At 72.0% G+C, this 111,385-nt stretch carries 106 protein-coding genes, 2 tRNA genes, 2 pseudogenes and 1 riboswitch (1 of these 111 cut by a window edge); of the genes and pseudogenes, 69 read left to right on the top strand and 41 right to left on the bottom strand.

All coding sequences use genetic code 11. From position 1 onward, the window contains the following. The 3 genes from HALOF300_RS18010 to HALOF300_RS18000 all read right to left on the bottom strand — a co-directional run. Positions 1–227, bottom strand: partial view of a M1 family metallopeptidase gene (locus HALOF300_RS18010; RefSeq protein ID WP_156742288.1) — the 5' end (the start) only. It extends 1,105 nt beyond the left edge of the window; 227 of the gene's 1,332 nt are visible here — the first part of the coding sequence; it begins with the start codon at positions 225–227; its stop codon lies off the left edge, out of view. Then, positions 224–4,120 (bottom strand): Pls/PosA family non-ribosomal peptide synthetase, encoded by a 3,897-nt coding sequence (locus tag HALOF300_RS18005; RefSeq protein WP_156742287.1) that lies wholly within the window; start codon positions 4,118–4,120, stop codon positions 224–226. The genes HALOF300_RS18010 and HALOF300_RS18005 overlap by 4 nt, the downstream gene beginning before the upstream one ends. 79 nt (positions 4,121–4,199) lie before the next feature. Then, positions 4,200–4,760 (bottom strand): DNA-3-methyladenine glycosylase I, encoded by a 561-nt coding sequence (locus tag HALOF300_RS18000; RefSeq protein ID WP_156742286.1) that lies wholly within the window; start codon positions 4,758–4,760, stop codon positions 4,200–4,202. Positions 4,761–4,819: 59 nt separating this feature from the next. Here HALOF300_RS18000 and HALOF300_RS17995 point away from each other — a divergent pair, with 59 nt between their 5' ends. Beyond that, entirely contained in the window at positions 4,820–5,365 is a 546-nt protein-coding gene (locus HALOF300_RS17995; protein ID WP_156742285.1) for a nitroreductase family protein, read from the top strand. Between the two features lie 186 nt (positions 5,366–5,551). Here the strand turns inward: HALOF300_RS17995 and HALOF300_RS17990 are convergent, their stop codons facing one another. After that, positions 5,552–6,469, bottom strand: a complete 918-nt coding sequence (locus HALOF300_RS17990; protein WP_231955564.1) for a 3-methyladenine DNA glycosylase — start codon at positions 6,467–6,469, stop codon at positions 5,552–5,554. Further along, positions 6,466–7,968 (bottom strand): heparan-alpha-glucosaminide N-acetyltransferase domain-containing protein, encoded by a 1,503-nt coding sequence (locus tag HALOF300_RS17985; protein ID WP_156742284.1) that lies wholly within the window; start codon positions 7,966–7,968, stop codon positions 6,466–6,468. The genes HALOF300_RS17990 and HALOF300_RS17985 overlap by 4 nt, the downstream gene beginning before the upstream one ends. Before the next feature lie 71 nt (positions 7,969–8,039). On the opposite strand from HALOF300_RS17985, the gene HALOF300_RS17980 reads away from it, so the two are divergent. From HALOF300_RS17980 to HALOF300_RS17960, 5 genes are read left to right on the top strand one after another with little or no spacing between them, the layout of a single operon-like run. Continuing rightward, positions 8,040–8,846: a methyltransferase domain-containing protein gene (locus HALOF300_RS17980; RefSeq protein ID WP_156742283.1), complete on the top strand. Its 807-nt coding sequence runs from the start codon at positions 8,040–8,042 to the stop codon at positions 8,844–8,846. A gap of 58 nt (positions 8,847–8,904) precedes the next feature. Next, entirely contained in the window at positions 8,905–9,669 is a 765-nt protein-coding gene (locus HALOF300_RS17975; RefSeq protein WP_156742282.1) for a fumarylacetoacetate hydrolase family protein, read from the top strand. Positions 9,670–9,689: 20 nt separating this feature from the next. Further along, positions 9,690–10,037, top strand: a complete 348-nt coding sequence (locus HALOF300_RS17970; protein WP_156742281.1) for a hypothetical protein — start codon at positions 9,690–9,692, stop codon at positions 10,035–10,037. A 59-nt stretch (positions 10,038–10,096) separates the two neighbouring features. Beyond that, on the top strand, positions 10,097–11,602 hold the full coding sequence (gene gltX, locus HALOF300_RS17965; RefSeq protein ID WP_156742280.1) for a glutamate--tRNA ligase: 1,506 nt from the start codon (positions 10,097–10,099) through the stop codon (positions 11,600–11,602). Beyond that, positions 11,602–12,366 (top strand): HAD family hydrolase, encoded by a 765-nt coding sequence (locus tag HALOF300_RS17960; protein ID WP_156742279.1) that lies wholly within the window; start codon positions 11,602–11,604, stop codon positions 12,364–12,366. Before gltX ends, HALOF300_RS17960 begins: the two co-directional genes overlap by 1 nt. A 36-nt stretch (positions 12,367–12,402) precedes the next feature. Here the strand turns inward: HALOF300_RS17960 and HALOF300_RS17955 are convergent, their stop codons facing one another. Then, positions 12,403–12,645, bottom strand: a complete 243-nt coding sequence (locus HALOF300_RS17955) for a hypothetical protein (protein WP_156742278.1) — start codon at positions 12,643–12,645, stop codon at positions 12,403–12,405. Positions 12,646–12,693: 48 nt separating this feature from the next. Next, a complete protein-coding gene (locus HALOF300_RS17950) occupies positions 12,694–12,933 on the bottom strand; it encodes a hypothetical protein (RefSeq protein WP_156742277.1) in 240 nt (79 codons plus the stop codon). Between the two features lie 103 nt (positions 12,934–13,036). Here HALOF300_RS17950 and HALOF300_RS17945 point away from each other — a divergent pair, with 103 nt between their 5' ends. The 6 genes from HALOF300_RS17945 to HALOF300_RS17920 all read left to right on the top strand — a co-directional run bounded on the left by HALOF300_RS17945 (position 13,037) and on the right by HALOF300_RS17920 (position 20,254). Next, entirely contained in the window at positions 13,037–14,029 is a 993-nt protein-coding gene (locus HALOF300_RS17945) for a helix-turn-helix transcriptional regulator (protein WP_156742276.1), read from the top strand. A 126-nt stretch (positions 14,030–14,155) separates the two neighbouring features. Next, positions 14,156–14,608, top strand: coding sequence for a MarR family winged helix-turn-helix transcriptional regulator (locus HALOF300_RS17940; protein WP_156742275.1), 453 nt, complete (start codon positions 14,156–14,158; stop codon positions 14,606–14,608). A gap of 44 nt (positions 14,609–14,652) precedes the next feature. After that, positions 14,653–15,858, top strand: a complete 1,206-nt coding sequence (locus HALOF300_RS17935) for an MFS transporter (RefSeq protein ID WP_156742274.1) — start codon at positions 14,653–14,655, stop codon at positions 15,856–15,858. 137 nt (positions 15,859–15,995) lie between these two features. After that, positions 15,996–17,813 (top strand): ATP-binding cassette domain-containing protein, encoded by a 1,818-nt coding sequence (locus HALOF300_RS17930; RefSeq protein ID WP_156742273.1) that lies wholly within the window; start codon positions 15,996–15,998, stop codon positions 17,811–17,813. 5 nt (positions 17,814–17,818) lie between these two features. Beyond that, complete coding sequence (locus HALOF300_RS17925) at positions 17,819–19,585, top strand: ABC transporter ATP-binding protein (protein WP_231955579.1); 1,767 nt, start codon at positions 17,819–17,821, stop codon at positions 19,583–19,585. A gap of 309 nt (positions 19,586–19,894) precedes the next feature. Further along, the gene (locus HALOF300_RS17920) at positions 19,895–20,254 is read left to right on the top strand and encodes an MmcQ/YjbR family DNA-binding protein (RefSeq protein ID WP_156742271.1); all 360 of its coding nucleotides are present in this window, start codon (positions 19,895–19,897) and stop codon (positions 20,252–20,254) included. An 18-nt stretch (positions 20,255–20,272) separates the two neighbouring features. Here HALOF300_RS17920 and HALOF300_RS17915 read toward each other — a convergent pair whose 3' ends face one another. Next, complete coding sequence (locus tag HALOF300_RS17915; RefSeq protein ID WP_156742270.1) at positions 20,273–20,548, bottom strand: acylphosphatase; 276 nt, start codon at positions 20,546–20,548, stop codon at positions 20,273–20,275. A gap of 143 nt (positions 20,549–20,691) precedes the next feature. Here HALOF300_RS17915 and HALOF300_RS17910 point away from each other — a divergent pair, with 143 nt between their 5' ends. The 3 genes from HALOF300_RS17910 to HALOF300_RS17900 are packed head-to-tail and all read left to right on the top strand — an operon-like array spanning position 20,692 to position 22,616. Further along, positions 20,692–21,012, top strand: a complete 321-nt coding sequence (locus HALOF300_RS17910; RefSeq protein WP_156742269.1) for a carboxymuconolactone decarboxylase family protein — start codon at positions 20,692–20,694, stop codon at positions 21,010–21,012. 27 nt (positions 21,013–21,039) lie between these two features. Further along, positions 21,040–21,879, top strand: a complete 840-nt coding sequence (locus tag HALOF300_RS17905; protein ID WP_156742268.1) for an oxidoreductase — start codon at positions 21,040–21,042, stop codon at positions 21,877–21,879. Positions 21,880–21,881: 2 nt separating this feature from the next. Next, on the top strand, positions 21,882–22,616 hold the full coding sequence (locus HALOF300_RS17900; RefSeq protein ID WP_156742267.1) for an SDR family oxidoreductase: 735 nt from the start codon (positions 21,882–21,884) through the stop codon (positions 22,614–22,616). A gap of 34 nt (positions 22,617–22,650) precedes the next feature. Here HALOF300_RS17900 and HALOF300_RS17895 read toward each other — a convergent pair whose 3' ends face one another. Further along, entirely contained in the window at positions 22,651–23,493 is an 843-nt protein-coding gene (locus HALOF300_RS17895) for an ABC transporter permease (protein WP_156742266.1), read from the bottom strand. Further along, positions 23,490–24,218 (bottom strand): ABC transporter ATP-binding protein, encoded by a 729-nt coding sequence (locus HALOF300_RS17890; protein ID WP_197522650.1) that lies wholly within the window; start codon positions 24,216–24,218, stop codon positions 23,490–23,492. Before HALOF300_RS17890 ends, HALOF300_RS17895 begins: the two co-directional genes overlap by 4 nt. Before the next feature lie 129 nt (positions 24,219–24,347). Here HALOF300_RS17890 and HALOF300_RS17885 point away from each other — a divergent pair, with 129 nt between their 5' ends. The 6 genes from HALOF300_RS17885 to HALOF300_RS17860 all read left to right on the top strand — a co-directional run bounded on the left by HALOF300_RS17885 (position 24,348) and on the right by HALOF300_RS17860 (position 29,738). Continuing rightward, positions 24,348–25,460: a sensor histidine kinase gene (locus HALOF300_RS17885; RefSeq protein ID WP_156742264.1), complete on the top strand. Its 1,113-nt coding sequence runs from the start codon at positions 24,348–24,350 to the stop codon at positions 25,458–25,460. After that, complete coding sequence (locus HALOF300_RS17880) at positions 25,457–26,167, top strand: response regulator (RefSeq protein WP_231955562.1); 711 nt, start codon at positions 25,457–25,459, stop codon at positions 26,165–26,167. Before HALOF300_RS17885 ends, HALOF300_RS17880 begins: the two co-directional genes overlap by 4 nt. Further along, positions 26,164–27,171 carry a phosphotransferase gene (locus HALOF300_RS17875; RefSeq protein ID WP_156742263.1) on the top strand — a complete coding sequence of 336 codons (1,008 nt, stop codon included), beginning with the start codon at positions 26,164–26,166 and terminating at the stop codon, positions 27,169–27,171. Before HALOF300_RS17880 ends, HALOF300_RS17875 begins: the two co-directional genes overlap by 4 nt. 164 nt (positions 27,172–27,335) lie before the next feature. After that, positions 27,336–27,407, top strand: a tRNA-Gln gene (locus HALOF300_RS17870). A 53-nt stretch (positions 27,408–27,460) separates the two neighbouring features. Continuing rightward, positions 27,461–27,533, top strand: a tRNA-Glu gene (locus HALOF300_RS17865). 108 nt (positions 27,534–27,641) lie between these two features. After that, on the top strand, positions 27,642–29,738 hold the full coding sequence (locus tag HALOF300_RS17860; RefSeq protein ID WP_156742262.1) for a penicillin-binding transpeptidase domain-containing protein: 2,097 nt from the start codon (positions 27,642–27,644) through the stop codon (positions 29,736–29,738). Between the two features lie 155 nt (positions 29,739–29,893). Here HALOF300_RS17860 and HALOF300_RS17855 read toward each other — a convergent pair whose 3' ends face one another. Beyond that, a complete protein-coding gene (locus tag HALOF300_RS17855; protein WP_156742261.1) occupies positions 29,894–30,616 on the bottom strand; it encodes an IclR family transcriptional regulator in 723 nt (240 codons plus the stop codon). 95 nt (positions 30,617–30,711) lie between these two features. Here HALOF300_RS17855 and leuC point away from each other — a divergent pair, with 95 nt between their 5' ends. Both leuC and leuD read left to right on the top strand, forming a co-directional pair. Then, positions 30,712–32,193: a 3-isopropylmalate dehydratase large subunit gene (gene leuC / locus HALOF300_RS17850; RefSeq protein ID WP_156742260.1), complete on the top strand. Its 1,482-nt coding sequence runs from the start codon at positions 30,712–30,714 to the stop codon at positions 32,191–32,193. 29 nt (positions 32,194–32,222) lie between these two features. Further along, positions 32,223–32,861 (top strand): 3-isopropylmalate dehydratase small subunit, encoded by a 639-nt coding sequence (leuD, locus tag HALOF300_RS17845; RefSeq protein ID WP_156742259.1) that lies wholly within the window; start codon positions 32,223–32,225, stop codon positions 32,859–32,861. A gap of 76 nt (positions 32,862–32,937) precedes the next feature. On the opposite strand, the gene HALOF300_RS17840 is transcribed toward leuD, so the two are convergent. Beyond that, the gene (locus HALOF300_RS17840; protein ID WP_156742258.1) at positions 32,938–33,756 is read right to left on the bottom strand and encodes an ABC transporter; all 819 of its coding nucleotides are present in this window, start codon (positions 33,754–33,756) and stop codon (positions 32,938–32,940) included. Beyond that, positions 33,753–34,682, bottom strand: coding sequence for an ABC transporter ATP-binding protein (locus tag HALOF300_RS17835; RefSeq protein ID WP_156742257.1), 930 nt, complete (start codon positions 34,680–34,682; stop codon positions 33,753–33,755). The genes HALOF300_RS17840 and HALOF300_RS17835 overlap by 4 nt, the downstream gene beginning before the upstream one ends. A gap of 163 nt (positions 34,683–34,845) precedes the next feature. On the opposite strand from HALOF300_RS17835, the gene HALOF300_RS17830 reads away from it, so the two are divergent. From HALOF300_RS17830 to HALOF300_RS17800, 7 genes are all read left to right on the top strand, one after another. Next, positions 34,846–36,231 (top strand): sensor histidine kinase, encoded by a 1,386-nt coding sequence (locus HALOF300_RS17830; protein WP_156742256.1) that lies wholly within the window; start codon positions 34,846–34,848, stop codon positions 36,229–36,231. Next, on the top strand, positions 36,228–36,923 hold the full coding sequence (locus tag HALOF300_RS17825; protein WP_156742255.1) for a response regulator: 696 nt from the start codon (positions 36,228–36,230) through the stop codon (positions 36,921–36,923). The genes HALOF300_RS17830 and HALOF300_RS17825 overlap by 4 nt, the downstream gene beginning before the upstream one ends. Before the next feature lie 149 nt (positions 36,924–37,072). Beyond that, on the top strand, positions 37,073–38,386 hold the full coding sequence (gene murA / locus HALOF300_RS17820; RefSeq protein ID WP_156742254.1) for a UDP-N-acetylglucosamine 1-carboxyvinyltransferase: 1,314 nt from the start codon (positions 37,073–37,075) through the stop codon (positions 38,384–38,386). 573 nt (positions 38,387–38,959) lie between these two features. Beyond that, positions 38,960–39,916: an ABC transporter ATP-binding protein gene (locus HALOF300_RS17815; RefSeq protein ID WP_156742253.1), complete on the top strand. Its 957-nt coding sequence runs from the start codon at positions 38,960–38,962 to the stop codon at positions 39,914–39,916. Continuing rightward, positions 39,913–40,746 (top strand): ABC transporter permease, encoded by an 834-nt coding sequence (locus HALOF300_RS17810; RefSeq protein WP_156742252.1) that lies wholly within the window; start codon positions 39,913–39,915, stop codon positions 40,744–40,746. Before HALOF300_RS17815 ends, HALOF300_RS17810 begins: the two co-directional genes overlap by 4 nt. A 47-nt stretch (positions 40,747–40,793) precedes the next feature. Then, entirely contained in the window at positions 40,794–42,065 is a 1,272-nt protein-coding gene (locus HALOF300_RS17805; RefSeq protein ID WP_156742251.1) for a sensor histidine kinase, read from the top strand. Beyond that, a complete protein-coding gene (locus tag HALOF300_RS17800) occupies positions 42,062–42,670 on the top strand; it encodes a response regulator transcription factor (RefSeq protein WP_269455309.1) in 609 nt (202 codons plus the stop codon). The genes HALOF300_RS17805 and HALOF300_RS17800 overlap by 4 nt, the downstream gene beginning before the upstream one ends. Here the strand turns inward: HALOF300_RS17800 and HALOF300_RS17795 are convergent. Continuing rightward, positions 42,667–43,050 carry an MmcQ/YjbR family DNA-binding protein gene (locus tag HALOF300_RS17795; RefSeq protein WP_231955560.1) on the bottom strand — a complete coding sequence of 128 codons (384 nt, stop codon included), beginning with the start codon at positions 43,048–43,050 and terminating at the stop codon, positions 42,667–42,669. The genes HALOF300_RS17800 and HALOF300_RS17795 overlap by 4 nt on opposite strands. Before the next feature lie 124 nt (positions 43,051–43,174). Here HALOF300_RS17795 and HALOF300_RS17790 point away from each other — a divergent pair, with 124 nt between their 5' ends. Both HALOF300_RS17790 and HALOF300_RS17785 read left to right on the top strand, forming a co-directional pair. Then, positions 43,175–43,897, top strand: a complete 723-nt coding sequence (locus HALOF300_RS17790; protein WP_231955559.1) for a lysophospholipid acyltransferase family protein — start codon at positions 43,175–43,177, stop codon at positions 43,895–43,897. A 55-nt stretch (positions 43,898–43,952) separates the two neighbouring features. Continuing rightward, positions 43,953–45,185, top strand: a complete 1,233-nt coding sequence (locus HALOF300_RS17785; protein ID WP_156742248.1) for a S8 family serine peptidase — start codon at positions 43,953–43,955, stop codon at positions 45,183–45,185. 3 nt (positions 45,186–45,188) lie between these two features. Here the strand turns inward: HALOF300_RS17785 and HALOF300_RS17780 are convergent, their stop codons facing one another. After that, positions 45,189–45,857 carry an AMIN-like domain-containing (lipo)protein gene (locus HALOF300_RS17780; protein WP_156742247.1) on the bottom strand — a complete coding sequence of 223 codons (669 nt, stop codon included), beginning with the start codon at positions 45,855–45,857 and terminating at the stop codon, positions 45,189–45,191. Between the two features lie 28 nt (positions 45,858–45,885). Further along, positions 45,886–47,136, bottom strand: coding sequence for a trans-sulfuration enzyme family protein (locus HALOF300_RS17775; RefSeq protein ID WP_231955557.1), 1,251 nt, complete (start codon positions 47,134–47,136; stop codon positions 45,886–45,888). A 172-nt stretch (positions 47,137–47,308) separates the two neighbouring features. Here HALOF300_RS17775 and HALOF300_RS17770 point away from each other — a divergent pair, with 172 nt between their 5' ends. Continuing rightward, positions 47,309–48,436 carry a D-alanine--D-alanine ligase family protein gene (locus HALOF300_RS17770; RefSeq protein WP_156742246.1) on the top strand — a complete coding sequence of 376 codons (1,128 nt, stop codon included), beginning with the start codon at positions 47,309–47,311 and terminating at the stop codon, positions 48,434–48,436. Between the two features lie 6 nt (positions 48,437–48,442). Here HALOF300_RS17770 and HALOF300_RS17765 read toward each other — a convergent pair whose 3' ends face one another. From HALOF300_RS17765 to HALOF300_RS17755, 3 genes are read right to left on the bottom strand one after another with little or no spacing between them, the layout of a single operon-like run. Then, positions 48,443–48,637, bottom strand: a complete 195-nt coding sequence (locus HALOF300_RS17765; protein ID WP_156742245.1) for a helix-turn-helix transcriptional regulator — start codon at positions 48,635–48,637, stop codon at positions 48,443–48,445. A gap of 3 nt (positions 48,638–48,640) precedes the next feature. Continuing rightward, the gene (locus HALOF300_RS17760) at positions 48,641–49,078 is read right to left on the bottom strand and encodes a hypothetical protein (protein WP_156742244.1); all 438 of its coding nucleotides are present in this window, start codon (positions 49,076–49,078) and stop codon (positions 48,641–48,643) included. A 44-nt stretch (positions 49,079–49,122) separates the two neighbouring features. Continuing rightward, complete coding sequence (locus HALOF300_RS17755; protein ID WP_231955556.1) at positions 49,123–49,692, bottom strand: DUF3515 family protein; 570 nt, start codon at positions 49,690–49,692, stop codon at positions 49,123–49,125. A 95-nt stretch (positions 49,693–49,787) separates the two neighbouring features. On the opposite strand from HALOF300_RS17755, the gene HALOF300_RS17750 reads away from it, so the two are divergent. The 3 genes from HALOF300_RS17750 (at position 49,788) to HALOF300_RS17740 (ending at position 52,393) form a co-directional block, all read left to right on the top strand. After that, entirely contained in the window at positions 49,788–50,807 is a 1,020-nt protein-coding gene (locus tag HALOF300_RS17750; RefSeq protein ID WP_156742243.1) for a thiamine-phosphate kinase, read from the top strand. Positions 50,808–50,884: 77 nt separating this feature from the next. Further along, a complete protein-coding gene (locus tag HALOF300_RS17745) occupies positions 50,885–51,316 on the top strand; it encodes a CBS domain-containing protein (RefSeq protein ID WP_156742242.1) in 432 nt (143 codons plus the stop codon). 48 nt (positions 51,317–51,364) lie between these two features. Beyond that, entirely contained in the window at positions 51,365–52,393 is a 1,029-nt protein-coding gene (locus HALOF300_RS17740) for a methyltransferase family protein (protein WP_156742241.1), read from the top strand. On the opposite strand, the gene HALOF300_RS17735 is transcribed toward HALOF300_RS17740, so the two are convergent. Beyond that, complete coding sequence (locus HALOF300_RS17735) at positions 52,369–52,929, bottom strand: GNAT family N-acetyltransferase (RefSeq protein ID WP_231955555.1); 561 nt, start codon at positions 52,927–52,929, stop codon at positions 52,369–52,371. The two genes, HALOF300_RS17740 and HALOF300_RS17735, sit on opposite strands and share 25 nt — an antisense overlap. A 48-nt stretch (positions 52,930–52,977) precedes the next feature. On the opposite strand from HALOF300_RS17735, the gene HALOF300_RS17730 reads away from it, so the two are divergent. Genes HALOF300_RS17730 through HALOF300_RS17720 form a run of 3 tightly spaced genes read left to right on the top strand, consistent with a single transcriptional unit; the run spans position 52,978 to position 55,480 of the window. Continuing rightward, positions 52,978–53,718, top strand: a complete 741-nt coding sequence (locus HALOF300_RS17730; RefSeq protein WP_156742239.1) for an SDR family NAD(P)-dependent oxidoreductase — start codon at positions 52,978–52,980, stop codon at positions 53,716–53,718. 7 nt (positions 53,719–53,725) lie between these two features. Next, entirely contained in the window at positions 53,726–54,244 is a 519-nt protein-coding gene (locus tag HALOF300_RS17725; protein ID WP_156742238.1) for a MarR family winged helix-turn-helix transcriptional regulator, read from the top strand. Between the two features lie 39 nt (positions 54,245–54,283). Next, on the top strand, positions 54,284–55,480 hold the full coding sequence (locus tag HALOF300_RS17720) for a cation:proton antiporter (RefSeq protein WP_156742237.1): 1,197 nt from the start codon (positions 54,284–54,286) through the stop codon (positions 55,478–55,480). A gap of 100 nt (positions 55,481–55,580) precedes the next feature. Here the strand turns inward: HALOF300_RS17720 and HALOF300_RS17715 are convergent, their stop codons facing one another. Continuing rightward, a complete protein-coding gene (locus HALOF300_RS17715) occupies positions 55,581–56,051 on the bottom strand; it encodes a nuclear transport factor 2 family protein (protein ID WP_197522649.1) in 471 nt (156 codons plus the stop codon). A 35-nt stretch (positions 56,052–56,086) separates the two neighbouring features. On the opposite strand from HALOF300_RS17715, the pseudogene HALOF300_RS17710 reads away from it, so the two are divergent. Further along, positions 56,087–56,722: pseudogene (locus HALOF300_RS17710) on the top strand (NAD-dependent epimerase/dehydratase family protein); the annotation flags it as partial. A 66-nt stretch (positions 56,723–56,788) separates the two neighbouring features. On the opposite strand, the gene rpmB reads toward HALOF300_RS17710, so the two are convergent. After that, a complete protein-coding gene (rpmB, locus tag HALOF300_RS17705) occupies positions 56,789–56,983 on the bottom strand; it encodes a 50S ribosomal protein L28 (protein WP_154794840.1) in 195 nt (64 codons plus the stop codon). A 279-nt stretch (positions 56,984–57,262) separates the two neighbouring features. On the opposite strand from rpmB, the gene HALOF300_RS17700 reads away from it, so the two are divergent. Genes HALOF300_RS17700 through rsmD form a run of 4 tightly spaced genes read left to right on the top strand, consistent with a single transcriptional unit; the run spans position 57,263 to position 62,386 of the window. Next, positions 57,263–59,464 carry an ATP-dependent DNA helicase RecG gene (locus tag HALOF300_RS17700; protein ID WP_156742234.1) on the top strand — a complete coding sequence of 734 codons (2,202 nt, stop codon included), beginning with the start codon at positions 57,263–57,265 and terminating at the stop codon, positions 59,462–59,464. A 29-nt stretch (positions 59,465–59,493) separates the two neighbouring features. After that, positions 59,494–60,201: an ABC transporter ATP-binding protein gene (locus HALOF300_RS17695; protein ID WP_231955554.1), complete on the top strand. Its 708-nt coding sequence runs from the start codon at positions 59,494–59,496 to the stop codon at positions 60,199–60,201. Next, positions 60,198–61,823: a DUF6297 family protein gene (locus HALOF300_RS17690; protein WP_156742233.1), complete on the top strand. Its 1,626-nt coding sequence runs from the start codon at positions 60,198–60,200 to the stop codon at positions 61,821–61,823. The genes HALOF300_RS17695 and HALOF300_RS17690 overlap by 4 nt, the downstream gene beginning before the upstream one ends. Beyond that, on the top strand, positions 61,820–62,386 hold the full coding sequence (gene rsmD, locus HALOF300_RS17685) for a 16S rRNA (guanine(966)-N(2))-methyltransferase RsmD (protein WP_156742232.1): 567 nt from the start codon (positions 61,820–61,822) through the stop codon (positions 62,384–62,386). Before HALOF300_RS17690 ends, rsmD begins: the two co-directional genes overlap by 4 nt. A 59-nt stretch (positions 62,387–62,445) precedes the next feature. Here the strand turns inward: rsmD and HALOF300_RS17680 are convergent, their stop codons facing one another. Beyond that, positions 62,446–63,642: an alanine--tRNA ligase-related protein gene (locus HALOF300_RS17680; RefSeq protein WP_156742231.1), complete on the bottom strand. Its 1,197-nt coding sequence runs from the start codon at positions 63,640–63,642 to the stop codon at positions 62,446–62,448. Between the two features lie 243 nt (positions 63,643–63,885). On the opposite strand from HALOF300_RS17680, the gene thyX reads away from it, so the two are divergent. Continuing rightward, positions 63,886–64,623: an FAD-dependent thymidylate synthase gene (gene thyX, locus HALOF300_RS17675; RefSeq protein WP_231955578.1), complete on the top strand. Its 738-nt coding sequence runs from the start codon at positions 63,886–63,888 to the stop codon at positions 64,621–64,623. 9 nt (positions 64,624–64,632) lie between these two features. Here the strand turns inward: thyX and HALOF300_RS17670 are convergent, their stop codons facing one another. Together HALOF300_RS17670 and HALOF300_RS17665 are read right to left on the bottom strand one after the other, a co-directional pair. Beyond that, positions 64,633–64,956: a hypothetical protein gene (locus HALOF300_RS17670; RefSeq protein ID WP_156742229.1), complete on the bottom strand. Its 324-nt coding sequence runs from the start codon at positions 64,954–64,956 to the stop codon at positions 64,633–64,635. A gap of 104 nt (positions 64,957–65,060) precedes the next feature. Continuing rightward, complete coding sequence (locus HALOF300_RS17665; protein ID WP_156742228.1) at positions 65,061–65,669, bottom strand: helix-turn-helix domain-containing protein; 609 nt, start codon at positions 65,667–65,669, stop codon at positions 65,061–65,063. Between the two features lie 120 nt (positions 65,670–65,789). Between HALOF300_RS17665 and HALOF300_RS17660 the strand changes: the two genes are divergently transcribed. Then, entirely contained in the window at positions 65,790–66,803 is a 1,014-nt protein-coding gene (locus HALOF300_RS17660; RefSeq protein WP_231955553.1) for an NAD(P)/FAD-dependent oxidoreductase, read from the top strand. Between the two features lie 48 nt (positions 66,804–66,851). On the opposite strand, the gene HALOF300_RS17655 is transcribed toward HALOF300_RS17660, so the two are convergent. Next, entirely contained in the window at positions 66,852–68,009 is a 1,158-nt protein-coding gene (locus tag HALOF300_RS17655; RefSeq protein ID WP_156742227.1) for a Gfo/Idh/MocA family protein, read from the bottom strand. Continuing rightward, positions 68,006–68,836 carry a DUF6807 domain-containing protein gene (locus HALOF300_RS17650; protein ID WP_197522647.1) on the bottom strand — a complete coding sequence of 277 codons (831 nt, stop codon included), beginning with the start codon at positions 68,834–68,836 and terminating at the stop codon, positions 68,006–68,008. The genes HALOF300_RS17655 and HALOF300_RS17650 overlap by 4 nt, the downstream gene beginning before the upstream one ends. Before the next feature lie 216 nt (positions 68,837–69,052). On the opposite strand from HALOF300_RS17650, the gene HALOF300_RS17645 reads away from it, so the two are divergent. Then, positions 69,053–69,730, top strand: a complete 678-nt coding sequence (locus tag HALOF300_RS17645) for a ThuA domain-containing protein (RefSeq protein WP_156742225.1) — start codon at positions 69,053–69,055, stop codon at positions 69,728–69,730. An 18-nt stretch (positions 69,731–69,748) separates the two neighbouring features. Here the strand turns inward: HALOF300_RS17645 and HALOF300_RS17640 are convergent, their stop codons facing one another. After that, a complete protein-coding gene (locus HALOF300_RS17640) occupies positions 69,749–71,296 on the bottom strand; it encodes a UxaA family hydrolase (protein WP_156742224.1) in 1,548 nt (515 codons plus the stop codon). A gap of 155 nt (positions 71,297–71,451) precedes the next feature. Here HALOF300_RS17640 and coaD point away from each other — a divergent pair, with 155 nt between their 5' ends. The 5 genes from coaD to mutM are packed head-to-tail and all read left to right on the top strand — an operon-like array spanning position 71,452 to position 74,860. Continuing rightward, entirely contained in the window at positions 71,452–71,976 is a 525-nt protein-coding gene (coaD, locus tag HALOF300_RS17635; RefSeq protein WP_156742223.1) for a pantetheine-phosphate adenylyltransferase, read from the top strand. Then, a complete protein-coding gene (locus tag HALOF300_RS17630; RefSeq protein ID WP_331716243.1) occupies positions 71,973–72,581 on the top strand; it encodes an ATP synthase subunit B family protein in 609 nt (202 codons plus the stop codon). Before coaD ends, HALOF300_RS17630 begins: the two co-directional genes overlap by 4 nt. Next, complete coding sequence (locus tag HALOF300_RS17625; protein WP_156742222.1) at positions 72,578–73,186, top strand: YceD family protein; 609 nt, start codon at positions 72,578–72,580, stop codon at positions 73,184–73,186. The genes HALOF300_RS17630 and HALOF300_RS17625 overlap by 4 nt, the downstream gene beginning before the upstream one ends. Continuing rightward, positions 73,183–73,905: a ribonuclease III gene (gene rnc / locus HALOF300_RS17620; protein WP_156742221.1), complete on the top strand. Its 723-nt coding sequence runs from the start codon at positions 73,183–73,185 to the stop codon at positions 73,903–73,905. Before HALOF300_RS17625 ends, rnc begins: the two co-directional genes overlap by 4 nt. Before the next feature lies 1 nt (position 73,906). Continuing rightward, entirely contained in the window at positions 73,907–74,860 is a 954-nt protein-coding gene (gene mutM, locus HALOF300_RS17615) for a bifunctional DNA-formamidopyrimidine glycosylase/DNA-(apurinic or apyrimidinic site) lyase (protein WP_156742220.1), read from the top strand. Positions 74,861–74,869: 9 nt separating this feature from the next. On the opposite strand, the gene HALOF300_RS17610 is transcribed toward mutM, so the two are convergent. The 4 genes from HALOF300_RS17610 to eda form a co-directional block, all read right to left on the bottom strand. Continuing rightward, the gene (locus HALOF300_RS17610; protein ID WP_231955552.1) at positions 74,870–75,502 is read right to left on the bottom strand and encodes a bifunctional 4-hydroxy-2-oxoglutarate aldolase/2-dehydro-3-deoxy-phosphogluconate aldolase; all 633 of its coding nucleotides are present in this window, start codon (positions 75,500–75,502) and stop codon (positions 74,870–74,872) included. A gap of 111 nt (positions 75,503–75,613) precedes the next feature. After that, positions 75,614–76,570, bottom strand: coding sequence for a sugar kinase (locus tag HALOF300_RS17605; RefSeq protein ID WP_156742219.1), 957 nt, complete (start codon positions 76,568–76,570; stop codon positions 75,614–75,616). Positions 76,571–76,631: 61 nt separating this feature from the next. Beyond that, on the bottom strand, positions 76,632–77,732 hold the full coding sequence (locus tag HALOF300_RS17600) for a sugar kinase (RefSeq protein ID WP_156742218.1): 1,101 nt from the start codon (positions 77,730–77,732) through the stop codon (positions 76,632–76,634). A 46-nt stretch (positions 77,733–77,778) separates the two neighbouring features. After that, positions 77,779–78,405, bottom strand: coding sequence for a bifunctional 4-hydroxy-2-oxoglutarate aldolase/2-dehydro-3-deoxy-phosphogluconate aldolase (eda, locus tag HALOF300_RS17595; RefSeq protein ID WP_156742217.1), 627 nt, complete (start codon positions 78,403–78,405; stop codon positions 77,779–77,781). Positions 78,406–78,531: 126 nt separating this feature from the next. Between eda and HALOF300_RS17590 the strand changes: the two genes are divergently transcribed. From HALOF300_RS17590 to HALOF300_RS17575, 4 genes are all read left to right on the top strand, one after another. Next, positions 78,532–79,539, top strand: coding sequence for a LacI family DNA-binding transcriptional regulator (locus tag HALOF300_RS17590; protein WP_156742216.1), 1,008 nt, complete (start codon positions 78,532–78,534; stop codon positions 79,537–79,539). A gap of 118 nt (positions 79,540–79,657) precedes the next feature. Next, entirely contained in the window at positions 79,658–80,314 is a 657-nt protein-coding gene (locus HALOF300_RS17585) for a response regulator (RefSeq protein WP_290368025.1), read from the top strand. Beyond that, the gene (locus HALOF300_RS17580; protein ID WP_156742215.1) at positions 80,311–81,750 is read left to right on the top strand and encodes a dipeptidase; all 1,440 of its coding nucleotides are present in this window, start codon (positions 80,311–80,313) and stop codon (positions 81,748–81,750) included. Before HALOF300_RS17585 ends, HALOF300_RS17580 begins: the two co-directional genes overlap by 4 nt. Next, positions 81,747–83,618, top strand: coding sequence for a glycerophosphoryl diester phosphodiesterase membrane domain-containing protein (locus HALOF300_RS17575; protein WP_156742214.1), 1,872 nt, complete (start codon positions 81,747–81,749; stop codon positions 83,616–83,618). Before HALOF300_RS17580 ends, HALOF300_RS17575 begins: the two co-directional genes overlap by 4 nt. Before the next feature lie 33 nt (positions 83,619–83,651). Here the strand turns inward: HALOF300_RS17575 and HALOF300_RS17570 are convergent, their stop codons facing one another. From HALOF300_RS17570 to HALOF300_RS17550, 5 genes are read right to left on the bottom strand one after another with little or no spacing between them, the layout of a single operon-like run. Further along, positions 83,652–85,280, bottom strand: a complete 1,629-nt coding sequence (locus tag HALOF300_RS17570; protein ID WP_156742213.1) for a sensor histidine kinase — start codon at positions 85,278–85,280, stop codon at positions 83,652–83,654. Beyond that, positions 85,277–87,214: a thiol reductant ABC exporter subunit CydC gene (gene cydC, locus HALOF300_RS17565; RefSeq protein WP_156742212.1), complete on the bottom strand. Its 1,938-nt coding sequence runs from the start codon at positions 87,212–87,214 to the stop codon at positions 85,277–85,279. Before cydC ends, HALOF300_RS17570 begins: the two co-directional genes overlap by 4 nt. Beyond that, a complete protein-coding gene (gene cydD / locus HALOF300_RS17560; protein ID WP_331716242.1) occupies positions 87,211–88,989 on the bottom strand; it encodes a thiol reductant ABC exporter subunit CydD in 1,779 nt (592 codons plus the stop codon). Before cydD ends, cydC begins: the two co-directional genes overlap by 4 nt. Continuing rightward, complete coding sequence (cydB, locus tag HALOF300_RS17555) at positions 88,986–90,032, bottom strand: cytochrome d ubiquinol oxidase subunit II (RefSeq protein ID WP_156742211.1); 1,047 nt, start codon at positions 90,030–90,032, stop codon at positions 88,986–88,988. Before cydB ends, cydD begins: the two co-directional genes overlap by 4 nt. 12 nt (positions 90,033–90,044) lie before the next feature. After that, entirely contained in the window at positions 90,045–91,553 is a 1,509-nt protein-coding gene (locus tag HALOF300_RS17550) for a cytochrome ubiquinol oxidase subunit I (RefSeq protein WP_156742210.1), read from the bottom strand. A 429-nt stretch (positions 91,554–91,982) separates the two neighbouring features. Here HALOF300_RS17550 and HALOF300_RS27385 point away from each other — a divergent pair, with 429 nt between their 5' ends. After that, positions 91,983–95,486: a ribonuclease E/G gene (locus HALOF300_RS27385; RefSeq protein WP_408636920.1), complete on the top strand. Its 3,504-nt coding sequence runs from the start codon at positions 91,983–91,985 to the stop codon at positions 95,484–95,486. Between the two features lie 94 nt (positions 95,487–95,580). On the opposite strand, the gene HALOF300_RS17540 is transcribed toward HALOF300_RS27385, so the two are convergent. Further along, complete coding sequence (locus HALOF300_RS17540) at positions 95,581–97,698, bottom strand: hypothetical protein (RefSeq protein ID WP_156742209.1); 2,118 nt, start codon at positions 97,696–97,698, stop codon at positions 95,581–95,583. 90 nt (positions 97,699–97,788) lie between these two features. Then, the gene (locus HALOF300_RS17535; protein WP_156742208.1) at positions 97,789–98,523 is read right to left on the bottom strand and encodes a Type 1 glutamine amidotransferase-like domain-containing protein; all 735 of its coding nucleotides are present in this window, start codon (positions 98,521–98,523) and stop codon (positions 97,789–97,791) included. A gap of 266 nt (positions 98,524–98,789) precedes the next feature. On the opposite strand from HALOF300_RS17535, the gene rplU reads away from it, so the two are divergent. The 7 genes from rplU to HALOF300_RS17500 all read left to right on the top strand — a co-directional run bounded on the left by rplU (position 98,790) and on the right by HALOF300_RS17500 (position 105,574). Continuing rightward, positions 98,790–99,098, top strand: a complete 309-nt coding sequence (rplU, locus tag HALOF300_RS17530) for a 50S ribosomal protein L21 (RefSeq protein ID WP_154794809.1) — start codon at positions 98,790–98,792, stop codon at positions 99,096–99,098. A 39-nt stretch (positions 99,099–99,137) separates the two neighbouring features. Further along, positions 99,138–99,395: a 50S ribosomal protein L27 gene (rpmA, locus tag HALOF300_RS17525; RefSeq protein WP_154794808.1), complete on the top strand. Its 258-nt coding sequence runs from the start codon at positions 99,138–99,140 to the stop codon at positions 99,393–99,395. 119 nt (positions 99,396–99,514) lie between these two features. Continuing rightward, entirely contained in the window at positions 99,515–101,011 is a 1,497-nt protein-coding gene (gene obgE, locus HALOF300_RS17520) for a GTPase ObgE (RefSeq protein ID WP_156742207.1), read from the top strand. Next, entirely contained in the window at positions 101,008–102,159 is a 1,152-nt protein-coding gene (proB, locus tag HALOF300_RS17515) for a glutamate 5-kinase (protein ID WP_156742206.1), read from the top strand. The genes obgE and proB overlap by 4 nt, the downstream gene beginning before the upstream one ends. A 57-nt stretch (positions 102,160–102,216) precedes the next feature. Continuing rightward, on the top strand, positions 102,217–103,167 hold the full coding sequence (locus tag HALOF300_RS17510) for a DUF4231 domain-containing protein (RefSeq protein WP_156742205.1): 951 nt from the start codon (positions 102,217–102,219) through the stop codon (positions 103,165–103,167). Then, positions 103,164–103,718, top strand: a complete 555-nt coding sequence (locus HALOF300_RS17505) for a TroA family protein (RefSeq protein WP_156742204.1) — start codon at positions 103,164–103,166, stop codon at positions 103,716–103,718. Before HALOF300_RS17510 ends, HALOF300_RS17505 begins: the two co-directional genes overlap by 4 nt. Next, entirely contained in the window at positions 103,715–105,574 is a 1,860-nt protein-coding gene (locus tag HALOF300_RS17500) for a hypothetical protein (protein ID WP_156742203.1), read from the top strand. Before HALOF300_RS17505 ends, HALOF300_RS17500 begins: the two co-directional genes overlap by 4 nt. Positions 105,575–105,615: 41 nt before the next feature. Here the strand turns inward: HALOF300_RS17500 and HALOF300_RS17495 are convergent, their stop codons facing one another. Further along, on the bottom strand, positions 105,616–106,179 hold the full coding sequence (locus HALOF300_RS17495) for a flavin reductase family protein (RefSeq protein WP_156742202.1): 564 nt from the start codon (positions 106,177–106,179) through the stop codon (positions 105,616–105,618). Further along, positions 106,176–106,718, bottom strand: a complete 543-nt coding sequence (locus HALOF300_RS17490) for an NADPH-dependent FMN reductase (protein ID WP_156742201.1) — start codon at positions 106,716–106,718, stop codon at positions 106,176–106,178. The genes HALOF300_RS17495 and HALOF300_RS17490 overlap by 4 nt, the downstream gene beginning before the upstream one ends. A 290-nt stretch (positions 106,719–107,008) precedes the next feature. Continuing rightward, positions 107,009–107,123, top strand: a riboswitch (SAM riboswitch). Between the two features lie 264 nt (positions 107,124–107,387). Between HALOF300_RS17490 and HALOF300_RS17485 the strand changes: the two genes are divergently transcribed. The 5 genes and pseudogenes from HALOF300_RS17485 to HALOF300_RS17470 form a co-directional block, all read left to right on the top strand. Beyond that, positions 107,388–108,434, top strand: a complete 1,047-nt coding sequence (locus tag HALOF300_RS17485; protein WP_156742200.1) for an LLM class oxidoreductase — start codon at positions 107,388–107,390, stop codon at positions 108,432–108,434. Positions 108,435–108,524: 90 nt separating this feature from the next. After that, positions 108,525–109,871 carry a glutamate-5-semialdehyde dehydrogenase gene (locus HALOF300_RS17480; protein WP_156742199.1) on the top strand — a complete coding sequence of 449 codons (1,347 nt, stop codon included), beginning with the start codon at positions 108,525–108,527 and terminating at the stop codon, positions 109,869–109,871. 85 nt (positions 109,872–109,956) lie between these two features. Beyond that, on the top strand, positions 109,957–110,112 hold the full coding sequence (locus HALOF300_RS27080) for a hypothetical protein (RefSeq protein ID WP_163544798.1): 156 nt from the start codon (positions 109,957–109,959) through the stop codon (positions 110,110–110,112). 46 nt (positions 110,113–110,158) lie between these two features. Continuing rightward, positions 110,159–110,812: a nicotinate-nucleotide adenylyltransferase gene (gene nadD, locus HALOF300_RS17475; protein ID WP_269455306.1), complete on the top strand. Its 654-nt coding sequence runs from the start codon at positions 110,159–110,161 to the stop codon at positions 110,810–110,812. Beyond that, positions 110,809–111,385: pseudogene (locus tag HALOF300_RS17470) on the top strand (hypothetical protein); the annotation flags it as partial. The gene nadD and the pseudogene HALOF300_RS17470, both read left to right, overlap by 4 nt.

Genomic DNA, 111,385 nt, shown 5'->3' with positions numbered 1-111,385 from the left:
GAGTACTTCGCGTTCGCCCCGTCCAGGCGGACCTTCGTGACCCGCAGGGCGTGCAGGTCGAGCGCGAACCTGGCCAGGTCCGTCTCGGCGACGGCACTGATGACCGCTGTACCGGTGAGTTGGTGAACGCCCGGTCGGTAGTCGATCTCCACCTCGTACCGGCGCACCGAGTAGGAGGTGTCGCCGTGGCCCGGGACATAGCGGTCGGCCCCTGCCGGCGCGCTCATCGGGCTGACAGCACGGGGTCGTCCGCGTCGTCGTCGACCCACGGTCCGATCGGGTTGCCGATCCAGCGGGTCTTGTCCGGCACCGACTCGCCGCGCATCACCAAAGACATCGGTCCCACGGTAGCGTGCCGGCCGAGCGTCGCCGACGGCAGGATCACGCTGTGGGTGCCGAGCGTTGCGCCCACCCTGAGCGTGACCTGTTCGAGGGAGAGCACCCGGTCGTGGAACAGGTGGGTCTGCACCACGCAGCCGGGGTTCACGGTGACCCCGTCACGGAGGTCGACCAGGTCCATCTCGGGCAGCCAGTAGCTCTCACACCAGACGCCGCGGCCCACCTTCGCCCCGAGCAGGCGCAGCCACACGTTCAGCACCGGGGTGCCGAGCGTCGCACGGGCGAACCAGGGCGCCGCGACCACCTCGGTGAACGTGTCGGCGAGCTCGTTGCGCCACACGAACGTGCTCCACAGCGGGTGGTCGCCGACCCGCACCTTTCCGATCAGGAGCCACTTGGCGCCCACGGTGACGCCGGCCGCCACGGCGCCACCGACGATCAGCACCAGCCCGGTGCCGAGCACCGGCAGCCACCACGCGAGGATCGCGAGGGCCTGCACGGCGACCACCACACCGAGCCCGATCGCGGATGCCACCATCACCGGGATCACCCGGCACGCCTCAACCAGGGCACGGGCCACACGGAGCCGGGTCGGCGGAGCGTAGGTGCGTTCCTCGCCACCCTCGGCCGCGGAGCGACGCAACTTGGTCGGCGGGCTGCCCAGCCAGGACGTGCCGGACTTCGCCTTGGTGCGCCGTGGCGCGGCGGACAGCACCGCGACCAGACCGCGCTTGGGAACCTTCCGGCCGGGCGCCGTCATCCCGGAGTTCCCGACGAACGCGCGCTTGCCGATCTTCACGTGTTCCGCGCGCAGCCAGCCGCCGCCGAGCTCGTAACCGCCGAGCAGCGTGTCGTCGGCGAGGAACGCGCCGTCGGCCACGGTGGTCAGCGACGGGACCAGCAGCACCGTGGAGGCCTCGACGTCCTTGCCGATCCGCGCCCCGAGCAGCCGCAGCCAGGTGGGCGTGAGCCAGCTCGCGTACAGCGGGAACAGCCAGGTGCGAGCCTCGTCCAACACCCGCAACGTGCTCCAGACCTGCCAGGCGATCCGGCCGTGGACCGGGTGCGGCCCCGGCTGCAGCCGGATCGAGAACGCCCGGACGGTGACCAGGACCAGCAGCGCCAGGGCGAACCCCCCGACGACGGTGGCCAGCGGCAGCCACGCGAGCGCCGCGAGCGCGGTCTCGCCGAGGGACTGCGAACCCCGCACGGCCGGTGCGATGACCGCGATCGCGGCGCCGACGGCGAGCACGGGCATGGCGGAGAGCAGGAACGCGGTGAGCCCGTACGCGAACTGCCAGCCGCGGCGCCGAGGGGGCTGCTGGTCCTGCCACGGGCCGCGAGCCTTGCGGCGGCGGGTGGCGGGTGAGCCGGACCACTCCTCGCCGGCGGGGACCTCGCCGGAGACGAGCGAACCCGCGCCGATCTCCGCGCCGGCACCGACCACGGACCCGGGCAGGACCATGCTGCGCGCACCGATCCTGGCCCTCGGCCCGACCTCGATCCGGCCGACGTACAGGGTGTGCCCGTCCAGCCAGTACCCGTTCAGGTCCACCTCGGCCTCGACCGAGGCCTCCGTGCGGAGCGTGAGCATCCCGGTGATCGGGGGGATGGTGTGCAGGTCGACACCGCGTTCGACCGTGGCGCCGAGGGTCCGGGCGTACCAGGTCATCAGCGGGGCACCGGAGAGGTTGAGCACGCCGATCTCCTCGGCCACCCGTTCGGCGAGCCAGAGCCGCAGGTGCACCTTGCCGCCCCGGGGATGGGTGCCCGGCGTCACCCCACGCAGGATGATCCGGGCGAGCGCCGCGGTGAGCAGGACCCGTCCGGGCGGGGTGAGGAACAGCAGCCATCCGGCAAGTACCCACCACCAGGACAGCGTCGGCAGCCATCCCAGGTCCAGGGCTGCCACGGCGACGTTGTTCGCGGCAGCGATCCAGGTGAGCCAGCGCATCCCGCCGAGGGTGCGCAGGGCGAACGTGGCGAGCACCTGACCGACCTGGGTCTTCAGCGGGACCGGGTGCACCGGCTCGTTCGTGCGCCCGGTGGGGGCGGCGAGAGCGTCCAGGTACGCGGCCAGCGAGGCGATCGTTGGCTGCTCGTAGACGTCCGCGACGGTCGCCTCGGGGTACCGCTCGCGCAGCCGCGCGACGAGTTGCGCGGCGGTGAGGCTGGCGCCGCCGAGGTCGAAGAAGTCGTCGGCCGGCCCGGCGCCGTCGACGGCGAGGATCTCCGCCCACAGCTCGGCGACCCACGCGGCGGTGCCGGTCAGGGTGGACGGTCGGGCCGACGTCGACTTCGCGGTGGGCACCGGCCACGGCAGGGCGTCCCGGTCGATCTTGCCGGACGTGCGGGTCGGCAGGGTGTCCACCGGGGCGAGCCGCGGCACGAGGGCCGCGGGCATGCTCTCGCGGAGCCGGGCCAGGGCAGCCGGGGCATCGAACCCGGGGTCGACGGTGAGGTAGCCGACGAGCAGCTGGTTCCCGGAGGACGTCGTGCGCACGGCGGCCGCAGCCCCGTTCACCCCGGGCAGGTCCATCAGCGCGGAGTCGATCTCACCGAGCTCGATGCGCCGACCGCCCAGTTTGATCTGGTCGTCGATGCGGCCCGCGAACAGCAGGCCCTCCTCCTCGTAGCGGACCAGGTCGCCGCTGCGGTAGGCCCGGTCCCAACCGAGGGAGGGCATCGGGGCGTACTTCTCCGCATCCTTGGCCGGGTCCAGGTAGCGGGCCAGGCCCACACCACCGATGATCAATTCCCCGGTGCCGCCCGGTGGCACCGGCATCCCCTGGTCGTCGACCACGGCGAGGTCCCAGCCCGCGAGCGGCAGCCCGATCCGGACCGGCGGCTCGCCGGTGAGCCGCGCAGCACAGGAGACCACGGTCGCCTCCGTGGGGCCATAGGTGTTCCACACCTCGCGGGTGGCGCTCGCGTACCGGGCCCCGAGCTCCGGCGGGCAAGCCTCGCCGCCGACGATGAGCAGCCGGACGTCGTCGAGGGCCTGCGGCGGCCACAGCGAGACCAGGGTGGGCACGGTGGACACGACCGTGATCCGGTTCGCCACCAGCCACGGGCCGAGGTCCATCCCGCTGCGGACCAGGGACCGGGGCGCGGGCACCAGGCAGGCGCCGTACCGCCAGGCGAGCCACATCTCCTCGCACGAGGCGTCGAAGGCGACGGACAGCCCGGCCATGACCCGGTCGCCCGGGCGGAGCGGGTCGGACTGCAGGAAGAGCTCCGCCTCGGCGTCCACGAAGGCCGCGGCGCTGCGGTGTGAGACGGCCACGCCCTTCGGGGTGCCGGTGGATCCGGACGTGAAGATGATCCAGGCGTCGTCGGTCAGGCCCGGGCCGCCGGGATCGCTGGTGCCGGCAGCCCCGGCGTCACCGGCGCTGTCGCTCTGCCGGTGCGACGTGACGACCAGGTCGTCGCCGAGCGCGGCCGCCACGGCAGCCTCGCCGAACACGGTCCGGGCGCGCTCCTCGGGATCATCCACGTCCACCGGCACGTAGGCGGCCCCGGCGAACAGGATCCCGAGGATCGCCGTGTACAGGTCGGTGGTGCCGGACGTGATCCGCACGCCCACGCGGTCCCCGCGCGTCACCCCGGCGTCCGCGAGGACCGCGGCGAGCGTCTCGGCGGCCTCGTTGAGGTCGGCGTAGGTGAGCATCTCGACGCCGTTGTCGATCGCGGGGGCCTCCGGGTACCTGGCCACGACGTCTGTGAAAATGTCCACCAACGTCCGCGGTGCAGGCGCCAGATCGGCGGCGAGCAGGCTCAAGGCAGGGTCCAGGACGACATGCCCGGATTATCGGTCATCGAGGTGAACGACGGGTGAACCCGCGCCGGTCACGTGCGGCTCAGCGTGCGCTGATGCACCCCTCGAGGTGGTCGTCGACGTACCCGAGTGCCTGCATCGCGGCGTACGCGGTGGTGGGCCCGACGAACCGGAAGCCGCGCCGCTTGAGCTCCTTCGCCAGCGCCTTCGACTCCGGGGTGCTCGACGGTACCTGCTCGAACCCCGGCACCCGCCGCTCCCGGGCGGGCGGCCGATGCGCCTCGAACACGTCCGCCAGCCGCTCGCCGCGCTCGTGCAGGTCGAGCAGCGCGCGGGCGTTCGCGATCGTCGAGGCGATCTTCGCCCGGTTCCGCACGATGCCGACATCGGCCATGAGACGAGCGACGTCGCCCTCGTCGAACGCCGCGACGGCGGCGGGATCGAACCCCGCGAATGCGGCCCGGAACCCCTCCCGCTTGCGCAGGATCGTGATCCAGGCGAGCCCGGACTGGAACGCCTCGAGGCTCATCCGCTCGAACAGCTCGCTCTCATCGGGGCTGCTCGACGGCGGCACGCCCCACTCGGTGTCGTGGTAGGCCTCGTAGAGGGGATCGCCAGTCCCGAAGCAGCGGAACGTCTCCATGGCCGAGATGGTAGACGTGGACGGGGACATCGCCGCCTACCTGGGCGCAGGATGGTGTCGTGAGCACCTACGAGACCCAGTCGCCCGAAGCCGCCCTTGCCGCCCTGCGAAGCCTGCGCCAGTCCCGCCGGTTCCGCCCGGACCCGATCGCCCGCGATGACCTCGAACAGCTTCTCGAGGTCGCCCGCTGGACCGGCAGCGCGAAGAACACGCAACCCTGGCATCTGGTCGTGGTGACCGACCCCGAGGTCAACGTCGCCCTCGCCGGGGCCGGCGCGTTCACCGCCTTCCTCTCCGGCGTCGCCGCCTCGATCGTGGTCGCGCTCAAGGGCGAGGGCCGGTCGGTCGCCTACGACGACGGCCGCCTCGCCGAGCGTGTCATGCTCGCCGCCGGAGCCCTCGGGATCGGCAGCGGGACCGCCTGGTTCGGTACCCCGGAGAGCCGGCAGCAGGTCCGTGACCTCCTCCGCATCCCGGATGACTTCGAGCCCTGGTCCGCGATCGGGCTCGGCTACACCGACACCACGCAGGCGCAGGCCTCGCCCAGCCTGTCCGGCCGAAAGCCGCTCTCGGAGATCGTCAGCTGGGAGCGCTACGGCGCCTGACCGACGATGAGGTAGCCGAGCCGCGTTCCCCTGACCCGAGATGCGGGTGGCGGGTGGGTCGATCGACGTTTCGGGTCAGCGGAATGGCGGGGGTGCGTGTTCCACTGACCCGAGATGCGGGTCGGGTGCGGTCGGATCGACGTTTCGGGTCAGCGGAACGGCGGGGGAGTCCCTGCGGCGCGTGCCTCACGCGCCGAGCAGCACGGTTCCGGTCACCTCGAGCAGGCGCACCCGCAGCGCGTCCGACCGCTCCGCGAACGCCCGCTGTGCCGCCACGTACGTAGCCTTGCCCGCCGCCGTCTCGATCGGCACCGGTTCGTAGCCCCAGCCGGTCAGGTCGTACGGCGAGGCGCGCATGTCCAGTTCGCGGATGTCCCGTGCCAGCCCGAACGCGTCCAGCAGCAACTCACCGGGCACCACAGGGCCGAGTTTCGTGGCCCACTTGAACACGTCCATCCCGGCGTGGAGGCAGCCTGGTTGCTCGCGCGCGGGCTGGTCGGCGCGCGAGAGTGGCTCGGCGTTGCGGCCGAGCGCCTCCGGCGTGAAGAACCGGTAGGCGTCGAAGTGCGTGCACCGCAGCTGGTGGGACTCGACCACCTCGTCCGTGCCCTCGGCTCCCAGTCGCAGCGGGGTACTGCGGTGGCGCACCTGGGCAGGGTCCTGGCGGTACACCATGGCCCACTCGTGGAGTCCGAAGCAGCCGAACTGGCCGGGCCGGGACCGCGTCGCGCCGAGCAGGTCGTGGACGTAGACCACGGTGTCGCGGCGCTGTTCGAGGTAGGCCGCGACGTCGACGACGGCGGAACCAGGCACCCGCCCGCGGGTGTACCAGCGAGCGCCCGCCCGCTCCGGCGCGTCCAGCAGCGTCACCCCGACGCCGGGGTGCCAGCGCCGCAGCTGCGCCGGCTTGGTCGGGTAGTACGTGAACAGGAAGTCCTGCACCGGGTGCGCTTCGTGACGGGACCGGCGACGGCGGTGGTCGGCCGTGTAGTCGTCGGCCCGGCGGGCGTGACTCGCCTCGAGCGCGCGCCACCGCAGCGGCGCAAGGGTGGTCGTCGCCGGGTTCGTCGCCGGCGCCGGTGTGGTCACGCTCGGGGCGGTCATCGCGGCGGAGGAGCGGGCGGGTAGGTCGGCACCGGCGGTGGACCTGACGGCCACTGCTGGCTCGACGGCGGCTGCTGGCCCGACGGCGAAGGTCCGGTCGGTCCTGCCGGTGCGGCAGGTGCCGGCCGGGACTGATCTCCGTACTGCGGCCGGGCGGCTTGGCCGTACTGCGGTGGGGCGGCCTGGCCGGATCGCGGCTGGACCGGAAACCCGTACTGCGGTTGGGCAGGCTGCCCCGGCAGGGGCGGCGCGCCGTATTGCGGTGTCTGGTGCTGCGGTGTCTGGTGCTGCGGAGCCTGACCGTACGGACCAGCGGCGGCCGGACCGTTCGTGCCGGGCGGACCGTACGGACCACCGGCCGGAACCGGGGCATGGGCGGGCTGCGCTCCCGGGCCACGCGGACCGGTCGGGGCGCCGGACCACGCCGGGCCACCCGGCCCTGCCGGCGGCCACTGCTGGGGCGGCTGGGGCTGTCTCGGCCGGATCATCCGGTTGATGAGTCGTTCCAGCGGTCCGCGCCCGAGGGTCAACTGCCAGACCGTGGCGAACACGAAGGTGCCGAGGATCAGAGCGATCAGCGGCCAGTTCGACTGCGGGTACCAGACGGCGTCGTCGCCGAGGATCCGGATGTAGACGATGTGCAGGCTGTAGACGGTCAGGGACATCGCGCCGGTCGCCGAGATGGGCGTGAGCAGCACCCGCAGCGCCTTCACCTGGGTCGTCACGAGCAGGCACAGGCCCAGCACGACCAGGCCGACACCGATGTTGCCGGCCATCTCGAACGTGGTGCCCGAGTGCGCCTCGACGCTGGTCAGGCTCCCGGCCAGTCCGTTCTGGTCGTCCAGGCCGGACCACAGGACGTACCCGGCACCGTAGCCGACCGCGGCCGCCGACACACCAGCGCAGATGAGCGCGACCTGGACCTTGATCCGCTGCATCGGCAGCCGGCCCACGCCCAGGCCCACCAGCAGGTACGCGGTCCAGCTCAGCGCCGGGTAGTACCCGGTGAGCAACTCACCGATCGGCGGGACGTCGAAGCGCGGCTCGGTGCTGGAGAACAGCGCCCACCGGGTCAGCAGCACGACCTGCGGCATGACCAGCACGGCGGCGCCGGCCCAGGCGAACACCGCCGTCGGGCGTAGCCGCAGGAACGGCAGCGCGAGCAGGAACAGGAACGCATAGGAGGGCAGGATCACCGCAACCGGGGTGAGCAGGAACGTCAGGAACCAGCCGAACACGAACAGGATCGCGGAGCGCTTGATGATGCGGGTGCGCTGCACCCGCAGTTCCACGAGGTCGTCGGGGTAACCGCGGCGGGTCATGAACGCCAGCCCGACGCCCGCCAGCAGCGCGAACAGAGCCGAGGGACGGCCGTCCGCGACGAAGAACCAACCCGTCGGGGTGAAGAAGCCGACGTGCCGCTCCATGCCCAGGTGCGCGACGAACATGCCGAGCACGGCCAGGCCACGCGCGGTGTCCACTCCCACGATTCGGTTCACCCGCTCAGGCTAACGAACGTGCCGTCCCCACTGGCTGGGCCGGACGGGCAGATCGCCCCTAAACTCGGTCCATGGAGCGCGTCGACACCTACACCCACGGGCATCACGAGAGCGTGTTGCGGTCACACCGGTGGCGCACGGCGGAGAACTCCGCCGGATACCTCCTCCCGTACCTCGAGGAGGGCAACGACGTGCTCGACGTCGGCTGCGGCCCCGGGACCATCACGGTCGGGCTGGCCAAGCACGTCCGCCCGGGCCGGGTGCTCGGCGTCGACCGCGCCACCGACGTCCTCATGAAGGCTTCGGAGCTCGCCGAGGCCAGCGACGTTGACAACGTCCTCTTCGAGCAGGCAGACGTGTACAACCTGCCGTACGCACGCGGGGCGTTCGACGTTGTGCACGCCCACCAGGTGCTGCAACACCTGAGCGACCCGATCGCCGCCCTGAAGGAGATGGCACGGGTGACGCGCCACGGCGGCCTGATCGCGGTCCGTGACGCCGACTACGCCGCGATGTCCTGGTACCCCGCGAACGCCGGGCTGGACCGGTGGCAGGAGCTCTACCACCAGGTCACCGAGAAGAACAACGCCGAGGCCGATGCCGGAAGGCGGCTGCTCGCCTGGGCGCGCGAGGCCGGGTTCGAGGACATCACCGCCACGTCCGGGACGTGGACCTACGCCGACGACGACTCGCGCTCCTGGTGGTCGAACCTGTGGGCGGACCGGCTCGAGCAGTCCTCGCTCGGTCGGCAGATCCTCACCGGCGGGTTCGGCACCGAGACCGAGATCACCGAGGTGGCGCAGGCCTGGCGGGACTGGGGCCAGGACGAGGACGGCTGGTTCGTGGTGGTGCACGGGGAACTCATCATCCGCATGTGAGGGAGCCCGCGGTGGGCGCGGCGATCAAACCTGCTCACCCGGCACTAGATTTGCGAGCATGCAGATCGCGCGCTTCACCACTGGAGACGACCCGCACTACGCCATCGTGGAGGGCTCGGAGCTCGTGGTCCTCACCGGTGACCCCCTCTACACCCCGCTCACCCCGACCGGGCAACGGGTTCCGATCGAGACCACCCGGCTGCTCGCGCCGGTGATCCCACGCTCGAAGGTGGTGGCGTTCGGGCGCAACTACGCCGAACACGCCGCCGAGCTCGGCAACGAGGTCCCCGAACTGCCGCTCGTCTTCATCAAGCCGAACACCACCGTGGTGGGGCCGGACGACCCGATCGTGCTGCCCTCCTACTCCCAGGACGTGCACCACGAGGCCGAGCTGGCCGTGGTGATCTCCCGGATCTGCAAGGACCTGCCGGCCGAGCGCGCGAACGAGGTCATCCTCGGCTACACCGCCGCCAACGACGTCACCGCCCGGGACGTGCAACGGACCGACAAGACCTGGACCCGCGGCAAGATGTTCGACACCTCCTGCCCGCTCGGGCCGGTCCTGGTCACCGACCTCGACGTCTCCGACCTGCGGATCCAGGCCAGGGTGGATGGCGAGATCCGCCAGGACGGATCCACCGCGCAGATGATCCACTCCGTGCCGGACCTGATCGCCTACGCCTCCACCCTGTTCACGCTGTTGCCGGGTGACGTCATCCTCACCGGCACTCCGGCCGGGGTCGGCCCGATCCGCGAGGGTCAGCGCGTCGAGGTGGAGATCGAGGGGATCGGCGTGCTCGGCAACCCCGTGGTGCGCCGCTAGGCCCCGCTACGCTCGCCACCATGGGCGTCATGATCATGGTCCACCGGGTCCCCGAGGGGATCGAGGACCCGTACACGCAGATGCTGTACGACGAAGCCGGCGAGTACCTGCCGATGGGGGAGCCGGGCGCGCTCGCGGGCGCGCTCAACGAGGCGCTCGCGGCCACCGGAGCCGAGGGCCTCATCGACGAGAGCACCGGCGTGCTCGTGCCGCACGGCGTCGACAGCGTGAGTTTCACGGTCCACGAGAGTCAGGTCCGGATGATCTTCGTCAACGGGCCGACGGGCGAGGTCTTCGACGCCCTGGCCGCCGTCGGCGGGCCGGACTGGGCCGTCCTCGATGCCGGAACGGGCGAGCGTTACAACTGACGGCGCGGGTGGGCGCTGTCGAGGGCGTGCTCGTTCGCGCGGCTAGGCTGGGCGTCATCATGACTACCGCCGCCACGCCCTCGGGTTCCGACATCCGCGTCCGCTTCTGCCCCTCGCCCACCGGCACCCCGCACGTCGGGCTGATCCGCACGGCACTGTTCAACTGGGCCTACGCGCGCCACACCGGCGGCACGTTCGTGTTCCGCATCGAGGACACCGACGCCGCGCGGGACAGCGAGGAGTCCTACCTGCAGCTGCTCGACGCGCTGCGTTGGCTCGGGCTGGACTGGGACGAGGGCGTGGAGGTCGGTGGGCCGCACGAGCCGTACCGGCAGTCGCAGCGGATGGACCTCTACGCCGACGTCGCCCGGCGTCTGCTCGAGGCCGGCCACGCCTACGAGTCCTTCTCCACGCCGGAGGAGGTCGAGGCCCGCCACCGCGCCGCCGGGCGGGACCCGAAACTCGGCTACGACGGCTTCGACCGTGACCTCACCGCCGAGCAGGTCGCCGCGTTCCGGGCTCAGGGCCGCGAGCCGGTGTTGCGGATCCGGATGCCGGAGGACGAGGTGGGCTTCACGGACCTGGTCCGCGGGGACGTCACGTTCAAGGCCGGCTCGGTGCCGGACTTCGTGATCGTGCGCGGCAACGGCCAGCCCCTCTACACGTTGGTGAACCCGGTCGACGACGCGCTGATGGGCATCACCCATGTGTTGCGCGGCGAGGACCTGCTCTCGTCCACGCCCCGCCAGGTGGTGCTCTACCGTGCGCTGCTCGACATCGGCGTGGCCACCGTGATGCCGGCCTTCGGGCACCTGCCGTACGTGATGGGCGAGGGCAACAAGAAGCTCTCCAAGCGCGACCCCGAGTCGAACCTGTTCCTGCACCGCGAGCGAGGCTTCACCCCGGAGGGCCTGCTGAACTACCTGGCCCTGCTCGGCTGGGGCATCTCAGCCGACAACGACATCTTCTCCAGCGAGGAGATGGTCGCCGCGTTCGACATCGCGGACGTCAACCCGAACCCGGCCCGGTTCGACCTCAAGAAGGCCGAGGCGATCAACGCCGCACACCTGCGCCTGCTCCCTCCCGAGGACTTCCGGGGCCGGCTGGTGCCGTACCTCCACGCCGCCGGCCTGGTGCCCGCCGACTCCTACGCCGACCTGTCGCCCGAGCACCGGGCGCTGCTCGACGCGGCCGCGCCGCTGGTCCAGGAGCGGATGACCCTCCTGGGAGAGGCGCCTGGCATGCTCGGCTTCCTGTTCACCTCCGACGAGGCCGTGGTGATCGAGGAGGACGCGCGCGGTGCGCTGCGCGAGGAGGCCCCGGCCGTGCTGGACGCAGCGATCGAGGTCCTGGCGAACCTGGCCGACTTCACACCGGAGTCCCAGCAGGAGGCGCTCAAGGCGGCGCTCGTGGAAGGCATGGGCATCAAGGCGCGCTTCGCGTTCGCGCCGCTGCGCGTGGGCATCACCGGTCGGCGGGTGTCCCCGCCGCTGTTCGAGTCCATGGAGATCCTCGGCCGCGACGCCTCGCTCGTGCGGCTGCGGGCGCTGCGCGCCACGCTCTGATGCCCGACGGCGGAGCCGACGTTCCGAGGAGAGTCATCCGGGGCGTCCTGTTCGATATCGACGACACCCTCGTGGACACCCGCTCGGCGTTCGCCGCCGCGCTGGGGGAGGTCGCCGCGGAGTTCCTGCCGGGCGTGCCCCCCGAGGACTACCCGCGACTGCTCGCCACCTGGCGGGCGGACACGGGGCGCTACTACCAGGCGTTCACCCGGGGGGAGATCGGCCACCTCGACCAGCGGCGGGCCCGGGTGGACCAGCTCCACGAGGTCTACGACGGGCCCCCTCTCGACGATGCGACGTTCCTGCGCTGGAACGAGCGCTACGACGAGGCGTTCGAACGTGCCTGGACCGCGTTCGACGATGCCGTCCCCACGGTCACCGCCGCTCGGCGGGCCGGACTGCGCACGGGCAGCCTCTCGAACGCGCTGGCCGCCATGCAGCGGGTCAAGCTCGCGGTGACCGGCCTCGACGGCCTCGCCCCGCTACTGGTGTCCCTGGATACGTTCGGGGTGGGCAAGCCCGACTCCCGGGTCTTCCTCGAGGCCTGCCGAATGCTCGGCACGGCGCCCGAGGAGACCATCTACGTCGGTGACGAACTGGACACTGACGGTCGCGGCGCACAGCGCGCCGGTCTGCGCGGCGTGTGGCTGGACCGACCGGGCGGCCGCCGTGGTGGCCCGCACGACGAGGACCCCGACGGCGCCGCGGCCGGGGGCATCGCGGTGATCAGCGGCCTCGGGGACCTCCCGGCGCTCTGGTCCTAGGACGGCCCCCGCCGCGTCCGCGACGGAGAGAGTTCCTCACCCGGCCGTGGTGTACAGGTCCTGTTCGCAAGCGGCCTCGGCGCCGTGCTCGGCCGCGGGAGTGGCGCTCCTCAAGGCGCCGGGCAACCGGCGCCGAAGCGCTGCCGTGATCCGGCGCACGGCTACGAGCCACGGGGCGGGAACCACACGGTCCGGGTTCTCGGCGAGCAACTGACGGCGCGCGACGTCGGCGAGCAACTCGTCGTGGCGGCTCGCGGCGATCGGGGCGAAGGGATGCATGTCTCGGCGACCTCTCTTGGTCCTATCGGTGTTCGCGGTGCGGCGTCCTCAGAGCGGTGGGATGCCGGAAGCCTTCAGCGCGGCAAGCGTGGTGGTGCGTTCCTCGGCTGCCTCGAGGTAGAGCCGGCGCTGGGCCTGGCCGCGTCGGCGCGCGCCGAAGGCCATCAGCGCCCGGCCGATCCGGACCATCGAGGTGTTACGAGGACCGCGCGCGACGGCGCCGGCCCGGTTCGACTCGACCCGTGAGGGCAGGAACGCCTGTGCTTGGAAGCCTGTGTACTGCGTCATCTCGGTCATCTTCTTCCTGCCCGTCCCGTGGATCCTGCTGCCCTGCAAGTGTCTCTTCGAACGCGGACAGTTCCCGTCCTAGACGTCGGGCTACGATGACGGCGTGATGTCCTCCACTGCACGCCTGCTGCAGCTGCTCTCGCTGCTGCAGATCCGGCGCGAGTGGACCGGCGCCGCGCTCGCCGAACGCATGGGCGTCACGGATCGCACCGTGCGTCGCGACATCGACAAGTTGCGCGAGCTCGGCTACCCGATCCGAGCCACCGCCGGGGTGGCCGGGGGCTACCAGCTGGGACCCGGGGCGCAGCTGCCGCCGCTGTTACTGGACAACGATGAGGCGCTCGCTGTGGCGCTCGGGCTGGCCGCGGTGGCCGCCAGTCCGGTGGCCGGAGTGGCGGAGGGTTCCGTGCGCGCGCTGACCAAGCTCGAACAGGTACTGCCGGCCCGGCTACGCACCCGGTTCACCTCGCTCAAGGCCGCGGTGACCCGGCTCGGCGGCGCGGCCGACGCCGTCGACCCGTCCTACCTGACCGAGATCTCGGCGGCCATCTCCTCCAAGCGGCAACTCTCGTTCGAGTACGAGCGGGCGGACGGCCAGCGGATCCGGCGTCTCGTCGAGCCCTACCAGCTCGTCGACGCCGGGCAGCGCTGGTACCTGGTCGCGTGGGATACCGCCCGCTCGGACTGGCGCACGTTCCGGGTGGACCGGATCCGAACCAAGCCGAGTGAGCGCACCCGGTACACGCCGCGGACGCTCCCAGCCGCCGACGCCGCGGCCTACGTGCAGGAGGCGATCACCCGCTCGCCCTACCGCTACGACGTGACCGTCCGGCTGCGGGCGAGTCCGGCCACGCTCGCCGGCCGGGTCGGGCCGACCGCCGGGCAGCTCGAGGTCGACCCCGAGCCGCCCGACGGGGCGCAGGGGGACTGGAGCATCCTGCGCGCCGGCTGGGACGACGTGGACGACTTCCTCGGTTGGCTGCTCGGCCTGGACACCGAGTTCCACGTCCTCGGGCCGCCCGAGTTCCTGGAGCGGTGCCGCGCGATCATCGGCAGGCTCGAGACCGCCGTCGGGCAGCGACCCGCCGCGGACTGATCGCCCGGGTCGGCAACGCCGTCTCCGCGCAGGCGCGCTGGCGTCTCCGATGGAAGCTGGCGCGGTCAGGACGATTCGGCCCGGCTTCGGTGGACATGCATAGGCTAACTATGTACTCTGAGACGAGTGACTGCGAACCTCGGAGCGGACCTGCTCGCCGCGGTGGCCCTGCTGAACCGCTGGGCCACGGCCCGGGCCGACTTCGACGTCCCGGCGGCACAGGCCCGGCTGCTCGCGCTCGTGGAGCGTGCCGGACCGGCCCGGATCAGCGACCTGGCCAGGGCCGATCGCACCAGCCAGCCCACCATGACGGCTCAGGTGCAGCGGTTGGAGGACCTCGGCTGGATCAGTCGCGAGCCGGACCCGACCGACGGCCGGGCGGCGCTCGTCGGGCTGACCGACGCGGGGCGGACCGCCCTGCGCGGAGTGCGTGCGGCTCGCGAGCGTGCGCTTGAGCCTTCGCTCGCGCAGTTGAGCGACGCCGAGCGCGCTGACCTCGAGGCCGGCATCGCCGTGATGCGCCGGCTCGTCGAACTGCCGGCGGTCGCGCCGGTCGCTGCACCCACCGACCCCGTCTGAGGCCGGCACGATCCCGCGGCAGCCGCGGGCGAGCAAGGAGAACAATGCTGCGTCAACCCAGATCCGTCCTCGCGATCGCCTTCGCGAGCGTGATCGCATTCATGGGCATCGGGCTCGTGGACCCGATCCTGAAGCCGATCGCCGACGAGCTCGGCGCGACCGCGTCCGAAGTGTCCCTGCTGTTCACCAGCTACATGGCGGTGATGGGCCTGGCGATGCTGGTGACCGGCGCCGTGTCGAGCCGGCTCGGAGCCAAGACCACGATGCTGATCGGCCTTGCGATCATCATCGTCGGCGCCGGGATGGCCGGCTCCCAGGACTCCGTGACGGGCATCATCGCGTGGCGCGCCGTCTGGGGCCTGGGCAATGCCCTGTTCGTGGCCACCGCGCTCGCGGCCATCGTGAAGTCCGCCAAGGGCTCGGTCGGTCAGGCGATCATCCTCTACGAGGCCGCGCTCGGCGTGGGCATCGCGATCGGGCCGCTCGTCGGTGGCCTGCTCGGACACATCTCCTGGCGCGGTCCGTTCTACGGCGTCTCCGTCCTGATGGCCATCGCGCTGATCGCCACCTTCTTCCTCGTGCCCGCCACCCCGAAGGCGGAGCGGGCCACGTCCGTGCTTGAGCCGCTCAAGGCGCTGCGTCACCGCGGGTTGCTGATCACCGGGCTGACGGCGCTGCTGTACAACTTCGGATTCTTCACGCTGCTCGCGTTCACGCCGTTCCCGCTGGATCTCGGTGCCTTCCAGATCGGCCTGATCTTCTTCGGCTGGGGTGCGCTGCTGGCGATCACCTCGGTGTTCGTCGCACCACGGCTGCAGGCCCGCTTCGGAACGCTGCGCCCGATCACCTGGGCGCGCGGCGCGTTCGCGGTGATCCTCGCCCTGATGGCGATCTTCACGGACTCCAAGCCGGCGCTCGCGGTCGGGGTGATCCTGGCCGGTGCCTGCCTCGGCATCAACAACACCCTCATCACCGAGACCGTGATGAAGGCGGCGCCGGTGGAGAGGGGTGTCGCCTCGGCCGCATACAGCTTCGTCCGGTTCGCAGGGGGAGCCGTGGCGCCGTGGCTCGCCGGCTACCTCGGCGAGCACGTCAGCGTGCACCTGCCGTTCTGGGTGGGCGCCGCGGCGGTCACCGCCGCCGCCGTGCTGATCACCCTCGGACGCCGCACGCTCGCGCACGTCGACACCGAAACCGAACAGCCACACAGCGTTGCCGAGGCCACCGAACTCACCGCTGCGGATGCCTGAGCATCGGTCGGCGTGCGGACCCGCCCACGCGGCTCCGACACCGAGGGAGGCACTGGCTCAACTCGCGAGAACCTAGGCCAGGCTGACCCGCGCACCGGCCCAGAGGTGTGGCGGCCCGCACTGCTAGCATCGCCGAAATGACGTGGTCGCTGCGGACTCTGTTGCTGCGGCGACCGCCACGGGGCCTCGTTGCCGAACGGCTGCGACTGCTGCGGGTGTTGCGGATGGGAGGGGGTGCCACCGCTCTTCTGATCGCAACTCTGGCGATCAGTTCCCTCGCACCCGCTGCCCTCGCATTGGCGACCGGTCAACTCGTCGCCGGCGCGGAGGTGTCGCTCGCCGGGGGCTCCGCCTCGGCTGCGTTTCCCGGGCTGATCGCACTGGCAGTGACCCTCCTGGTCAGCCAGCTCGCGCAGGCCTCACGTGAGGGACTCTCGACCGAGGTCCGGCTCCGGGTCGACGGTTGGGTCCGGGGCGAGGTGCGGGCGGCTGTGGCCGCCCGAGTCAGCCTCGTGGATCTCGCCGATCCGGACTTCCAGAACGACGTGAATCGGGCCTCCGACCTCGGCCAGAACTGGAGGGTTCGCTCGGTCGGTGCCGCGGCCGTCGGCCAAGTGGCTCTGGCGGCAAGAATGGCGGGTGGGCTGGCTGTCGCGGTCGTGCTCGCTGAGTTCTCGGTGCTGATCGCCGTCGCCGTGTTGGTGCTCTCCTTGCTGAACCGAGCCGTGCTGCGTCGGCAGTGGATGCACCTGGCGGGCTTCGACGACGGGCGGGCGTCGCTGCGCCGTCGTACGGCCTACTGGGGAGACCTGGCGACCGATCCGCGTGCTGCCGGCGAGGTCCGACTCTTCGGGCTCGGACCGTGGATCGCGATGCGGCATCGGCGGGCGATGGTGGTCGAGCAGGAGCCGGTCCAGCGAGAGCGCACGGCCGTCATGCGACAACAGGGCATCATCCTCGTGCTGACCTTTACGGCGGCCGCACTGGGGATCCTGCCGCCCGCCCTGGCGGCGGCGCAGGGGGACATCACCACTGCCGCGCTCGTCACCTACCTCATGGCCACGATCGGCACACTCGGCCTGTCTTCGATGGGCCACGAGGCGTTCGACATCGAGTACGGACGGTTCACCCTCCGGGCCCTTGATCGGATGCGCGCCTCTCGGCCGCCTGCGACAGGCGGCCGCATCGATAGGCAGGTCAGTGACCGGGGGTCACTGATCGAGCTGCGCGACGTCGGCTTCAGGTATCCCGGCCAGCGGGTGCCGGTCCTGCGCGAGGTGAACCTGACCCTGCGGGTCGGTGAAGTCGTCGGGATCGTCGGTCCGAACGGCGCCGGGAAGACGACACTGGTCAAGTTGCTCGCCGGACTGTTCGAACCCACATCCGGGGCGGTGGCCCATCCAAGCTCCGGGCCGCCGCGGGCAGCCGCAGTCTTCCAGGAACTCGTGCACTATCCGCTGAGTCTGCGTGACAACATCGCGCTGTCCGCACCAGAGGCGCCGGCCACCGACCACGACGTTCTGGCAGCCCTGCACCTCGCCGGCGGACACGACTTCCTCGAGAAGCTGCCGGCGGGATTGGACACCGTGCTCCAACGCGACGTCACCGGCGGTGCCGACCTCTCCGGTGGGCAGTGGCAGCGAGTCGCGATCGCTCGTGCCGTTTTCGCCGTCCGTGCTGGCAGAACACTGGTGATCCTGGACGAGCCGACCGCCAATCTGGACGTGCGCGCCGAGACTGCCTTCTACGAGAAGGTCGTCCGTGCACTGCCAACGGCAACGATCGTCCTGATCTCGCACCGGCTCTCCACCGTTCGCCATGCGGACCGGATCATGCTGCTGACCGATGGGGCGATCTCCGAAGAAGGCAGTCACGACGACCTCGTGCGACGCGACGGGACCTACGCCCGCCTGTTCGCGCTGCAGGCCGCCCGATTCCGGGGAGACGGCCAGTGAGACCAATGCGTCTCGCGGCCGACATGATGGCCCGGTGCTGGCGTGCTTCACCGGGCCGGACGGCCATCATCCTGATCGCGATCATCGTTCAGTTCAGCTCGAGCATCGTCCTCGCGGTCCTGCAGCGGACGATCGTGAACAGTGCCGGTTCCCAGATGATCACGCTCGTCGCGGTGGCGGGTGTGGGACTCGCCCTCGCCATGACTGCCGACCATGCTGCGAACCGGATCCAGACGAACCTGCGAGCAACGGTCGACACCCGTGTTGCCTATGCGCTCGCCCATGACCTTGCCATCTGGGCGACCACGAACCCGCAACTCGACCTCTACGACCGCCCGGACGTGCTGGATCGCATGCATCGCGTGCGCGCCCAGCACCGGTCGCTCGTCGGTCTCGGCTGGAGCGTGATCCTGACGGCTGCGGTCTCGGTCAATCTCGTGGCGAGCCTGGTCCTGTTGGCTCAGATCAGTCCGTGGCTGATCGGGGTCGCGGTTCTTGCTGTCCCCCCGCTGATCCTCAGCCAGCGCAGCCGACGCCACCTCCAGGGCGCCATCGAGCGGTCCGCGCCGGCTGAGCGTCAGGAGGCTCGCCTGCACGCGCTGACCTCGAACCCGGAACAGGCCGCCGAACTGCGGATCAGTCGGAACGAGTCGACGATCGACGATCGTTGCAGGAGCTTGTGGCAGGACGCGCAGGGCATGCTGCGGCGGGGACACCTGCGTGCCGGCGTGACCTCGTATGCCGGATCGCTGATCTTCACGGTCGGCTACCTCGGCTCGATCACGCTCACGGTGGCGCTGGTGATCGGCGGCGACGCCACCCTCGGTGACCTCGCGTTGGTCCTCGGCATCGGTGAGACCTTGCGCTGGAGGGTCTTCGGCGTGGTCGCGAATATGTCGGCGGTCACGGACGGAGGCCGGGTCGCACGCGAGTACCTGCTGCTTCGCGAAGAGTACGAGCAGGCTCTTCGGCCCGATCGTGCAGTGGGTCCACCGGATCGGTTGGCTGCCGGAATCGGTCTGCGCGGGGTGACCTACCGCTATCCCGATCACCAACGACCAGCAGTCGGTTCGGTGACCGTCGACCTCCCTGCCGGCAGCGTCATCGCGCTGCTCGGCGAGAACGGGGCCGGGAAGACCACGCTCGTCAAGTTGCTGCTCGGTCAGTACACGCCGCAGTCCGGAAGGATCACCATCGATGGCACAGACCTGCAGACGATGGATCCGCGCGCCTGGGCCACACGGTGCAGCGGACTCGTCCAGGACTTCGCGAAGCTCCAGGGGCCCGTCCGGGAGTCCGTCTCGGCCGCGGCGCTGAGACCCCTGAACCGGACCGAGATCCGAACTGCGATCGATCACGCCCACGCCGGGCCGATCATCGATGGCCTGCCCGATGGTCTGGACACCAGGCTGGGCCTCGCATATGGCACCGCCAGCCTCTCCCACGGCCAATGGCAGCGGCTGGCCCTGGCACGCGGGCTCACCCGGACCACACCCTTGCTGCTGGTTCTCGATGAACCGACCTCCGCGCTCGACCCGGAGGTCGAACACCAGCTGTTCGACTCGTTCTTCCGGCGCGCCCGTCAGGTTGCGACCACCCATGGCGCGATCGCGCTCGTGGTCTCCCACCGCCTCTCGACGACGCAGGACGCTGACCTCATCATCGTGATGGACCACGGCCACATCGTCGAGGTCGGCGACCATGCCGCCTTGATCGACGCGGACGGCCGGTACGCCGAGCTCTTTCGATTGCAGAGCAACGCCTACCGATGAGGTCGTGGATCGGTCCTGTTCAGACGTTGATGATCGCCAGGGCCCGCTGGATCATGCGGTGCCCTGCTCCTCGAACTGCTCGTCGTCGACCTGGTAGGCCGAGGCGGCGGTGCCTCAAGGTCTGGCCACCCCTCCCATTCCGGTCGGGCAAGCCTGGCGATAGGCGTCCGGGTCTCCCGCAGTCGGAGTGCCCTGGACCAGGGTGCCGCGGATGTAACCGGTGATAGGCCATGCAGCCGACCTACGATGAGTTCCGGCCCTCGACCCGGTCCACCATCGGCGGATGGGTACGAGAGGAGTGGACCGACGATGGCCGAACTCGAGGACGTTCGTCCGCTGGGCGGGGAACTGGAGCGCTCGTACGAGGTGTACGTGCATGGCCGGCTGAAGTTCCGGGTCAAGCAGATCGTCTACGTGGCGTTCTCGCTCGACGAGGCGGTGATGGGCTTCGCCTTTCCGAGGGAGGAGCGCGCGGCGCTCGTCGGGGGCGAGCCGCACAAGTTCCAGTTGCCGTCGGCGTCGGACATGCGCTTCAACTGGGTCCACGCTGCGCTAGCGGAACTGGACCCGACCGAGGCACGTGAGTTCGTCGTCGAGGCCTGGCGCATGGTCGTCCCACAGAAGGTCTCGCGCGCATACGACCTCGCCCATCCCGACGGCCCGGGCTGAAGCGGGGCCCTGCACCGGTCATCGGACCGTGAAGTCGCGGTGGCCGGCGGGCGCGACCTCGCCGACCTCGACGGAGTCCACGCGCGCGTGCTCCGGACCGGTGCGGGCCCAGGTGAGAACCTGCTCGACGGCGTCGGGCGAGCCCTCGACATGCGCCTCGACCGACCCGTCGGTGCGGTTGCGGACCCAGCCGGTCACGCCCGCGGTCGTGGCCGCGCGCACACACCGGTACCGGAACCCGACGCCCTGGACCCGGCCGCGGACCACGAACCGTCGCGCGATGGTGGAGGGCATGCGCCCATTCTCGCCCCGGCGCGGGACCCGGTGCCCGGTGGGGGAGTAACACCGGTGCCTGTTTCCTTCCGGCCGGCGGGGCTACCGTCGCGAACGGAATGACCCAGCACCTGCTCCGCAGGGCCTACATCAGGAGATCACTCATGACACAACCTCGCAGCCGCGCCCAAGAACTCGTCGGTGACATCACTCCGAAGCTGGCGGAGCTGACCGACGACGTACTGTTCGGTGACGTCTGGGCACGGCCCGAGCTGTCCCGGCGGGACCGCAGCCTGATCACGGTCGCCGCGCTGATCGCCCTGGGACGCCCCGATCAGCTCCGGTCCCACCTCGGCCTGGCGTTGGAGAACGGCTTGACCGAGGCGGAACTGGCAGAGGTCGCCACCCACCTGGCGTTCTATGCCGGTTGGCCGGCCGGGATGAGCGCAGCCACGATCCTCAAGGACGTTCTCGCGTCGCGCTGATCTCTCACACGAAGGAAGGAGTCGACCATGACCACCTGGTTCATCACGGGTGCTTCGAGCGGCCTGGGCGCTGCACTGGCCGCGGCCGTCCTCGACCGGGGGCACGACGCCGTGGTCACGGCTCGCAACGCGGACGACGTGCGGGCTCTGGTCGACAGATACCCCGAACGCGCCCTGGCGGCGCCGCTGGACGTCACCGACCACGACCAGATCGTCGCCGCGGTCGCCGCGGCGACCGCGCGGTTCGGGGCCGTCGACGTGCTGGTCAACAACGCCGGGCACGGCTACCGCGCCGCCGTCGAGGAGGCCGCACCGGACGAGGTGGCCGAACTGTTCGCCACGAACCTCTTCGGTCCGATCGACGTCATCAAGGCGGTGCTCCCGCAGATGCGGGCTCGGCGCTCCGGCACCATCGTGAACGTCTCCTCGATCGGCGCGCCCCGGTCGAACCCGGCCTCGGGCTACTACACCGCCACGAAGGCCGCGCTGGAGGGAGTCTCCGACGCCCTGAACCGCGAGGTCGGACCCTTGGGCATCCGGGTGGTCGTCGTCGAGCCGGGCGCCTTCCGCACCGACTTCGCGGGCCGCTCCCTCATGCAGTCCCGTGACGTGATCGCCGACTACGCGGACACCGCCGGCAAGCGTCGCAAGGAGAACGACCAGGTTCATGGCACCCAGCCCGGTGACCCCGACCGAGCGGCGCAGGCACTCATCGTCGCGCTCGAGGGCGCCGAGGTGCCGTTCCGGCTCCTGCTCGGCAGCGACGCCGTCCGGATCGTTCGTGAGGAGTACCAGAGCCGGATCGAGGAGATCGACGCCTGGGCGCACATCAGCACCACCACCGACTACGACGCGAAGGAAGCCTGATCATGACCGAGTCCGAGCACACCCCACGCGTCGCCGTCATCACCGGCGCCTCCTCCGGGATCGGTGCCGCGACCGCCCGCGCGCTGCACGCCGACGGCTACCGGGTCGCGCTGCTCGCGCGCCGCCTCGACCGGATCGAGGCCCTCGCTGGCGAGCTCGGCGACGGCGCCATCGCCATCGGAGCCGACGTCACCGACAGGGACGCGATCGTCGCCGCGGCCGCGCGTGTGGCCGACGAGCTGGGCGGGGCCGACGTGCTGGTCAACAACGCCGGCACGATGCTCCTCGGCCCGTTCTCCTCCGCCCAGCGCGAGGACTATCGCGCCATGGTCGAGGTCAACCTGCTGGGCGCCATCACCGCGACCGAGGTCTTCCTCGACCAGCTCAAGGACGGCGGCGGCGACCTGATCAACATCTCTTCCGTCGCCGGGCGCACCGCTCGCGCCACCAACGGTGTCTACGCCGCCACGAAGTGGGGCCTGAACGGCTGGTCGGAGTCGCTGCGGCAGGAACTGCTGCCCGACGTCCGGGTCACGCTGATCGAGCCCGGCGTGGTCGATACCGAACTGCCCACCCACATCACCCATGAGGCCACCAGGCAGGCCGTCCAGCAGGGCTACGACGCCGCCACGGTCAAACCCGAGGAGATCGCCGAGGTGATCGCGTTCGCGTTGTCCCGGCCTCGGCACCTGGCCATCAACGAGATCCTGGTCCGGCCGGCCGGCCAGCTCGGCTGACGCCAGGCCTACGACCGGCCCGGTGTCAGCCGGGTCAGCCCCGGGCCGTGACCGCCTCCCGGCGGGCCGCGATCAGGGCGGCCGCCCCGAGCACCACGGCGCTGCCGAGCACCCAGATCACATGCACCCAGGCCGGGCTGGGCGGTGCACCGGTCCAGAACACGACGTCCTCGGTGGGCATCACCACCGAGTAGGCGAGCTGGCCGTAGTGGAACGTGGGCAGGAACCGGGCGATGTCACCGAGGACCGCGGGCAATTCACCGAGCGGCATGAAGAAGCCGGACGCGAACGCCAGCGGCAGGAAGATGAGGTTCGCGATCACGGCCGCGGCTCGCGGGCGCACCAGGAATGCGATCGCGAACCCGAGCGGGGCGAACAGCAGCACACCTGCGATCATCAGGGCGCCGATGGCGATCCAGGTGCCCGGATCGAGCCGCACCCCGCCCGCCGTGGCGGCGAGCACGCCGATGGCGACAACGATCAGGGCGGCCAGGACGACCGCGCTGGCCACCTTGCCCGTCAGGTAGGTCCAGACCGGCACCGGAGTGGCCCGTAACGTGCGCAGCCAGCCCTGCCCGCGGTCCTTGGCGACGTCCTCGCCGAACGTGAAGATCGCGAGCGACACGACGCCGTACGCCATCATCGACACCACGAAGGCGGTCGCCACGGGTGTGCCGCCCGGCAGCACGGACGCGTTCGGCAGCCCGAACATGGCGTAGAGGAGGACCGGGATCGCCACCGCGCCGATCGCGAACTCGGGCGTGCGTAGCTTCGATCGCACCTCCGTGGTCGCGGTCAGCGCGACCAGCCCGAGGGGGCCGCCGTTGCGGACCTGCCCGACGGCGGAGGTCGGCTTGGTCGGTCGGGTGGTGGTCATCGGTCGTCTCCTTCGTCGGCTGCGGTGGAACTCTCGTTGGTCAGGGCGAGGAAGACCTCCTCGAGGTCGTCGTCGCCGTGGTGGGTGAGCGCGTCCGGCGTGGTGTCGGCGACCACCCGGCCGCCGGCGACCACCACGACCCGGTCGGCGACGGCGGCTGCCTCGGTCAGGTCGTGCGTCGCGAACAGGATCGTGGCGCCGTCGGCCACGCTGGCCCGGGCCTGCTCCCAGAAGGTGCGGCGGGAGGCCACGTCCATGGCCGCCGTCGGCTCGTCGAGCAGCAGCAGCTCAGGGGTGCCGACCAGGGCGAGCGCGAGGAGCAGGCGCTGCCGCTCGCCGCCGGAGAGCGACTTCACGGTCCTCGTGGCCCGCTTCGTCAGGGAGGTCCGGGCGAGCACCTCGTCCACCTGCACTGCGGTCGGGTACCCCCGCCCGATCAGCCGCACGAGCTCGCGCACCTGAAGCTGGTCCGGCAGGCCGGCGGCCTGCAGCATGGCGCCGATCCGGGTCCGCACCCGCCCGCCCGGCTCCTCACCGAATACCCGCACGTCGCCGGACGTGGGCCGGATCAACCCGAGCAGGAGTTCGAACGTCGTGGTCTTGCCGGCCCCGTTCGGGCCGAGCAGGGCGACGATCTCGCCCCGGGCGACGCTCACGTCGAGCCCGGCCAGGGCGTCCACCCCGGGGTAGGTCTTGCGCACGTCACGCAGTTCCAGCACGGTCATCTCAGTCTCCTTCCGACTGGTGACCACGCTAGGAAGACGGCGCCCGTGGCGGATGTGCCGGACGGCACCGATCCGACCCATGACCAATGGCACATCGCGCGCGGATGCGTCCTGGCTAGAGTTCGGAGCATGGTCCCTGGCACGTCGGAACGGATGAGCGCCGGCGCGGGGCTGCTCGCGACTCTCGCGGTCGGGGTCACGACGTTCGCGGCCGGTTCGCTCGAGGGCCAGTCGGCTGTGCTCTGGTGGGTCGCGTACGCCGTGTTCGCGCTCACGTTCGCGCTGGACACCGAGATGTTCTTCCGCGCACTGCTGCCCGAGACGCTGGTCGTGGCGATCCTGGTGGTCAGCGGGATGACGGTCTGGCTCGCCGAACCACAGCTCGGTTGGAGCTCGGTGCTGCTCGTGGTCACGGCCGCCACCGCGGCCTACGGGCTCGAGCCCCGGTGGGTCGCGGCGGTGGTGGTGGCGCAGACCATCGCTGTGTCCATCGGCAGCGCGCTGAGCGGTGCGTCCGTCCCGAACGTCGCCCTCACCACGATCACGTACTTCGCGTTCCAGGCGTTCGCGGCGCTGGTGATCGGATCGGCACGCAAGGAGGCGCGAGCCCGCGAGGAGCTCGCCGTCGCCCACGCCGAGCTGCGCGCCTCGGCCGCGGTGCTCGAGACGACCAGCAGGTCCGCCGAGCGGCTCCGGATCGCCCGGGAGCTGCACGACGTGCTCGGCCACCAGTTGACCGCGCTGGCCCTCGAGCTCGAGGTGGCCGCGCACCGGACCACGGGCGACGGACTCGAACACGTCACGCGGGCCCGCGGCATCGCGAAGGGGCTGCTCACCGACGTGCGCGCGACCGTCGGGGAGTTGCGGGATGCACCGGTCGGACTCGAGCCGACCCTGCGGACGATCGTCTCCGACGTCCCAGGGCTTGCCGTCAGCCTGTCCGTCGCGGAGGTGCGCCCACTCGACGAGGAGCGCACCCTGGTCGCGGTGCGCTGCGTCCAGGAGGCCCTCACGAACACGCTCCGGCACGCGCGGGCCACCCGGCTGCGGATCGAGGTGCGCTCCGACGCCGGCGGGCTGACCGTGCGGGCCGAGGACGACGGCCGGGGCACCGCCGCGATCGAACGGGGCAACGGGCTGCGTGGGATGGCCGAACGCGTGGAGGCGGTCGGGGGCACGCTCACTCTGGCTTCCGAGCCCGGCCGTGGGTTCCGCCTGTTACTGACGGTGAGCCCGTCGTGACGGGCCGGACCGACGGCGTCGGCTCCGACGGCGCTGCACCGGCCGGCGGTGCGCCGATCCGGGTCGCCGTCGTCGACGACCAGACCCTCGTCCGCCAGGGCATCCTGAGCCTGCTCTCGCTCAGCGACGAGGTCGCCGTGGTCGGCGAAGCGTCCGACGGCGACGAGGCGCTGGAGCTGCTCGAGGCCACCGGCGTGGACGTACTGCTGCTAGACCTGCGGATGCCCCGCCGGGACGGCATCGCCACCCTGGAGGCGCTCGCCGCACGAGGCTCGGCCGTCCCCGTGCTCGTCCTGACCACGTTCGACGACGACGAACTCGTGCTGCGCGCCCTGCGCGCGGGCGCGAAGGGCTACCTCCTCAAGGACGTCACGCTGGCCCAGCTCGTCGGTGCCATCGGGACCCTCGCCGGCGGCGGCACCCTGCTCCAGCCGGGCCTGACCGACCGGCTGTTCCGCGCCGTCGCCGCACGCGAGGAGCAGGTGAAGGGCATCGAGCGGCCTGAGCCCCTGACCGCCCGGGAGCTGGACGTGCTGCGGCTCACCGCGGCCGGCTACTCGAACGCCGAGATCGGCGCCGCTCTGCACCTGGCCGCCGGCACCGTGAAGAACCACCTGTCCAACGTGTTCGCGAAACTCGGCGTCCGGGACCGGACCCGCGCCGTCCTGCGCGCGCTCGACCTTGGCCTGCTCGAGGCCGACCGGTGAGCGGCCCGCCGGCAATCGGCGACCTGATGCTGGGCCGCTCCGACGCGGACATGATCGCGCGGCGCTACCGCCTCGGTCCGGTGGCAGCACTGACCGGCCCCACCGCGACCGGGATGCAGGGTGCCGTATGGCGCCTGAGCACCACCGAGGGCGACTGCGCGGTCAAGGTGCCGCTGCGCCGCCAGGACGAGCACGAGATGCGCGCCAACGCCACGTTCGCCGACGCCGCTATCGCGGCGGGCGTGTTCGCGCCGGCCGCCGTCCGCACCACCGAGGGTGCCCTGCTCACCGACCTGGCCGAGGGTCGCCCCGCGGGCGCGCCGACCCAGGTCCGGGTCTACCGCTGGGTGGACCTGGACGACGCCGACTTCGGCATCGATCCGGGCGCCGTCGGGCACCTCCTCGGGGTGCTGCACCGGGTCGGCGAGCCGACCACGGCTCCGGTCGACCCCTGGTACACCGAGATCGTGGGGGAGCGGGCCTGGGTGGAGCTCGCCCGGGCGGCCGTCGACGGCGCGGCGCCGTTCGCCGCCGGCCTCGCCGCCGCGACGGCGTCGGTGAGCGACCTCGAGAAGGTGGTGCGGCCGCCGTCGGGCCTGCGGATCTGCCACCGCGACCTGTGGGCGGACAACGTACGGACCACCTCGGGCGGGCGCGTGTGCGTGATCGACTGGGACAACGCGGGCCCGGCCGACCCCGCCGGCGAGCTCGCGATGGTGCTGACCGAGTTCGCGACCGACGGCGTCGGGAGGGTCGACGCGGGCCGGGCCCGGCGTCTACTCGACGGCTATGTGACGGCGGGCGGACCTGCCCGGCTGCGCGCACCGGCAGATTTCTCGATGGTGCTCTGTGTGCTTGACCACATCCTCGAGCTCCATGTACGGGCTTGGCTGCGCGGCGAGCACCTGGCCCGCAGCGTCGCCGGGGTGGCCGAGTTCCTGGACCGGCGCGCGACGGTGCGCACCATCGACGGGTTGCTCGAGGTCGCCGCGTCCACATCCTGACCGGGCTGGATCGGCACCGCCGGACGGACCCGCCCCGGCATGTGATTTCGGCCACGGCCCCGGGTTTTGGTCAACGGGCCCCGCTCGGGTAGAGTTCCTCGCCGGTACGACGTTCACGTTTCGGGTGCGATTCAGTTGCATCCGGGCCGGACGTTATACCCCCATGGGGTATGGTGTAATTGGCAGCACGACTGGTTCTGGTCCAGTTAGTCTAGGTTCGAGTCCTGGTACCCCAGCGGTAGGCATGGCAGGCGCTCCTCGGAGCTTCCGCTATGATCTTCCAGTGCACGGCCCCGTCGTCTAGTGGCCTAGGACGCCGCCCTCTCACGGCGGTAGCGCCGGTTCGAATCCGGTCGGGGCTACAAACCGAAGGCCCCCGCTCACCGAGCGGGGGCCTTCGTCGTGTGTCCCAACGTCCGCCTCCCGCGACCCGGGTTAGGCTCGTGCCGGCCCACGACGAGGAGAGCGACATGGCGGCAGGTTCGGTGCGGTTCGACCGAAAGATCGGGATCGGGCTGAGCCTCGCGCTACTCGCCGGCGGGCTCGCCGCCTGTACCGACACCGACCCCGACGGCGGGGACGACTCCCTCCCGCCGCAGGAGGCCGCCGCGCTGGCCGTGGCGCAGGCGCTGACCGCCGGGAGCTACGACGATGCGCCGCTGAGTACCGAGGACCGTGCCGTGGCCATCGCGGACACCGAGGCCGTGCTCGGCGCGCTCGCGGAGATCCCAAGGACAGTCGAGGTGTCCTGGGTGAGCAGCGTCTACGACGAGGGCGATGGCCGGGCCGCCGACGCCGCGCTCGGTTGGACGTGGGACATCGAGGGGACCGAGACCGACTGGTCCTTCCCCGTCTCGGTCCACCTGGTCGAGACCGACGACACCTGGACCGCCACCTGGCAGCGCGACCTGCTCGGTGCCGACCTCGGCGAGACCGGCGTCTACGACGTCACCCGCAGCCAGCCCGCCCGGGGTGACGTGCTCGGCGCCGGGGACGCCGTGATCGTGACGAACCGGAACGTCTTCCGGATCGGGATCGACAAGACATTCATCGGTGCCGAGCAGTGGGGGCCCGCCGCGCTCGCCCTCGCCGAGGCGGTCGGGCTGTCCGACCCACAGGCCTACGCGGACCGGGTCCTCGCGGCCGGGCCGCGGGCGTACCTGGAGGCGGCGGTCGTGGCCCAGGAGAACCCGGGCAGCATCGACCTGGAGGCCGTACGAGCGCTGCCCGGGGTGAACATGCTCTCCGGGGAACGCCAGCTCGGCCCGACATCGGGGTTCGCTGGTCCGATCCTCGGCCGGGTGGGGGAGGCCACCGCCGAGATCATCGCGGACTCCGACGGCGTGATCGTCGAGGGGGACATGGTCGGCAGGTCCGGCCTGCAGCGCGACTATGACGAGCAGCTACGCGGCGTCCGCGGCACACTCATCTCGATCGTCGACGGTGAGGCGGTCACGGAGGTGTACGCCACCGACGCGGTCCAGGGCACCGCCCTGTCCACCACGTTCGACCCGGATCTGCAGATCCTGGCCGAGTCGATCCTCGCCCCGGTCACCAGCGCCAGCGCGCTCGTCGCGATCCGGCCATCCACCGGCGAGATCCTCGCCGCCGCCAGTGGTCCCGGCGGGGAGGGACTTTCGACGGCGACCGTCGGCCAGTACGCCCCGGGGTCGACCTTCAAGATCGTCACCCTGCTCGCGCTGCTGCGCTCGGGGCTGAACCTCGACGACACGGTGCACTGCACCGAGACCGTCACCGTGGACGGCCGCGAGTTCTCCAACTATCCGGGCTACCCGGCCGACGCGCTCGGCGACATCAGCTTGGAGACGGCGATCGCACAGTCCTGCAACACCGCCCTGATCGCCGAGCACCAGCGGATCAGTGCCGCCGACCTGGCCTCTGCGGCCGCTTCCCTGGGCCTGACCGCGACGCCCGAACTGGGCTTTCCGTACTTCCTTGGCTCGGTGCCCACCGACGCGGCCGGCACGCTGCACGCGGCCGATCTGATCGGCCAGGGTCAGGTGCTCGCCTCACCGCTGGCGATGGCGACCGTCGCAGCCTCCGTGGCTGCCGGCGCGCGAGTCGAGCCGTACCTGCTGAACCTGCCCGAGGGTGACCCGCCGGCCGAGGGCGCCGACGGGGCCACCGACGATGCGGCAGCGACCGACGACGCGAGCGATGAGGCAGGTGCCACTGACGACGCGAGCGACGAGGCAGGTGCCACTGACGACGCGAGCGACGAGGCAGGCGCGACCGACGATGACGATGCCTCGGATGACGCTCCCGAGAGCGAGATCGTGCCCCTCACGAACGAGGAGGCGGCGCAGCTACGCGTGGCCATGCGCGCCGTCGTCACCTACGGCACGGCGACCATGCTCGCGACCCTGCCCGGCGAGGTCGGCGCCAAGAGTGGCACTGCCGAGTTCGGCGATGCCGACCAGACGCACGCCTGGATGATCGCCTACCAGGGTGATCTCGCCGTCGCCGCGTTCGTCGAGGTCGGCGACTATGGCGCGGCCACGTCCGGGCCGCTCGTCCACTCGTTCCTCGAGGGCGCTCAGGCCTGACGCCCCTGCCCACACACCCGGGCGTCTTCCTCCCGTCCCCGGCCGGGTGCTCGAGCGCGCGGTTGTCACGTTCCAACGCGGCGCACACCGTGGGCCAGCGCGCGGTCGGCGGCGACCGGTGAGGGGTCGTGAGGGAGGGGTGGGCCAGGGGTTGCTCAGCTCTCCTCGGTGGCGCGCAGCACGTCGGTGAGCCGGTTCGCGGCGGCCATCACGGCGTTCGCGTGCACGCGGCCGGGCTGACGGGTCATCCGCTCGATCGGTCCGGAGACCGAGACGGCGGCGATCACCCGGCCGGACGGGCCGCGCACCGGTGCGGAGACCGACGCGACGCCGACCTCGCGCTCGCTGACGCTCTGCGCCCAGCCACGCCGGCGCACGCCGGACAGGATCGTCGCGGTGAACTTCGCGCCGTGCAGGCCGCGGTGCAGGCGGTCCGGCTCCTCCCAGGCGAGCAGGACCTGCGCAGCCGAACCGGCCATCATCGACAGGGTCGCGCCGACCGGGATCGAGTCACGCAGACCCATCTGCTTCTCCGCCGCGGCGACGCAGATGCGCTGGTCGCCCTGGCGGCGGAACAACTGGGCGCTCTCACCGGTGTGGTCACGCAGGGCGAGCAGCACGGAGCCCGCGGCGGCGAGCAGCCGGTCCTCACCGGCCGCCGAGGCGAGCTCGGCCAGCCGCGGCCCGAGCACGAACCGGCCCTGCATGTCACGGGAGACGAGGCGGTGGTGTTCGAGCGCCACCGCGAGGCGGTGCGCCGTGGGGCGGGCGAGATGGGTCGCCGCCACCAACTGGGCCAGGGTCGCGGGGCCTGCCTCGAGAGCACCCAGGACGATGGCCGCCTTGTCAAGAACGCCGACTCCGCTAGAGTTGTCCATAGGTCGATATTGCCGTCTCGCACCGTGAGACGCAAGTCCGGATGGCAACACAGCCCCAAACCCACGGGGTTGCAGAACGAAGAAGGTGACGTGACATGGCCGGAACTCTGGCTGAAAAGGTGTGGCAGGACCACGTGGTCCGCAAGGGCGCGGACGGCGTTCCGGACCTGCTCTACATCGATCTGCACCTGGTCCACGAGGTGACCAGTCCGCAGGCTTTCGAGGGACTCCGCCTCGCCGGCCGGACGGTCCGCCGCCCGGATCTGACGCTCGCCACCGAGGATCACAACACCCCCACGCTGGACATCGACCTGCCGATCGCGGATCTGACCAGCCGCACCCAGATCGACACCCTGCGCAACAACGCCAAGGAGTTCGGCATCCGGCTGCACTCACTCGGCGACGCGGACCAGGGCATCGTGCACCAGGTCGGCCCGCAGCTCGGCCTGACGATGCCGGGCCTGACGGTCGTCTGTGGGGACTCCCACACCTCCACGCACGGCGCGTTCGGCGCGCTCGCGTTCGGGATCGGCACCAGCGAGGTCGAGCACGTGCTGGCCACCCAGACGCTCCCGCTGGCTCCGTTCAAGACGATGGCGATCACGGTCGACGGCGACCTGCCGCCCGGTGCGACGTCGAAGGACATCATCCTGGCGATCATCGCCAAGATCGGCACCGGTGGCGGACAGGGCTATGTGCTCGAGTACCGCGGCGACGCGATCCGCAGGCTCTCCATGGAGGCGCGGATGACGATCTGCAACATGTCGATCGAGGCGGGTGCGCGGGCCGGCATGATCGCGCCGGACCAGACCACGTTCGACTACCTCGAGGGTCGCCCGCACGCGCCCGAGGGCGCGGACTGGGACACCGCCGTCGAGTACTGGAAGACGCTGCGCTCCGACGACGACGCGACCTTCGACGCCGAGGTGGTGCTCAAGGCGTCCGACCTCGAGCCGTTCATCACCTGGGGCACGAACCCGGGCCAGGGCCTGCCGCTGTCCGCGAACGTGCCGGTCCCCGAGGAGATCGGCGACGACAACGAGCGCACCACCGCCGAGCGGGCCATCGAGTACATGGGCCTGGTGCCGGGCACGCCGCTGCGCGACATCCACGTGGACACCGTGTTCATCGGTTCCTGCACGAACGGGCGGATCGAGGACCTGCGCTCGGTGGCGAAGGTCGTCAAGGGCCGCAAGAAGGCCGACGACGTCCGAGTCCTGGTGGTGCCCGCCTCCGCGCGGGTTCGCCTGCAGGCCGAGGCCGAGGGCCTGGACCGGATCTTCCTCGACTTCGGCGCCGAGTGGCGCAATGCCGGCTGCTCGATGTGCCTGGGCATGAACCCGGACCAGCTCAAGCCGGGGGAGCGGGCCGCGTCCACCTCGAACCGGAACTTCGAAGGTCGCCAGGGCAAGGGCGGGCGCACCCACCTGGTGTCCCCGCTGGTGGCCGCCGCGACCGCGATCCGCGGCACGCTGTCCTCGCTCGCGGACCTCGACCTGGGTGAGGAGACCGACCTGACGTCCTTCGACGGCACGCCGCTCGCCCCGCTCGACCCGCGCCTGCAGGTCCAGGTCTGAGCCACCCCGACGAGACGAAGGAACCAGCCATGGAGAAGTTCACCACTCACACCGGCGTCGGGGTGCCGCTGCGCCGCAACAACGTCGACACCGACCAGATCATCCCGGCCGTCTACCTCAAGCGGGTCACCCGCACCGGGTTCGAGGACGCGCTGTTCGCCGCCTGGCGAGGCGATGAGTCGTTCGTGCTGAACCAGGAGGCCTACTCCTCCGGTTCCGTGCTCGTCGCCGGCGCGGACTTCGGCACCGGGTCTTCGCGGGAGCACGCCGTCTGGGCCCTCAAGGACTACGGCTTCAAGGCCGTGCTGGCGCCCCGGTTCGCGGACATCTTCCGTGGGAACTCCGGCAAGCAGGGTCTGCTCGCGGCGCAGGTCGCCCAGGAGGACATCGAGCTCATCTGGAAGATCCTGGAGTCCGAGCCGGGCACCGAGGTGACCGTCGACCTCGAGGCGCGCACCGTGATCTGCGGGGACGTCATCGCCCAGTTCCAGATCGACGACTACACCCGCTGGCGCCTGATGGAGGGCCTGGACGACATCGGGCTCACCCTCGAGCACGAGTCCGAGATCTCCGATTTCGAGGCGCAGCGCCAGCCGTGGCGGCCGAAGACGCTCCCGGCCAAGCACCTGCCGGCCGTCGAGATCGAGGCCGCCCGGCCCATCGGCTGACTCACCGGGTGTGGAAGGTCCCGCTCATATCGCATGACGTGAGCGGGACCTTCCGCGTCGGCGTGCCCGAGCGCGTTCAGATGTCGCGGTAGCGCAGGGCCAGGTAGCCGACGCCGAGACCCGCGCCGGCCCACCCGGCCAGCACCGCCAGGGCAGTCGCCCAGCCATACGGGTCGGCGGCGTTCGTCACCAGGACTCCGGCCGCCGTGCCGGGCAGGTACTTCACCAGGTCGGTGAGCCAGTCCTGGCCGAAGATCGGCAGCACGCTGCTGAGGGCGTACAGGACCACGAACATGGTCAGGATGGTGCCGGCCGTGCTCCGCAGCGCCGCGGCTATACCGAGCACGAACACGCTCGTCAGGGCCAGCGAGGCTGCGGTGCCGAGCACGGCGTGCCCGAGCTGCGGACCCGTGAAGGTGCCGTACTCGGCCGCGGCCGCAGCGGCGGTGAGCGTGCCGAGGAGGACCAGTGCGGAACCGATGACCACCGACATCGCCGCGAGCACGACGGACTTCGCGATCAGCACGCGGCCGCGGCCCGGGACGCTCAGCAGCGTGGTCCGGATCGAGCCGCTCGAGTACTCGGCGGTGAAGGCGAACACGGCCACGAGCAGCACCGCGACCTGGGTGAACGAGATCGTCTGCACGGCGAACAGCGGAGCCGGCGCCGCCGTCTCGAATCCGTTCTCTCCGCTCGCTCGTGCGGAGGCGCCGATCAGGAGCGTGCCGCCCAGGGTCAGCAGTGTGCCGGTCACGACCAACCACAGGGTCGAGCGGACACCGGTCAGCTTGGTCCACTCGAACGCGATCGCCGAACCCCAGCGATGCGCCCGTCCCCGCTCGGAGGGCGGTCCGAGCAGCCGGTTCGGGGTCGTCGTGGTGTGCGTGCTGCTCATGTGGGCTCCTTCGGCGACCCGACGGGTCTGCTCGTGTACTCCAGGTCCGCGCCGGTCAGGTCGAGGTAGGCCTCCTCGAGGGAGGGACGGCGGAACGAGAGTTCGTCCAACTGGTGACCGTGCTCGAAGGCAAGGGCGCCGATCTCCTCGAGGCCCTCGCCGGTCACGTGCAGGGCGGGATCCGCGCCGGTCGTGACCGACATCCCCGCTCGCTCGAGCACTGCCGCGAATGCCGGTGCCTGTGGTGTGCGGATGGTGGCGGCGCGGGCGCTTCGCTTCGCGAGGAGGGTGGTCATCGGCTCGTCCGCCACCAACCGGCCCCTGGTGATGATCACGAGGTGATCGGCGGTGTCCTGCATCTCCGAGAGCAGGTGGCTGGACACGAGCACGGTGCGGCCCTGCGCCGCGAGCGAGCGCATCAGCCCACGGATCCAGAGCACCCCGTCCGGGTCGAGGCCGTTCACCGGTTCGTCCAGGAGCAGGACCGCGGGATCGCCGAGGAGCGCGGCGGCGATCCCGAGGCGTTGCGTCATGCCGAGCGAGAAGGTGCCCAGCCGCTTGTTCCCGACCGCGCCGAGGCCGACGGTCTCGAGGACGGCGGGGACCCGGCCACGGGCCAGCCCGTTGCTCCGGGCGATGCCGAGGAGGTGGCTGCGGGCGGACTGCCCGGGGTGGCCTGCCCGGCCGTCGAGAACGGCTCCGACCGTTCGCAACGGGTCGACCAGGTCGACATACCGTCGACCCGTGATCCGCGCGCGGCCGGCGGTCGTCCGGTCGAGGCCCAGAACCATGCGCATGGTCGTCGATTTCCCGGCGCCATTCGGCCCCAGGAATCCCGTCACCTTTCCGGGCTGTATATTCACGGTCAGATTGTCGACCGCCTTCTTCGGTCCATAGGCCTTCGTGAGGCCATCCAATTCGATCATCTGAGTGTTCCGGTCATCATGGATCGAGATTAAGGAACACGCGACAGGCGTCGCCACGGCCGAACGTCAGCACCCCCACCTGACGAAGGTCAGGGGCGGCGGACCCGGGCCTCCGCCCAGCGACGGATGTCGGCCGCGGCGTTGCGGCTGTTAGCCTTTCCGGATGAGCGGCCAGCCAAGTGAGCGCCTCCTGGGCGTGGCGTTGGTGGTCGCGGCGGTGCTGCTTCCCCTCGGTACCGGCAATGCCGGCCTGCTCGTCGTTCCGGTCCTGATTGCGCTCGCCTTCTTCGTGGGTCGCAGAATGCACTCCCTGAGAATGGCGCTGATCGCATTCGGGATAGGCGCGCTCATCAATCTGTTCGCGACGTGGCTGCGGAGCCCCGACGCCTTTCTGTCCGAGTGGCTCGTGTCCGTCATCGCCCAGTTCGCCGGGCTCATCCTGCCGTGGTGGATCGGACGGTACTTGCGCCTGCGCGAGGAGCAGCGGCTGCGGCTGCGGGAGATCGTCTCGGACCAGGCCCGGCTGCGCGAGCGAGCACGGATCGCGCAGGAGGTGCATGACACGATCGGGCACGACCTCGCGATGATCGCCCTCGGCAGCGGCGCACTCGAACTGGCCCCGGACGCCCCGCCCCGCGTGCGGGAGGCGGCTGCCGAGGTGCGCTCCCGGGCCGTGGCCGCCACGGACCGGCTGCACACGGTCGTCGAGTTGCTGCGTGAGGACGGGACCGGCGCCTCGTACGTGCCGGGGCACGAGAGCGTCGACGACCTGGTCGCGCGTGCCGAGCGTGCCGGCGCACCGGTGCGGTTGCGACGGGTCGGCGAATTGCCGCCGTCCCTCGAGCGGGTCGCGCACCGAGTGGTGCAGGAGGCGCTCACGAACGCGGCCCGGCACGCGCCCGGCGCGGCCGTCAGGGTGACCATCGACGCGACCGAGGACCCGGTCTCGGTGTCGGTCGTCAACGAGCCCAGCACCGCACATCCGGTGGGTGAACCACCGTCGTCACGCGCAGGCCAGGGGCTGATCGGCCTGAGCGAGCGGGTCCGGCTCGCCGGGGGCCACCTCGACGCCGGCCCGCGCGCGGCAGGGTTCGAGGTGATCGCCCACGTTCCCCGGTCCACGCCACAGGGGACGCCGGCTCCGGAAGATGATCGGGCGACGGACCGGATCGTGGCACACGCCCGCCGCCAGGAACGGCGCCGCCAGTGGCAGACCGCGATGATCCCGCTGGCGCTCGCTTGCCTCCTGGCCGCGGCGCTACTGGTGCTGCAGGTACTCACCGTGCGCACCACCGGCCTCGCGCCGGCAGCGTTCAACCAGATCGAGACCGGTGATGAGCGCACGGAGATCGCCGACCTGCTCCCACCCCGCAGCATTCCGCTCGAGGGTGTGCCGGTGCCGATCCCACCGGCGCCCGAGCCGAGCGAGTGCGAGTTCTACCTCGCTCGCAGCCACGCCCTCGACCTCGGCTCGGACATCTTCCGGATCTGCTTCGACGAGGGTGTCGTGGTGGCCACCGACAGGCTCACCCCGGACGGCCCTCGATGACGGGCACCGACCCGGGTGGGATCGCCGCCGACCGAGCGGTCCGGGTGCTGATCGTCGATGACGAGGCCATGATCCGCGCGGGCATACGGGCGGTGCTGGCCTCGGATCCCACGATCGAGGTCGTCGACGAGGCCGCCGACGGGCGCGCCGCCGTCGACCTCACGCGTCGCAAGCGACCGGACGTGGTCCTGATGGACATCCGGATGCCGATGCTCGACGGGCTCATGGCCTGTCGCGAGATCGTCGGTCTCGGTCAGGACGCCCGGGTGGTGATGCTGACCACGTTCGGCGAGGACTCCTATATCGCCGACGCCCTTGAGGGCGGCGCGTCCGGCTTCCTGCTCAAGGCCTCCGACCCGCGCGAACTGGTGACGGCGGTGCACGCTGTCGCAGACGGCGCCGCGTACCTCTCGCCGCGCGTGGCCCGCCGGGTGATCGACCGATTCCGGATCGCAGGGGCACCGGCCGCGGCTGACGACCGGGCCCGGGTGGCGGTGCTCACCGAGCGCGAGAGGGACGTGCTGGCGCTCCTCGCGGCCGGCTCCTCGAACGCCCAGGTGGGTCGCGAGCTGCACCTGACGGAGGGGACCGTCAAGGGGTACGTCAGCGCGATCCTGGTGAAGCTCGGTGTGGAGAACCGGGTGCAGGCCGCGGTTCTCGCGCACCGCGCGGGTCTGGTAGCACCCACCTGATCCCGGCCCGGATGACACCGCCGCCGTGAGTTCCGATCGAGGGCGCTCACGCGCGGTTGCCGGGCGCATCCGGGCACACGTCGTACCCTTGATCGGTCGCCCGCCGCACGGTGGGAGTGAGGTCGGGGTTCCGACGTGAGGATGAGTGGATGAATCAGCTTCGGGTGCATGGCGGGTCGCCGCTGTCTGGCGAGATCACGGTCCGTGGGGCGAAGAACTTCGTCTCCAAGGCGATGGTCGCGGCGCTGCTGGGTGAAGAACCGAGTGAGCTGCGCAACATCCCGGACATCAGTGACGTCAACGTCGTCAGTGGCCTGCTCAAGCTGCACGGGGTGATTGTCGAGCGCGACGTCCAGGGCGGCGTGATCCGCCTCGACCCGCGCAATGTCGAGTCTGCGCACAAGGCGGACATCGACACCCACGCCGGTTCCAGCCGGATCCCGATCCTGCTCTGCGGTCCGCTCGTGCACCGTCTCGGTGAGGCGTTCATCCCCGACCTCGGCGGCTGCCGGATCGGGGACCGGCCGATCGACTACCACCTTGGCATCCTGCGCCAGTTCGGCGCCCAGGTGGACAAGCTGGACACCGGCATCCTGATCACCGCCCCGCGCGGGCTGCACGGCACCAAGGTCGAGCTCCCGTACCCGAGTGTCGGTGCCACCGAGCAACTGTTGCTCACGGCGGTCCGGGCCCAAGGTCTGACCGAGCTCCGCAACGCTGCCATCGAGCCCGAGATCATGGACCTGATCGCCGTGCTGCAGCGGATGGGCGCCATCATCTCCGTGGACACCGACCGGACCATCCGCGTGGAGGGGGTGGACCGCCTCGGCGGGTTCACCCACACCGCGCTGCCGGACCGGATCGAGGCGGCCTCGTGGGCCTCGGCTGCCCTCGCCACCCGCGGTGACGTGTACGTGCGCGGCGCCCGGCAGGCAGACATGATGACGTTCCTGAACACGTTCCGCAAGGTCGGCGGCGCGTTCGACATCGACGACGGCGGGATCCGGTTCCGCCACCCCGGCACCGACCTGAACTCGATCGTCCTGGAGACGGACGTGCACCCCGGGTTCATGACCGACTGGCAGCAGCCCCTCGTCGTCGCCCTGACCCAGGCGGCCGGCCTGTCGATCGTGCACGAGACGGTCTACGAGAAGCGGTTCGGGTTCACCGACGCCCTGGTCCGGATGGGTGCGACCATCCAGGTCTACCGGGAGTGCCTGGGCGGCCTGCAGTGCCGCTTCGGCCAGCGCAACTTCCTGCACTCCGCGGTGGTCTCCGGTCCGACCCCGCTGAGGGCCGCCGACATCGAGGTGCCGGACCTGCGCGGCGGCTTCTCCCACCTGATCGCGGCGCTTGCCGCCGAGGGCACCTCGCGAGTCCGGGGGATCGGGCTGATCAACCGCGGCTACGAGAACTTCACCGCCAAGCTCGAGGCACTCGGCGCGAAGGTCGAGACGGACTAGCAGCCGGAGTTCGCGTCCCCATCACGTACGGCGCCCACACCCGACGCGGCGCGAGCGCGACTCTGCGCCGGACAGCCCGTATGCGCCGCAGAACCACACCTTCGGACGCGACGGGGACCGGGCCTGGACACGAGCGTGCCGATGTGCGGCAGATGGGCCGGCTGCGCCGCGGAATGGCACTCTCGACGAGGGCCGGCTGTTTGGACCAGGAGCGGTTCAGCCTCATGCGGGCGCTGGACGTGCCAGACCGCGTGCCCAACCGGACTGGCAGGTGGATGCCAGCGGTTTCCCAGGGATCTCCCAGCCGGGTCGCGCACGGTAGGTCATGAGGCACCCACGGGTGCCGCGGGGTCGCCTGGACAACGACCTCGAGAGACCGTCACCCGGGACGTGATGCCCGGGTGGCCTGCGCGGCGCGACTTTCCCCCCGTGCCCGCGCGGGGCGCCGGTTCCCCTCCCCCGGGAGCCGGTGCCCCACTCATGACATTTCTCATGGTCCGGCGGTGCGTCCGGGCGCTCGGGTCGTGACGGCACGCACTGGGCCGGCGCCGGATCCGGCGGGAGTCTGGACCCATGGACTCCAACATCATCACGATCGACGGGCTGCGGCGCAGGTACCGCCCCTCCACCCCCGGCGCCCCGGCGTTCGAGGCCGTCCGGGGCGTGGACCTGCGGGTGCGGCGCGGCGAGCTGTTCGCCCTGCTCGGCACGAACGGCGCCGGCAAGACCTCACTGATGGAGGTCGTGGAGGGCATCGCGCCCGCCACCGACGGCCACGTGCGCGTGCTCGGGCACGACCCTTACGCAGCCCGGGCCAAGGTGCGCCCGCACATCGGGATCATGCTCCAGGAGGCGGGCTTCCCGTCCGACCTGCGGGTCGTCGAGATGGCCCGCACCTGGGCGGCCACCCTCCCGGCGCCGATGCCGCCGGAGGACGTGCTCGCCGCCGTCGGCCTCGCCCACCGTGCCGGCGTGGCGGTCAAGAGCCTGTCCGGCGGCGAGCGCCGCCGGCTCGACCTGGCGCTGGCCATCATGGGCAGACCACAGGTGCTGTTCCTGGACGAACCCACCACCGGGCTGGATCCGGAGAGCCGCCGGGACGCGTGGGACCTCGTGCGGTCCATGCTGGCCGACGGCGTGACGGTGGTCCTGACCACGCACTACCTCGAGGAGGCGGAGGACCTCGCCGACCGGATCGCCATCATGCACGAGGGTGTCGTGGTCGCCGAGGGCACGCCCGCCGAGATCGGCGCGGACGCCCCGGCCACCATCTCCTTCACCCTCGCCACCGGCCAACCGTTGCCGCCCCTGCACGGACGCGACTCCGCCAGCGAGTCTGCCCGGGGCGTCCGGCACCTGATCCGCACCCAGCGCCTGGAGGCGGATCTACGGATCCTGCTCGACTGGTCGCAGGCCCAGGACGTCACCCTGGACGGCTTGGACGCTCGGGCCGCATCGCTCGAGCAGGCCTTCCTGACGATCGCCGCCGGCGGCCGTCCCACCCACGATCTCTCGGAGGTCCCCGCATGAGTACCGCGACCACGGCCACCACCGCAGCCCGCCTCACCCCCGGCACGCTCGCCCGGACCCGGGCCCTGACCAGGATGGAGATCACGCTCCTCGGGCGCAACAAGACCACGCTCTTCAACGCGATCGCGCTCGCACCCCTGATGGTGCTGCTGCTGATGGGCGTCATCGGTGACCGCACCGATGGGGCCGGGGCCGGCGTGTTCAGCGGCACCCTGCTCACGACTCTGGTCGCGTTCGGCCTTCTGTTCGTGGCCTACTACAACCTCACCACCACCGCGGTCGCTCGCCGCGAGGAACTCACCCTGAAGCGGCTCACCTCCGGCACGTCCAGCCGCCTCGAGGTCCTCGTCGCGATGAGCATGCCGGCCCTCATCATCGTCCTGGCCCAGGCGGTGCTCGGCCTGGCCGCCGCTGTCGGCGTCATCGAGGTGCCGCCGCTGACCAACCCGATCCTCGTGGTGCTCGCCCTCGGCCTCGGCTTCGCCATGTTCGCCGGGCTGGGCTACGCCAGTTCCGGCCTCACCAAGACCGTCGAGGCGGCCCAGCTCACGACGTTGCCGGTGCTGATGGTGACCATGCTCTTCAGCGGGCTGACCCTCCCGCTCTCGCTGCTCCCGGAGCCGGCGCAGGTGATCGCCGAGGCGACCCCGCTGTTCCCGGTGGTCACCCTGCTGAACCTGGGCCTGACCGGCGTCACGCCCGACGGCGACCAGGTCGCCTTCGCGGGTTCGTTCGCCGAGGCCGTGGTGCCGTTGATCGTCCTGATCGCCTGGACCGCGCTCGGTGTCCTCGCGACCCGCCGGTGGATGCGCTGGGAACCGCGCCGGTGACTCGTGCCGGCCACCCGGTCGTCATGACCGCCGGTAGCGTGGGGACCGTGAACCGAGCCCCCAGGACGACCGGCGCCACCGGGCTGGCCGGCTGGTCCCGGGCCAGCGACCCACAGCGGTTCGAGACCTACAACCGCTGGACGCTGTACGTCATCCTCGCCTTCGAACCGTTCCTTGCGCTCGGTCTCCTGACCGGCGCCACCGAGTACACCAGCGCCGGCGCCCTGGCCTTCGCGCTGGTGTCGGTGGTGCACTGCGCCACCGCGATCGTGGCCACCCGTGCCACCCTGGAGGTCTACCTCGGCCGTGCCATGAGCGCCCGGCGGGAGCTGTGGTTCCTGACCGTGGCCACGATCGTCGCGGTCGTCGTCGCCTTCGCGTGGGCGGCCGGAGCGCGTGACCCCGACCCCATCGTGATAGGGAACGTGGCGGCCGTCGCACCGGTGGTGGCGATCCTCGCGCTCTCGCCGCTGCTGACCACCGGAAAGCTCATGCTGGCCACGCTGGCGGCGCCCGTGATCGCGGGCCTGGCCGCCCTGGTCGGCGGGGGCAACCCGGTTCAGGCGACCGTGCCGGTCATCACCACGGCGCTCATCGCCGCCGGAGCGGCTCTCTCGTTCCGGATCTCGGTCTGGATGATCGGGGTGGTCTGGGAGCAGGAGCAGCGCCGGGCGGTGGACGCCCGGCTCGCCGTCGCCGAGGAGCGATTGCGGTTCTCCCGCGACCTGCACGACGTGTTCGGGCGCACCCTGTCCACGGTCGCGGTGAAGAGCGAGCTCGCCGCCGAACTGGCCCGCCGCGGCGACGACCGGGCGCCTGACCAGATGCTCGAGGTCCGCCAGCTGGCCCAGGACGCGCTCCGGGAGGTCCGCGCCGTCGTGGAGGGCTACCGGGCCGCGGACCTGTCCACCGAGCTGGCCGGTGCGCGGGAGATCCTGCGCTCGGCCGGGGTGGACGTGCTCGTCGCCGGGGAGGACGCGGACCTCCCGGCGCAGGCGCAGGAGGCGCTCGCGTGGGTGGTCCGGGAGGCGGTCACGAACGTGGTCCGGCACGCGGACGCGAACCGGTGCGTGATCGAGCTGCGCGCCGGCGCCGGCGCCGCCACCCTGAGCATAGGCAACGACGGCGCCCGCACGGCCGCTGCCGCCCGGACCGGCTCCGGGCTGAACGGTCTGCGCGAACGGCTCGCGACCGTCGGCGGCACACTCGACGTACATCGGGACGGGGCCGAGTTCACGCTGACGGCCGCGGTGCCCCTCGATCCCGGAACCCCCGCGCCGGCCCTCACCACCGAACCGCCCCCTGGAGCCACCCCGTGACGATCCGGCTGCTGCTCGCCGACGACGAGAACCTCATCCGCGACGCCCTGGCCATGATGCTGGGCATGGAGGAGGACCTCGAGGTGATCGCGCAGGCAGCCTCGGGACCCGAGGCCGTGGCCGCCGCCACCCGGTTCACCCCGGACGTGGCCGTACTGGACCTGCAGATGCCCGGACTCGACGGCATCGAGGTCGCGCAGCGTCTCGCCGCCGACGTGCCCGGGTGCCGGTGCATCATCGTCACCAGTCACGGGCGGCCCGGGTACCTGAAGAAGGCGCTCGAGGCGGGCGTGCGCGGCTTCCTGCCGAAGACCGCGTCCGCGAAGGTGCTCGCGGACGTGATCCGGCAGGTGCACGACGGCGGCCGGTACGTCGATCCGGAGCTGGCCGCCGACGCCATCGCGGCGGGTGCGAGCCCACTGACGGCCCGCGAGGCCGACGTGCTCGAGCTCGCCGCCGACGGCGCCCCGGTGGAGGAGATCGCCGCCCGCGCGTCGCTCTCCCCGGGCACGGTGCGCAACTACCTGTCCGCAGCCGCGACCAAGCTGGGTGTCGGGAACCGGCACGAGGCCGCCCGACTGGCGCGCGCCCGGGGCTGGATCTAACCCGGTGGACCGGGCTGCGGGACCTGCTCGGCCAGCCGGGCCGGTGCTTGGATCCGGTAGGAGTCGGTGAGCATCTCGGCGAGCTCGTCCCAGTCGGTGCCCTCGTCGAGGAGCATGCCGACGACGTTGAGTCCCCAGTCCGTGCGGAAGTACGGCGGCCCCATGTGCTCCAGTGCGTACACCTCCTCCGGCTCGGCGCGGAACGTGATCCGGAACAGCCCGTCCTCGCCGCCGAACACGTGCGCGATGGTCGCCCCACCGACCCGCCACCGCATGCCCACCCAGGCCGACTCCAGGTGCGCGCGGGGAAGCCCCGCCATGATTCGGTCCAGTCGGTCGAGCCACTCGGCGGGCACGTCGGGTCGGTCTGCGGTCGCCACCGGACCAGCCTGGCACCGACCGCCGACATTCGCGCCCGGCCCGGCCACGGGACGCGGCGAGGCGGCCCACGGGACCGGGCTCCGCCGTCGGGCAGGCCATCGGCCCAGCCCCTACGATCGGTGCGTGACCCGACCCGCTGCGCCGACGTCCTACCGGGTCGCGGTCGTCATCGCGCGCCCGTTGGTGCGGGTGCTGACGAAGCCGACCCACCGCGGCACCGAACACCTGCCCGACGGCGGGTTCATCGCCGCCGCGAACCACGTCACGAACTTCGACCCACTGACCCTCCTGGACTTCCTCACGAAGGCCGGCTGCTACCCGAAGGTGCTCTCGAAGGCGTCCCTGTTCCGGGTGCCGCTGCTCGGCCCGCTGCTGCGCTCGGTCGGGTACATCCCGGTCCACCGCGGCACCGGTTCGGCCGCCGCGTCCCTGACCGCGGCCGCCTCGGCGCTCGCCGCGGGGGAGTGCGTGTCGGTGTTCCCCGAGGGCACCCTCACCCGGGACCCGGACCTGTGGCCGATGCGCGCGAAGACCGGGGTGGCCCGGATGGCCCTGACCACCGGCGTGCCCGTGGTGCCGATCGCGCAGTGGGGCGCGCACGAGGTGATGGCCCGGCACGCGTCGATGATCCGGCCGGTGCTGCGCCGCCCGGTACAGGTGGTCGCCGGGCCACCCGTCGACCTCCGCGACCTGGCCGGGCGCGCCGAGGACCCCGCGGCCGTGCGCGAGGCCACCGATCGCATCATGGCCGCGATCACCGCGCTGCTGGCCACCATTCGCGACGAGACCCCGCCCGCGGAGCCGTTCGTCTGGCGACCGGACCCGCAGGCGGGATTCGCGCAGTAGCCGCGCCGGCGCCGGATGTAAGCGGGACGTAAGCGAGGTCGGCGACGGTGGCGTCATGCCTCGATCACACCTGCCACTGACCAGCACCGTCGCCGTCGTGGCCGCTGCTGTGCTGGTGGCCGCAGCCGCCGAACCAGCCCGCGCCGACCAATGGCGGGCCGCCCAGTGGTACCTCGATCAGTTCGACATCACCGCCATGCATGAACTCACCACCGGTGAGGGGGTCACCATCGGGCTCATCGACTCCGGCACCGACGTGACCCACCCGGACCTGCAGGGTGTGCACATCACGGCGGGAATCGGGTTCGGCAACACCGCCGACCCGTTCATCGACACGCGCGACCACGGCACCTCGATGGCGGCTCTCGCGGTCGGTCAGGGGCATGGTCCCGACGGCACCGACGGCGTCCTCGGCATCGCCCCCGGCGCGGACCTGATCGTGATGAGTTTCGACTACGACGACGAGAACAAGCACGAGGTCGGCGAGTGGGAGGAGGAGGCGATCTACGCCCTCTTGGAACTGGGTGCGGACGTCATCACCACCTCGATCGGTGGCGTGTCCGGCAACAGCAGGGGTGTTCAGGACGCGATCGATGCCGCAATGGCTGCCGGGGTTCCGTTCATCGCCTCCGCCGGGAACAGCGAGACCTATGTGCTGCCGGGCTGCACCTCGGGTGACTGCGGTTTTGAGGACGCACCGACGGAGGACACCACGGTGGTCGTGGACGGGCTGACGTTCCCGGCCTGGTACGAGCACGTGATCCAAGCCTTCGGGTACACCGCCGAGCGCACCCGCTGGGAGAACTCGCCGAGTACCGAGGTCGGTGACCTGGCCATCTCCGCACCGGCGCACGACCTGGTCGCGGCCATGTCCGGCGGCGGATACAGCATCCAGAGTGGTACTTCGGGGGCGGCCCCGATCATCGCCGGCGTGTTCGCGCTGGTGCGGTCGCTGCACCCCGACGCCAACTGGGATCAGCTCGTGAACCTGGTGCTGAGCACCACGGACGACACCGGCGCGCCGGGCTATGACGAGGAGTTCGGTTGGGGTCAGATCAATCCGATGGCAGCCCTCACGTCGCCGCTGCCGGCCGCGGTCGACGGACCTGAGGAGCCGGGCCGACCCTCACCCACCGCGGCGCCGGTGGCCCTCGCACCGCCGGGTCCGCCGGCCGCGGTGCAGAACACGCTCAGCGTCGTCGTCCTCGCGATCCCGCTGGCTGCGCTCGCGGGCGCTGCCTGGTTGCTGCGACGTCGGCGCGCCCGCCAGGCCGCCGTCGCCAGGTAGGCGTCAGTCCGCGACGTGCTGGACGTCGATGACCACGCGGACCGGGTCGGTGAGCGCGAACACCCGGAACGGCGCGCCGACGCTGTCGATGCCGAGGACCGCCTGGGTCTCGCCCTCGAACGTGCCCGGCACGTTCACCTCCTCGACCTCCTCGCCCTCGGTCTCGAACTGGCTGGGGCCCTCCCAGAAGCCGGTCTCGCCCTCGTCCGGGTAGCGGGTGTTGGAGACGAAGATCTGCAGGTCGGCGTCGCCCTCGAGGTCGATCGGGTTGCCACTGCCCTCCTGGGCCGGGGCGTCGGTGTAGCTCGCGCGCCACCCTGGGGTGCCGGTGCCGACGAACTCCAGGACCACGCGGTCGAAGCCGTCGTGTTCGGCTGCGCGGACGTCGGTGAGCAGCAGGTCCGGCTCACCGGCGGGCTCGCCGGTGTCCTCGGTGGCGTCGGCCGGGAACGGCGGCGGGTCGTCGATGTCGTCGTCGGTGTGTCCGGTCTCGGGCGATCCGGTCTCGCTCGGGCTCGGTTCGGTGGCCGTCTCCGTGGCCGACGGCGTCTCTTCCGTGGTCGTGGCGGTGGGGGTCGGGTCGTCGTCGCCCGGGCCCGAGCTGCACCCGGCCAGGAGCGCGAGGGCCGCGCCGGCGGCCGCGAGGGTCAACAGGTGGCGGTTTCTCGTCATCGTGGCCTCCGGGGTCCGGTTCGTGATCTCACCCAGCGTACGTGGCGGCGACCGCCAGGGCCTGCTCCAGGTCAGCGAACAGGTCGTCGGCGTGTTCGATGCCGACGGAGAGCCGGAGCAGGTCCTCGGGCACGGTCGGTGCCTCGGCGCCGAGTCGACGGCGGCGCTCCAGTGAGGACTCGACCCCGCCGAGGCTCGTGGCCGGCACCCAGAGCCGAACCGCACGGGTGAGCGCATCCGCGCCCGCGGCCCCGCCGACCGGCCGCAGTGTCAGGATCGAGCCGAAGCCGCTCATCTGGATCGCAGCTCGCTCGTGCTGGGGGTGCGTGGTCAGGCCGGGGTAGGAGACCGCGACGACGTGCGGATGCCCGGACAGGCGCTCGGCGAGGTCCGCGGCCGTGGCCTGTGAGCGTTCGACGCGCAGGGCCAGGGTGCGCAGGCCGCGCAGCGCCAGCCACGCCTCGAACGGTCCCGCGATCGCACCGCCGAGGCTGCGCCGGTCGAGCAGGGCCGCGCGCAGCGCAGGGTCGTCGGTGACGGCAGCGCCGAGGACCACGTCGGAGTGGCCGGAGAGGTACTTCGTCACCGAGTGCACCACGACGTCCGCACCGTGGCTCAGCGGCTGCTGCCCGAGCGGGGTGGCGAACGTGTTGTCCACGAGCACCAAGCCGCCCACGTCGTGCGTGGCGGCCACCAGAGCGGGCAGGTCCGCGACCTCGAGCATCGGGTTCGTCGGGGTCTCGAGCCAGAGCACCGGGCCCGGCCGGCCGGCTGCGCCGGTGGGCAGCGCAGCGTCGGTGCCCTCGCCGGACAGGCGCCGGGCGGCGGCCCGCACGGCGGCGACCGCGGCGCCGGTTTCCTCGATGGCTACCTCGGTGACCCGCACCCCGGAGCGCGCGGTCAGGTCACGTGCGGCCACCAGGGAGGCGTGGTAGCCGTGCCGGGGGACGATCAGCTCGCCGCCGACCGGCACCAGGCTCAGCGCCGCGGTGACCGCCGCCATCCCGGATCCGAACAACAGCCCCGGCAGTTCGGCGCCCTCGAGCTTCGCGATGGCCTCCTCGAACGGCAGCCAGGTCTCGGTGCCGGAGCGGGCATAGATCAGGTCGCCCGGGCCGGGCTCCCCGGTGCTGATGTAGGTCGACGAGAGCACGACGGGCTGGTTGACCGGCGCCTGCTCGGTGCGCGGCGGCCGGCCCGCTGAGACGACCACCGTCTCGGGGTGCAGGCCCTCGGGGTGGGCGGTGGGCTCGGACGGGGTGGCGGATGCGTCGGTCACGCATTCAGCGTAGAACCATCACGGCCGCTCGCCGGTTCCGGGTCCGTCGCTGTTCGGTACCCGGACCGACCGACCCGGCCCGGACCAAACCCACCCGACCACCGACCGGCCCGGCGCCGCGGACCACGGCGCGCTCCGCCGTCGGGCCCTCGGTCCGCCTGTACCCTCGACGATGATGAACGAGCCCAACCCCCGCGTCCGCGTCGCCCTCGTGTTCGGCGGCCGCAGCGACGAACACGCCATCAGTTGCGCCACCGCGGCGGGCGTCCTCGCCGCGATCGATCGGGAGCGTTTCGACGTGGTCCCGATCGGGATCACCCGGGCCGGACAGTGGGTGATCGCCGCCGACGACCCGCAGCGGTGGGCGATCACCGAGGGGGTGGTGCCGGAGGTCGGCGCACTGGAGGCCGCCGGCGTCTCGATCCCGCTCGGCGACGAGCCACGCGACCTGGTGGTCTCGAACGCCGGGGAGGTCCCGGTCGCACTGAACGCCGTCGACGTGGTGCTGCCGCTGCTGCACGGACCGTTCGGTGAGGACGGCACGGTCCAGGGTCTGTTCGAGCTGGCCGGGCTGCCCTACGTGGGCTCCGGGGTCTTCGCCTCCGCCGCCGGCATGGACAAGCACTACATGAAGGTGGTGCTCGCCGCCGCCGGCCTCCCGGTGGGCCCCTACGAGGTGATCACGCCCCGGCAGTGGCGGGTCGACCGCGCCGATGCCCTCGAGCGTGTGGCCGGCCTCGGCTGGCCGGTCTTCGTGAAGCCGACCCGGGCCGGTTCCAGCATCGGGATCACCCGCGTCGACGGCCCCGAGGGGCTCGAGGCCGCGATCGCAGAGGCGCAGCGGCACGACCCGAAGGTGATCGTGGAGGCCGCGATCGACGGCCGGGAACTCGAGTGCGCGGTCCTCGAGGGCCGCGGCGACGATCCGCCCCGGACCACCCAGCCGGGGGAGATCGTGGTCACCGGTACCTCGCACGGCTTCTACGACTACGAGGCTAAGTACTTCGACGCCGACGGCGTGACGCTGGCGTGGCCCGCGGACGTGCCGACCGAGGTCGGCGAGCAGGTCCGCGAACTGGCCGCCACGACGTTCGAGGCGCTCGGGTGCGAGGGCCTGGGCCGGGTGGACTTCTTCTACACCCCGGCCGGGGACCTGATCGTCAACGAGATCAACACCATGCCCGGGTTCACGCCGTTCTCGATGTACCCGATGATGTGGCAGCGCTCCGGCGTCGAGTACCCGGACCTGATCACCGAGCTGATCGAGCTGGCCCTGGAGCGCCCCACCGGCCTGCGTTGAGAGGCGTCAGCGCTCGGGATCGAACAGGTCCTCGATCGCGACGCCGAACTCGTCGGCGAGCCGGAACGCCAGCGGGAGGCTGGGGTCGAAGCGCCCCTTCTCGATCGAGATGATCGTCTGCCGCGAGACGCCGAGGCGCTCCGCGAGCTCGGCCTGGGACCAGCCGCGTTCGGCACGGCGGTCGGGCAGGGAGTTGCGCACGGCTCAGCGCTCCCGGCGGGCGGTGAGGACGTACCGGATCGCGACGTCGCCCATGGCGAGCACCACGGCACCGAGGAGGAGGATCTCGGCGTCCGGGGAGCGGCCGGTGACCGAGACCACGGTCAGCGCGATCGCGAGCACGATGAGCAGATCCGTGAACGCGCCGGCGGCGGCCTTCTGCAGCCAGGTGTTCTCGACGTTGTCCTCGGCGTTGGGGTCCGGCGTCACGGTCTTCGGGCTCACGAACAGGAACCAGCCGAGTGCACCGGCCGGGCCGAGGGTGGCCGCGGTGAAGACCAGCCCGGTGACCAGCGGCGCCTCCGGGTTGAACACCGACGCCACCGCCCCGATGGCGGCCGCGACGACGAGCGCGAAGGCGATGGTGAGGGTCCAGCGAGCGAACATGGGGTCTCCCGACAGTGCGACGTGTGAAGCGTGCATGACGTCAAGTGTGCTTCACGCCGAGAGAGTGTGTCAAGCGACCTTTACAGGAGGTCCTCGGATCCGATGCAGGCGCGCGTCTGCGGGATCACCGAGACCGCGCCGTTGAGCGAGATGAGCACCGAGGTGGCGTCCTCTCCGGCGTACTCGACGGGCACCACGACCTCGACCGCCGGGGTCCGCCCGTAGGTGGTGAACGTCCACGAGCCCGAGTCCGAGCCGGTGTCGTCCTCGGCGAGCTCGGCGACCACCCAGTCGACGGTGGAGCCGTCCGCGGCCTCGGCCGTGATGCACCGATCGGTGGTCGGGCCCGGCGGGGTGACGCCGCACCGCAGGGTGATGGCCGGGTCGCCCCACGCGCGGGAGGCCTGCGACGTGGTGGATCGGCGGTCGGCGCCGGCCAGGGTGTCCGGGAGGGCGATCAGCACGTCCGCGCAGACCGGCTCGCTCGCGCTCGGAGCAGGCTCGACGGTCGCCGGGGTGGCGCACCCCGCGAGCAGCGCGGCACCGACCAGCGCCAGGGCCGCCGTCGCACCGGCATGGCGAGCAATGCGAGCGCCGCGACGGATACGGCGCGGTCCCGAACCGCTGCGTGGGAGGAAGGTCGAACTCACCCCCTCACGGTAGCCGCGTTCGAGCGGCCCACCCGCACCCGGCCGCGTCGCCTCCGATGCGGCCCGAGTGGCGCCGCCGGGCTAGCCTCGCCTTCATGCGCGTGGGTGAGTTGTCCGAGGAACAGTTGCTCGCCCGGATCATTCCCCGGCTGCCGGCCGGCACCGACACCCTGCTCGGCCCCGGCGACGACGCGGCCGTGATCCGCGCCGCCGACGGTCGCTTCGTGGTCAGCACCGATGTGCTCGTCGAGGAGCGCCACTTCGTCCGCGCCTGGAGCACCGGCGCCGACGTCGGCTGGCGGGCCGCCATGCAGAACCTCGCCGACGTGGCCGCCATGGGTGCCCGGCCGACGTCCCTCGTCCTCTCGCTGGTGCTGCCCGACGACGTCGAGGTGGACTGGGTCCTCGACCTCACCGACGGCCTCGCGCAGGCGTGCGGCCCACACGGTGTGGGCGTCGTCGGCGGTGACCTGTCCGGCGGGCCGGCGATCGTCGCGGCCGTCACCGTCCATGGCGACCTGGCCGGCCGCGCCCCGGTGCTGCGCTCGGGCGCCCGGCCCGGGGACGTCGTGGTGCATTCCGGGGTGCTCGGTCACTCCGCCGCCGGTCTCGAGCTGCTCCGCGCGCAGGGCCCGACGGCGGGCGGCGGCTCGGCCGACGAGGCCGCGTTCGTGCGTGCCTATCGTCGCCCCGACCCGCCGCTGACGGACGGCCCGGCCGCGGCGGGCGCCGGGGCGACGGCGATGATGGACGTCAGCGACGGACTCCTGAAGGACCTCGGCCGGATCGCCCGGGCCGCCGGCGTGTCCATCGACCTGCGCACCCGCGACCTCGGCCCGGCCCTGGACGAGCTCGACGTGGTGGCGCAGGCCTGCGACGCGAGCGCCCTCGGTTGGGTGCTCACCGGCGGGGAGGACCACGGCCTGGTCGCGACGTTCCCGGCCGGGGCGGCCTATCCGGCGGGATTCCGCCGGATCGGCGTCGTCGGTCCCGCCGTCGGCGGTGGCGGCGAGGAGGGCTCCGAGGAAGCGCCCGACGGCGGACCCCGGGTCACGCTCGACGGCGCGGCTGCGCCCGTGGGAGGTTCCGGCTGGGACCATTTCGGGTCGTCCTGACGCCCGATCGCACGCCTTCGCCGGGCGACTTCGTTGCTCGACCGTGTGAGCAACGTCACAACGGGCTATCGTGGAGTATGCGTATCTCAGAGGTGATTCGACGCAAGGGCGCGGCCGTGGTCACGATCAGGCCGGACGCCACCGTGGCTGACCTTCTCGCGCAGCTGGACGAGCACCACATCGGTGCTCTGGTGGTCTCCGAGGACGGTGGGCACTCGGTGTCCGGCATCGTCACCGAGCGTGACGTGGTCCGCGAGCTGCACCACCGCGGCCCGGCCGTGCTGCAGGTGCAGGTCGCCGAGGTCATGACGGTCGAGGTGCAGACCTGCCTGCCCGAGGACCACCTGGAGGACCTCGCTCGCCGGATGACCGACCTGCGGATCCGGCACCTGCCCGTCGTCGTCGACGGCGAGCTCAAGGCCATCGTCTCCATCGGTGACATCGTGAAGAACCGCATCGACGAGCTCCAGGCCGAGCGGGACCATCTGGCCGACTACGTGCGCCGTTGACCCCAGGCGGGGCACACCGGGACGTCGACGCCCGATAGCCTGACCGGCGTGCGAGCGGATGGTGGGGGAGTGCGGGACACCCTGTCGCGATCGCCTAGTCCCGGCGGTGTCCAGCCGATCCGGCCCGCGACCATGGCCCGGGTCTACCTCGCCGGCCAGGCGGTCGCGGGAGCACTGTGGTGGGTCGCCGTGTTCGCCTCCGACACCGTGCGGGTGTGGACGCTCGGCGCGTGGGATCCGCGGCTGCTCGTCGGGCCGGACCTGCTCCTGTTCGTCGGCGGCTCCGCGCTCGCCGCGGCCCGCGGCAGCTGGCGGGTCGCGGCCGTCACCGCGGTCTGGTCGACGTTGCTCACGATCGCACTGCTCGGCCAGGGCCTGCTCGACCGCGCCGCCGGGTGGGGCGTGCTCCTCATGCTGGCCGCGACGTTCGGGTCCGTGGCCACGGCGGCGACCCTGCGGTTCGGCCGGATCCCGACGGGCTGGTACTTCATCGGGCCGTTCCGATTCCGGGCGGCCCGGGCCCGATCCCGCCGGTGCCACGTGGCCGCGAGCCTGACGCAGCTGGTCGTGTTCTGGGTCGGGTTCTTCGTCGTGGTCCCGTTGCTGCTCGTGGCGTTCGAGCGCCGACTACGGGTGGACTGGTCCGCGTTGGCGGCCGACCCGTGGCCCACGGTGGGCGCGGCGCTGTTCCTCGTGGCCAGCCCGCTCGGCCTCGCTTCCTGCCTGACGATGGCGATCGCCGGCGAGGGCACACCGCTGCCGGCGCAGACCGCCCGGCGCCTCGTCGTGGCCGGTCCCTACCGCTGGCTCCGCAACCCGATGGCCACCGCCGGCGTGGTCCAGTCCATCGGGGCGGGCCTCTGGTTCGGCTCGTGGACGATGATCGTCGCGGCCGTGCTGGGTGGGCTGGCGTGGCACCACGGCATCCGGGGCGCCGAGGAGGCGGACCTGCTGGCCCGCTTCGGTGACCCGTACGAGCGGTACCGGGCGTCGGTGCGCGTGTGGGTGCCGAGGTTGCCCGGCCGTCACGGCGACCGGTCGCCCGGCGCCGGTCAGGTGACCGGGTCGCACCGGTAACGGACCTCGAGGATCTCGGCGCCGGCGACCTCGAACACGCTCGTTGCGCCGTCGGGCGTGAACCCCATCCGCTCGTAGAACCGGCGAGCGTTCGCGTTCGCCTCGAGGACCCAGAGTGCGACGGTCCGGTCGGCGTCGAGGGTCGCGAGCGCCGCGTCGAACAGGGCCCGGCCGACGCCGCGGGACCAGTGGTCGGGGTGCACGTAGATCGCGTAGATCTCACCCCAGCCGGGCCCGTCGGCCGGTACGTCGTCCTCGCGGTACGGGCCGGCGTTCACGAACCCCAGCACTGTGCCGTCGTCGCCGGCTTCGTCGGATTCGGTCGCCACGAGTGTCGGCACCGTCCCGGACACGGCGTCGGAGCCGAACCGGCGGCTGAGCTGCTGGGCGCGCACGGACACGTCCAGGGAGTCGAGGTGATCCGCCGGCACGATGCCCGCGTAGGCGCGCTGCCAGGCCCGCACGTGCACCTCGGCGATCCCGGGCACGTCGGCGGCGGTGGCGAGGCGGACGGACGGCGGTCCTGAGGTCGGCACGAACGCCATGCTAGACAGTCCAATATCTCTTAGTGCTAAGATATATCAATGGAGATTGCAGTGATCACAGGAGCCGGAAGTGGGATCGGCGCCGCGACGGCCGCCCGGCTGGCCGGCGACGGTTACACGGTGGCCCTGTGCGGACGCCGACCGGACCGGCTCGAACGCACCCGTGCGGGACTGCCGGGCAAGGGCCACTCGGTCCATCCGGGCGACCTGACCGACGTCGCGCAGGTGCGGCGCGCGGCGGCCGAGATCACCGAGCGGCACGACGGCGTCGACGTCCTCGTGCACGCCGCCGGCGGCCTCGTGGATGCTGAGCCGGTCGTCGACGGCGACGGGCTGGGCGCGGTGGCGGCGGACCTGAGCTCCTCGTTCGCCGCGAACGTGCTCTCGACGGCGTTGCTCACCCACGCCCTCGGCCCGGCCCTTCGCGGCAGGCGCGGCCGCGTGGTCGCCGTCGGCTCGATCGCCGGGCAACGTGGCGGCGGGCTCGGCTACGCGAGCGCCAAGGCGGCGCTGCACGGGTGGGCCTACGACCGGGCCCGCGCCCTCGGGTCGCGGGGCATCACCGTGAACGTGGTCGCCCCGGGCTACACCTCCGGCACCGAGTTCTTCGGGGACGCGATGACCGATGCGCGCCATGCCCGGCTCATCGGCGAGACCCTCACGAAGCGGGCCGGCGAACCGGGCGACATCGCCGCGACGATCGCGTTCCTGGCCTCCGCCGACGCCGGACACCTGACCGCCCAGGTGATCGGTGTCAACGGCGGGGCACTGCCCGGATGAGCGAGCGATGACCGAGCCCAACGACTCGCCGACCGACCCCGTGGACGCCATCGAGCGGGACTGGCACCGCGAACGCCCCGATCTGGACGTCTCCTCGATCGCCGTCATCACGCGGATCCGACGGACTGCGAAGCTGTTGCGGCTGCGCCGGTCCCGGCTGCTGCGGGGGCTCGGCACCGACGACGCCACCCTGGACCTGCTCAGCACGATCCGACGGTCCGGGCCGCCGTACGAACTGACGCCGGGGCAGCTCGCCGAGCGGACCCTGGTCACCAGCGGCGCCGTGTCGCAGCGTCTCACCCGCGCCGAGGCCGCCGCGCTGGTGACCCGCCGGACCTCCACCCGGGACTCGCGCTCCGTCGTGGTCGCACTCACCCCGGCCGGACAGGATCTGCTCGAGGCGACCGTCACCGCCCTGTTCGCGGACGAGGAGGCAACCCTGGCCGGCTTCGCCGCGGCGGACCGGTCGGCGTTCGTCGATCTGCTGCGCCGCTACCTCGACACGCTCGGCTCGCTCGAGGAGTAGACGCCAGGGTTTCGAGCCCGGTGTCACTACGCTGAGCCCGTGGAGGCTGCCGACGTCGCGCTCGTGGTCATCCCGTTGCTCGCCGTCGTCGCGCCGCTGCTGGCGCGAGGACTCGGGCGGTGGGTGCGTATCCCCGTCGTCGTGTTCGAGCTGATGCTCGGCATCGTGGCGGGCCCGAGCCTGCTCGGGTGGGTGCATCCGAACGAGTTCAGCGACCGACTCGCCGACCTCGGTCTCGCGATGCTGTTCTTCGTGGCCGGCACCGAGATCCAGACGTCGGCCCTGCGCGGCCGGACGGGCCGAAACGCAACGCTCGGTTGGCTCGTGAGCCTCGTCGTCGGGGTGGGCCTCGGGTGGCTCATCGCGCCCGGGGAGGCCGCCGTGATCCTCGGTGTCGCCATGGCCTCGACGGCGCTCGGGACCCTGCTGCCCATCCTGCGGGACGCCCGCGAACTCGACACGCCGTTCGGTCACAGCGTGAGCGCACTCGGCGCGGTCGGCGAGTTCGGCCCACTCATCGCGATCTCGGTCTTCCTCGGGACCCGGTCGCCCGGCGCCGCGTCGGCCGTACTGGCCGTGTTCGCCGTCGTCGCGGGGCTGGCGATCTGGTACGGGATCCGCGGTCCGCACGGCGCTCTGCACAAGTTCGTCAACGCGACGCTGCACACCTCCGGTCAGTTCGCGATCCGCGTCGTGTTCCTCCTGCTCGCCGCGCTCCTGGCGCTCAGTCTCGCCCTTGAGGTCGACTTCCTGCTCGGCGCCTTCGTCGCCGGCCTCGTCTGGCGCCTGCTGATCCGGGACGCCAAGCGCGAGGACCAGGAGGCGGTCGAGAGCAAGGTCGAGGCCATCGCGTTCGGTTTCCTGGTGCCTGTCTTCTTCATCAACACCGGAGTCTCCTTCGATCTCGCCGCGCTGCTGGCGGACCCGAGGCTGCTTGCGGTGCTCGGCGTCGGCTTCGCCGCGCTGTTCGTCGTGCGTGGCGTCCCGTCGATGCTCGCGGCACCCGTCGGCGCGTCGCGGCGAGACCGGATCTCCATCGGTCTCATGGGCGCGACGGGCTTGCCGATCATCGTCGCCGTGACGGCGATCGGCGTCGCCGAGGGCTATCTGACGACCGGACTGGCGGCGGCGCTCGTCGGCGCCGGCATGCTGTCGGTGCTCGTCTTCCCGCTCGTGGCGATGTCTTTGCGCGGAGGCGTTCCGGTGGCGACCGCCCTGGCGGACGACGACGCGTGAACCGTGCGAGCGAACGGCGCCGCAGGACCGCGGGTCTAGCGTGGGTGTTCGCCCGGTCTCGACGATCCCGCGGCGCCGGCCGACGCGTCTCCCTGCGCCATCAGGGCCGCGAGGTCCCGACCTGCCCCAGGTGCGCGAGCTTGTCCGGGTTGATCTGATTCTGCAGGCCCAGCACCCGGCCGCCGGCCACCTGCACGGCCATCACGGCCAGCCACGCGCCATCGGCTCCGCGCGCCCGCAGGGCCGGCCCGCCGTTCGCCTCGATCACGTCGAGCTGGAGCCCGAACCGAGCGCCCCGCCGGGCCAGCCCCAGCAGGAACCGCGCCACCGCTTCCGCCCCCTCGAGCGGGTGGGCGATCGCCGGTGCCCGGCCACCGCCGTCGGCGTGGAAACGAACGTCCGCGGCGAGCAACGCCTCCACCCGTGCGACGTCCGCGCGGTGTAGCGCGTCCACCAGCGCCTCGGCGACGGACGTGCGGTCCGCACCGGCGCCGTCGGGCGGGCCGGCCGCGGCCAGGTGGCGGCGCGCCCGCGAGTACACCTGGCGGCAGGACTGCGGGGACCGTTCCACGATCTCGCCGATCCGCGGGTAGTCGAGGCACGGACAACCTGCTGGAGGCGGCTCGGGCGGTGGGTGCGAAGCGGTTCATTGCCGCCAGCTACACCGGGTGGCCGAACGCGCGCACCGGGGCGTCGGTGCATGACGAGTCGGCACCGCTCGACGCCGATCCCGCGCCGGAGTCCCGTCGGACACTCGCGGGCATCAAGCACACCGAGGCGGCGGTCACCGCCGCGACCGGCATCGACGCGCTCGCGCTGCGATACGGCACGTTCTACGGACCGGGCACCGGGATCGGTCCCGGCGGCGACCAGCTCGCCATGGTCCGGGCCCGCAAACTTCCGGTGGTCGGTGGTGGAGGCGGGGTGTGGTCGTTCGTGCACATCGCCGACGCCGCCCGCGCCACGGCGCTCGCGGTGGGGCGGGGCCGGCCGGGGATCTACAACATCACCGACTCCGACCCGGCGCCGGTCAGTGTGTGGCTGCCGTATCTGTCCGAGGTGCTCGGCGTGCGCCCGCCGCGCGGGGTCCCGGCCTGGCTGGCGCGGCCCCTGCTCGGCCGGCACGGGCTGAACCTGATGACGGCCGTGCGGGGTTCGGACAACGCCCGGGCGCGCACCGAGCTCGGGTGGGAGCCGGACCACCCGAGCTGGCGGGACGGCTTCCGCACCCTGACCACCTGACCCCGGGGCTGTGAAACACGAGAGCCGCCCACCTCGACGGTGGACGGCTCCCGGAGTCTGCGGGTATCAGCTGGCGCGGCGGACGACCTTGCCCGCCTTGAGGCAGGAGGTGCACACGTTCACGCGCTTGGGCGTGCCGTCCACGATGGTGCGAACCTTCTGGATGTTCGGGTTCCAGCGACGCTTGGTGCGACGGTGGGAGTGCGAGATGCTGTGGCCGAAGCTCGGGGCCTTGGCGCAGACGTCACACGTAGCAGCCACGGTGTGTCTCCTCTTAGGTCAGTGCTCGCCACAGGGTGAAGCGGCAAAGTTCGTTGGGGTCGGCCGTGGCGCAACGCCTGCCGTACCGTGCCCATGGTTGGGCAACCGGTCCAGAGTACTCCACACGGGCCCTCCGGCCCAAACCCTACGGCCCGACGGCGGTGCGTGGGCTTGGCCACATCTTCCCACCGCCGGCCGTGGCCGGGTGGGCCCGACGGGGCGTGTGCCGGGCGCGGCGCTGTCGGCGCCGGGCGATAGCATCGCGGGGGAGGGATGCAGATGGCCGAGAAGCCCACGCCGACCAAGGAGTTCAGCCGCCTGGTCGGTCCGGGTGCTGCCAAGGCACTGGTCACCATCGGCATCACCGACCAGCGTGGTCTGCTCTTCCACTTCCCGCGCCGGTACCTCAAACGCGGCGAGTACACCACGCTGTCCGAGCTGCGGGTGGGTGAGAACGTCACGGTTGCAGCCGAGGTGGTGGACTTCTCCTCGCGTCGAGCCCGCAACGGGTCGATGACGCTGGTGGACGTCACGGTCAGCGACGGACGCACCCGGCTCCCGATGCGCTTCTTCGCGCGGCACCAGGGCACCGTCCACGGGCTGAAGCACGCCTTGACGATCGGCACCTCGGCGATCTTCTCCGGGGAGGTGGAGAACTTCAACGGCACCATCCAGCTCAAGCACCCCGAGTTCGAGCCGTTCGACACCGGGGACGTCCTCGACGATCTGCGCGCCGCCCACGAGGCCGAGCGACCGGTCCCGGTCTACCCGGCGACGGCGAAGGTCAGTTCGCTCCTGATCAGGCGGGCGATGCGCATGGTGGTGGACCCGCTGCACGACGGCGAGGTCAACGACCCGGTGCCGGCCGAGATCGTGGAGCGCCGGGGCATGCTGGACGCGACCCAGGCGATGCGGATGATCCACCGGCCGCACGCCGAGGCCGACTATCGCCGCGCCCAGCACCGGTTCCGCTACACCGAGGCGTTCCTGCTACAGACCGCCCTGGCCCGCCGGCGCGCGGACATCGCCGCCTACGAGGCCACGCCACGCCCACCGCGGCCCGGCGCCCTGCTGGACGCACTCGACGCGCAGCTTCCGTTCGCCCTGACCGGCGGTCAGCTAGAGGTGTCCGCGGAGATCTCCGCGGACCTGGCCGCGCCCAGCCCGATGCAACGGCTCCTGCAGGGCGAGGTCGGGTCCGGCAAGACCGTGGTGGCGCTCCGGGCGATGATGCAGGTCATCGACGCCGGCGGGCAGGCGGCGCTGCTCGCACCGACGGAGGTGCTCGCCCAGCAGCATGCCCGGTCCATCCGGAACCTGCTCGGCCCGCTCGGCGAGGCCGGCATGCTCGGCGGCGCCGCCGACGGCACCCGGGTGGCGCTGCTGACCGGTTCACTGAGCGCGGCTCAGCGGCGCCAGGCGCTCGCGGACGCGGCCTCCGGGGCGGCCGGCATCGTCATCGGCACGCACTCGCTGTTGAACGAGAAGGTCCAGTTCGCCGACCTCGCCCTCACCGTGATCGACGAGCAGCACCGGTTCGGGGTGGAGCAGCGGGACGCGCTTCGGGCCAAGGGGCGCACGGTGCCGCACCAGCTCTACATGACCGCCACCCCGATCCCGCGCTCGGTCGCGATGACGTTCTTCGGGGACGTCGAGGTATCCACCCTGCGGGAGGTGCCGGCCGGGCGCTCGCCGATCACCACGCACCTGGTGCCGGTGGACAGGCCGAAGTGGGTCGCGCGCACCTGGCAGCTGGTCGCCGAGGCGGTCGAGCGGGGCGAGCGGGCCTATGTGGTGGCGCCCCGGATCACCGCCAACGGCGGCGACGACGGTGCGGATCTGCTCGATGCGCCCGACGACAAGCGCCCACTGGCCACCGTCGAGGAGGTCGCCGAGCTGCTCGAGGCCGAACCGGTGCTCTCCGGGATCGCCGTCGGCGTGATGCACGGCCGCCTTCCGAGTGATGAGAAGGACGCCGTCATGGAGGCGTTCTCCGCCGGCTGCACCCCCGTGCTGGTCACCACCACCGTCATCGAGGTCGGCGTGGACGTACCCGAGGCGTCCGTCATGGTCGTCATGGACGCCGACCGGTTCGGGTTGTCCCAGCTGCACCAGCTCCGCGGCCGGGTGGGCCGGGGCAGCGCACCGGGCACCTGCCTGCTCGTCACCGGCGCCGGCGAGGACACGCCGGCGCTGCAGCGGCTCAAGGTCCTGACCGAGACGACCGACGGGTTCGTGCTCGCCGAGAAGGACCTCGAGCAGCGCCGCGAGGGGGACGTGCTCGGCGCGGCGCAGTCCGGCCGCGGCAACTCCCTCAAGCTCCTCCGGGTGTTCACCGACCGGGGCGTGATCGAGGAGGCCCGCGAGGACGCGCGTAGGCTCATCGCCGAGGATCCCAACCTGGTCCACCACCCGGACCTGTTGGTCGCCATCACCCAGCTCGTCGACCCGGACCACGAGGAGTTCCTCGATCGTGCCTGACCGGCCCTACCCCCTGGAGTTACCCGACCGTGGCTAAGAAGCAGACGTCCGCCCCCATGATCCGCGCGGACAAGGTCAGCGTCGGCTACGGCTCGGACATCGCCAGCGCCGTCTGCCCACCGATCTCCGTGAGCATGAAGGCGGGCGAGGGCCTGGCCGTCGTGGGCGCGAACGGCACGGGCAAGTCGACCTTCCTCCGCGCCGTCGCAGGCCTCCTTGACGTCCTCGGCGGGCAGATCGACGTGTTCGGTCGGCCCGTCGACGAGCGCACCCGCCGGTTCCGCGCCGACGTCGCGATCGTGCTGGACGAGGACTCCTATCTGCCGGCCCTCACCGTCCGCGAGCACCTCCTGCTGACCGCCCGCGGGCACGGCATGGAGCGCGTCTCGGAACTGGTCACGGGGATCATCGAGGAGTTCGGGCTCACGGCCCGCCAGCAGGCCGCGCCAACGGCGTTGTCCTCCGGGCAGCGTCGCCGGTTGTTGCTCGCCTCGGCGTTCGTCCGGCCCCGCCGGCTGATGGTCCTCGACGAACCCGAGCAACGCCTCGACTCCGGCATGCGCGACCGCCTCGCGGAACGGCTCGCCGCCGAGCGCAAGACCGGTGGCGGTGTGGTCATGGCCACCCATGACCCGGTCCTGGTCCGAGTGGTCGCCACGCGTGCGGTCCTGCTCGGCGAGGAGGAGGTCCGGGTCGTCAGCCCCGAGGTCGCAGCCCAGGCGATCGAGGCGATGTGAGCACCACGGACACCGGCGACGACCGACCGACCGACGGTGACGTCGTCCCCGACGACGCCTGGCCCACCGGCCGGCAGCTGCGCTCGCTGACCAGGGACGCAACCGAGGCGCACACCGGCGGCAGCTTCTTCGAGGTGATCTCCGAGGTCTACTCGGTGGTGTTCAGCGCGGCCATCGCGCTGGCGATCGCACTCGGTGCCGTGCAGGGGCTGAACGCCACGATCACCTCCGGGCCGGAGGTGCACACCCTCGACCCGACCTGGCTCGCCGTCGTCGCAGCGCTCATCGTGGCCGGCGCGGTCGTGGGGCTGGCTGGGCGGATCGGACCGATCGGGATGGGCGGCGGTCAGGCCGTCTGGTGGCTGACGACGCCGGCGGACCGCCGCGGACTGCTGCGCCCCAGGTCGGTGCTGGTGCCGATCATGGGCGCCGTGGTCGGCGCGGCCGGTGGTCTCCTGATCGCGTTCCTGGCGCTGGGGGAGCCCGGCCCCGCGCTCGGGTCCATCGTCGCCCTGTGCACCCTCGCGGGCGCGGCGCTCGCGCTCGCCGTGGCCGCCGGCCAGGTGCAGCTCGGCAACAAGCGAGCAGCACGGGTGCGTCCCGCCGCCCTGATCGGGGACATCCTGATGGCCGCGGGCCCGCTGCTCGGGCTGATCCTGGTGTTCGTGCGACCCCAACCCCTGAACCTGCCCAGTGGGGCCGTTGCCGTGGTCGCGATCGGTGCGCTCGCCGTCCTCGTGGTGGCCCTGGTGGTCCGGGTGGACACCGGCCTGAACGCCATCTCAGGGCGAGAACTGCGAGCCCGCGGCGCTGTCTCGGCGTACGCCGCCGGGGCGGTCACCTCGGTGGACACCCGCGAGCTCGGCCGTGCCCTGAGCGTGAGCACCGCCCCGGACCAGCGTCGCCGCTCGGCGCGGCTGCCCTGGGTCCGCGGTCCGGTCAGTGCCATCGTCACCGGGGATGCACTGGTGCTGGCCCGTTCTCCGCGGCACCTGATCCAGATCGCGGTGGCGGCGTCCGTGGCTCTGATGGCACTGCTCGCCGGCTGGCCCACCGGCGTGAACGTGGCGATGCTGCTGATCGGCGGCTACCTGGCTGCCATGGCCACGGCCGAGGGCGCCCGACGCGCCGAGATGGCGCCGGTGCTGGACCGCTTCTTCCCGATCTCCGCATTCGACGTACGCCGGGTCCGGATCATCCTGCCGGGCGTGATCATGGTGCTCTGGTCCGCAGGGGTGTTCGCGGTCTGGGGCGCCACCCATGGCAGCCTGCCCGGCTGGATCCTGCTCGGCGTGATCGCGGCTCCCACCTTCGCCGCGGGTGTGGTCCGAGCCGCTTACCGGAAGCCGCCGGACTGGACCAAGCCGTTGGTGACGGGCCCGATGGGACCGGTGCCGCCCGGTGTGCTGCTGGCGTTCGCCCGCGGGCCGGACCTGGTGGTGCTCTGCCTGATCCCGACGCTCATCGCGCTCATCGCGTTCGGGCCGACATTCGTGCTCGTCTGGCTGCAGGCCGCCACCTCGGCGATCGCGTTCGCCATCGCGACCCACGTGAAGGACGAGAAGAAGCCGTCGATGATGGAGCGGGCCAACCAGGCGCAGAAGGCGGCCGGGGCGCGATGACGCGGATCGTGGCCGGCGCCGCCGGTGGCCGTGCGCTCAAGGTGCCGCCCACCGGGACCCGGCCCACCAGCGAGCGGGTCCGGGAGGCGCTGTTCTCGCGACTCGATCATCTCGGCGTCGTTCGCGGCGCCCGCGTGCTGGACCTTTACGCCGGCTCCGGCGCGCTCGGGCTGGAGGCCGCCAGCCGCGGCGCCGCCGAGGTGGTCGCGGTCGAGGCAGCGAAAGTAGCCGCGGCGCTCTGCCGGTCCAACGCGGCGCAGGTGGGCCTGGCGGACCGGGTCCGGGTGGTCGCGACGCGGGTGGAGCGCTACCTCGACGGCGGCCCACCCGGCAGCCCGTTCGACCTCGTGCTGCTGGACCCGCCCTACGACCTCGGCGGACTCGACGAGGTGCTGGCCGCGCTCGCCGCCCCAGGATGGCTCGCTCCGGGCGCCGTGGTCGTGGTGGAGCAGGCCCGGCGATCCGGCGAACCGAGCTGGCCCGAAGGCCTGACCCCGGACGGTGAGAAGACCTACGGCGACACGACGCTGTGGTTCGCGACCACCACCGAACTCACCGGCTGAGATCGCACGTGCGTGCCTGACCTCGGCCCTGCGCGTGGGCGAGATCAGCGCGTCGGGTATTAGGTGCGGGGCAGGGGAGCGCTCGAGCCCCCGCCGCGCTGAGCGATCAGCGACCGGACGAGGTCCGGAGGGAGCCCGTGGGTCTGGTGCAGGTACTCGAAGTCACCCCGGTCGAGGGGCTTCCGGAAGCGGTCGCTGCCGAGGATCCGCCGGCCCCGCTCGAGCAGGTCGGTGAACCGGACCTCCTCGTCGACCAGGACCTGCTGCACCGGCGTGACGTCCTCTTCCTGGTGGAAGCGTCGCAGCGTGTGCTCGACCACCTCCAGCGGCAGATCGACGAGCGTCCTGGACCGATCGACCTGCCACAGCAGGGTCAGCACCCGCCGGATCAGCCGGCGCAGCACGTAGCCGCGACCGGTGTTCGACGGTCGGACGCCGTCGCCGATGATGACGATGCTCGAGCGCAGGTGGTCGATCACGATCCGCTCGGACTCCTCGTCCAGCTTCCACAACTCGGGCAGGAGCCGCATCCATGGCTCGAACAGTTCGGTCTCGTACACGGAACTCTTGCCCTCGAGCAACATGCTCAGCCGCTCGAGGCCGAGGCCGGTGTCGATGTTGCGCTGCTCCAGTGGTTCCAGCGACCCGTCCTCGTGCCGGCGGAAGCGCATCATCACGTGGTTCCACACCTCCACCCAACGGTCGTCGGTGGTCGGCGTGCCCTCCGGTGGGCCATCGCCGGTCCACAGGAAGATCTCCGAGTCCGGTCCGCACAGCCCGGTCCCGGTCCGGTTCGGCCACCAGTTGTCATCGGTGGTCAGCTCGACCGGCACCCCGAGCGCGCGCCAGGTCCGCAGCGACGCCTCGTCGGGCTCGACCTGCTGGTCGCCACCGAACACGGTGACGTGCAGCCGGCCAGGGTCGATGCCGAGGGTGTCACGGAGCAGCTCGTACCCCCACTGCAGGCTCTGCTCAGCGTCGTAGTCACCCAGTGACCAGGAGCCGAGCATCTCGAAGACGGTCAGGTGGTTCGGGTCGCCGACCTCGTCCAGATCGGTGGTGCGCAGGCATCGTTGAACCCCGACGAGCCGGTGGCCGAGCGGATGTGGCTCACCCTCCAGGTAGGGCGTGAGCGCATGCATGCCCGAGGTGGTGAACAGGACGGGATCGCCGGGCCGCGGGATCAGTGTGGATCCCATGATCGGGCTGTGACCGCGCTCGACGAAGAAGTCGATGAAGGTGGTCTCGAGGCTCATGGTTCTGGTCCTTTCGGGAAGGGACCGGAAGCGGGCCGTTGGCCGGGGCTGGGACAGCAGAACACCGGCGGACCGTTTCCGGTCGCCGGTGTGGGAGAGGTGGATGTCAGGCAGCGGCAGCCGGCGAGCGAGGAGCTCGGGCGGCCGCGGCGAGGCGAGACAGTTGGTGCATGTCGTCAACGGTACCGGAACGAACCCGGGGTGGGCTCGCCCATTTTTCTGGGGAGCGGCGTGCTCGCTATCGTGAGGGCCGTGGCTCACGAGATCTCGTTCCGTTCCGATGTGTCCGTCGAACTCGTCCGCTCCAGCGCGTCGGACTCCGACGTCCTCTTCGCCGCCAGGGTGTCGACGCAGGGCGAGAAGACCCTCGGGGCCGCCCAGGACGAGAGCCTCGACGCCTCTCGCTCGAAGGGCCTGATCAACTACCTCATGCGCGACCGTCACGGATCGCCGTTCGAGCACAACTCGATGACGTTCTACGTGCAGGCGCCGATCTTCGTCTTCCGCGAGTTCATGCGTCACCGCATCGCCTCCTACAACGAGGAGAGCGGTCGGTACCGGGAGCTGAACCCGGTCTTCTACGTGCCCGGCCCCGAGCGCAACCTCGTGCAGGTGGGCAAGGCCGGTGCCTACGACTTTCTGCCCGGGACACCCGAGCAGACGGACCTGGTCTCCGCCGAGGTTCGCGCCGTCTGCACGGAGGCCTTCGGCTCCTACCAGCGGATGCTGGACGCCGGTGTCGCCCGCGAGGTCGCTCGCATCGTCCTGCCGCTCACGATCTACTCCTCGATGTACGTGACGATGAACGCCCGCGCGCTCATGAACTTCGTCTCCCTGCGCACGAAGAACGAGGGCAGCCGATTCCCGTCGTTCCCACAGCGTGAGATCGAGATGGTGGCGGAGAAGATGGAAGCCTTCTGGGCCGGCCTCATGCCGCTCACCCACGAGGCCTTCAACGAGAACGGCCGGGTCGCTCCCTGACCGAACTTGTCAGATGGGATCGGTGAACGAGATCGGCTTGCCGGTGGCGTGCGCGTAGGCGATCTCCCTGCTCGTGGACTCGCCGATGTACCCGCCCGGGTTGACGACCAGCACCCGGTCAGCCAGGTCGATCTTGCGCAGGTGGAGGGCGTCCAGCACGGTCTTCTGCTCCTCGGTGATCAGCTCGTCTGCTTCGTGACCCTCGGTGCGCAGGAAGACGCCTGGCGCGACGACGATGACGCCTGCGAAGGTCAGCTCACGGTTCGCCGCACTCATCTCGGCCACGAACCGGGTAGAGCCGCAGATGCAGACGATCTCAGGTCGGTCGGGCACGGCTGCGTCCTTCGGTCGAACGGGAAACCGTCGGTGTGCACGTAGGCATCACGGGCGGGCACACGAGCCAGGATTCTACGCAGCCGGACAAGACACCACGCGCCCTAACCCTGTCTACGCCTTGGGGCAGCCCGTACGTGGATCCGTTCCCCCTGCGGTCCGAAGATGCTCAGCAACTCGGTCGGTCCGGGCCCCGGGTTGCCGAACCAGTGCGGGGTGGTGCGGCAGTTGAACTCGGCCACCTCACCCTCGGCCAGCACCACGTCGTGCTCGCCGAGGATCAGCCGCAGCCGCCCGCTCAGCACGTACAGCCACTCGTAGCCCTCGTGGGTCTGCAGGTCCGGCGGCGTGACGACGTCGACCGGCGGCAGGATCACCTTCGCCGCGAGCTGACCGCCGACCCGCCGGGTGAGCGGCACGTGCGCCACACCGTGGTGGACGACGGGCCGGATGTGGACGCGCGGGTCCGCGGTCTCGGGCGCGCCGACGAGGTCGTCGAGGGTCACCTGGTAGGCGCGGGCGAGCGGCAGCAGGAGTTCCAGCGCCGGGCGCCGCTGTCCGGTCTCCAGACGGGACAGTGTGCTCACCGAGATCCCGGTGGTCTGCGACAGCTCGGTCAGGCTGGTGCCCCGGCGGGTGCGCAGGGAGCGCAACCGTGGGCCGACGGCGTCCAGCACGTCGCCGAGTTCGCTCGCTTGGTCTGTGGTCGTCATGGGACGAGTTTGCCAGACCGGCAAAGATCGTTGGTGCTCGCGGCGGTGTGGTGTGAACTACTAACGAGATCAGTTCTCAACAGTGCCGGCTGTTCCGGCCCACCGACGCCAGGAGCCTTCATGCAGACGAACCCGAACCCGATGCCCGGCCCGAGCCCCGACGTGCCCGGACTACGCAGGGGCTACGACGTGGTGGTGATCGGCGGCGCGGCCGCGGGTCTCAGCGCCGCCCTCACCCTGTCCCGCGCTCGTCGCAGCGTCCTCGTCGTGGACGCGGGCCAGCCGCGCAACACTCCTGCGGACGGCGTCCACAACTACCTCGGCCGGGAGGGCACACCGCCGGGTGACCTGCTGGCCATCGGCCGCGCCGAGGTGAGCGGCTACGGCGGCGAGATCACCGCCGGGGTCGTCACCGCCGTCGGGCAGGCCGAGACGGACGGCTTCGAGATCACCCTCGCCGACGGCCGCCGCACCGGGGCCCGGCACGTGCTGCTCGCGTCCGGTGCCCGCGACGAACTGCCCGACGTCCCGGGCCTGGCGGAGCGCTTCGGGCGGGACGTGCTGCACTGCCCGTACTGCCACGGCTGGGAGGTCCGGGATCTCCCGATCGGGGTACTCGCGTCCTCGCCGATGGCGATGCACCAGGTGCTGCTGCTGCGACAGTGGAGTGCGGACGTGACGCTGTTCCTCAATGACGTGCTCGAGCCGAGCGAGACCGAGTGGGAGCAGCTGACCGCGCGGGGGATCGCGGTCGTCGACGGCGCGGTCGCAGCGGTGGAGAGCGCCGACGACCGGCTCACCGGCGTCCGGCTGGCCTCCGGCGCGTTCGTGCCCAGGTCGGCGCTCGCCGTGCAGACGCGGGTGTTCGCGCCGGTCGGTCCCCTCGAAGGCTTGGGCCTGAAAGCGGAGGAGTTCCGGATGGGCGAAACCCTGTTCGGGACCTACCTGCTCACCGACGGCAAGGGCGAGACGTCGGTGCCGGGGATCTGGGCGGCCGGCAATGTCGCCGACGTGAGCACGCAGGTGATCACGGCGGCCGCGGCCGGGATGCGGGCCGGTGCGCAGATCAACGCCGCCCTGGTGGCGCAGGACACCGCCGCCGCGGTCGAGTCGGCGCGGCTGGCGCCGGCCTGAGTCAGCGGCGCGGCGATCCTCGAACCTGCGGGCGAGCGGTGCGGACGGTCAGGTCGAGGGCTGCCCGGAACCGGTCGGTGGGCTGCTCGCGGCCCACGGCGCTCCGAGCTCGGCGAACGTCGCATACTCGCTCGCGACGCGCTCGCACCACGCCTCCACGTCGGCGACCTCCGGGTGGCGGCCGTGCTCGTCGTCACGCCACTGCACGAACTCGGCGGCGATCGGTGCGGGATCCGGTGCGGTCCGGACCGCCTCGAGGACCCGGATGAACGCGCCGGTGTCCCGGGCGTCGGCAACCAGGGGTGCGCCGGTCGTGATGTGGTCGACGAGGTTGCGCTGCAGGCTGGTCCGCTCGAACGTCTCGGTGCGCTCGCCGTCGGGGGTGCGGACGGTCAGGACGTCGTCGGTGTAGCGCAGCTCCGCGGTGCCGCGGGTGCCGCGCACGATCAGCCTCGGGGCGCTCTGCGTCGCGGACGTCAGGGAGAGTCCGAGCGCGACCGGAATGCCACTCGTGGTGCGCAGGCGCACGGCCGAGGTGTCGTCTGCCTCGATGTCGTGTGCGTGGTACAGGTCCACGACCACCTCGGCGACGTCCGTCGTGGTGGTCGCGCCCGCGATCCGCAGCGCCGTAGCCACGGCGTGCGCGAGCGGGTTCGTGACGGCGCCATCGACCACCGCGACACCGTCCAGGGTGCGCCGCCCGGCCCAGCGGGAGCGGGCGTAGTACCGGGTGTCCCGCAGCCACGTGCCGACGCCACCGACGCCGACGAGCTCGCCGATCTCTCCGCCTGCGATGAGCGCGTCGATGGCCGGCAGTGCGTGCGACCCGAAGCTCTGGAAGCCGACCTGCACCGACCGGCCGGTCTCGGCCGAGACCGCGATCAGCTCGTCGAGCTCGGCGAGGGACGCCGTCGTCGGCTTCTCCAGGAGCACGTGGGAGCCGGCCCGCAGCGACTCGACCGCGAGCGGCAGATGCGTGTGGATCGGCGTCGCGATGATCACGACGTTCGGGCTCTCGGCGGCGAGGAGCGCGGTCAGGTCCGGGTACGCACGGGCCGTCGGGGGCACGTTCTCGGCACCCTCGGCGCCGCGCGGGTCGGCTACGGCGATGACCTCCGCGAGGCCGTCCGCGGTCAGCTCGACGAGCTCGCGCAGGTGGTGGCCGCCGAACCCGTGGATCCCGACGACGGCGAACGTGGTGGTCATGGCAGTTGCTCCAGCCGGTCGTAGTGGGCCTGGGCGGTCTCGGGCGACAGGTCGCCGTCCACGAGTAGCGCCCAGAGGTGCAGATCGACGCTCGTTCCGGCGGCGATCGTGCGGGGCGCGTCCCAGGCGACGGCCGGTCCGGCGCCGACGTACCCCTGCGTGCGCACGAACCACGGCAGCACCCGCTCGCGCGGCTGCGCGAGCAGCAGGGAGACCGGTCCCCTCTCGCGCGCCTGGGTGAGCAGGAGCCAGGGCGACGTCGACCCCAGGGCAGGGCCGCCGTCGGCCGTGGTTGCCGTGGTGGCGACCGATGCGGCGGAGAGTCGCCAGAACAGACCGCCGTACCCGGCACCTGCGCGGCCGCGGGTGGCCGGCGAGCCGACCTCGAGGTCGCCGGCGTCGGCGTGCAGCGTGCTGCGCCAGCGCAGTGCCCAGGCCGGGTGCTCCGGGATCAGGTCGGCGGTGATCTCGCGGTCCTCGGTGAGGACGTGCGCGCCGTCGCTGCCGAGCCACTCCAGGGTCTGGGTGATGCGGTGATCGGTGGTGTCGCTGCTGCGTGGGACCTGCCGCCCGTGGTTCTCGAGCAGTTCGTAGCCGGTCGGGTGTACGTAGGAGGCGCCGCCCCAGAACATGTGCCCGTTCACCTCGACGACGGCGTTGCTCACCCCGTAGTGGTGGCGGTGGTCCGCCGGTTCGACCTCGGTGAGCACGGTGCCCTCAAGCGTGGTCACCGGGTGCAGGTAGGGCCGGGGGGAGAGGTGCTCGGCGAGGTTCTGGCCGTCGTGGTAGGTGGCGACGGCGCGCGCACCGATGTGCAGTGCGGTCACGGAACTCCTTCGGTTGCTTCGGGTCCGCGTCCTGACGGTGCGGGCACAGCTGATGCGGACATGCTAGCGGAAACCGCTTACCGGATCGGTGTGTGGCCACGGGGTGGTCATGACGTGGGTCCCGGGGCGCCCGACGCACCGATAGGTTCGGGCGAGAATCGGCAATCGTCCGTCGAACTCGACGAGACCACCTGGCAGGACCCGAAGGGCGACCAAATGAGCACCGACCAGCAACCACCCACCGCCGTCGTGCTCACGGGGGTGGGGCGCTACGCCGACCCGTGGCACGACTTCGCGGGCACGTCGGCTCAGATCGTGGAGCGGCTCGGGGAACTTGGCGTCTCCGCCCGGGTCAGCGGCACGGACGAGGCCACCTTCGCGTTCGACGACGTGTCCCTGCTGGTGGTCGATGCCGGTGGCGGCAGCACGCCGGCACCGGCGCTGGCGCAGGGGCACGCACGTGCGGCGGTGCTCGCGTTCGCCCGCGCCGGCCGGCCGGTTCTGGCCACGCACGCGGCGTCCAACACGTTCTTCGAGACGCCCGAGTGGGCCGAGGTCCTCGGTGGCCGATGGGTGCCGGGCATCTCGATGCACCCGCCACTGGACACCACCGTGGTGCGGGTGGTCGGCGCAGACCACCCGATCACGGCGGGGCTCGGCGACTTCGAGGCCACCGACGAGCGGTACTCCTACCTCGAGACGGCGCGGGACGTGACCGTGCTCGTCACTCACGCGCACGACGAGCGGGACCACCCGCTCGTCTGGGCGCGCGAGCGGGCCGGTGCCCGCGTGGTCTACGACGCGTTCGGCCATGACCCACGCGCCTACAGCCGGCCCGGGCGGATCGAACTCCTGCGGCGCGAGGTGGACTGGCTGCTGCGCCGCACCGGATGACGCGGTGCCACGTGCCGGTCAGGTGACGGCACCGACGTGCCAGGGGATGAACTCCTCCTGGCCGATGTCCAGATCCTCGCTGACGGTCTGCTCGCCGGAGGCCACCGCGATGATCTTCTCGAAGATCTCCCGGCCCACGTCAGGCAAGGAAGCCGTGCCGTCCACGATCCGCCCCGCATTGATGTCCATGTCCTCGGACATCCGGTCGTACATCTCGGTGTTCGTGGCGACCTTGATCGAGGGAGTCGGCTTGCACCCGAACACCGAGCCACGGCCGGTGGTGAAGCAGACCACGGTCGCGCCACCGGCCACCAGCCCGGTCACCGAGACCGGGTCGTAGCCGGGGGTGTCCATGAACGTGAAGCCCTTGTCCGTGATGGGCTCGGCGTACTCGTAGACCGCCGTCATCTCGGCCGTGCCGCCCTTGGCGACCGCGCCGAGGGACTTCTCCAGGATGGTGGTGAGCCCGCCGGCCTTGTTGCCGGGGGAGGGATTGTTGTCGAGGGTGCCCTCGCCGGCCTCGGTGTAGGCCTTCCACCACTCGATCCGGTCCAGCAGCTTGCGACCCACCTCGGGGGTCGTGGCCCGACGGGTGAGCAGGTGCTCGGCGCCGTAGACCTCGGGGGTCTCGGCGAGCACGGACGTCGCACCGGCCGCCACGAGCATGTCCGAGGCCACGCCGAGGGCCGGGTTCGCGGTGATCCCGGAGTAGCCGTCGGAGCCGCCGCAGTTCAGGCCGAGGACCAGGTGGGAGATGTCCGCGGGGGTGCGGGTCGCCTCGTTGACCCGGGGCAGCATCTCCCTGATCTTCTCGGCGCCGGCCCGCACCGTGGCGCGCACGCCGCCGCTGTCCTGGATGGTCATCGTCTCCACGAGGAGCCCTTCGGGCAGGTCCAGACCCTCCGCGAGGGAGGAGACCGGGATCATTTCGCAGCCGAGGCCGAGGACCAGCAGTCCGCCGAAGTTCGGGTGCTGGGCGTATCCGCGCAGGGTCCGCAGCAGCATCTGCCCACCCTCGGAGTCCGGCACCAGGCCGCAGCCGCTCTGGTGGGTGATCGCCATGACGCCGTCGACGTTCGGGTAGGCATCCATCGCCATGCCACGGAACTGGTCCGCGATCATCTTCGCCGCGCTTGCCGAGCAGTTCACGGACGTGATCACGCCGATGAAGTTGCGGGTGGCCACCCGGCCGTCCGCGCGGTGGTAGCCGAGGAACGTCCGGGGCAGGTCCGCCGGTGCCTCCGGCGTGACGCGGGCCGTACCGAACTCGTGTTCGCGCTCGGTGGCATCCATGCCCAGGTTGTGGGAGTGGATGTGCTCGCCAGCCGCGATCGGCGCGGTCGCGCGGCCGATGGACTGCCCGTACTTGAGTACCTGTCCACCCTTTGCGACGTCGAGGACGGCGAGCTTGTGGCCGCGGGGCACGTCCACCAGGACGGTCAGCGGGGCGCCGTCGGCCAACGTCAGCGACGTGCCGGCGGCGAGGTCGCGGGTAGCGACGGCCACGGAGTCGTCGGGGCGCAGCAGCAGGGCGACGGCGTGCAGGGGCAGGGGCAGGTCGGTCATCGATTAGCCTTCGCAGACGGGGGACGGCAAACGTGCCGCAACCGTTCCCACCATAGCCGAGAAACCGCTTCCCGCTGACGGGGCGGGCATCCGGCCGCACGCGAACCGGGCCCGGCAGAAGTGGCCTGGGCCCACGGTGGCGGTACGTTAACGGGGTGACGTCTCGAATCGCCGTGTGCCCGGGTTCCTTCGACCCGGTGACCCTGGGACACCTCGACATCGTGCGCCGGGCGCTCACCCTCTTCGACGAGGTGGTGGTGGTCATCGGCATCAACGCCGCCAAGGCCACCCTGCTCACCGTGGACCAGCGCCGGGATCTGTTCGCCGCGGCCGTCGCGGAGTTGCCCGGCGCGCGGGTGCTGACCGCGCCCGGTCTGATCGCGGACGTGTGCCGGGAGATTGGCGCGTCGGCCATCGTCAAGGGTCTCCGCGGTGGCGCCGACTTCGACTCCGAGCAACCGATGTCCCTGATGAACCGGCACCTGGCCGGCGTCGAGACCGTCTACCTGAGCAGCGAGGCGACGCTCTCGCACATCTCCTCCTCCATGGTGAAGGAGGTGGCCCGTTACGGCGGGGAGATCACCGACCTCGTCCCACCCGGCGTGGCCGACGCCGTGTACGACGCGCTGGGCACCGCCCCGAGCGCACGCCTGACCGAGAGCAAGGAAGACCACAGATGAGTACTGCAGCCGAGCACGGGGAATCGCTGGTCGCGATCCTCGACGAGCTCTCCGACCTGGTCGCCTCGGCGCGGTCGATGCCGATGTCCGCGTCCGCGCTGGTCAACCGGGCCGAGGTCCTGGAGCTGGTCGAGTCCGCCAAGGCGGTCCTGCCGAGCCAGATCTCCCAGGCCGATACCGTCGTCGCGGACGCCGACGCCGTCCTGGAGCGGGCCCGCTCCGAGGCAGGCCGGATCGTCGAGAAGGCCAAGGAGCGTGCCGCTGACCTCGTCTCCAAGGAGAGTGTGGTGAAGGAGGCGAACGCCAAGGCGGAACAGATCATCGCCGACGCGAAGGCGTCGGCGGAGAAGCTGTCCCGCGAGGCCGACGACTACTGCGACCGTCAGCTCGCCCAGTTCGAGATCGACCTGAACGCGATCAATACCCAGGTCGCGGCCGGCCGGGCCAGACTGGTGGAACGCAACCGCAGCCGCGCGGCGCGTGAGGACGCGGCCGACGATCAGGGACCCACCCGCGTCGGCCCCGCGAACCCGCCCCGCCGGCTCGCGACGAAGGACCGCGCGGGCAACCACCAGGGCCCGCGCGGCGGTCAGGAGAAGTCATGAGCCACACCCCGCAGAGCCCGTTCGTGATCAGCACGCACGACCTCGGTCGGCGCCCCGGATCGATGCGCGAACTGAACCTGACCGTTCCGGCCGCGGAGCTGATGGGCACCGAGGTCATCGGGGTCCAGGCCGGCAACCCCATTGAGCTCGACCTGCGTCTCGAGGCCGTGATGGAGGGCGTGCTGGTCACCGGCACCGCCGCGACCGAGGCGACCGGTGAGTGCGTGCGCTGCCTGCGCGACATCATCCACGACGTCGAGGTGGACCTGACGGAGCTGTTCGCCTACGCCGGTGGACGTCACCCGAAGATCGAGGAGGAGGACGAGGAGGCCGAGCCGCTCAAGGAGATGAACGGCGAACTGCTCGACCTCGAGGAGACGGTGACGGACGCCGTCGTGCTCTCCCTGCCGTTCCAGCCGCTGTGCCGCCCGGACTGCCCGGGACTGTGTCCCGAGTGCGGGATCCGGCTCGAGGACGCCGAGCCCGGGCACTCCCACGAGATCCTGGACCCACGCTGGGCCGCGCTGAGCGGGTTGACCGACTCCGCAGAACCCGCGGCTAGCGACCTCCCAAAGCCCGGCCCCGGCCCCCAGGCGCGCGGATGAACGCCGCCGACGACCAGGCCGTCGACGTCCGCGCCCCGAGCGCGACCAGGCTGTTGGCCTCGCTCGGCATCGAGATCGATCCCGAACTCCTCGTGCTCGCCCTGACCCACCGCTCGTTCGCCCACGAGGCCGGCGGGATCCCGACGAACGAACGGCTGGAGTTCCTCGGCGACGCGGTCCTCGGCGTCGTGGTGACCGAGCACCTCTACCGCGCCCACCCGGACCTGTCCGAGGGGGACCTGGCCAAGATGCGCGCCGCGACGGTCTCCCAGCGGGCGCTCGCGGCGACGGCCCGGGGCATCGACCTGGGCGAGTACCTGCTCCTCGGCAAGGGTGAGACCGGCACCGGTGGCCGGGACAAGGACTCGATCCTGTCCGACACCCTGGAGGCCGTGATCGGTGCCGTCTACCTGTGCCACGGGCTCGAACTCACCAGAGCCATGGTGCAGCGCCTCGTCGGACCCACCCTGCAGGCCGCCGCCGACCTCGGCGCAGGCCTTGACTGGAAGACCAGCGTTCAGGAGCTCGCGGCCAACCGTGGCCTCGGCGCACCCGTGTACGACGTGTCCGGCACCGGCCCGGACCATGAGCGCTCGTTCACCGCACGGCTCCTCCTCGGCGACGTCGCCTGGGGCGAGGGCGAGGGATCCTCGAAGAAGATCGCCGAGCAGAACGCGGCCGAGCAGGCGTACCGCGCATTGGCCGCCGAGCGGGACTGAGGTGCCCGAACTCCCCGAGGTCGAGACCGTCCGGGGCGGCCTCGCCGACCATGTCCTCGGCCGCCGCATCACCGCCGTCGAGGTGCTCCGGGACCGCGCCGTGCGGCATCAGGAGGGCGGCGCCGACGAGCTCACCGCGCTGCTGACCGACCGGACGCTCAGTGCCGCCGTGCGCCGTGGCAAGTTCCTCTGGCTCACCCTGGACGGCCCCGACGGCGTCGCCGAGGACCACGCGCTCCTTGCCCACCTGGGCATGAGCGGCCAGTTGCTGGTCACCGGCGCGACCGCGCCCGGCGCCGAACGCAACCCGCACCTGCGCGTGCGCGCCGCCTTCGCCGACGGCACCGAACTGCATTTCATGGACCAGCGCACGTTCGGCTACCTCACCGTGGTGCCGCTCGTGCCCACGCCCGACGGCGGCCCCGGCGGTTTCGCAGGCACCTCGCCCGATCGTGCGTACCTGCCGGCGCCCGTGGCGCACATCGCGAGGGACCTGCTCGACCCGTTGCTGGCCGCCCCGGACGCGCCCGCCCGGCGGGCGCTGAACCGGCGGATCCGCTCCGGTTCCCGCGGCATCAAGCGCGTGCTGCTGGATCAGGAGACGGTCTCGGGCGTCGGCAACATCTACGCCGACGAGGCGCTCTGGCGGGCGCGGCTCCATTACGCCCGGCCCACGGACAGACTCCGTGCCGGCCAGGTGGCGCACGTCCTGGACGCTGCCACCGAGGTGATGACCGAGGCGTTGGTGGCCGGCGGCACCAGCTTCGACGCGCTGTACGTCAACGTGAACGGCGCGAGCGGCTACTTCGACCGGTCCCTGAACGTCTACGGACGGGAGGGCGAGCCGTGCCGGCGATGCGGCACCGCCATCGCGCGGGAGGCCTTCATGAACCGGTCCTCGTACTTCTGCCCACGTTGCCAGCGGCCGCCCCGGGAACGCCCGGCCGGCCACTGAGCGAGCGGCTCAGGCCACCCGAGAAGCCAGCAGCGCGGCGACCCTGTCGAGCTGGCTCGGGTCCTCCAGCGCCGAACCGAGAGAGACCACGCGGGCGCCGGCGTCCAGGTACGCGGCCGCGTTCGCCGCGTTGATGCCGCCCGTGGCCACCATCTTGACGCCCGGGAACGGGGCCAGGACCGCCTTGATCCAGGCCGGTCCGAGCACGGACGCGGGGAACGCCTTGACCCAGGTCAGGCCGAGCCTGACGGACTGCTGGATCTCCGACGGTGTCGACACCCCCGGCACGTGCGGCACCCCGAGCTCCACGCTGCGCGCGATGACCTCCGGGTCGAAGCCCGGCGCCACCGTGAACACCGCGCCGACCTGGTGCGCGAGGTCCACCTGCTCGGGCGTGGTGACGGTGCCGGCGCCGACCTCGGCGCCGCGCTCGCGCGCCGCCGCCACGGCCGCCTCGAGCGAGGGCACGGCCTCGGGGGTCTGGATCGGGACCTCCACCTGGGTCAGGCCGAGGTCCCAGGCGCGGGTGCACAGCTCGACGGTGCGCTCCGGGGAGTAGCCACGCAGGATCGCCATCACCGGCACCGCGGCGTAGGCGGCGTCGAAGTAGGCGGTGAACGGGTGCACGGCGGACGTGGTCACGTCAGGCTCCTGGGGTCGGTTCGAACGACGGCGGACGACGGCGGATGGCCGGTTCCGTGGTCGGTTGGGGGCAGGACCGTGGCCGAGTGCGCGAGGCCGCAGGGGAGGTGGTCACCGCGCCACGTCCTCGGCCGCGGCGAACGCGGCCAGTTCGTGCCGGTAGGGCAGGTGCTCGCAGTCGCCGGGCACGGTGACTGCGTACGCGCCGGTGCGGCCCGCCGTGGTCAGGCACTGGGCCGGGTCGGCGCCGGCGAGCAGGTCGGCGAGGTAGCCGCCGACGAACGCGTCGCCCGCCCCGACCGGGTCCACCGCGTGCACCGGCACCGGGGGAGCGACGTGTTCGACGCCGTCGACGATCGCGACGGCGCCGCGGGGGCCGTCCTTGATGACCACGGCGTTCGGCCCGAGGGCGGCCACGGCGCGGGCCAGGGTCAGGTTGTCCGCGGCGTCGTTCGGTGCTTCGAGCACCAGGCGGGCCTCCTCCGGTCCGGCGAACACGAGGTCCGCGCGGGCGACGAGGTCGCGCAGCACCGGCGCCGCCTCCTGCGCCGACCAGAGTTTCGCACGGTGGTTGACGTCCACCGACACCAGCACACCGGCGGCGCGGGCGACGTCGACGGCGTAGAACGTCGCCTCCCGTGCGCCCGTGCTCAGGGCCGGGGTGATGCCGGTGACGTGCAGCACGCCGGCCCCGGCGATCAGGTCCTGGGGCAGGTCGGACGGGCGCAGTCGGGACCCGGCGCTGCCGGCCCGGTGGTAGTCCACCCGAACCCCCGCACTGGTGCGCCGCGAGGAGATCATGAGACCGGTGAACGCGTCGTCGCGCAGCGCCCGCGTCACCACCCCCTCGGCACGTAGCCGTCGCTCGATGAGGTCACCGACGCCGTCGGGCCCCACCCGACCGACCCAGGTGACGTCGGCGCCGAGGCGGGCGGCCGCGATGGCGACGTTGCTCTCGGCTCCGGCGAGCTTCAGGGAGAGCGGACGGACGCCGTCGAGCAGGCCGATGCCTTCGGCGTCGAGGCGGCCCATCGTCTCGCCGAACGTGAGCAGGGTGCGGCTGTGCATGGATCCTGAGCGTACTTGTGGATCCGCTGCGGGCCGCACCCTGGTCACCTGATGGAACGCGTCAGCGGTCGACGCGGGCGCTCCCGCCGCCGGCGAGCTTGAGCACCTCGGCCTTGGTGACCATGGTGGTGTCGCCCGGGGTGGTCATCGCGAGCGCCCCGTGCGCGGCGCCGTACTCGACGGCGGTGCTCAGCGGCTCGCCCTCGAGCAGACCGAAGATCAGGCCGGAGGCGAAGGAGTCCCCACCGCCGACGCGGTCCAGGATCTCCAGGTGCGGCCGGTGCGTGGCCTGGGCGAAGCCCTCCTCCTTGCTCCACGCGATCGCGCCCCAGTCGTTGTCCGAGGCGGAGTGCACGGTGCGCAGCGTGTTCCCGATGACCTGGAAGTTCGGGTACGCGGCGGACGCGGTCGCGATCATCGACTGGAACTTCGAGATGTCCAGGTCGGAGAGGTTCTCGTCCACCCCTTCGACCTCGAAGCCGAGGGACGCGGTGAAGTCCTCCTCGTTGCCGATCATGACGTCGATGTGCCCCGCGATCGCCTTGTTGACCTCCTGCGCCTTGGCCTGCCCGCCGATCGACTTCCACAGGCTCGGCCGGTAGTTGAGGTCGTAGGAGACCACGGTGCCGTGCTTCTTGGCGGCGGTCACGGCCTCCACGACCACCTCGGCGGTGGACTCGCTCAGCGCGGCGAAGATCCCGCCGGTGTGCAGCCAGCGCACCCCGAGCCCACCGAACAGGTGGTCCCAATCGATGTCGCCGGGCTTCAGCTGGCTCGTGGCAGTGTTGCCGCGGTCGGAGACCCCGACGGCGCCACGCACACCGAAGCCGCGCTCGGTGAAGTTCAGCCCGTTGCGGACCTCGCGGCCGATGCCGTCGTAGGGCACCCACTTGATGAACTGGGTGTCGACGCCGCCCTGGAGGATGAAGTCCTCGACCAGGCGGCCCACCTCGTTATCGGCGAGCGCGGTGACGACGGCGGCGCGCTGCCCGAACGCGCGGCGCAGGCCGCGGGCGACGTTGTACTCGCCGCCGCCCTCCCAGGCGCGGAACTGGCGGGTGGTGCGGATGCGGCCCTCGCCCGGGTCGAGGCGCAGCATCACCTCACCGAGGGAGACGACGTCGTAGCGGCACTCGGCGGCGGGGCGGATGGTCAGGCTCATGGCTGGGGGTCCTGTCTTGTGCGGGTACGTGGGGAACGGGCGCGGCTCAGCCGCGGACGAGGGCGACGGCCTCGGCGGTGAGGGCGGTGATCTCGTCGAAGGCGCCGGCCGCGACCTTGTCCCGGGGGACCATCCAGCTGCCGCCGATGGCCAGCACCGCGGAGACGGCCGTGTACTCGGCCACGTTCTTCGGGCCGATGCCGCCGGTCGGGACGAACTTCAGGCCGGCGAACGGGGCGGACAGCGCCTTGATCGCGGCGGCGCCGCCGGAGGTCTCGGCCGGGAAGAACTTCACGGCGGTCAGGCCCTCGGCGAGGGCGGCCTGCACCTCGGTGGCGGTGACGGCACCGGGCAGGGCGAGCACGCCTCGCTCCTTGGCGCGGCGCACGACGGCGGTGGACAGCCCGGGGGAGACGATGTAGCTGGCCCCGGCGTCAACGGCGGCGTCGACCTGCTCGGCGGTCAGGACCGTGCCGGCGCCGACGAGCATCCCGTCGATCGCGGACATCGCCTTGATGGACGCCACGGCGGCGTCGGTTCGGAACGTCACCTCGGCCACGGGCAGGCCACCGGCGATCAGTGCGTGCGCCAGCGGAGCGGCGTCCTTGGCGTCGTCGAGGACGACGACCGGCACGAGCCGGGCGGCGGCGATCTGGTCGAGCAGTTCGGTCATGGGAGAGTGCCTTCCGCGAATCAAAACGTTTTCAGAATGGTCTTGACCCGCGACGCTAGCACGGTAAGGATGGGCCGACAAGGTCGATGTAAACGTTTGTGACGATCTGGCTGAGGAGGGGAACGCATGGCGGAGGGTGTGGTCACGATCCACGACGTCGCGCGGGAGGCCGGCGTCTCCATCGCGACGGTGTCCCGGGCCCTCGCCGGGTCCACGACCGTGGCCGCGGCCACCGCGGACCGGGTCCGCCGGGCGGCCGCCGCGCTCGGCTACGAACCGAACCGCGCGGCCCGCGCGCTCGTCACCGGCCGTGGCCAGTCCGTGGGCCTGGTCATCCCCGACCTGGAGAACCCGTTCTACTCCTCGGTGGCCAAGGGCATGCAGAACCGGGTGCGGGCCGCCGGGCTGACCGCGATCATCGCGGACACCGACGAGGACGTCGACCGGGAGCGAGAGGTCCTCGGGCAGCTCGCCGCAGACGTGGACCGGATGATCCTGGCCTCGCCGCGCGCTGCCGACGCCGACCTGCTCGCGCTCGCCGCGCGCAGCCGGGTCGTACTGATCAACCGGTCGCTTCCCGGGGTCCCGGCCGTCACCGGTGACAACGCCGACGGCATCCGGCAGGCCGTGGGGCATCTGCTCGCCCTCGGTCACGCGCGGATCGGCTACGCCGGCGGTCCGGCGACGTCGTGGTCGGACGCGGAGCGGCGCGCCGGCCTGACGGTCGCGGTGGAGGCCTGGCGCGCACAGGGCCGGGACGTGACGATCGTGGACCTCGGCGCGTTCCGACCGGGGCCGGCCGGCGGCGTGGCGGCCGCGGACCTGGCCATGGCCGAGGGGGTCACGGCGGTCCTGGCGTTCAACGACCAGCTCGCCCTCGGGCTGCTCGGGCGCCTCGGTGAACGTGGCGTGGGCGTGCCGGAGGCGATGAGCGTCGTCGGCTTCGACGACGTGCCGGTCGCCCGCCTGCTCGCCCCCGCCCTGACCACGGTGGCGGTCCCGGCTCAGCGGATGGGTGCCGCGGCGGTGGACCTGCTCCTCACGGAGCCATCGAGGGGCGCGGCCGGTGCCCTGAACGTGCTGCCCGTGGAACTGCAGGTGCGGCGCTCCACGGCGCAGGCCCCGCGAGGCTGACTCGTCGCCGCGCTGCTCGCCGGGAGGGCTGCTGCTCGTCGATAGTGCTTTCGAGCGTGCCGTTCCGCTCGCCCGGACCGCGCTCTCCGGGCGTCGCCGGGCCGATAGGCTCGGAGCCATGACGGATCCGGTGCGCGTGATGATTGTCGATGATCACGAGGTGGTGCGGCGGGGCATCGCCGAGGTGATCGAGCGTTCGGACGGGCTGACCGTGGTCGGCGAGGCGTCCTCGGTCGCCGAGGCGCATCGCCGGGTGCCGCTGGTCCGCCCGGACGTGCTGCTCGTGGACCTGCAACTTCCGGACGGCACCGGGCTGGACATCATCACCGAGGCCGCGCGGGTGCTGCCCGAGGCGCGGGCGGTGGTGCTGACCTCCTTCGACGACGACGACGCGGTCGCCGCGGCACTGGCCGCGGGAGCGAAGGCGTTCGTCCTCAAGTCCGTGCGTGGCGCCGAGATCGCGGACGTGGTCCGCGCCGTCGCAGCCGGACGGACCCTGCTCGACGACCGGACCGTGACCCGCCGCCAGGACGCCCACCCGGACCCGACGGCGGACCTGACCCCGAGCGAGCTGAAGGTGCTCGACCTGATCGGGGAGGGCCTGTCGAACCGCGAGATCGCGGACCGGCTCGGGGTGGCCGAGAAGACCGTCAAGAATCACATCACGTCGCTGCTGGCGAAGATGGGCCTGCAGCGACGCACCCAGGTGGCCGCCTGGGTTGCCGCCCACCGCGGTGGCCGGTGGCGGGCACCGAGCGAGGGGCAGCACTCATGACCACCGACGGGACTGCGACCGCGAGCAAGGCCTCGGCGGATGCCGACCTGCGCGCGCGGGTCGCCGGCCTGATGCCCCAGGCGCTGTCCGACCTCGCCGAGCTGGTGGCGTACAGATCGGTCGCCGACCCCGCCGTCGAGGACCCCGAGCAGTGCCGGCTGGCCGCACAGTGGGTCGCTGAGGCGTTCGCGGAGCTAGGCCTGGCCGACGCCGCCCTGGTACGCACCCCGGACGGCACGGACGCCGTGATCGCGCACCACGAGGGACCGGCCGGTGCGCCCCGGGTGCTCCTCTACGCCCACTACGACGTCCAGCCTGCGTCCAACACGCGAGCCTGGGCCACAGACCCGTTCACCCTGACCGAGCGGGACGGCCGGTTCTACGGCCGGGGCGCCGCGGACTGCAAGGGCAGCATCATCGCCCACCTGACCGCGCTGCGCGCGCTCCGGCCCGACGGCGCGTACCCGGTCTCCCTGACCGTGGTCATCGAGGGCTCGGAGGAGCAGGGCACGGGCGGCCTCGAGCAGTATGTGCAGGCGCACCCCGAGGAGTTCGCCGCCGATGTGATCCTGATCCAGGACACCGGCAACGTGACGGTCGGGCAACCTACCCTGACCGTCTCGCTGCGCGGCGTGGTGGACGTCATCGTCCGGGTCGAGGCGGTCGCCGGCGAGCTGCACTCCGGTGCCTTCGGTGGCGCCGCGCCGGACGCGCTCGCGGCTCTCATCGCGATCCTGGCGACCCTGCGTGACGCGGATGGCAACACCACTGTGCGCGGGCTGGCCGGCGACGGGGTCTGGGACGGTGTCCCGTACTCCGAGGACGCCTTCCGCGCCGAGGCCGGCATCCTGCCCGGCGGACGCCGGCTCGGCTCGGGCACGGTGGCCGATCAGGTCTGGTCCCGCCCCGCCCTCACCGTGATCGGCCTGGACGCACCCGCCGTCGTCGGGTCCGTCGCCGCGATCCAGCCCCGCGCCGCCGCGCGCCTGAACCTGCGGGTTCCGCCCGGTGTGGACCCCGACGAGGCGGAACGGTTGCTGCGGGCGCACCTGGCCGACGTCGCCCCGTGGGGCGTGCAGGTGAGCACCGAGTCCGGCGGCAACGGGCGTCCGTACCGTGCGGACACCAGCACGCCCTCGTTCGCGGCGCTGCACGAGGCGCTCGGTGACGCCTTCGGCAAGCCCACCGTGACCTCCGGCCAGGGCGGCTCGATCCCGCTGACCGCGGCGCTTGCCGCCGCCCAGCCGGAGGCGTCCATCGTGATGCTCGGCCTGGCCGATCCCGCGAGTCTGATGCATGCACCGAACGAGAGCGTGCATCCGGCCGAGATCGAGCACACCGCCCTCGGCGTGGCCATGTTCCTGCGCCGCCTGGGTCTCGTTGGGGCCGGTGAGGCCCACCCCGGGTCCATCGAGGGCCTCGACCCCACCGGGTGATCCCTGCCGAACGGCGGCGGCCAGGCATCCTGGCCACCGCCGCGGCGACGGTCGCGCGCAATCGGAGGCTCTATCTGCGCACGACCGTGGCGCTCCAGGCCGCGACGGTGCTCGTCGTGGTGCCGATCGTCGCGCTGCTCCTTCGCGCGGCGCTCAGGGCAGCCGGGCTGACGGCCTTGACGGAGGCCTCGGCCGTCCGCCTGCTCACCCACCCGGTCTCGTTCCTGTTGTTGCTCCTGCTCGCGGCCGTGGCGAGTGTCGCCGTCCTCATCGGCCAGGGCGTCCTGATCCTCATCGGCACCCGGTTGCGCGACGACACCATCCTGCATCCACGTGCCATCGGCGCCGAACTGGCGGCCGTGGGCCGGCGCCTCCTCGGCCCACAGCTCCTGGTGTTCGTCGCGTACGCGTTCCTGCTCGTGCCGCTGGGTGGTCTCGAGGTCGGTGCCTTCCTGACCCGCGGCGTCGAGCTGCCGCCGTTCATCGCCGGTGAACTGCGCAAGACGGTCGCCGGCACGCTGGTCTGGATACTCGGCGCCGCGGCCGTCCTCTACGTCAATGTGCGCCTGGTCCTGGTCCCGGTGGTACTGCTCACGAGCCGGGCGTCCGTGCTCGCGGCCCTCGCGAGCAGCTGGCGGATGACCCGCGGGCAGAGCGCCCGGGTGGTCGGTCTGTTCGCCGCGGCCTGGACCGTCTCCGCCGTCGTCCTCGCTGGCCTGGTGGTGCTGATCCTGTACGCGGTGCGTCTGGCCGACGCCGTCTGGCCGCCTGCCTCACCGCTCGTCGCCGGACTGACCGTCACCATCGTGCAGGTGGCCGTGCTGGCCGTGAGCGGTCTCATCGTCGCGGTACTCACCCAGGCGCTCGTCGTTCTGGCGGACCGACGCCGCGAGCCTGGCGGCGACATCGGCTGGTTGACGACCGCCCCGCTCGACGCGCCGTACACCCAGCCACCGCCCGAGGCTTCCCGTGCCGCGGGATGGGTCCCCCGATGGCCCGGGATGCCCGGTGGCCGAGCCGTCGGCGTGGCGGTCCTCGGCGCCGTCCTGGCCGTGGCCGTCACCGTCAACACCACGGTCATGATCGCGGTCCGCGACGAGGTGACGACAGCGGTCATCGCGCACCGCGGCGTGACGGACGACGCGGTCGAGAACACCATCGACGCGCTCGACGCGGCGGCGGCCGTCGGCGCGGACTACGTGGAGCTCGACGTCCAGCAGGCCGCCGACGGTGGCCTGGTGGTCGTGCACGACACCAACCTGCGTCGTATCGCGGGCATCAACAGGTCCGTGTTCGAGATGACGACGGCGGAGCTGACCGGGACCACGGTCAGGCAGGGCGGACACACAGCGACCATCCCCACCTTCGAGGAGTTCGCGGCCCGAGCCGCCGAACTGGACATCGCGCTGCTGGTGGAACTGAAGACCCACGGTCGCGAGCAGGGGGACTACGTCGGCGACGTCGTGGCCGTGCTGGTGGCCCATGGCCTGGTCGCGACCGCCCGCGTCCAGTCCTTCGACATCGCACTGGTGAACGAGATCGAGGACCGGTTCGCCGAGGTCACGACCGGCTGGGTCGTGGCCTTCCACCGGGGCCGCCTCGACCCCGGTCGGGCGGACTTCGTCGCTCTCGAGGAGTCCTCCTACACGCCGCGGATCCTGAGCGAGGCCCACGCCGCCGGTGCCCAACTGCTGCTGTGGACCGTCAACGACCCGGCCGCGATGCGCCGATTCGTGCGCGACGGTGTCGACGGGCTGATCACCAGCGATCCCGCCGGCGCCCTGGACCAGCGGGCCGCCGTCGCCGGGGACACCTCGCTCGCCCGCCGCCTCGAGGACGAGCTGCACAAACTCGTCGGCTGGTGGTGAGAGGCAGGGTCGGCCGCGGTCGGGCCGGCCGCGTCAGCCCGACCGGGCCGTCCAGACCAACGACGTCCCGCCGTCGGGCCCCGGCCCCAACCGGAACTCGCCGCCGTGCCGGCGGGCCCGAGTGGCGAGGTTGTCGAGCCCGGACGAGCGGGTGCGCTCGGGATCGAGCCCGACGCCGTCGTCGGTGACCACCACCTCGATGTCCTCCGGCCCGACCGCCAGCCGCACATGCACCGACGACGCCCGGGCGTGCCGGGCCGCGTTCGCGAGCCCTTCCCGGACCACCGCGACCACGTCGTCGGCGAGGTCGGCGTCCACGCGCGCGTCGAGGTCGTCGCCAGCCTGGTCCGACGGCTGCGGCACCCCGGTCACGGGGTCGGTGGCCTCCAGCACCAGGGACGGGGCGAAGCCGAGGCCGGTGCGGGCCAGTGAGGTCTCCCGGCGCAGCCGCTCCAGGAGCGGCGCGTTCTCGTTCGGGGAGCGCAGGTTCTGAACGATCGCACGGATCTGGCGCACCGAGTCGTCGACCCCGTCGAGCGCCGTGGCGAGCACCTGACGCAGTTCGTCCCGCTCGGGCGGTACCTGGTCGCGCGCATGGGCCAGCTGGAGCCCGGTGGCGAACAACTGCTGGATCGCCATGTCGTGCAGGTCCCGGGCGATCCGGGCGCGCTCCTCGACGAGCCCGGCCAGGTCCTGGGCCTGGCGCGCCTCGGCGAGTTTGAGCGCCAGCGCGGCCTGCCGGGCGATCGACTCGGCCACGTTCAGGTCGCTCTCGGTGAACTCGGGGGCGTGCTTGTTCCGGAGCAGGATGAGCACGCCGATGCTCTGCCCCTCGGCGACGAGCGGCGCGTACAGCGACGGCCCGTACCGGCCGAACTCGGGGATCCGCAGGTTGCGGGCACGAGCGAAGGAATCGACGATGATCCCCTCCTTCTCGGCCAGCACCGTCATCGCCCGCCCGTCCGGCGGCATCACGATCCCGACCAGGTCGCCGACCGGGTCCCCGTCCGCGAACTCGATCAGCCAGGAGTCGTCGAGGCCGGGCAGCACCACCACGGCGGTGTCCGCGTCCGCCACCTTGCGCACCTTCCGGGCGATGAGGGCGAGGGCATCCTCGACGTCGAGCCCGGACAGCAGCGCCGTGGTGATCTCCTGCCCGACGGCGAGCCACCGTTCCCGGGTCCGCGCCGCCTTGTACAGGCGTGAGTTCTGCACCGCGATCGCGGCCGCCGCGGCTAGCATCCGAATGTTCTCGGCGTCGGTGTCGGTGAAGTCGCCGCCCGCCTTCTCGGACAGGTAGAGCCGGCCGTAGACCTGGTCGGCCACCCGCACCGGCACTCCCAGGAAGGAGCGCATCATCGGGTGTCCCTCGGGGAACCCCTGGAACCGGGGGTGGGCGGTCAGGTCGGACAGCATCAGCACCCCGTCGGTGGGGATCTCGGCGAGGATCCCGCGCCCGTGCGGGTGCTCCAGGACCGCCTCGGTGACCGGGTCCACCCCGTGCTGGACGAACGTCTCCGTCTCGCCGGCCGCGTCGAGGACGCCGATCGCGGCGTACTTCGCGCCGGTCAGGTCCGCGGCGGCCTGCACGAAGTTGGCGAGCATGTCATCCAGGTGCAGGTGCGAGGTGACCGACAGGACGGCATCGAGGAACTTCGTCATGGCCGGCGGCCGGCTTCGAGCGTCTCCATGTCCCCAGTGTGGCCGTTGACCGGGGCCTTCGGCGAGGGACCGATGTCCCGAGCACCGAGGTCGATCACCTGGTCTGCTCGGTCCAGCCCGGCCAGGCGGTGGGTCACCACGAGGACACCACGCTCGCGGCCGACGCTGAGGATGTCGGCGATGAGAGCGTCCGCGGTGGCCGGGTCGAGGTGTTCGCCGGGCTCGTCCAGGAGCATCAGGGGGGCCGGGTGCAGCAGGGCCCGGGCGAGCAGCAGCCGACGGCGTTCCCCGCCCGAGAGCGTCGTGGCGTCCGGTCCGAGCATGGTGTCCAGGCCGTCCGGCAGCCGGTCCAGCAGGTCGCCGAGCCCGGCCCGGGTGAGTGCCTCGGTGGCCTGGCCCGGCGTGACGTCGCCGCGGGCGACCCGCAGGTTCTCGAGCACCGTGGTGGCGAACACGTGGGCGTCCTCGGCTGTCACCGCGACGGTCGCCGACGCGTGCTCACCGCCGACCGTGCCGCCGATGCGTACCTCGCCCGCGACGGGTTCGAGGAGGCCGGCGAGGGTGAGCAGGAGGGTGGTCTTGCCGATCCCGCTCGGCCCGACCACGACGACGGCGTGGCCCGGCTCGAGGCGCAGGTCGAGGCCGGTCAGCACGGGCGGGTGGCCGGGGTAGCCGCAGGCGAGGCCGGTCGCGACGACCGTCGGGTCGACGGCGGAGGCCGGCCGGGCCGTGGCGCTCGCCCGGGGGGCACTCGCCGGGGTGGGCGTCGCGCCGGCGTCCGCGCTCGCCCGGGTGGTCGTCCGGTCCCCGGCGACGCTCGCCCGGGCTGGCGTCGCCGCCACGACCGAAGCGTCGTCGCCGCCGGTCGGCCAGGCGCCGGCCCGGTCCAGCAGATCAACGAGCCGGCGCGCGGCGCCGCCGGACCGGATCACCTGCAGCGCGGCCGCGGGCAGCGCAGCGGCGGCCTCGAACGCGGCCAGCGGAGTGAGCACCACGACGGCCAGTTCCACCGGTGCCAGGGTCCCGGCGGTGGTCGCCGGGATCCCGACCAGCATGGCCCCGACCACGGCCAGGCCGGTCGCGAGGACACCGAGCCCCTGGGCGAGCGCCGCGGGCCGGGCGGCGGCGTCCTGGGTGGCGGCCACCCGCACCTGCGCGCGGCGCAGGTCCGCGACCGCGGCGGCAAGGCGACCCGACACACGCAGCTCCGTGGCGCCGTCGAGGATCAACATGGACGCGGCCGCCACGTCCGCTCGGGCCTGCACGCCAGCCAGTTCGCTACGTCTCGCCGCGGCTGCGGCGAGGGCCGGTGCGCCGATCCCGGCGAGCAGCAGGGCGAGGGTCAGGATGCCCGCGGCGGCGGGGGAGAACGCTGCCACGAGGCCGACTGTGCCGGCCGAGACCACGACCGCGACCGCCGTCGGGACCAGTGCCCGGACCACCACGTCGCCGACTGCGTCCACGTCGGCGCCAACCCGGGCGAGGACGTCGCCGCGGCGCATCCCCGCGGTCGCCTCGGGGTGCCCGAGGGCGAGGATCCGGTACACGTTCGTGCGCAGGTCCACCACGCCGCGCAACGCCACCTCGTGCGAGGAGAGCCGCTCCAGGTAGCGGAACACGCCGCGCGAGATGCCGAGCGCGCGCACTGCCACCACGGCCACGCCGAGGTGCATGACCGGCGGCATCTCGGACGCCCGCGCGATGAGCCACGCCGACGCCGCCGCGAGCCCGACGGCGCTACCCAGGGCGATCGTGCCGCACACGACCGCGACCAGCACGCGGCTCGCGTCGACGCGCAGGAGCGGGAGGATCCGGCGCAGCGCGGTCAGGTCCCGGCGGTCGCGGCGGGCCGGGAAGCGGCTGGCGGAGGTGCCCGCGGGGGAGGTGATCCCGGGTGCCGGGGTGGTGTCGGCTGTGGAGGTGGAGGACGTCATCGGGTCACCGCCGCCCGATCGGGCCGATCGATGAACTCGGCGCCATGGTGGTCGGCAGCACCGCCGGCCTCGGGCGGCACACCCGCACGTACCTCGAGGAGCTGATCCGCGGCCGCGATGAGCTCGGGCCGGTGCGCGATCACCAGCACCGCCTTCCCGGCGTCGGCCGCGGCGCGCAGGGCGGTGAGCACCCGCGCCTCGCTCGCCGCATCCAGGTGCGCGGTCGGCTCGTCCAGCACCAGGATCCGGCCCGGGTGCAGCAGAGCCCGGGTCAGGGCGAGGCGCTGCCGCTGCCCGAGGGACAGGCCCACCCCGCCTCGCCCGATCGGGGTGTCCCAGCCATGTGGCAGCCCGGCCAGCACGTCGTCGAACCCGGTGGCCGTGGCGGCCGCCGATAGTGCTGGAGTGGCTGCCACATCGGCACTCTCGCCGACGCCGGTCGTGGCGAGTGAGGCCCCCGTGACGTACTCGCGCAGCGTGCCCGGTTCGATCACCGGCCGCTGGGGCACCCAGGTGACCTGCGCCCACCACGAGGCGAGCGCCACGTCGGCGAGCGGCACCACGCCGTCCGCGGTGTGCAGCAGCACCCGCCCTTCGTCGGGGGACTGCACACCGAGCGCGACCATCACTGCGGTGCTCTTGCCGGCGCCGCTGGGGCCCACGAGTGCCGTGATCGCCCCCGGGCGGACCACGCCGCTCAGACCCGCCGGTGCCGCGTAGCCGCGGTCGCCGGCGCGCACGCCAACACCGTCCCACTCGAGCGCCGTCACGGCGCCGACCGGACGCGTGCCCGCGGCAGCCCTCTGGGCGGGGTCGGTCAGGGGCGTGTCCAGGATCGTGTGCACCTGGTCGGCCGCAGCCACGCCGTCGGCGGCCGCGTGGAAGTGCACGCCCACCTGTCGCAGCGGCAGCAGCACCTCCGGGGCCAGGATCAGGACGGCAAGCCCCGTGGTCAGGTCGAGCTCGCCGTAGACGAGCCGCAGCCCGACCCCGACGGCGACCATCGCCACCGAGAGCGAGGCGAGCAGTTCCAGCACGGCGCCGGACAGGAACGCGACCCGCAGCGTCGCCATCGTGGTGCGACGGGTCGCGTCGGCCAGTTCCCGGACCCGGCGTACCGGGCCGAGTGCCCGCCCGAACGCCTGCAGCGTGGGCAGCCCGGCGATCAGGTCCAGGAGCTGGCTGCCCAGGCGGGACAGCGCCGCCAACCGGTCCGCCGCGTACTTCTGGGTGGCGACCCCGACGAGCCACATGAACAACGGGATCAGCGGGATCGTGATCCCGATCGTGATCGCGGAGACGACGTCCAGCCCGGCGATGACGGCCAACACCGCAGGAGTGAGCACCGCCGTCAGCAGCAGTTGTGGCAGGTACCGGACGAAATAGGGCTCGAGGGCCTCGATGCCGCGGGTCGCCAGAGTGGCGGTATCGGCGCCGTTCGTGGCAAGCCAACGTGGCCCGAGCTCCGCCGCGCGGACCAGTACCTGTTCGCGTAGCTCGGTGATCACTCGCACGGCGCTGCGGTGTGCGATCGACTCCGAGACCGCGGAGAGCCCGGCGCGGACCACGAACAGCGCACCGACCCAGGCGATCTGGGGCAGGACCTGTCCGAGCGTCGCCGCCCCGGTGACCACCGGGGCCACCGCGCGGGCGAGCAGGATCGCGCCGGCCACCACACACGCCGTCATCGCCACCGTGAGCACGGCCGTGGCCAGCATGTAGGTGCGGGCGGCGTGGGCGCGGCGGAGCAGGCGCGGGTCGAGGGGCTTGCTCACGAGCGGGCCGGGTCCTTCGTCGGGTCCTTGCGTGGCAGTCCGATGTGGGCCGGGATGGCGGCCGTGGTCAGGCGCTTGCGGAACACCCAGTACGTCCAGCCCTGGTACGCGATGATCAGCGGGGTCAGGCACGCCGCCACCCACGTCATGATGGTCAGCGTGTAGTCCGTGGACGAGGCGTTGGAGATCGTCAGCGAGTTCGCCGGGTCGTTGATCGCGGGCAGCACGTTCGGGTACAACGAGCCGAAGATGAACACGACCACGGCGGCGATCGTGAGCGCGCTGAGCGTGAACGCCCAGCCCTCCCTGCGGGCCCGGGTCGCGAACACGACCGCGACGAGCGCCGCCGCGGCGACGCCCACCGGCACCCACGTCCAGGTGTGCGCCGAGTGCGCCACCTGCGCCCAGATCGCGAACGCCGCGGCCACCACGAGGGTCGGCACGGCCAGCACGGCCGCCGTACGTCCGGCGCGCTCGCGCATGTCGCCGTCGGTCTTGAGGCTGATGAAGATCGCGCCGTGCAGGGCGAACAGCAGCGCGGTGGTGGCGCCGCCGAGCAGCGCGAACGGGGAGAGCAGCTCGAAGAATCCGGAGACCATCTGGTGGTCGGCGTCCAGGCGCACCCCGCGCACGAAGTTCGCGAACGCGACGCCCCAGAGGATCGCCGGCACCCAGGACCCGATCGTGATGGCCCAGTCCCACCGCGCCCGCCAGGCGTCGTCGTTGATCTTGCCGCGGTACTCGAACGCGACGCCGCGGATGATCAGGGCCGCCAGGATCGCCAGCAGGGGTAGGTAGAACCCGGAGAACATCGTGGCGTACCACTCCGGGAACGCTGCGAACGTGGCGGCACCGGCCACGATCAGCCACACCTCGTTGCCGTCCCAGACCGGGCCGATGGTGTTGATGATCAGGCGCCGGTCGGTGTCGCTGCGCGAGAGCGGGCGCATCAGCATCCCGACGCCGAAGTCGAAGCCCTCCAGGACGAGGTAGCCCATCCAGAAGAAGGCGATGATCAGGAACCAGAGCAGGGGCAGATCCATGACTTCCTCGACTCAGTACGCGAACGAGAGGGGCTGGGACTCGGGATCCTCGGCGCTTCCGGTGCCGTCGGGATCATCGGACCCGTCGGAGTCGGGAGCGTCGGGAGCGGCCGCAGTGTCGCCGGTGGCCGGTGCCACCCCGGTCGCGGCGTACCGGCGCATCAGCGTGAACCAGACCACCGCGAGCACCGTGTAGAGCACGGTGAACGTGATCAGGGAGGCGAGCACCTCGCCGACCGGCACCGTCGTGGACAGACCGTCCGCGGTGAGCATCCAGACCAGATCCACGCCGGTCGGGTTCGGGGCCACCACCCAGGGCTGGCGCCCGGTCTCGGTGAAGATCCACCCGAACGAGGCGGCGATGAACGGCATCGGGATGGCCACGAGGCACAGTCGCCCGAACCACTTCGAGTCCGTGATCCGGCCACGCCGCAGCAGCCACAGCCCCACCAGGGCCAGCGCCGCCGACCCGGCCGCGAAACCGATCATGAGCCGGAAGGACCAGTACGTCAGGGCCAGGTTCGGGCGGTAGTCGACATCCTCGCCGTACTGCTCGGCATACTGCTCCTGGAGGTCCTCCACGCCCGGCAGGTAGCCGTCGAAGTCGCCGGTGCCGAGGTAGCTGGTCACGCCGGGGATGGTGAGGATGTGCTGCACGCCCTCACAGCTGTTGGACAGGTCCCCGATGGTCAGCAGGGAGAAGTCCGCGCCGTTCTCGCCCTCACACAGGGCCTCCGCCGAGGACATCTTCATCGGTTGCTGCTCATACATGAGCTTGCCCTGGTAGTCGCCGCTCACGACCACCCCGGCGCCGGCGATCACGATGGTGGCCAGCCCGAGCAGGGCGGCAGGCCGGTAAACGCTCCGGGCGAGGTCCTTCTGGGAGTTCCGGGCGGCGCGTACCAGCAGCCATCCGGCCACGCCTGCGACGAACGTCCCGGCCACCAGCAGCGACGTCGCGACGGTGTGGGAGTACGCGGCGACCAGGGTGTTGTTGGTCAGCACCGCGCCGAAGTCGACCATCTCGGCGCGCCCGGTCTCCTCATTGAAGATCGCCCCGACGGGGTGCTGCATCCACGAGTTGGCGGCGAGGATGAAGAACGCGGAGGCGTTCGTCGCGATCGCGACCGCCCAGATGCAGGCCAGGTGGATCTTCTTGGGCAGCCGGTCCCAGCCGAAGATCCACAGGCCGAGGAACGTGGACTCCACGAAGAACGCGGCCAGGCCCTCGATGGCCAGTGGCGCCCCGAACACGTCGCCGACGAACCGGGAGTACTCGCTCCAGTTCATCCCGAACTGGAACTCCTGGACGATCCCGGTGACCACGCCGATCGCGAAGTTGATCAGCAGGAGCTTGCCGAAGAACTTCGTGAGCCGGTACCAGTTCTCCTTGCCGGTGAAGGTCCAGATCGTCTGCATGATCGCCACCAGCGGCGCCAGACCGATCGTCAGTGGCACGAAGATGAAGTGGTAGACGGTCACGATGCCGAACTGCCAACGGGCTACGTCGAGTGCTTCCACCGGTGGGGCCATCCTTCTGGGGAGCGAGGTGCGCGGTAGACAAGACGCTAGGCGCGGCCCTGCCGCCGACCTGGGACCAAGGTCCCGTGTCATGACGGCGTGTCACCTCCCCCCGCGGAGGGCCTGTGCGATACTTGCCGCGGCGAGCCGGTCAGTCCCATACCTGCCGGTGAGCCCGAGGACATCGGCAAAGGTAGTTGGGGTTGTGGAACACGCGCCGCCACCAGGCAAGGCGCGGGCCAGGACCGACCACCCGGAGAACGTGCCCACATGGTGCGTGATGGAATCGGCGGACGGTCGACGCGAGAACTCGCGAGGCCTGAGGCACACACGACTTTCTGACGGCCACCCCGCGGGGTGACGCCGACGAACCGCCCTAGGGCGCCAGGCGGGTATGGCTGGGGCACCGGGGCACCGGGAGCACGACCCGTGACCGAGAACGACAGCTTCAGCAACGAACAGACCACGGCAACGGAGCCGACCGAGGTCGCCACCACCGAGCAGCCGCGCCGGCGCCGCTCGCGCCGCGCGACCCGGCCGGTGATGACCCCCGAGGAGCACGCAGCGGCCGCGGCGGCGGAGGCCGCACAGACGGCCGACGGCGGCGCGCAGGTCGCGCAGGCATCCTCCGGCGGCGCCGGGTCACCCGGGCCGGAGACCGCCGACGGCGCAGGCTCGCTCCCGAACGACGGCGCCGAGCGCAGCGGGGGCACCGAAAGCACTGCCGGCACCGAGGGTACCGCCGGCCCCGTAGCCGAGGCGGACGCCCCGGCCAAGCCGGTTCGCAAGCGCAGCCCGCGCAAGAAGAAGGTCGCCGAGGAAACTCAAGCCGCGGAGACGGCGACCGAGGTGACCGAGGCCCAGGGTGACGCAGCCGCGGACGCCGGGACGCCGTCGGACGCCGAGCCGGCACCGAAGAAGCGCAGGTCGGCCGGCTCCCGGTCGCGGAAGAAGGCCGACCCCGGCTCCGACTCCACCGAGGCGACGGGCGGTTCCGAGCAGGCCGACACCGGTGCAGCGCAGGCCGCCGAGGTCGAGGCCGCCGACGCCGTCCAGGCGGCGGCACCTGCCGGCGAGGCCACTCGGACCCAGGCCGAGGCGCCCAAGCGGGCCCGACGCTCACGCCGGGCCGGGGCCGCGGCCGGTGCTCCCGCCCCCGCGCCCACCCTCGACGTGTTCGCTGCCTTCGGCGTGGACCGCGAGGACGTCGACGCCGACGAGGAGGCGCCCGCGGAGTTGGCCACGGTCGACATCGACGTGCCCGAGCGGGACCGTCACGCCGGCCCGGGCATCGAGGACACCGACGACGAGGACGAGACGGACGTCGACGGCACGCTGGCCGACGACGAACTGGGCGACGACGAGTCGGACGACGAGTCCCCGCGTCTGCCCGCCACCGCCCTGCTGTTCCAGGCGCCGGACGTCGCCCGCCGCAGCCGCCGTGCCGCCGCCCCGGCAGGCCCGCCGGAGCCCCGCGAGGAGCGGCCCGCGCGCACCCGTCGGGTCGCGGACGAACCGGCTGCACCGGTCGAGGACGCGTCCGACGACACCGAGGAGACGGACGGCGCCACGGACGCCTCCGGTGACGACGGCGGCGCGCCGAACCGCCGCCGTCGCCGCCGCGGGGGGCGGGGCCGCCGCCGACCGGCGAACTCCGACTCCGACGCCGGCGACGACGGTACCGAGGACGACGACGCAGCCACCGGCGAGGAGCCCCAGGACGACGGCGCGAAGGACGAGGCGGCCAAGGACATCGAGTCCGATACCGACGCCAAGCAGGACGCCGACCCGGGCGATGAGGACGGCGACGGTGGCGACGGCTCCGAGGGCGGTTCACGCCGACGTCGTCGTCGCCGCAGCCGAGGCGGCAGCGGTAGCAGCGGTGGCTCCCGCTCGGATGACGGCGCCCGCGCCGCCCGCGACGAGGTCACCGCACTGAAGGGTTCCACCCGGCTGGAGGCGAAGCGCCAGCGGCGCCGCGACGGTCGCGACTCGAACCGCCGTCGCTCGATCATCACCGAGGCGGAGTTCCTGACCCGCCGGGAGTCGGTCGAGCGTGCCATGGTGGTGCGTGAGCGGGACGGCCGCACCCAGATCGCGGTGCTCGAGGACAACGTCCTGGTGGAGCACTACGTGGCCCGCAAGACCCAGACCTCGATGGTCGGCAACGTCTACCTCGGCCGCGTGCAGAACGTGCTGCCGTCGATGGAGGCGGCCTTCATCGACCTCGGCAAGGGCCGCAACGCCGTGCTGTACGCCGGTGAGGTGAACTGGGACGCTGCCGGGCTCGAGGGACAGCCGCGCCGGATCGAGCAGGCACTGTCCTCCGGCGACTCCGTCCTGGTGCAGGTCACCAAGGACCCGATCGGGCACAAGGGCGCCCGGCTGACGTCACAGATCACCCTCGCGGGCCGGTACCTGGTGCTCGTGCCGTCGGGGGCGATGACGGGGATCTCCCGCAAACTTCCGGACACCGAGCGGGCTCGGCTGAAGAAGCTCCTCAAGGAGATCGTCCCCGACGGCCAGGGCGTGATCGTACGCACCGCGGCGGAGGGCGCCAGCGAGGAGGAACTGCGCAACGACGTGGAGCGGCTCACCAAGCAGTGGGCGGACATCGAGACCAAGACCTCGCGCAAGTCGGTCACGGCGCCGGTGCTGCTCAAGGGTGAGCCCGAGCTGGCCACCCGCGTGGTCCGGGACGTGTTCAACGAGGACTTCGCCTCGCTGACGGTCTCCGGTGACGAGGCGTGGTCGACCATCTCGGAGTACGTCTCCTCGGTGGCCCCGGACCTGGCACCCCGCCTGCACCACTGGGTCGAGAACAAGGACGTGTTCGCGGCGCACCGGATCGACGAACAGCTCGCCAAGGGCATGGACCGCAAGGTCTACCTGCCCTCCGGCGGATCCCTGGTGATCGACCGGACCGAGGCCATGACAGTCGTGGACGTCAACACCGGGAAGTTCACCGGATCCGGCGGCACCCTCGAGGAGACCGTCACCCGGAACAACCTCGAGGCGGCCGAGGAGGTCGTGCGTCAGCTCCGGCTGCGCGACATCGGCGGCATCATCGTCATCGACTTCATCGACATGGTCCTCGAGGCGAACCGGGACCTTGTGCTGCGCCGTCTGACCGAGTGCCTCGGCCGTGACCGCACCCGTCACCAGGTTGCCGAGGTGACGTCGCTCGGCCTGGTCCAGATGACCCGTAAGCGGGTCGGCCAGGGCCTGGTCGAGGCGTTCAGCGAGACCTGCGAGCACTGCAACGGCCGCGGGTTCATCGTCCACGCCGAACCGGTCGAGAACGACGGGCCGAGCGAGCCGGAACCCGAGGAGAGCCGCGGCGGTCGCCGTCGGGGCAACCGCCGCAGCGGCAGCGCCGGTGGCAACGGTGGAGACAACCGCCAGCCGGCACCCGCAGCCGCTCCGGAGCCGGAGGTCGACCCGGAGCAGCGCGCCGCGGTGCGCGCCACCCTGGCTACCATCGCGGCCGCGGCGGCCCACGCCCACGACCAGGAGCACGGGCACCCGCAGGACCACGACGGCGACGGGCCGCACGCGCCCGCGCTCGACGGCGAACCCGCGGTCGACTCCCACACCGAGGCCGACGCGGCGCCGGCGGAGACCACGGGCGCGAGCCTCGGCCTGCTCCCGCGTCTGCCGATCCCGGACCGCACGGTCGGGGAGCGGCTCGACGCCCTGGCACGTGGGATCGGCAGGGACTCCTCGAGCTCGGCCCAGTTCGAGGCAGCTGCCGCCGAGGTGGCCTCCGTGGACGGCGCCCTGCTCGGCAACGGCAGCGACGAGCCGGTCCAGGTGCGGTTGGTCGAGGGCAGCTACGACGCCCTCGCGGCACCGGCGACCCACGCTCGGCAGGAGCAGGCACCAGCGCCCGAGACCGAGGTCTCCGCGACGGACGGTCCCGACGCCGGCTGAGCACGAACGGCTGAAGACGACCGTGGGGCCCCGCATCGGGGCCCCACGGTCGTCTGGCGGCCGGGCGCGCGTGCCGACGCGGAGGGCAGGGCCGTCAGACCCCGGTGTTCGCGGTACCCATCCGCGCCGGCTCGGCGGTCCGCGGGTCCGCATGGGCACCCTTGGGTGCGGGGCGCCGGTCCAGCCACCGGTTCCAGACATAGCGCAGGAACGTGGGCGTAAGCGCGATCGCGGCCACCAGGAACAGCATGAACGTGGCGGTGCGGGCGCCGAGCAGGGTCAGCGGGGCCACGGAGAGCGCGTAGATCCCTAGCATCACCATGCCCCGGGTGCGCGGTCCCGTCGACCGGATCGCTGCGAACCCCGACGACTCGTCCAGCGGGTCGTTCGTCACCGGGAACGGCGCGGCGGTCGTGTCCCCGAGCTCGAGGCCGGCGGTCTGGGCGAAGCCCGCCAGGCCGCTGAGGTCGCCCCCGGGTGCCCAGTCCTGCGCCGGCAGCACGGCGCGCCAGTGTCCCCAGCGGTCGGTCAGCGCGAACGCCCAGGCCTGCCCCTCGTGCATCAGCCGCTGCAGGGAGACCAACCCGAGGTCGGAGTCGGACGACGCGGCGAGCCAGGCCTCGTGGCCGGTGGCGCTGCGGATGCCGACGTTCGCGCCGTCGTAGAGCAGGGCCGCCCGCCGCGCGAACCGCAAGGTCCTGCCCGGTGCGGACCCAGGCCGGTACACGGCCTTCATCCGGCGGAAGTCATGGTCACGGAACCAGGCCCAGAGCCACCAGAGCCAGGGTTCGAGCACGGCCGCGAACATCAGGACGACGCAGGTGCGCACCCACCAGGTGTTCGCGAGCAGGTACGCCGATCCGAGGCCGCCGATGATGATCGCGGTCAGGGCCGGCCACCGGAGGACCCCGTTCAGCGGCGACGCCGGGCCGGTGTCCTTGTTCAGGGTGTTGCCACGCTTGGCGCGGCGGCGGTAGGCATCGGCCGGCCGGGCTCCGGTACCGCGGTAGGGGAGCAGATGCGGCGCCGGGCGGATCAGGTCCGCCACCACGTCGATCGGGGTGGCGGCCGGGTTGGTCGGCGTCGCCAGTCCGGTGGTGCCGGTCTTCGTCTTGGGCCGAACCCGGTCCGGCTCCGCCATCGGTGGGTGCGCCACGCCGCGTCTGATCGGCACGCGCAGGGTGGCCGCCCCGGCGGTGACGCCGGTCGCCTGCAAAGCCCAGACCAGGCGGGCGTGGGCCCGAAGGTACTCGGCGCCGGGGGCCATCGACCAGGACTGGGCCACAGTGGCCTCGGGTTGCACGAGCCAGTCCGCGACGGCGATCGCCCCCATGCTGAGGCCCGCCTCGTTGCAGAAGTGCACCGCGCCGAGGGCGTCGTAGAGCGGCACCCGGGCGTACCGCTCAGCCGGGTCGTAGGGGGCCAGCACATCCACCGGGGACGGCGGTGCGACGTGCAGCAGGTACGCGATCGGAGTGTCCGTGCCGATCACCCGCCGACCCTGCGCGGTGGTGAACTCGACCCGGTCCGCCACGAACATCACGCGGGCGTACCGGGCCCACCTGGTCTGCGGCCGCGCCCGGGGCGACGCGCGCAGCTCGATGCGCCCGGATCGGGCCGGCAACGTCGGCATGGCCGGTCGCTCGTAGTCCCACATCGCCGCGGTGAACATGGCGGCTAGATGCTCGACACCGGCCGCTGCGGTGGCCACGTTGCCCGCGAGCAGGAACCGGCGGGAGGAACCGATCTGCCCGCCGAACTGTGCGAGCGCGTCGGTGGCCGACTTCAGCGCCCCGCCGACGTGCCCGAGCACCGCGTTGAAGCCGTAAACCGGTTCGGCCCGGGCGTCCGGGTCGACCGGTGTCCGGCCGGCCGGTGCGCCCGCAAGCGTCGCGTACTCACCCCAGGTGGGTGGCGTCACGGAACCGAGGATCTGCTGTTCGGTCAGCATCAGTCGCCAGTCGGCGAGCATCCGGCGGTCCGCCTCGAGCATCGAGGCGATCGTGGTGAACCGCTGCCGGAGCTGCTCCTGCTCCTGCGGCAGGAAGCCAAGGAGTTCGCGGGCTGCGCCGAGCGCCGAGTCCACCGTCGCGCGGGCGTGCTCGAACGGGTCGCCGCCGGCGGCCAGCAGCAGCTGGCTCGGGGTGCGGGGAGCCGCGGGCTGCACACGCCGCTTCGGGGGCACCGGCGCGGTCGGGGACTGGAGGGTCATTGCGTCCAAGGTTAGTCGCCCGCCACCGGCCACCGGCCGGGGCCGATGGGCAGGTCTGTCCCCGCGGGCGCCACCGGCCCCGCGGGCGGCTCAGCCGGCCAGCAGCCGCGGTTCGATGCGATCCTCGCGCACGCGGCCGTCGGCCTCGCGCCGCACCACGTACGCACCCTTGCCGGGCGCCTCGGTGACCGCCTCGACGAGGCGGGTCCCCGAATAGACCAGGCCGACGCCGTCGTCCGTGCAGTGGGTCTCGCCGAGCGTGCCGTCCGCCACGAGTGCGTGCACGAGGGGACGACGGCGGGACTCGCCGTCGTAGTGCACGCCGCTGCCGTAGGGGAGCAGTCCGAGACCGTCGGTCACCGCGCGCAGCTCGGGGCCGAAGGAGTCCGTGGTGCCGCCGGCGTACCAGCAGATCGAGCCGGCGCTCACCCCGGCGAGCACCACCCCGGCCGCCCAGGCCCTGCGCATGATCTCGTCGAGGCCGTGCACCCGCCAGACCGCGAGCAGGTTCGCGACCGACCCGCCGTCCACCCAGACCACGTCGGCCTCGAGCAGGTGACCTTCGACGTCGTCCAGGTTCGGCATGGTGAACAGCCGCACGACGGTGAGGTCGAAGCCGGCCACCCGCGCCGCGTCGTGCATGCTCGCGGCCCGCCAGTCCTGGTCGCCCCCGGCCGTGCCGAGGTAGCTGACCCGGGGTGCGCGGCCGGATGCGCCGGAGAGGTCGACGGCGTGGTGCACCAGGGCGCCGAACTCCAAGCGGACCCGGTGCCCCGGACGGTAGCCACCGGACGTGGCCAGGATCGTGGGAGAATCGGCGGGCATGGTGGCTCCGGTTTCGGATCGGCGGTTCGGGCGCGGTGTCATCCTGCCGCATCCGGGTCATGGCGAAACTCACACGCCGGTGGTTTGCTCCCAGGGCCCCTCTCGCGTAATCTTGAGCGTCGGTGCTTGTGCACCGTGTCCCGTGGTGCGCGCCTCTCGCGGCGCGAGCAAGCGAGCAGCGGACATCTTCGCTGGCCAGTTGGCCCGAGATGGCTGCCCGGCGCGGGAACCCAGACATGTTGTGACGACAGAGATGAGCAGGAAACGTGGTGTACGCGATCGTCAAGGCCGGCGGCCGACAGGAGAAGGTGTCCGTCGGTGACGTCGTCGTCGTGGACCGTCTCAAGGGGGCCGAGGGCGACTCGGTCGAACTCGAGCCCATCCTGCTCGTCGACGGGGACAAGGTGACCTCCGAGGCCGCCGACCTGAAGAAGATCACAGTGACGGCGGAGATCGTTCGGGACGAGAAGGGTCCGAAGATCACCATCCTCAAGTTCAAGAACAAGACCGGCTACCGCCGTCGCCTGGGGCACCGTCAGCGGTTGACGCGCCTCAAGGTCACCGGCATCAAGTAACCCCTCCCACCCGTAGAGCTTCAAGAGAGCAGGTTCGTCATGGCACACAAGAAGGGCGCAAGCTCCTCCCGCAACGGGCGCGACTCCAACGCTCAGCGTCTGGGCGTCAAGCGCTTCGGTGGCGAGGTCGTCAAGGCCGGCGAGATCATCGTCCGCCAGCGTGGCACCCACTTCCACCCGGGCAACAACGTCGGCCGCGGCAAGGACGACACCCTGTTCGCCCTTGAGCCGGGTTCGGTGCTGTTCGGTAGCCGCCGGGGCCGCAAGGTCATCGACGTCGTCGCCGCCGAGGCCTGAGCGGGCCACGCACTCCTAAGTACGTCCGGCGGGGGCGGAGCGGCATAAACCCGCCCCGCCCCCGCCGTCGGTGTTTCAGCCAGTCCGTTCCACCCCAAGCAATGAGGAGGTAGCCAGTCATGGCGAACTTCGTGGACCGTGTGGTCCTGCACACGCGCGGCGGTGACGGCGGCAACGGTTGCGCTTCCGTGCACCGGGAGAAGTTCAAGCCTCTTGGCGGGCCCGACGGCGCCAACGGCGGCTCCGGCGGGGACGTGATCCTCGAGGTGGACCCGCAGACCACCACCCTGCTCGACTACCACCACTCCCCGCACCGGCGGGCCGAGAACGGCACCCAGGGCGCCGGTGACATGCGCACCGGCAAGCGCGGCGAGGACCTGGTGCTGTACGTGCCGGACGGCACCGTCGTGAAGAACCCCAACGGTGTCCTGCTCGCCGATCTGGTCGGCGCCGGCACCCGGTACGTGGCCGCCCGGGGCGGCCAGGGCGGGCTCGGCAACGCCGCACTCTCCTCGCAGAAGCGCAAGGCCCCCGGCTTCGCGCTGCTCGGCGAGCCGGGCTGGGAGGAGGACCTCGTCCTCGAGGTCAAGACCGTCGCGGACGTGGCCCTGGTCGGGTTCCCGAGCGCCGGCAAATCCTCCCTGGTGGCCGCGATGTCCGCCGCCCGGCCGAAGATCGCCGACTACCCGTTCACCACCCTCGTCCCGAACCTCGGGGTGGTGCAGGCCGGGCAGGCCCGCTACACCATGGCCGACGTGCCCGGGCTGATCCCCGGCGCCAGCCAGGGCAAGGGCCTCGGCCTGGAGTTCCTGCGACACATCGAACGCTGCGCCGTCATCGTGCATGTCCTCGACTGCGCCACCCTCGACCCGGGCCGCGACCCGATCACCGACCTCGACGTGATCGAGGCGGAACTGGCCACCTACGCCGGCGACGTCGGCATCGAGGGCGGCCGGACCCCGCTGACCGAGCGACCCCGGCTGGTGGTCCTGAACAAGATCGACGTCCCCGAGGCGCGGGACCTGGCCGAGCTGGTCCGCCCCGAGCTCGAGGCTCGCGGACTGCGCGTGTTCGAGATCTCGACGGCCTCCCACGAGGGCTTGCGGGCGCTCTCGTTCGCGCTCGCGGAGATCGTGCAGCAGGCACGTGACGCCGCTCCCGCCCCGGAGCCCACCCGCACGGTGCTGCGCCCCCGCGCCGTCAACGAGTCCGGCTTCACGGTCACCCGTCGGCAGAGCGACCACGTCTACTACCTCGTCCGCGGCGACAAGCCCGAGCGGTGGGTGCGTCAGACCGACTTCGCGAACGACGAGGCCGTCGGGTACCTCGCCGACCGGCTCGCCCGGCTCGGCGTCGAGGACGGCCTGTTCAAGGCCGGTGCCGTGGCCGGCGACGAGGTCGTGATCGGCGACGGCCCGCGCGGCGTCGTGTTCGACTGGGAGCCGACTCTGCTCACCGGACCCGAACTGCTCGCCTCCCCGCGGGGCACAGACCTCCGCCTCGAGGATCGCAGCAGGCCCACGCGCGCCGAGAAGCGGGAGGAGTTCCACGGCCGGATGGACGCCAAGGCCGCGGCCCGCGCCGAACTGTGGACCGATCGCGACGACGACGAATGACGGCGGAGCTCACCGACCGGGCGGCCTTCGCCGACCCTGCCCGGGCCCGGCGGCTCGTGGTGAAGGTCGGGTCATCGTCGCTCACCGATGAGGCCGGGCGACTCGACGTCGAGCGCCTACGGGCGCTCACCGACGTGCTTGCCGCCCGGGTGGCGGCCGGCGGACAGGTGATCCTGGTCTCCTCCGGAGCGATCGCGTCCGCGCTCACCGTGCTCGGGCTGAGTTCCCGCCCGAAGGACCTCGCGACCGCACAGGCGGCGGCGAGCGTGGGCCAGGGCCTGTTGATGGCGCACTACACCCGGGCCTTCGCGGCGCACCAGCGCACCGTGGGGCAGGTCCTGCTGACCGTCGAGGACGTGATCCGGCGCAGCCACTACCGAAACGCCCAGCGGGCCCTGGTGCGTCTGCTCGCGCTCGGCGTGATCCCGATCGTGAACGAGAACGATGCCGTCGCCACCCACGAGATCCGGTTCGGCGACAACGACCGCCTCGCGGCCCTGGTCACGCACCTGGTCCGCGCCGACGGACTGCTGCTGCTCTCGGACGTCGACGCGCTCTACGACGGCCCGCCGAGCCGGCCCGGCTCGAGCCGGGTCGCCCGCGTGGACTCGTCCGCGGATCTCGTGGGCATCGAGCTGACCGCCAAGGGGTCGCACGTGGGCACCGGCGGCATGGTGACGAAGGTCGAGGCGGCCCAGATCGCCGTCGGCTCCGGGGTGCCGGTCATCCTGACCAGTGCCGCGAACGCCGCCGCCGCGCTCGCCGGCGAGGATGTCGGCACCTGGTTCTCGGCCACCGGACGCCGGATCCAGACGCGGCGCCTGTGGCTGGCGCACGCCGCCCACACCAGCGGCCGGCTGATCATCGACGACGGCGCGGTCCGCGCGCTCACCGTCGGCAAGAAGTCCCTGCTCGCCGCCGGCCTCATCGGCGTCCAGGGCGCCTTCGAGGCCGGGGACCCGGTGGAGATCGCCGCCACGGACGGCACCGTGGTTGCCCGCGGACTGGTCGCCTACTCCGCAGAGGAGCTGCCCGAGCGGATGGGCGCCACGTCGGCGCAGCTGCGGGAACGGTTCGGGGACGGCAACGCCCGCGAGGTGGTCCACCGCGACGACCTCGTGCAGGTGCGCCCGTACCGCGGAACCTGACACCGTCGCCACCCGCGGCCATTAGGCTGAGCCCTCGATGGATCGCCGGAGGGGTGCATGAGCCAGAGGTCGGAGCCGAGCGTGCGCCCGCCGGGCATCCTGCGTGACGAGGACCTCTCGGGGGTGGTCGCCGCGGCCGACGAGGTGGCCGTCAGGTCACAGACCACGTTCGTGCGCGGCATGCGGGTGCATTACACGCTGCTGGTCCTGGCCGCCCTCTGCGGAACGTTCTCCATCCCGCTGCCGGGCTCGGGTGCCGACATCGTCGCCGTTCTCGGTGCCGTCTGCTTCGGCGCCAGCCTGCTGCTGCGCGTGTACCTGAACACCAAGGACTCAGAGTCCCACTGGCTGCGGGCCCGCTCCGTGGCGGAGTCGGCGAAGGCGGACAGCTGGCGTTACGCCGTGCAGGGCGCTCCGTTCGGTCCGGAGCTCGACGGCCCCCGGGCGCGGCGGATGTTCCTGGCGGCGCAGAACGACGAGATCGCCGACCTGGGCGTGACGCTGGCCACCCACGGCCAGAACCTCGAGTACGTCACCCGGGCCATGTCGGACCTGCGCGAGGCCGACTTCACCACGCGCCGGGACGCGTACATCACGGGGCGCATCGTCGACCAGATGACCTGGTACGCCCGCAAGAGCCGCCGGCACGGCGTGCTCGCGGACCGCTGGTTCCTCGCGATGCTGCTCGCCGAGGCCGCGGGCCTGGCCGCCGCCGTGCTCAAGGCCGCCAACATCATCGACCTCGACCTGCTCGGCGTGTTCGGTGCTCTTGCCGCAGTGTTCGGGGCCTGGAACCAGATGCGCCAGCACCGCAAGACGCACGAGATCTACGGCCGCACCGCCAGCCACCTGGCCACCCTGGTCGCCTGGACCCGCGAGGGGATCGCCGAGGCGGACTGGACCACCTTCGTGGCGCGCGCCGAGGCGGTGCTCGCCGACGAGCTGACCACCTGGCAGTCGCTGCGCACCGCCGAGCCGGGCCGAACCCCGGACGAGTCGGTCGGATGAGCGCCAGGATCGCCGTCACGGGCCACCGGAGTTACGACGACGCCGCCCGGCACGTGATCGCGGCGGGCGTGCGCGCCGTGCTCGTCCCGTACGCCGTCGACGAGGTCGACGGTACCGACGGCGGCCACGCCGTCGGCCACGCCGATGGCCGGGTGGGCCGCCCGGCTGGGCCGGCCCACCTGGTCAGCAGCCTGGCCGAGGGGGCGGACCAGCTGGCGGCCGAGATCGCGCTGTCGCTCGGCCTGCGGCTCGACGTGGTGCTGCCCGCCGACGGCTATGTCGAGACCCTCCCGGCCGACTGTCGGGCGCCGTTCGAGGCCCTCGTCGCGCAGGCCGCCTCGGTCCGCGTACTCGACCATCCCGAGCCGTCCCCGGAGGCCTACCTGGCGGCCGGGCTGGCCGTCCTCGAGGGGGCCGACCTGCTGATCGCCGTCTGGGACGGGCAGCGCGAGCGCGGCATCGGCGGTACGGCGCAGATCGTCGACGCCGCCCGCGCCGGCGGCATCGAGGTCGCCGTCGTGTGGCCGGACGGTTACGCGAGGCCGGCGTGACGTCGCTCGCCCCGGCGCGCCCGACCCGGCGCGTCCTGCTCGGCCTCGCCGCCACCGTGGTGGCGGTGCTCCTCGGAACGTTCGGTGCGCCGTCGGCCTCCGCGGCGCCGGCCGGGGACCCACCGTGGTCACCCGGAGACGACTGGTTCCTGCTCACCTCCGCCGTCGACGAGAGCGTCGAGGACGCGCCCGGCTGCGGCACCGCGCAGCAGTGGCGCTGGCAGGGCCCCGGCGCGGGCGAGGAGCTGACCCTCTGGTACGTCGTCTGTGACGATGACGACGAGGCCATCGGCCTGGCCGAGTGGCGGGGGATCCCGGGCCGGCCGGTCACCGGGGTCCAGGTGCTCGACGACGAGGAGCGGGTCCGGTGGAACGGGGGCGACGCCGAGCTCCGGTCGCAGTGGATCACCAGCGCGGAGGACTCGACCGCGCTCGTCGAACTGAGGATGCCGTGCGAGGCCGACCCCCGAGCGTGCGCCGGTCAGATCGGGCGGTTCGCCCTGGACCTGCAGGACACCCTGGCCGCGGACGGGTACAACCGGGTCAACACCCCCGGCTACAACCTCAGCGACGTGCTCGTGCAGACGATCGTCTTCGTGGTGTTCATCTGGGTGATCTTCGTCGGACCCTTCCGGCTGATCGCCTTCGCACGCCGCCCCCGGTACCGGTCCGGCTCGACGTCACCGCGGTACCACGACCTGACCCGGGTGGTGCTGGGCGCCCGGTGGAAGCGGCGGATCCGGATGGCCGTCTGGTTCTTCGCCGGCTTCCTGGCCCTCGTCGAACTGAACTCGATCGTCGCCGGGGATACCTCGGCGGCGCTCGCCGTGCTGGTCGCGCTCGCGGTCCTGGTCGGGCTCATCGCCCTGATGTACCGCCTCATCCCGCCGCACCCGGTGGAGGATGTGCGGCCCGCCCGGCTCGGCAGCCTCAGTATGCGTGGCGGCGTCGGCATGGCCCTGACCACCATCGCCTACGGCCTACTCCCGGTGCTCCTGGTCATCTACGTGCTCCTGAACTGGTACGCGGGCGCCAGCGGTGGCTGGCCGGTCGACACCGCGGCCGGGCTCTCCGGGCGGTGGGAGCCGCTCGTGGGGCCGCTCTACCCGATCGCTCGGGCCTTCGCCGGCGACCAGCGGATCTGGCTGGTGCCCGTGCTACTCGTCGCCATCGCCCTGCTCGTCGCCCTCGACGAGTTCGGGCGCCGGATCCGCGCGGCCTCGGTGGCGGATGCCCTCGCCCAGGACACCCGCCCGCATTACCTGTACCTGCGCAGCTTCGACGAGGACTCGCTGAAGCTGCCGGGCCTGCTGCGCCGACGCGGCCTGTTCGGGGCGCTCAGCCTGTTCCGCCAGGTGCGGTTCGAGGAGGTGCTCGTCCAGCAGCTCTCGATGTCCGGGCCGGTGATCGCGATCGCGCCGCCCGGCGCACGGATCGCCCCGATCGGCGCGGCCCGGGCCAGCTTCAGCAACGACGAGTGGCAGCAGCACGTGGCCCGGTACGCGCAGACGGCTCGGGCGGTGGTGCTCAGTGCCACCCCGCTCGAGGTCCGTCAGGGCTTCGCGTGGGAGATCGAGCTGGTGGCGAACTACCTGCAGCACCGCCGGGTGATGGTGGTCCTCGGCCCGTGGAAACGCAGCCAGATCGCCCGGCGCTGGGCGACCTTCATCGGCGCGGTCGGAGCGATCCCGTTCTTCGCGCCGATCGCGGGGCCCTGGGTGCCGGACGGTGTCACCGTGCTCGCGCACAGCGACCGGCAGGGCTGGCAGGCGTGGGGCTCCACCCGGCGCACCGACTGGACGTACTCGATCGCGATCGATGCCGCAACGAAGGCGTTCCTGCCGGACTGGTCCTGACCGTCCGGGTCTCCGGCCCCGGTGGACCGGTTCGGCCGTGATCAGGCCAGCCGGCTGTGCCCGCCGATCTGGTGGTAGCTGCGGTCGTGGTAGACCAGCGGCGAGCCGGTCCTGGGGATCTGGGCGCTGAGTGCCCGCAGGGTGACCAGGTAGCTGTCACCGGCCGGGATCCGCTGCACCACGCGGCCCCGGACCCGGGCGCACGCCTCGGTCAGGGTGGGTTCACCGGTGCTCAGCCGGTGCCACGGGGCATCGGCGAACCGGTCGATGCCACTCGTCGCGAAGGTGGTCGACAGGTGCGCGGACGGTCCGTCGAGGAAGTTCACGACCACGGTGCCGGTCTGGCTCAGTGCCGGCCAGGACGAGGACGTCGACGCGATCGAGAACGCGAGCAGCGGGGGAGCAGCGGACACCGAGATGACGGACGTCGCGGTGAAGCCGACCGGCACCGGGGCAACAGCCTCGGCGCCCGGACCGTTGAACGTCACGACAGCGACTCCGGCGGGGTGCTGACGGAAGACCTGCTTGTACTCTTCGGCGTTCAGCTGGGGCTCGTCCTGCTCGGCGAGCAGGCGCTCCAGGTCGCTCAGCGTCTCGGCGCTCATGCCGCGGCCTCCGCGCCCGCCCGGGCGGTGACCGCGCCACGCAGGAGGGCGCCGTGGTCGGCGAACCAGGCGTCCAGGACGTCGTCGATCGTGCCCAGTTGCGACTCGACCACCCCGAGCCCGCGGGTCGGGACGCTCGCGCCGAGCTCCACCAACAGCGACCGCAGGTGGATGTCGGTGGAGAGCAGGTGGGCCGGGTTGCCGCTGACCACGACCGGCAGGGCGACGACCCCGCGCAACCCGTTCGCGCCGTAGAGGTCGAGGAAGGACTTGAGCAGTCCGGTGTAACTGGCCTTGTAGACCGGCGTCGCCACGACGAGGACGTCGGAACCGGCCACCCGGGCCAGCGCCGCGTCCGCCTCGGGGTGCTCCGGTGCGAACAGCTGCCCGGCGAGGTCGGCGAGTTCGATCACGCGGTCGTCGACCGGGGCTGACCCACCCACCAGACCGACGATCCGGGTGGCGGCGGCCTCGGCCACGGCGAGAGTGCGAGAGCCCCGACGCGGGTTCCCGCTCAGGGTGGTGAGAGTGGTGGTCATCGTTCCCGTCCGAACTCGGCGATCTGACTGGTCGGGTGCCTAGGGCGTGCTCCCTTGGCCTGACGCTACCGCCGGGCCGCCACCCGGTTCCGGGACGTCCGGGGAATCCCGAATGGCGAGATGGCATGTCCGTCGATGGCGTCGCGGGGCCGGTCGCGGGGTGCACCAGACCGGTTCCGTGGCACCTCGGCCACCTGCACGGCGCCGATCGCACCCCGACATGTTGAGCCCGTACGCATCGCGCGGTTTTGTTGACACGTCATCAAAGGCTCTCCTAGACTCGTCCCCAAGGTCTTGAGTGTCAGCGCACAGCCCCGGCTTGCTGACCGGCAACCCTCCAACTGCGGTGGGGTGCCCCGGGTGACGACCTGGTTCCGGTCATTCGATGCGGAGCAAGCGCACGGCGCCGCAGGCGCTCGAGAAGAGGGAAACACCGCACATGGGCACCATCACCAGGGAACGAGCGACCACGCCGCTGCAGATCTCTCTCGCCATGTGCTGTTGTTCGATGTCGGTCCAGGCCTGAGCCGACCCTCACCCGATGCCCCGGGCGTTCCGCCCCTCGGCATCACCCCTCATCCGAGGCGGCCCGCAGGCCGGCACGAGTGACACGTGCCGCGCGGGCGAACCGGACGGGGCTCCCCCTCGAACATGAAGGCGTGAACACCCATGTCGCAGTCCCCGCGTACCCGTAACTCCACCCTCATCGCCCTCGACCTCTCCGGCGCCGGTGCACCCCGCGAGTGGCGGCGCACCGATGACACCGAGGCCGAGTCCTTCATCATGGGCCGGCTCGCAGGCCTCGCGTCCCTGGCGGACAAGGGCGGCGTCGACCTGCTCAGCCTCGACGAGACGTTCCGCGTCGGCGGCCCCCGCCGCCGGGACGCCTGGCTCGACGGCGCCGTGGCCGCCTCCCGCCTGGCCCGGCACACCCGCACCGCAACGCTGGTGGCCACCGTGCCGCTCGGTGTGGCCCGCCCCGAGCACGTGGCCGGCGCGGTATCCAGCGTTCACCGCGCCAGCGCGGAGCGCGCCGGCTGGCAGCTCGAGGCCGCCCCGGTCAACGGGACGAGCGCCCGTGCCGTGGACGCCGTCATCAACTCCTGGGCCACGCCGGAGCGCCGCGCCCGCAGCAAGGCGGCCACCGGATCCTCCGCCCCGGCCGAGTCCGAGCGCCGTGCCCCGATCGTGGTGATCGGAGTCCGCAACGCCGTCGACCTCGAACTGGCGGCAGCCCGCGCGGACGTGGCGCGCCTGTCCGTGGCCACCCTGGAGGAGGCCCGCACGGCCCGGACCGCGATCCGGCGCGCCGCCGCCGAGTGGGGCCGCAACCCGGACGACATCACGGTGCTCGTCGACATCCACGTCGTGATCTCCGCGGACCGACCCAGCGCCCAGGCCCGCTGGGACCTGCTCAACTCCCTCGAGACGGCCCCTCGGACCGCCCCGCTGCGCTCGATCGGCACCGCCGCGGACCTGGTGGACCTGTGGGCCGAATGGGTGCACGCCGGAGCGGCCGACGGATTCACGGTGATTCCGGCGTCGGTGCCCACCGACGTCCTCGCCCTGGTGCAGGACGTCGTGCCCGCCCTGACCGCCAGGGGTCTGCGGACCGAGGCCGCCGCCCAGGCCCGGACCGCCGCGACCGGGTCCGCCGAGGCCGCGCGCCCCGCGACGGCCCGCACCGTGCGACGCCGGGCCGCCGCCGACGCCTGACCGACGCTCCGTCCGCCCCCGTGCTCCGGGTCGGGCTCACCCAGTGGACCCGACCTGGTGACCGAGTGAACCCGGCCTATCCTTGATCCCATGAGTGTCCAGACCGAACCCGGCGTTGCCGCCACGCCCAGCGCGGCGTCCGAGGCGACCGACGGCGGACCGCAGGCAGCCACCGAGGCGCGCACCGCCGTCGTCCAGGCGGCCCAACGGGCGAAGGTCGCGGCGCGCGCGCTCGCGGGTGCGACCCGCGGCACCAAGGACGAGGCCCTGCACGTGCTCGCCGACGCGCTGGTCGCCGCGCAGGCGGAGATCATCGCCGCCAACGCCGATGACGTCGAACGGGAGCAGGCGAACGGGATGAGCCCGGGCCTGGTCGACCGGCTCCGCCTCGACCCCGGCCGGATCGCGGCCATCGCCGGCGCGCTGCGCGACCTCGCCGCGCTGCCCGACCCGGTCGGCGAGGTGGTCCGCGGGTCCACCCTGCCGAACGGCCTGACCGTACGTCAGGTGCGGGTGCCGATGGGCGTGGTCGGGATGATCTACGAGGCCCGCCCGAACGTGACCGTGGACGCCGCGGGGCTCGCCCTCAAGAGTGGCAACGCGGTGATCCTGCGCGGCGGTTCGGCGGCGGCCCGGAGCAACGAGGTGATCGTCCGGGTGCTCTCGCAGGCGCTCACAGGGGTGGGACTGCCCGCGGATGCCATCCAGTCCATCGACGCGCACGGCCGGGAGGGTGCCCGCGAGCTCATGCGGGCTCGCGGCCTGGTCGACGTGCTCGTGCCCCGCGGCGGCGCCAGCCTGATCCAGACCGTCGTGACCGAGTCCACCGTCCCCGTCATCGAGACAGGCGTCGGCAACTGCCACCTGTTCGTCGACGCGGGAGCGGACGTGGCGAAGGCCACCGCGATCCTGCTGAATTCCAAGACCCAGCGCGTGGGCGTCTGCAACGCCCTGGAGACTCTGCTCGTGCACGAGGCGATCGCCGCCGAGTTCCTGCCCGGCGCTCTGAGCGCACTCGGCGCGGCCGGGGTGCGGATCCACGGGGACGAGGCCACCGCCGCCCACGTCGGCGAGGGTGTCGAGTTCGAACCGGCCACCGAGCAGGACTGGGCCACCGAGTACCTCAGCCTGGACCTGGCGGTGCGCGTGGTGCCGGACCTGGACTCCGCCATCGAGCACATCCGCACCTGGACGTCCGGCCACACGGAGGCGATCTGCACGGCGGACGTGACATCGGTGCAGCGGTTCACCACCGAGCTCGACTCCGCGGCGATCATGGTGAACGCCTCCACCAGGTTCACCGACGGAGGACAGCTCGGCCTGGGTGCCGAGATCGGCATCTCCACCCAGAAGCTGCATGCGCGTGGGCCGATGGGACTTGCCGAACTGACCACGACCACGTGGATCGTGCAGGGCGACGGACACGTGCGGTCATGATCACTACCGTGGCGTCTCGGAGTTGGCTGCCGGACGTGCGAGACTTGTCCCTTGAGCGTTGCGGAACCGAGGAGGACCCCAGTCGATGAGTAACTCACTGCTGACATTCGCCGTCGAGCACGGCGAGGAGGCCGGCTCGGGCCTGCCGCCGATCGGGTTCGGCCTGGTTGCGTTCGTCATCTTCGTGTTCCTGCTGTTGGTGGTTCTCGCATTCCGCAGCGTGGGCACGCGCCACCGCTGATCGTGGGTCTTGCCGGCTTCCGGGCCACGCCCCGGCGGAACGGATCGTGATCGCAGCAAGCCCGGTGCCACTGCGGGTGGGCATCATGGGCGGCACGTTCGACCCCATCCACCACGGCCACCTCGTCGCGGCCAGTGAGGTCGCCGACGAGTTCGGCCTCGACGAGGTCGTGTTCGTCCCGACCGGTGCGCAGCCGTTCAAGTTGGACCGTGACGTCACGGTCGCGGAACACCGCTACCTGATGGCGGTGGTCGCGACCGCGTCGAACCCTCGGTTCACCGTGTCCCGGGTGGACATCGACCGACCCGGGGTCACCTACACGATCGACACCCTGCGCGACCTGCATGCGGCGTATCCGGGCGCGGAGCTCTTCTTCATCACCGGCGCGGACGCGCTCAGCCAGATCATGCAGTGGAAGGACGTCTCGGAGCTGTTGAAGCTGGCTCACTTCGTGGGTGTCACCCGGCCCGGACACGACCTGAGCGCCGAGGAACTGCCCCCCGGTGAGTACTCGCTCCATGAGATCCCGGCCATGGCGATCTCCTCCACGGACTGCCGGCAGCGGGTGATCGCCGACAAACCGGTCTGGTACCTGGTGCCGGACGGCGTGGTGCAGTACATCGGCAAGCACCGGCTCTACAAGGACGTGTCGACGATCACCGAGAGGCTGGCACCAGCCGTGGGGGAGGAGGAACTGTGAGCGAGGAGGAGGACACCTCGACCGCCGGCCTCGGCGAACGTCGGCGGCGCCGGGAGGCCGAGCGCGCCCGCGCGCGTGCCGCCGGGCTCGAGCGACCCTTGAGCCGCCGCGAGTTGCGGGCGCGTGACGAGGCGCTCGCCAGCGGCGCCCTGCAACTCGGCCCCGACGGCCCGGTGCCGACCCCGATGTCCGCGACGAGCGCCCTGAGCGCGCACACTGCGCCGTCTGCGGCCACACCCGCCGGCGGCGTAGCGCGACGTCGAGCCGCCGGTGCGGACGCCGCCTCCTCGACCACGGACACCGCGACCGACGGCGCGGCCGGCGCCGACACCGCGACCACGGGCGCGGAGAGTGACGCTGCGGCGACCGCGGACCCGGCGACCACGGACACCGCCACCGGCGGCGCGGCCACCGCCGGGCCACGGACCGGTACGTCGGACACATCCTCGACCGCCTTCGTGACCGACGGTGCGTCGACCGCCGGGCCACCGGCCGACTCCTCGGACCCGTCCCCGGCGGAGCGAGCCCAGGCGGCTCCGGTTCCGGCCGACCCTTCCCCGGTGCCCCCCACCC

The sequence above is a fragment of the Occultella aeris genome (assembly GCF_902703175.1).
GTDB classification, from domain to species: Bacteria; Actinomycetota; Actinomycetes; order Actinomycetales; family Beutenbergiaceae; genus Occultella; species Occultella aeris.
The sequence above is the reverse complement of the archived record's forward strand: the minus strand, read 5'-3'. Positions and strand labels throughout refer to the sequence as shown.

Excerpts from the sequence above, each read along its gene's own strand:
- HALOF300_RS17725 (WP_156742238.1), top strand. The coding sequence starts at position 53,726 with ATGACCGAGCCCAACGACTCGCCGACCGACCCCGTGGACGCCATCGAG.
- HALOF300_RS17605 (WP_156742219.1), bottom strand. The coding sequence starts at position 76,570 with ATGCACAGCCGCACCCTGCTCACGTTCGGCGAGACGATGGGCCGCCTC.
- HALOF300_RS17600 (WP_156742218.1), bottom strand. The coding sequence starts at position 77,732 with ATGAGCCTGACCATCCGCCCCGCCGCCGAGTGCCGCTACGACGTCGTC.
- HALOF300_RS17655 (WP_156742227.1), bottom strand. The coding sequence starts at position 68,009 with ATGACCACCACGTTCGCCGTCGTCGGGATCCACGGGTTCGGCGGCCAC.
- HALOF300_RS17860 (WP_156742262.1), top strand. The coding sequence starts at position 27,642 with ATGGCGGCAGGTTCGGTGCGGTTCGACCGAAAGATCGGGATCGGGCTG.
- HALOF300_RS17750 (WP_156742243.1), top strand. The coding sequence starts at position 49,788 with ATGCGCGTGGGTGAGTTGTCCGAGGAACAGTTGCTCGCCCGGATCATT.
- HALOF300_RS17760 (WP_156742244.1), bottom strand. The coding sequence starts at position 49,078 with ATGCACGCTTCACACGTCGCACTGTCGGGAGACCCCATGTTCGCTCGC.
- HALOF300_RS17640 (WP_156742224.1), bottom strand. The coding sequence starts at position 71,296 with ATGACCGACCTGCCCCTGCCCCTGCACGCCGTCGCCCTGCTGCTGCGC.
- HALOF300_RS17785 (WP_156742248.1), top strand. The coding sequence starts at position 43,953 with ATGCCTCGATCACACCTGCCACTGACCAGCACCGTCGCCGTCGTGGCC.
- HALOF300_RS17975 (WP_156742282.1), top strand. The coding sequence starts at position 8,905 with ATGCAGATCGCGCGCTTCACCACTGGAGACGACCCGCACTACGCCATC.
- HALOF300_RS17890 (WP_197522650.1), bottom strand. The coding sequence starts at position 24,218 with ATGACCGTGCTGGAACTGCGTGACGTGCGCAAGACCTACCCCGGGGTG.
- HALOF300_RS17590 (WP_156742216.1), top strand. The coding sequence starts at position 78,532 with ATGGCGGAGGGTGTGGTCACGATCCACGACGTCGCGCGGGAGGCCGGC.
- HALOF300_RS17815 (WP_156742253.1), top strand. The coding sequence starts at position 38,960 with ATGGACTCCAACATCATCACGATCGACGGGCTGCGGCGCAGGTACCGC.
- HALOF300_RS17660 (WP_231955553.1), top strand. The coding sequence starts at position 65,790 with ATGCAGACGAACCCGAACCCGATGCCCGGCCCGAGCCCCGACGTGCCC.
- rpmA (WP_154794808.1), top strand. The coding sequence starts at position 99,138 with ATGGCACACAAGAAGGGCGCAAGCTCCTCCCGCAACGGGCGCGACTCC.
- HALOF300_RS17950 (WP_156742277.1), bottom strand. The coding sequence starts at position 12,933 with ATGACGCAGTACACAGGCTTCCAAGCACAGGCGTTCCTGCCCTCACGG.
- rnc (WP_156742221.1), top strand. The coding sequence starts at position 73,183 with ATGAACGCCGCCGACGACCAGGCCGTCGACGTCCGCGCCCCGAGCGCG.
- HALOF300_RS17680 (WP_156742231.1), bottom strand. The coding sequence starts at position 63,642 with ATGAGCCTCGAGACCACCTTCATCGACTTCTTCGTCGAGCGCGGTCAC.
- obgE (WP_156742207.1), top strand. The coding sequence starts at position 99,515 with ATGGCGAACTTCGTGGACCGTGTGGTCCTGCACACGCGCGGCGGTGAC.
- HALOF300_RS18000 (WP_156742286.1), bottom strand. The coding sequence starts at position 4,760 with ATGGAGACGTTCCGCTGCTTCGGGACTGGCGATCCCCTCTACGAGGCC.
- HALOF300_RS17645 (WP_156742225.1), top strand. The coding sequence starts at position 69,053 with ATGAGCACCGACCAGCAACCACCCACCGCCGTCGTGCTCACGGGGGTG.
- HALOF300_RS17665 (WP_156742228.1), bottom strand. The coding sequence starts at position 65,669 with ATGACGACCACAGACCAAGCGAGCGAACTCGGCGACGTGCTGGACGCC.
- HALOF300_RS17585 (WP_290368025.1), top strand. The coding sequence starts at position 79,658 with ATGACGGATCCGGTGCGCGTGATGATTGTCGATGATCACGAGGTGGTG.
- HALOF300_RS17990 (WP_231955564.1), bottom strand. The coding sequence starts at position 6,469 with ATGACCGCCCCGAGCGTGACCACACCGGCGCCGGCGACGAACCCGGCG.
- gltX (WP_156742280.1), top strand. The coding sequence starts at position 10,097 with ATGACTACCGCCGCCACGCCCTCGGGTTCCGACATCCGCGTCCGCTTC.
- HALOF300_RS17810 (WP_156742252.1), top strand. The coding sequence starts at position 39,913 with ATGAGTACCGCGACCACGGCCACCACCGCAGCCCGCCTCACCCCCGGC.
- HALOF300_RS17485 (WP_156742200.1), top strand. The coding sequence starts at position 107,388 with ATGTCGCAGTCCCCGCGTACCCGTAACTCCACCCTCATCGCCCTCGAC.
- HALOF300_RS17490 (WP_156742201.1), bottom strand. The coding sequence starts at position 106,718 with ATGACCACCACTCTCACCACCCTGAGCGGGAACCCGCGTCGGGGCTCT.
- HALOF300_RS17980 (WP_156742283.1), top strand. The coding sequence starts at position 8,040 with ATGGAGCGCGTCGACACCTACACCCACGGGCATCACGAGAGCGTGTTG.
- HALOF300_RS17505 (WP_156742204.1), top strand. The coding sequence starts at position 103,164 with ATGAGCGCCAGGATCGCCGTCACGGGCCACCGGAGTTACGACGACGCC.
- HALOF300_RS17855 (WP_156742261.1), bottom strand. The coding sequence starts at position 30,616 with ATGGACAACTCTAGCGGAGTCGGCGTTCTTGACAAGGCGGCCATCGTC.
- HALOF300_RS17700 (WP_156742234.1), top strand. The coding sequence starts at position 57,263 with ATGGCCGAGAAGCCCACGCCGACCAAGGAGTTCAGCCGCCTGGTCGGT.
- leuD (WP_156742259.1), top strand. The coding sequence starts at position 32,223 with ATGGAGAAGTTCACCACTCACACCGGCGTCGGGGTGCCGCTGCGCCGC.
- HALOF300_RS17830 (WP_156742256.1), top strand. The coding sequence starts at position 34,846 with ATGAGCGGCCAGCCAAGTGAGCGCCTCCTGGGCGTGGCGTTGGTGGTC.
- HALOF300_RS17935 (WP_156742274.1), top strand. The coding sequence starts at position 14,653 with ATGCTGCGTCAACCCAGATCCGTCCTCGCGATCGCCTTCGCGAGCGTG.
- HALOF300_RS17570 (WP_156742213.1), bottom strand. The coding sequence starts at position 85,280 with ATGACGAAGTTCCTCGATGCCGTCCTGTCGGTCACCTCGCACCTGCAC.
- HALOF300_RS17495 (WP_156742202.1), bottom strand. The coding sequence starts at position 106,179 with ATGAGCGCCGAGACGCTGAGCGACCTGGAGCGCCTGCTCGCCGAGCAG.
- HALOF300_RS17920 (WP_156742271.1), top strand. The coding sequence starts at position 19,895 with ATGGCCGAACTCGAGGACGTTCGTCCGCTGGGCGGGGAACTGGAGCGC.
- HALOF300_RS17885 (WP_156742264.1), top strand. The coding sequence starts at position 24,348 with ATGGTCCCTGGCACGTCGGAACGGATGAGCGCCGGCGCGGGGCTGCTC.
- HALOF300_RS17730 (WP_156742239.1), top strand. The coding sequence starts at position 52,978 with ATGGAGATTGCAGTGATCACAGGAGCCGGAAGTGGGATCGGCGCCGCG.
- eda (WP_156742217.1), bottom strand. The coding sequence starts at position 78,405 with ATGACCGAACTGCTCGACCAGATCGCCGCCGCCCGGCTCGTGCCGGTC.
- HALOF300_RS17910 (WP_156742269.1), top strand. The coding sequence starts at position 20,692 with ATGACACAACCTCGCAGCCGCGCCCAAGAACTCGTCGGTGACATCACT.
- HALOF300_RS17905 (WP_156742268.1), top strand. The coding sequence starts at position 21,040 with ATGACCACCTGGTTCATCACGGGTGCTTCGAGCGGCCTGGGCGCTGCA.
- HALOF300_RS17840 (WP_156742258.1), bottom strand. The coding sequence starts at position 33,756 with ATGAGCAGCACGCACACCACGACGACCCCGAACCGGCTGCTCGGACCG.
- murA (WP_156742254.1), top strand. The coding sequence starts at position 37,073 with ATGAATCAGCTTCGGGTGCATGGCGGGTCGCCGCTGTCTGGCGAGATC.
- HALOF300_RS17835 (WP_156742257.1), bottom strand. The coding sequence starts at position 34,682 with ATGATCGAATTGGATGGCCTCACGAAGGCCTATGGACCGAAGAAGGCG.
- HALOF300_RS17625 (WP_156742222.1), top strand. The coding sequence starts at position 72,578 with ATGAGCCACACCCCGCAGAGCCCGTTCGTGATCAGCACGCACGACCTC.
- HALOF300_RS17930 (WP_156742273.1), top strand. The coding sequence starts at position 15,996 with ATGACGTGGTCGCTGCGGACTCTGTTGCTGCGGCGACCGCCACGGGGC.
- HALOF300_RS17915 (WP_156742270.1), bottom strand. The coding sequence starts at position 20,548 with ATGCCCTCCACCATCGCGCGACGGTTCGTGGTCCGCGGCCGGGTCCAG.
- HALOF300_RS17780 (WP_156742247.1), bottom strand. The coding sequence starts at position 45,857 with ATGACGAGAAACCGCCACCTGTTGACCCTCGCGGCCGCCGGCGCGGCC.
- HALOF300_RS17770 (WP_156742246.1), top strand. The coding sequence starts at position 47,309 with ATGATGAACGAGCCCAACCCCCGCGTCCGCGTCGCCCTCGTGTTCGGC.
- HALOF300_RS17970 (WP_156742281.1), top strand. The coding sequence starts at position 9,690 with ATGGGCGTCATGATCATGGTCCACCGGGTCCCCGAGGGGATCGAGGAC.
- HALOF300_RS17540 (WP_156742209.1), bottom strand. The coding sequence starts at position 97,698 with ATGACCCTCCAGTCCCCGACCGCGCCGGTGCCCCCGAAGCGGCGTGTG.
- HALOF300_RS17960 (WP_156742279.1), top strand. The coding sequence starts at position 11,602 with ATGCCCGACGGCGGAGCCGACGTTCCGAGGAGAGTCATCCGGGGCGTC.
- HALOF300_RS17630 (WP_331716243.1), top strand. The coding sequence starts at position 71,973 with ATGAGTACTGCAGCCGAGCACGGGGAATCGCTGGTCGCGATCCTCGAC.
- HALOF300_RS17955 (WP_156742278.1), bottom strand. The coding sequence starts at position 12,645 with ATGCATCCCTTCGCCCCGATCGCCGCGAGCCGCCACGACGAGTTGCTC.
- leuC (WP_156742260.1), top strand. The coding sequence starts at position 30,712 with ATGGCCGGAACTCTGGCTGAAAAGGTGTGGCAGGACCACGTGGTCCGC.
- HALOF300_RS17900 (WP_156742267.1), top strand. The coding sequence starts at position 21,882 with ATGACCGAGTCCGAGCACACCCCACGCGTCGCCGTCATCACCGGCGCC.
- HALOF300_RS27080 (WP_163544798.1), top strand. The coding sequence starts at position 109,957 with ATGAGTAACTCACTGCTGACATTCGCCGTCGAGCACGGCGAGGAGGCC.
- HALOF300_RS17925 (WP_231955579.1), top strand. The coding sequence starts at position 17,819 with ATGCGTCTCGCGGCCGACATGATGGCCCGGTGCTGGCGTGCTTCACCG.
- HALOF300_RS17895 (WP_156742266.1), bottom strand. The coding sequence starts at position 23,493 with ATGACCACCACCCGACCGACCAAGCCGACCTCCGCCGTCGGGCAGGTC.
- cydB (WP_156742211.1), bottom strand. The coding sequence starts at position 90,032 with ATGGATCTGCCCCTGCTCTGGTTCCTGATCATCGCCTTCTTCTGGATG.
- HALOF300_RS17510 (WP_156742205.1), top strand. The coding sequence starts at position 102,217 with ATGAGCCAGAGGTCGGAGCCGAGCGTGCGCCCGCCGGGCATCCTGCGT.
- HALOF300_RS17535 (WP_156742208.1), bottom strand. The coding sequence starts at position 98,523 with ATGCCCGCCGATTCTCCCACGATCCTGGCCACGTCCGGTGGCTACCGT.
- cydC (WP_156742212.1), bottom strand. The coding sequence starts at position 87,214 with ATGACGTCCTCCACCTCCACAGCCGACACCACCCCGGCACCCGGGATC.
- rsmD (WP_156742232.1), top strand. The coding sequence starts at position 61,820 with ATGACGCGGATCGTGGCCGGCGCCGCCGGTGGCCGTGCGCTCAAGGTG.
- HALOF300_RS17580 (WP_156742215.1), top strand. The coding sequence starts at position 80,311 with ATGACCACCGACGGGACTGCGACCGCGAGCAAGGCCTCGGCGGATGCC.
- proB (WP_156742206.1), top strand. The coding sequence starts at position 101,008 with ATGACGGCGGAGCTCACCGACCGGGCGGCCTTCGCCGACCCTGCCCGG.
- HALOF300_RS17825 (WP_156742255.1), top strand. The coding sequence starts at position 36,228 with ATGACGGGCACCGACCCGGGTGGGATCGCCGCCGACCGAGCGGTCCGG.
- HALOF300_RS17480 (WP_156742199.1), top strand. The coding sequence starts at position 108,525 with ATGAGTGTCCAGACCGAACCCGGCGTTGCCGCCACGCCCAGCGCGGCG.
- HALOF300_RS17745 (WP_156742242.1), top strand. The coding sequence starts at position 50,885 with ATGCGTATCTCAGAGGTGATTCGACGCAAGGGCGCGGCCGTGGTCACG.